Annotated in this window: 104 protein-coding genes and 1 pseudogene (2 of these 105 cut by a window edge); 38 read left to right on the top strand and 67 right to left on the bottom strand. The window is 72.2% G+C overall.

From position 1 onward, the window contains the following. Window positions 1-586, top strand: the 3' portion of a protein-coding gene (locus ACYVKZ_RS08705) for an ABC transporter ATP-binding protein (RefSeq protein WP_460991755.1). 119 nt of this gene lie to the left of the window's left edge; 586 of the gene's 705 nt are visible here — the last part of the coding sequence; its start codon lies beyond the left edge, outside the window; it ends in the stop codon at window positions 584-586. Between the two features lie 42 nt (window positions 587-628). On the opposite strand, the gene ACYVKZ_RS08710 is transcribed toward ACYVKZ_RS08705, so the two are convergent. The 9 genes from ACYVKZ_RS08710 to pcaH all read right to left on the bottom strand — a co-directional run bounded on the left by ACYVKZ_RS08710 (window position 629) and on the right by pcaH (window position 8,455). Beyond that, complete coding sequence (locus ACYVKZ_RS08710; protein ID WP_460991756.1) at window positions 629-1,459, bottom strand: IclR family transcriptional regulator domain-containing protein; 831 nt, start codon at window positions 1,457-1,459, stop codon at window positions 629-631. A gap of 32 nt (window positions 1,460-1,491) precedes the next feature. Then, a complete protein-coding gene (locus tag ACYVKZ_RS08715; RefSeq protein ID WP_460991757.1) occupies window positions 1,492-2,199 on the bottom strand; it encodes a 3-oxoacid CoA-transferase subunit B in 708 nt (235 codons plus the stop codon). A gap of 4 nt (window positions 2,200-2,203) precedes the next feature. After that, window positions 2,204-2,872: a 3-oxoacid CoA-transferase subunit A gene (locus ACYVKZ_RS08720; protein ID WP_460991758.1), complete on the bottom strand. Its 669-nt coding sequence runs from the start codon at window positions 2,870-2,872 to the stop codon at window positions 2,204-2,206. 10 nt (window positions 2,873-2,882) lie between these two features. Beyond that, window positions 2,883-4,130 carry a thiolase family protein gene (locus ACYVKZ_RS08725; protein WP_460991759.1) on the bottom strand — a complete coding sequence of 416 codons (1,248 nt, stop codon included), beginning with the start codon at window positions 4,128-4,130 and terminating at the stop codon, window positions 2,883-2,885. Continuing rightward, window positions 4,127-4,597 carry a 4-carboxymuconolactone decarboxylase gene (pcaC, locus tag ACYVKZ_RS08730; protein ID WP_460991760.1) on the bottom strand — a complete coding sequence of 157 codons (471 nt, stop codon included), beginning with the start codon at window positions 4,595-4,597 and terminating at the stop codon, window positions 4,127-4,129. The genes ACYVKZ_RS08725 and pcaC overlap by 4 nt, the downstream gene beginning before the upstream one ends. Continuing rightward, entirely contained in the window at window positions 4,594-5,448 is an 855-nt protein-coding gene (locus tag ACYVKZ_RS08735; protein WP_460991865.1) for an alpha/beta fold hydrolase, read from the bottom strand. Before ACYVKZ_RS08735 ends, pcaC begins: the two co-directional genes overlap by 4 nt. A 68-nt stretch (window positions 5,449-5,516) precedes the next feature. Continuing rightward, a complete protein-coding gene (locus ACYVKZ_RS08740) occupies window positions 5,517-7,037 on the bottom strand; it encodes a lyase family protein (protein ID WP_460991761.1) in 1,521 nt (506 codons plus the stop codon). A gap of 19 nt (window positions 7,038-7,056) precedes the next feature. Further along, on the bottom strand, window positions 7,057-7,647 hold the full coding sequence (gene pcaG / locus ACYVKZ_RS08745) for a protocatechuate 3,4-dioxygenase subunit alpha (protein WP_460991762.1): 591 nt from the start codon (window positions 7,645-7,647) through the stop codon (window positions 7,057-7,059). Beyond that, complete coding sequence (pcaH, locus tag ACYVKZ_RS08750) at window positions 7,637-8,455, bottom strand: protocatechuate 3,4-dioxygenase subunit beta (RefSeq protein WP_460991763.1); 819 nt, start codon at window positions 8,453-8,455, stop codon at window positions 7,637-7,639. Before pcaH ends, pcaG begins: the two co-directional genes overlap by 11 nt. A gap of 217 nt (window positions 8,456-8,672) precedes the next feature. Between pcaH and ACYVKZ_RS08755 the strand changes: the two genes are divergently transcribed. Continuing rightward, a complete protein-coding gene (locus ACYVKZ_RS08755; RefSeq protein ID WP_460991764.1) occupies window positions 8,673-9,650 on the top strand; it encodes a multidrug DMT transporter permease in 978 nt (325 codons plus the stop codon). Window positions 9,651-9,738: 88 nt separating this feature from the next. Here ACYVKZ_RS08755 and ACYVKZ_RS08760 read toward each other — a convergent pair whose 3' ends face one another. Both ACYVKZ_RS08760 and ACYVKZ_RS08765 read right to left on the bottom strand, forming a co-directional pair. Beyond that, the gene (locus ACYVKZ_RS08760) at window positions 9,739-10,299 is read right to left on the bottom strand and encodes a hypothetical protein (RefSeq protein ID WP_307007464.1); all 561 of its coding nucleotides are present in this window, start codon (window positions 10,297-10,299) and stop codon (window positions 9,739-9,741) included. Between the two features lie 78 nt (window positions 10,300-10,377). After that, window positions 10,378-12,111 carry a DUF4012 domain-containing protein gene (locus ACYVKZ_RS08765; protein ID WP_460991765.1) on the bottom strand — a complete coding sequence of 578 codons (1,734 nt, stop codon included), beginning with the start codon at window positions 12,109-12,111 and terminating at the stop codon, window positions 10,378-10,380. A 337-nt stretch (window positions 12,112-12,448) separates the two neighbouring features. Between ACYVKZ_RS08765 and ACYVKZ_RS08770 the strand changes: the two genes are divergently transcribed. Continuing rightward, a complete protein-coding gene (locus ACYVKZ_RS08770; RefSeq protein ID WP_307007466.1) occupies window positions 12,449-13,165 on the top strand; it encodes a CPBP family glutamic-type intramembrane protease in 717 nt (238 codons plus the stop codon). A 41-nt stretch (window positions 13,166-13,206) separates the two neighbouring features. Here ACYVKZ_RS08770 and ACYVKZ_RS08775 read toward each other — a convergent pair whose 3' ends face one another. From ACYVKZ_RS08775 to ACYVKZ_RS08785, 3 genes are read right to left on the bottom strand one after another with little or no spacing between them, the layout of a single operon-like run. Further along, window positions 13,207-13,755 carry a DUF6993 domain-containing protein gene (locus ACYVKZ_RS08775; RefSeq protein WP_460991766.1) on the bottom strand — a complete coding sequence of 183 codons (549 nt, stop codon included), beginning with the start codon at window positions 13,753-13,755 and terminating at the stop codon, window positions 13,207-13,209. Between the two features lie 19 nt (window positions 13,756-13,774). Further along, window positions 13,775-13,939 carry a hypothetical protein gene (locus ACYVKZ_RS08780; protein ID WP_460991767.1) on the bottom strand — a complete coding sequence of 55 codons (165 nt, stop codon included), beginning with the start codon at window positions 13,937-13,939 and terminating at the stop codon, window positions 13,775-13,777. A 1-nt stretch (window position 13,940) separates the two neighbouring features. Next, window positions 13,941-14,828 (bottom strand): class E sortase, encoded by an 888-nt coding sequence (locus ACYVKZ_RS08785; protein ID WP_460991768.1) that lies wholly within the window; start codon window positions 14,826-14,828, stop codon window positions 13,941-13,943. Between the two features lie 24 nt (window positions 14,829-14,852). Here ACYVKZ_RS08785 and ACYVKZ_RS08790 point away from each other — a divergent pair, with 24 nt between their 5' ends. After that, window positions 14,853-15,791 (top strand): alpha/beta hydrolase, encoded by a 939-nt coding sequence (locus ACYVKZ_RS08790; RefSeq protein ID WP_460991769.1) that lies wholly within the window; start codon window positions 14,853-14,855, stop codon window positions 15,789-15,791. Between the two features lie 31 nt (window positions 15,792-15,822). Then, on the top strand, window positions 15,823-16,161 hold the full coding sequence (locus tag ACYVKZ_RS08795; RefSeq protein WP_460991770.1) for a YnfA family protein: 339 nt from the start codon (window positions 15,823-15,825) through the stop codon (window positions 16,159-16,161). A 138-nt stretch (window positions 16,162-16,299) separates the two neighbouring features. Here the strand turns inward: ACYVKZ_RS08795 and ACYVKZ_RS08800 are convergent, their stop codons facing one another. Together ACYVKZ_RS08800 and ACYVKZ_RS08805 are read right to left on the bottom strand one after the other, a co-directional pair. Next, window positions 16,300-17,580 (bottom strand): kynureninase, encoded by a 1,281-nt coding sequence (locus tag ACYVKZ_RS08800; RefSeq protein ID WP_460991866.1) that lies wholly within the window; start codon window positions 17,578-17,580, stop codon window positions 16,300-16,302. Window positions 17,581-17,589: 9 nt separating this feature from the next. Then, complete coding sequence (locus tag ACYVKZ_RS08805) at window positions 17,590-18,381, bottom strand: tryptophan 2,3-dioxygenase (protein ID WP_460991867.1); 792 nt, start codon at window positions 18,379-18,381, stop codon at window positions 17,590-17,592. Between the two features lie 234 nt (window positions 18,382-18,615). Between ACYVKZ_RS08805 and ACYVKZ_RS08810 the strand changes: the two genes are divergently transcribed. Both ACYVKZ_RS08810 and ACYVKZ_RS08815 read left to right on the top strand, forming a co-directional pair. After that, complete coding sequence (locus tag ACYVKZ_RS08810) at window positions 18,616-19,872, top strand: DUF2254 domain-containing protein (protein ID WP_460991771.1); 1,257 nt, start codon at window positions 18,616-18,618, stop codon at window positions 19,870-19,872. Between the two features lie 154 nt (window positions 19,873-20,026). Then, window positions 20,027-21,028 (top strand): aldo/keto reductase family protein, encoded by a 1,002-nt coding sequence (locus ACYVKZ_RS08815; RefSeq protein ID WP_460991772.1) that lies wholly within the window; start codon window positions 20,027-20,029, stop codon window positions 21,026-21,028. A 106-nt stretch (window positions 21,029-21,134) separates the two neighbouring features. Here ACYVKZ_RS08815 and ACYVKZ_RS08820 read toward each other — a convergent pair whose 3' ends face one another. Continuing rightward, window positions 21,135-21,971 carry an SDR family NAD(P)-dependent oxidoreductase gene (locus ACYVKZ_RS08820; protein ID WP_460991773.1) on the bottom strand — a complete coding sequence of 279 codons (837 nt, stop codon included), beginning with the start codon at window positions 21,969-21,971 and terminating at the stop codon, window positions 21,135-21,137. Window positions 21,972-22,213: 242 nt separating this feature from the next. Here ACYVKZ_RS08820 and ACYVKZ_RS08825 point away from each other — a divergent pair, with 242 nt between their 5' ends. The 3 genes from ACYVKZ_RS08825 to ACYVKZ_RS08835 all read left to right on the top strand — a co-directional run bounded on the left by ACYVKZ_RS08825 (window position 22,214) and on the right by ACYVKZ_RS08835 (window position 25,229). Continuing rightward, window positions 22,214-24,115: an FAD-binding monooxygenase gene (locus ACYVKZ_RS08825; protein ID WP_460991774.1), complete on the top strand. Its 1,902-nt coding sequence runs from the start codon at window positions 22,214-22,216 to the stop codon at window positions 24,113-24,115. 158 nt (window positions 24,116-24,273) lie between these two features. After that, window positions 24,274-24,780: a PRC-barrel domain-containing protein gene (locus ACYVKZ_RS08830; RefSeq protein WP_460991775.1), complete on the top strand. Its 507-nt coding sequence runs from the start codon at window positions 24,274-24,276 to the stop codon at window positions 24,778-24,780. Next, window positions 24,777-25,229: a LapA family protein gene (locus ACYVKZ_RS08835; RefSeq protein ID WP_460991776.1), complete on the top strand. Its 453-nt coding sequence runs from the start codon at window positions 24,777-24,779 to the stop codon at window positions 25,227-25,229. The genes ACYVKZ_RS08830 and ACYVKZ_RS08835 overlap by 4 nt, the downstream gene beginning before the upstream one ends. 81 nt (window positions 25,230-25,310) lie before the next feature. Here ACYVKZ_RS08835 and ACYVKZ_RS08840 read toward each other — a convergent pair whose 3' ends face one another. Together ACYVKZ_RS08840 and ACYVKZ_RS08845 are read right to left on the bottom strand one after the other, a co-directional pair. Continuing rightward, window positions 25,311-26,018, bottom strand: a complete 708-nt coding sequence (locus tag ACYVKZ_RS08840; protein ID WP_460991777.1) for a Pr6Pr family membrane protein — start codon at window positions 26,016-26,018, stop codon at window positions 25,311-25,313. 125 nt (window positions 26,019-26,143) lie between these two features. Then, window positions 26,144-27,115 carry an aldo/keto reductase gene (locus tag ACYVKZ_RS08845; RefSeq protein ID WP_460991778.1) on the bottom strand — a complete coding sequence of 324 codons (972 nt, stop codon included), beginning with the start codon at window positions 27,113-27,115 and terminating at the stop codon, window positions 26,144-26,146. A 131-nt stretch (window positions 27,116-27,246) separates the two neighbouring features. Here ACYVKZ_RS08845 and ACYVKZ_RS08850 point away from each other — a divergent pair, with 131 nt between their 5' ends. Further along, complete coding sequence (locus ACYVKZ_RS08850; protein ID WP_460991779.1) at window positions 27,247-27,675, top strand: SRPBCC domain-containing protein; 429 nt, start codon at window positions 27,247-27,249, stop codon at window positions 27,673-27,675. A 74-nt stretch (window positions 27,676-27,749) separates the two neighbouring features. Here ACYVKZ_RS08850 and ACYVKZ_RS08855 read toward each other — a convergent pair whose 3' ends face one another. Continuing rightward, on the bottom strand, window positions 27,750-29,336 hold the full coding sequence (locus ACYVKZ_RS08855) for a Na+/H+ antiporter (RefSeq protein ID WP_460991780.1): 1,587 nt from the start codon (window positions 29,334-29,336) through the stop codon (window positions 27,750-27,752). A 154-nt stretch (window positions 29,337-29,490) separates the two neighbouring features. Here ACYVKZ_RS08855 and ACYVKZ_RS08860 point away from each other — a divergent pair, with 154 nt between their 5' ends. Continuing rightward, the gene (locus ACYVKZ_RS08860; RefSeq protein ID WP_460991781.1) at window positions 29,491-30,330 is read left to right on the top strand and encodes an oxidoreductase; all 840 of its coding nucleotides are present in this window, start codon (window positions 29,491-29,493) and stop codon (window positions 30,328-30,330) included. A 130-nt stretch (window positions 30,331-30,460) separates the two neighbouring features. Here ACYVKZ_RS08860 and ACYVKZ_RS08865 read toward each other — a convergent pair whose 3' ends face one another. The 9 genes from ACYVKZ_RS08865 to ACYVKZ_RS08905 form a co-directional block, all read right to left on the bottom strand. Further along, complete coding sequence (locus ACYVKZ_RS08865) at window positions 30,461-32,236, bottom strand: FAD-dependent oxidoreductase (protein ID WP_460991782.1); 1,776 nt, start codon at window positions 32,234-32,236, stop codon at window positions 30,461-30,463. Beyond that, entirely contained in the window at window positions 32,233-33,141 is a 909-nt protein-coding gene (locus tag ACYVKZ_RS08870) for a sugar phosphate isomerase/epimerase family protein (protein WP_460991783.1), read from the bottom strand. Before ACYVKZ_RS08870 ends, ACYVKZ_RS08865 begins: the two co-directional genes overlap by 4 nt. Next, window positions 33,138-35,270, bottom strand: coding sequence for an FAD-dependent oxidoreductase (locus ACYVKZ_RS08875; protein ID WP_460991784.1), 2,133 nt, complete (start codon window positions 35,268-35,270; stop codon window positions 33,138-33,140). Before ACYVKZ_RS08875 ends, ACYVKZ_RS08870 begins: the two co-directional genes overlap by 4 nt. Continuing rightward, complete coding sequence (locus ACYVKZ_RS08880; RefSeq protein WP_460991785.1) at window positions 35,267-36,352, bottom strand: Gfo/Idh/MocA family protein; 1,086 nt, start codon at window positions 36,350-36,352, stop codon at window positions 35,267-35,269. The genes ACYVKZ_RS08875 and ACYVKZ_RS08880 overlap by 4 nt, the downstream gene beginning before the upstream one ends. After that, on the bottom strand, window positions 36,349-37,290 hold the full coding sequence (locus tag ACYVKZ_RS08885; protein WP_460991786.1) for a shikimate dehydrogenase: 942 nt from the start codon (window positions 37,288-37,290) through the stop codon (window positions 36,349-36,351). The genes ACYVKZ_RS08880 and ACYVKZ_RS08885 overlap by 4 nt, the downstream gene beginning before the upstream one ends. A 22-nt stretch (window positions 37,291-37,312) precedes the next feature. Then, entirely contained in the window at window positions 37,313-38,050 is a 738-nt protein-coding gene (locus ACYVKZ_RS08890; RefSeq protein ID WP_460991787.1) for an SDR family NAD(P)-dependent oxidoreductase, read from the bottom strand. Next, window positions 38,050-39,423, bottom strand: a complete 1,374-nt coding sequence (locus ACYVKZ_RS08895) for an MFS transporter (protein ID WP_460991788.1) — start codon at window positions 39,421-39,423, stop codon at window positions 38,050-38,052. The genes ACYVKZ_RS08890 and ACYVKZ_RS08895 overlap by 1 nt, the downstream gene beginning before the upstream one ends. Before the next feature lie 128 nt (window positions 39,424-39,551). After that, complete coding sequence (gene lgt / locus ACYVKZ_RS08900; RefSeq protein ID WP_460991789.1) at window positions 39,552-40,433, bottom strand: prolipoprotein diacylglyceryl transferase; 882 nt, start codon at window positions 40,431-40,433, stop codon at window positions 39,552-39,554. 44 nt (window positions 40,434-40,477) lie between these two features. Further along, the gene (locus ACYVKZ_RS08905) at window positions 40,478-41,371 is read right to left on the bottom strand and encodes a LysR family transcriptional regulator (protein ID WP_460991790.1); all 894 of its coding nucleotides are present in this window, start codon (window positions 41,369-41,371) and stop codon (window positions 40,478-40,480) included. Between the two features lie 70 nt (window positions 41,372-41,441). Here ACYVKZ_RS08905 and ACYVKZ_RS08910 point away from each other — a divergent pair, with 70 nt between their 5' ends. Next, window positions 41,442-42,620, top strand: a complete 1,179-nt coding sequence (locus ACYVKZ_RS08910) for an MFS transporter (protein WP_460991791.1) — start codon at window positions 41,442-41,444, stop codon at window positions 42,618-42,620. A gap of 23 nt (window positions 42,621-42,643) precedes the next feature. Here ACYVKZ_RS08910 and ACYVKZ_RS08915 read toward each other — a convergent pair whose 3' ends face one another. Beyond that, window positions 42,644-42,949 carry a hypothetical protein gene (locus tag ACYVKZ_RS08915; protein ID WP_460991792.1) on the bottom strand — a complete coding sequence of 102 codons (306 nt, stop codon included), beginning with the start codon at window positions 42,947-42,949 and terminating at the stop codon, window positions 42,644-42,646. A 186-nt stretch (window positions 42,950-43,135) separates the two neighbouring features. Here ACYVKZ_RS08915 and ACYVKZ_RS08920 point away from each other — a divergent pair, with 186 nt between their 5' ends. The 5 genes from ACYVKZ_RS08920 to ACYVKZ_RS08940 all read left to right on the top strand — a co-directional run bounded on the left by ACYVKZ_RS08920 (window position 43,136) and on the right by ACYVKZ_RS08940 (window position 47,372). After that, a complete protein-coding gene (locus tag ACYVKZ_RS08920) occupies window positions 43,136-43,522 on the top strand; it encodes a cupin domain-containing protein (RefSeq protein ID WP_460991793.1) in 387 nt (128 codons plus the stop codon). 55 nt (window positions 43,523-43,577) lie between these two features. After that, window positions 43,578-44,666, top strand: a complete 1,089-nt coding sequence (locus tag ACYVKZ_RS08925) for an NADH:flavin oxidoreductase/NADH oxidase (RefSeq protein ID WP_460991794.1) — start codon at window positions 43,578-43,580, stop codon at window positions 44,664-44,666. Window positions 44,667-44,692: 26 nt separating this feature from the next. Then, on the top strand, window positions 44,693-46,069 hold the full coding sequence (locus ACYVKZ_RS08930) for an FAD-binding oxidoreductase (protein WP_460991795.1): 1,377 nt from the start codon (window positions 44,693-44,695) through the stop codon (window positions 46,067-46,069). A 19-nt stretch (window positions 46,070-46,088) separates the two neighbouring features. Beyond that, on the top strand, window positions 46,089-47,057 hold the full coding sequence (locus ACYVKZ_RS08935) for a patatin-like phospholipase family protein (protein WP_460991796.1): 969 nt from the start codon (window positions 46,089-46,091) through the stop codon (window positions 47,055-47,057). 90 nt (window positions 47,058-47,147) lie between these two features. Further along, window positions 47,148-47,372 carry a hypothetical protein gene (locus ACYVKZ_RS08940; protein ID WP_460991797.1) on the top strand — a complete coding sequence of 75 codons (225 nt, stop codon included), beginning with the start codon at window positions 47,148-47,150 and terminating at the stop codon, window positions 47,370-47,372. Between the two features lie 99 nt (window positions 47,373-47,471). On the opposite strand, the gene ACYVKZ_RS08945 is transcribed toward ACYVKZ_RS08940, so the two are convergent. The 8 genes from ACYVKZ_RS08945 to ACYVKZ_RS08980 all read right to left on the bottom strand — a co-directional run bounded on the left by ACYVKZ_RS08945 (window position 47,472) and on the right by ACYVKZ_RS08980 (window position 54,916). After that, on the bottom strand, window positions 47,472-47,669 hold the full coding sequence (locus ACYVKZ_RS08945; protein WP_460991798.1) for a hypothetical protein: 198 nt from the start codon (window positions 47,667-47,669) through the stop codon (window positions 47,472-47,474). A 119-nt stretch (window positions 47,670-47,788) separates the two neighbouring features. Beyond that, the gene (locus ACYVKZ_RS08950; protein WP_460991799.1) at window positions 47,789-48,820 is read right to left on the bottom strand and encodes an aldo/keto reductase; all 1,032 of its coding nucleotides are present in this window, start codon (window positions 48,818-48,820) and stop codon (window positions 47,789-47,791) included. A 147-nt stretch (window positions 48,821-48,967) separates the two neighbouring features. Beyond that, window positions 48,968-50,170: an MFS transporter gene (locus ACYVKZ_RS08955; RefSeq protein ID WP_460991800.1), complete on the bottom strand. Its 1,203-nt coding sequence runs from the start codon at window positions 50,168-50,170 to the stop codon at window positions 48,968-48,970. After that, the gene (locus ACYVKZ_RS08960; RefSeq protein ID WP_460991801.1) at window positions 50,170-51,153 is read right to left on the bottom strand and encodes an aldo/keto reductase; all 984 of its coding nucleotides are present in this window, start codon (window positions 51,151-51,153) and stop codon (window positions 50,170-50,172) included. Before ACYVKZ_RS08960 ends, ACYVKZ_RS08955 begins: the two co-directional genes overlap by 1 nt. A 40-nt stretch (window positions 51,154-51,193) precedes the next feature. Then, window positions 51,194-51,805, bottom strand: a complete 612-nt coding sequence (locus ACYVKZ_RS08965; protein WP_460991868.1) for a TetR/AcrR family transcriptional regulator — start codon at window positions 51,803-51,805, stop codon at window positions 51,194-51,196. A 5-nt stretch (window positions 51,806-51,810) separates the two neighbouring features. Then, window positions 51,811-53,934: an MDR family MFS transporter gene (locus tag ACYVKZ_RS08970; RefSeq protein ID WP_460991802.1), complete on the bottom strand. Its 2,124-nt coding sequence runs from the start codon at window positions 53,932-53,934 to the stop codon at window positions 51,811-51,813. A 109-nt stretch (window positions 53,935-54,043) separates the two neighbouring features. Further along, window positions 54,044-54,385 carry an uL4 family ribosomal protein gene (locus ACYVKZ_RS08975; RefSeq protein ID WP_460991803.1) on the bottom strand — a complete coding sequence of 114 codons (342 nt, stop codon included), beginning with the start codon at window positions 54,383-54,385 and terminating at the stop codon, window positions 54,044-54,046. A 78-nt stretch (window positions 54,386-54,463) separates the two neighbouring features. Then, window positions 54,464-54,916 (bottom strand): MarR family winged helix-turn-helix transcriptional regulator, encoded by a 453-nt coding sequence (locus tag ACYVKZ_RS08980; protein ID WP_460991804.1) that lies wholly within the window; start codon window positions 54,914-54,916, stop codon window positions 54,464-54,466. Window positions 54,917-55,046: 130 nt separating this feature from the next. Here ACYVKZ_RS08980 and ACYVKZ_RS08985 point away from each other — a divergent pair, with 130 nt between their 5' ends. The 3 genes from ACYVKZ_RS08985 (at window position 55,047) to ACYVKZ_RS08995 (ending at window position 63,630) form a co-directional block, all read left to right on the top strand. Beyond that, window positions 55,047-56,279, top strand: a complete 1,233-nt coding sequence (locus ACYVKZ_RS08985) for an MFS transporter (RefSeq protein WP_460991805.1) — start codon at window positions 55,047-55,049, stop codon at window positions 56,277-56,279. A gap of 269 nt (window positions 56,280-56,548) precedes the next feature. Next, on the top strand, window positions 56,549-62,647 hold the full coding sequence (locus ACYVKZ_RS08990; RefSeq protein WP_460991806.1) for an Ig-like domain-containing protein: 6,099 nt from the start codon (window positions 56,549-56,551) through the stop codon (window positions 62,645-62,647). A gap of 38 nt (window positions 62,648-62,685) precedes the next feature. Beyond that, window positions 62,686-63,630 carry an aldo/keto reductase gene (locus ACYVKZ_RS08995; RefSeq protein ID WP_460991807.1) on the top strand — a complete coding sequence of 315 codons (945 nt, stop codon included), beginning with the start codon at window positions 62,686-62,688 and terminating at the stop codon, window positions 63,628-63,630. Between the two features lie 4 nt (window positions 63,631-63,634). Here the strand turns inward: ACYVKZ_RS08995 and ACYVKZ_RS09000 are convergent, their stop codons facing one another. Then, the gene (locus ACYVKZ_RS09000) at window positions 63,635-63,859 is read right to left on the bottom strand and encodes a hypothetical protein (protein ID WP_460991808.1); all 225 of its coding nucleotides are present in this window, start codon (window positions 63,857-63,859) and stop codon (window positions 63,635-63,637) included. Next, on the bottom strand, window positions 63,828-64,562 hold the full coding sequence (locus tag ACYVKZ_RS09005) for a transmembrane-type terpene cyclase (RefSeq protein WP_460991809.1): 735 nt from the start codon (window positions 64,560-64,562) through the stop codon (window positions 63,828-63,830). The genes ACYVKZ_RS09000 and ACYVKZ_RS09005 overlap by 32 nt, the downstream gene beginning before the upstream one ends. Window positions 64,563-64,710: 148 nt before the next feature. On the opposite strand from ACYVKZ_RS09005, the pseudogene ACYVKZ_RS09010 reads away from it, so the two are divergent. Then, window positions 64,711-65,136, top strand: a pseudogene (locus ACYVKZ_RS09010) (ROK family protein); the annotation flags it as partial. A gap of 62 nt (window positions 65,137-65,198) precedes the next feature. Here ACYVKZ_RS09010 and ACYVKZ_RS09015 read toward each other — a convergent pair. From ACYVKZ_RS09015 to ACYVKZ_RS09040, 6 genes are all read right to left on the bottom strand, one after another. Then, the gene (locus ACYVKZ_RS09015) at window positions 65,199-67,178 is read right to left on the bottom strand and encodes a bifunctional sugar phosphate isomerase/epimerase/4-hydroxyphenylpyruvate dioxygenase family protein (protein WP_460991810.1); all 1,980 of its coding nucleotides are present in this window, start codon (window positions 67,176-67,178) and stop codon (window positions 65,199-65,201) included. Further along, window positions 67,178-68,083, bottom strand: coding sequence for a shikimate dehydrogenase (locus ACYVKZ_RS09020; protein WP_460991811.1), 906 nt, complete (start codon window positions 68,081-68,083; stop codon window positions 67,178-67,180). Before ACYVKZ_RS09020 ends, ACYVKZ_RS09015 begins: the two co-directional genes overlap by 1 nt. Window positions 68,084-68,125: 42 nt before the next feature. After that, window positions 68,126-68,938, bottom strand: coding sequence for an IclR family transcriptional regulator (locus tag ACYVKZ_RS09025; protein ID WP_460991812.1), 813 nt, complete (start codon window positions 68,936-68,938; stop codon window positions 68,126-68,128). Between the two features lie 103 nt (window positions 68,939-69,041). Beyond that, complete coding sequence (locus ACYVKZ_RS09030; RefSeq protein WP_460991813.1) at window positions 69,042-69,800, bottom strand: enoyl-CoA hydratase/isomerase family protein; 759 nt, start codon at window positions 69,798-69,800, stop codon at window positions 69,042-69,044. Window positions 69,801-69,805: 5 nt separating this feature from the next. Continuing rightward, complete coding sequence (locus ACYVKZ_RS09035) at window positions 69,806-71,101, bottom strand: CaiB/BaiF CoA transferase family protein (RefSeq protein ID WP_460991814.1); 1,296 nt, start codon at window positions 71,099-71,101, stop codon at window positions 69,806-69,808. Further along, complete coding sequence (locus ACYVKZ_RS09040) at window positions 71,098-72,423, bottom strand: MFS transporter (protein WP_460991815.1); 1,326 nt, start codon at window positions 72,421-72,423, stop codon at window positions 71,098-71,100. Before ACYVKZ_RS09040 ends, ACYVKZ_RS09035 begins: the two co-directional genes overlap by 4 nt. A gap of 223 nt (window positions 72,424-72,646) precedes the next feature. On the opposite strand from ACYVKZ_RS09040, the gene ACYVKZ_RS09045 reads away from it, so the two are divergent. The 3 genes from ACYVKZ_RS09045 (at window position 72,647) to ACYVKZ_RS09055 (ending at window position 76,021) form a co-directional block, all read left to right on the top strand. Then, on the top strand, window positions 72,647-73,504 hold the full coding sequence (locus ACYVKZ_RS09045) for an IclR family transcriptional regulator (protein ID WP_460991816.1): 858 nt from the start codon (window positions 72,647-72,649) through the stop codon (window positions 73,502-73,504). Between the two features lie 123 nt (window positions 73,505-73,627). Beyond that, window positions 73,628-74,602, top strand: coding sequence for a LacI family DNA-binding transcriptional regulator (locus tag ACYVKZ_RS09050; protein ID WP_460991817.1), 975 nt, complete (start codon window positions 73,628-73,630; stop codon window positions 74,600-74,602). A gap of 54 nt (window positions 74,603-74,656) precedes the next feature. Further along, on the top strand, window positions 74,657-76,021 hold the full coding sequence (locus tag ACYVKZ_RS09055; RefSeq protein ID WP_460991818.1) for an MFS transporter: 1,365 nt from the start codon (window positions 74,657-74,659) through the stop codon (window positions 76,019-76,021). A 127-nt stretch (window positions 76,022-76,148) separates the two neighbouring features. Here the strand turns inward: ACYVKZ_RS09055 and ACYVKZ_RS09060 are convergent, their stop codons facing one another. Further along, window positions 76,149-77,987 carry a glycoside hydrolase family 15 protein gene (locus ACYVKZ_RS09060; RefSeq protein ID WP_460991819.1) on the bottom strand — a complete coding sequence of 613 codons (1,839 nt, stop codon included), beginning with the start codon at window positions 77,985-77,987 and terminating at the stop codon, window positions 76,149-76,151. 1 nt (window position 77,988) lies between these two features. Further along, window positions 77,989-79,038, bottom strand: a complete 1,050-nt coding sequence (locus ACYVKZ_RS09065; protein ID WP_460991820.1) for a glucose 1-dehydrogenase — start codon at window positions 79,036-79,038, stop codon at window positions 77,989-77,991. Between the two features lie 223 nt (window positions 79,039-79,261). Here ACYVKZ_RS09065 and ACYVKZ_RS09070 point away from each other — a divergent pair, with 223 nt between their 5' ends. Continuing rightward, window positions 79,262-80,113 (top strand): VanW family protein, encoded by an 852-nt coding sequence (locus tag ACYVKZ_RS09070; protein ID WP_460991821.1) that lies wholly within the window; start codon window positions 79,262-79,264, stop codon window positions 80,111-80,113. Window positions 80,114-80,135: 22 nt separating this feature from the next. On the opposite strand, the gene ACYVKZ_RS09075 is transcribed toward ACYVKZ_RS09070, so the two are convergent. The 5 genes from ACYVKZ_RS09075 to ACYVKZ_RS09095 form a co-directional block, all read right to left on the bottom strand. Continuing rightward, a complete protein-coding gene (locus tag ACYVKZ_RS09075; RefSeq protein ID WP_460991822.1) occupies window positions 80,136-80,540 on the bottom strand; it encodes a DUF779 domain-containing protein in 405 nt (134 codons plus the stop codon). After that, window positions 80,540-81,568, bottom strand: coding sequence for an alcohol dehydrogenase AdhP (adhP, locus tag ACYVKZ_RS09080; RefSeq protein ID WP_460991823.1), 1,029 nt, complete (start codon window positions 81,566-81,568; stop codon window positions 80,540-80,542). The genes ACYVKZ_RS09075 and adhP overlap by 1 nt, the downstream gene beginning before the upstream one ends. 104 nt (window positions 81,569-81,672) lie before the next feature. Then, a complete protein-coding gene (gene adh / locus ACYVKZ_RS09085) occupies window positions 81,673-83,196 on the bottom strand; it encodes an aldehyde dehydrogenase (RefSeq protein ID WP_460991824.1) in 1,524 nt (507 codons plus the stop codon). A gap of 123 nt (window positions 83,197-83,319) precedes the next feature. Then, window positions 83,320-83,559 carry a hypothetical protein gene (locus ACYVKZ_RS09090; protein WP_460991825.1) on the bottom strand — a complete coding sequence of 80 codons (240 nt, stop codon included), beginning with the start codon at window positions 83,557-83,559 and terminating at the stop codon, window positions 83,320-83,322. Continuing rightward, the gene (locus ACYVKZ_RS09095; RefSeq protein WP_460991826.1) at window positions 83,556-83,762 is read right to left on the bottom strand and encodes a hypothetical protein; all 207 of its coding nucleotides are present in this window, start codon (window positions 83,760-83,762) and stop codon (window positions 83,556-83,558) included. The genes ACYVKZ_RS09090 and ACYVKZ_RS09095 overlap by 4 nt, the downstream gene beginning before the upstream one ends. 72 nt (window positions 83,763-83,834) lie before the next feature. On the opposite strand from ACYVKZ_RS09095, the gene ACYVKZ_RS09100 reads away from it, so the two are divergent. Beyond that, entirely contained in the window at window positions 83,835-84,497 is a 663-nt protein-coding gene (locus ACYVKZ_RS09100; protein WP_460991827.1) for a response regulator transcription factor, read from the top strand. Between the two features lie 35 nt (window positions 84,498-84,532). Here the strand turns inward: ACYVKZ_RS09100 and ACYVKZ_RS09105 are convergent, their stop codons facing one another. Both ACYVKZ_RS09105 and ACYVKZ_RS09110 read right to left on the bottom strand, forming a co-directional pair. Further along, complete coding sequence (locus ACYVKZ_RS09105; protein WP_460991828.1) at window positions 84,533-85,537, bottom strand: CapA family protein; 1,005 nt, start codon at window positions 85,535-85,537, stop codon at window positions 84,533-84,535. Window positions 85,538-85,558: 21 nt separating this feature from the next. Beyond that, window positions 85,559-86,269 (bottom strand): hypothetical protein, encoded by a 711-nt coding sequence (locus ACYVKZ_RS09110; RefSeq protein ID WP_460991829.1) that lies wholly within the window; start codon window positions 86,267-86,269, stop codon window positions 85,559-85,561. 125 nt (window positions 86,270-86,394) lie between these two features. Here ACYVKZ_RS09110 and ACYVKZ_RS09115 point away from each other — a divergent pair, with 125 nt between their 5' ends. Beyond that, entirely contained in the window at window positions 86,395-86,898 is a 504-nt protein-coding gene (locus ACYVKZ_RS09115) for a LysM peptidoglycan-binding domain-containing protein (protein ID WP_460991830.1), read from the top strand. Further along, window positions 86,898-87,383: an SRPBCC family protein gene (locus ACYVKZ_RS09120; protein WP_460991831.1), complete on the top strand. Its 486-nt coding sequence runs from the start codon at window positions 86,898-86,900 to the stop codon at window positions 87,381-87,383. Before ACYVKZ_RS09115 ends, ACYVKZ_RS09120 begins: the two co-directional genes overlap by 1 nt. On the opposite strand, the gene ACYVKZ_RS09125 is transcribed toward ACYVKZ_RS09120, so the two are convergent. Beyond that, complete coding sequence (locus tag ACYVKZ_RS09125) at window positions 87,307-89,115, bottom strand: glycoside hydrolase family 15 protein (RefSeq protein ID WP_460991832.1); 1,809 nt, start codon at window positions 89,113-89,115, stop codon at window positions 87,307-87,309. The two genes, ACYVKZ_RS09120 and ACYVKZ_RS09125, sit on opposite strands and share 77 nt — an antisense overlap. Window positions 89,116-89,128: 13 nt before the next feature. Then, window positions 89,129-89,605, bottom strand: coding sequence for a hypothetical protein (locus ACYVKZ_RS09130; protein WP_460991833.1), 477 nt, complete (start codon window positions 89,603-89,605; stop codon window positions 89,129-89,131). 281 nt (window positions 89,606-89,886) lie between these two features. Between ACYVKZ_RS09130 and ACYVKZ_RS09135 the strand changes: the two genes are divergently transcribed. From ACYVKZ_RS09135 to ACYVKZ_RS09170, 8 genes are all read left to right on the top strand, one after another. Beyond that, a complete protein-coding gene (locus tag ACYVKZ_RS09135) occupies window positions 89,887-91,257 on the top strand; it encodes an MFS transporter (protein WP_460991834.1) in 1,371 nt (456 codons plus the stop codon). A gap of 117 nt (window positions 91,258-91,374) precedes the next feature. Further along, window positions 91,375-92,022, top strand: a complete 648-nt coding sequence (locus ACYVKZ_RS09140; RefSeq protein ID WP_460991835.1) for a GntR family transcriptional regulator — start codon at window positions 91,375-91,377, stop codon at window positions 92,020-92,022. Between the two features lie 36 nt (window positions 92,023-92,058). Beyond that, the gene (locus ACYVKZ_RS09145) at window positions 92,059-92,847 is read left to right on the top strand and encodes an aspartate/glutamate racemase family protein (RefSeq protein WP_460991836.1); all 789 of its coding nucleotides are present in this window, start codon (window positions 92,059-92,061) and stop codon (window positions 92,845-92,847) included. Continuing rightward, window positions 92,844-94,379 (top strand): amidohydrolase family protein, encoded by a 1,536-nt coding sequence (locus ACYVKZ_RS09150; protein WP_460991837.1) that lies wholly within the window; start codon window positions 92,844-92,846, stop codon window positions 94,377-94,379. The genes ACYVKZ_RS09145 and ACYVKZ_RS09150 overlap by 4 nt, the downstream gene beginning before the upstream one ends. 3 nt (window positions 94,380-94,382) lie before the next feature. After that, window positions 94,383-95,108: a maleate cis-trans isomerase family protein gene (locus ACYVKZ_RS09155; RefSeq protein ID WP_460991838.1), complete on the top strand. Its 726-nt coding sequence runs from the start codon at window positions 94,383-94,385 to the stop codon at window positions 95,106-95,108. 209 nt (window positions 95,109-95,317) lie between these two features. Next, the gene (locus ACYVKZ_RS09160; RefSeq protein WP_460991869.1) at window positions 95,318-96,340 is read left to right on the top strand and encodes a 3-oxoacyl-ACP synthase III; all 1,023 of its coding nucleotides are present in this window, start codon (window positions 95,318-95,320) and stop codon (window positions 96,338-96,340) included. After that, entirely contained in the window at window positions 96,334-99,027 is a 2,694-nt protein-coding gene (locus ACYVKZ_RS09165) for an alpha/beta fold hydrolase (RefSeq protein ID WP_460991870.1), read from the top strand. Before ACYVKZ_RS09160 ends, ACYVKZ_RS09165 begins: the two co-directional genes overlap by 7 nt. Beyond that, entirely contained in the window at window positions 99,024-100,007 is a 984-nt protein-coding gene (locus ACYVKZ_RS09170) for an NAD-dependent epimerase/dehydratase family protein (protein ID WP_460991839.1), read from the top strand. The genes ACYVKZ_RS09165 and ACYVKZ_RS09170 overlap by 4 nt, the downstream gene beginning before the upstream one ends. A 51-nt stretch (window positions 100,008-100,058) precedes the next feature. Here ACYVKZ_RS09170 and ACYVKZ_RS09175 read toward each other — a convergent pair whose 3' ends face one another. The 6 genes from ACYVKZ_RS09175 to ACYVKZ_RS09200 all read right to left on the bottom strand — a co-directional run bounded on the left by ACYVKZ_RS09175 (window position 100,059) and on the right by ACYVKZ_RS09200 (window position 105,294). Further along, window positions 100,059-100,349 (bottom strand): hypothetical protein, encoded by a 291-nt coding sequence (locus tag ACYVKZ_RS09175; protein ID WP_460991840.1) that lies wholly within the window; start codon window positions 100,347-100,349, stop codon window positions 100,059-100,061. Between the two features lie 104 nt (window positions 100,350-100,453). Then, on the bottom strand, window positions 100,454-101,173 hold the full coding sequence (locus ACYVKZ_RS09180; protein WP_460991841.1) for an SDR family NAD(P)-dependent oxidoreductase: 720 nt from the start codon (window positions 101,171-101,173) through the stop codon (window positions 100,454-100,456). Next, a complete protein-coding gene (locus tag ACYVKZ_RS09185) occupies window positions 101,170-101,934 on the bottom strand; it encodes an SDR family NAD(P)-dependent oxidoreductase (RefSeq protein WP_460991842.1) in 765 nt (254 codons plus the stop codon). Before ACYVKZ_RS09185 ends, ACYVKZ_RS09180 begins: the two co-directional genes overlap by 4 nt. Beyond that, window positions 101,927-103,309 carry an MFS transporter gene (locus ACYVKZ_RS09190; protein ID WP_460991843.1) on the bottom strand — a complete coding sequence of 461 codons (1,383 nt, stop codon included), beginning with the start codon at window positions 103,307-103,309 and terminating at the stop codon, window positions 101,927-101,929. Before ACYVKZ_RS09190 ends, ACYVKZ_RS09185 begins: the two co-directional genes overlap by 8 nt. Beyond that, window positions 103,306-104,196, bottom strand: coding sequence for a polysaccharide deacetylase family protein (locus ACYVKZ_RS09195; RefSeq protein WP_307007564.1), 891 nt, complete (start codon window positions 104,194-104,196; stop codon window positions 103,306-103,308). Before ACYVKZ_RS09195 ends, ACYVKZ_RS09190 begins: the two co-directional genes overlap by 4 nt. Window positions 104,197-104,271: 75 nt before the next feature. After that, complete coding sequence (locus tag ACYVKZ_RS09200; protein WP_460991844.1) at window positions 104,272-105,294, bottom strand: asparaginase; 1,023 nt, start codon at window positions 105,292-105,294, stop codon at window positions 104,272-104,274. A gap of 285 nt (window positions 105,295-105,579) precedes the next feature. On the opposite strand from ACYVKZ_RS09200, the gene ACYVKZ_RS09205 reads away from it, so the two are divergent. Further along, window positions 105,580-106,599 (top strand): LacI family DNA-binding transcriptional regulator, encoded by a 1,020-nt coding sequence (locus ACYVKZ_RS09205; RefSeq protein WP_460991845.1) that lies wholly within the window; start codon window positions 105,580-105,582, stop codon window positions 106,597-106,599. Between the two features lie 63 nt (window positions 106,600-106,662). Here ACYVKZ_RS09205 and ACYVKZ_RS09210 read toward each other — a convergent pair whose 3' ends face one another. The 4 genes in view from ACYVKZ_RS09210 to ACYVKZ_RS09225 are tightly spaced (each overlapping or abutting the next) and all read right to left on the bottom strand, a layout consistent with a single transcriptional unit that may run on beyond the window. Continuing rightward, on the bottom strand, window positions 106,663-107,640 hold the full coding sequence (locus tag ACYVKZ_RS09210; RefSeq protein WP_460991846.1) for a 5-oxoprolinase subunit C family protein: 978 nt from the start codon (window positions 107,638-107,640) through the stop codon (window positions 106,663-106,665). Next, a complete protein-coding gene (locus ACYVKZ_RS09215; RefSeq protein WP_460991847.1) occupies window positions 107,630-108,532 on the bottom strand; it encodes a 5-oxoprolinase subunit B family protein in 903 nt (300 codons plus the stop codon). The genes ACYVKZ_RS09210 and ACYVKZ_RS09215 overlap by 11 nt, the downstream gene beginning before the upstream one ends. Next, the gene (locus ACYVKZ_RS09220) at window positions 108,529-109,881 is read right to left on the bottom strand and encodes an acetyl-CoA carboxylase biotin carboxylase subunit (RefSeq protein ID WP_460991848.1); all 1,353 of its coding nucleotides are present in this window, start codon (window positions 109,879-109,881) and stop codon (window positions 108,529-108,531) included. The genes ACYVKZ_RS09215 and ACYVKZ_RS09220 overlap by 4 nt, the downstream gene beginning before the upstream one ends. After that, window positions 109,878-110,109 carry the 3' portion of an acetyl-CoA carboxylase gene (locus tag ACYVKZ_RS09225; RefSeq protein ID WP_307007571.1) on the bottom strand. Its footprint extends 14 nt past the window's final position, so 232 of the gene's 246 nt are visible here — the last part of the coding sequence; its start codon lies off the right edge, out of view — the gene reads right to left on this strand; its stop codon occupies window positions 109,878-109,880. The genes ACYVKZ_RS09220 and ACYVKZ_RS09225 overlap by 4 nt, the downstream gene beginning before the upstream one ends.

The raw sequence follows: 110,109 nt of genomic DNA on the forward strand, positions 1-110,109 counted from the left end.
CGAGCCGGGCGGGTTCACGGCCATCGTGGGTCCGTCCGGTTCCGGCAAATCCTCGCTGCTCGCGGTGGCGGGCCTGCTCGCGAAGCCGACCTCCGGCGTCGTGCGCGTCCACGGCACGGAGGTGGCGGGCCTCGGGAAGGGAGCGGCGGCCCGGTTCCGGCTGGCGAACATCGGCTTCGTCTTCCAGTCGGCGAACCTGATTCCCGCGCTGACCGCCGCCGACCAGCTCCGCCTCGCGGGACGACTGGCGGGGAACCGCTCGCTGGATCCCAGGCCCCTGCTCGAGGCCGTCGGCATGTCGCACCGGGCGGACCACCGGCCCGGGCAGCTCAGCGGCGGTGAGCGCCAGCGGGTGGGGATCGCCCGGGCCCTGGTCAACCGGCCGAGCCTGCTGCTCGTCGACGAGCCGACGGCCGCCCTGGACCGCCGCCGCAGCCACGAGGTCGTCTCGCTCCTCGCGGACCAGGCCCGCGAGTCGGGCGCGGCCGTGGTGATGGTGACGCATGACCGGGATGTCCTGGTCCACTGCGACCGGGTGCTCGAGATGTCCGACGGCCGCCTGGCGGAAGCAGGCGTGCCGGCCTGACGCGCCGGGTCCCGGGATGCCCGGGGAGCCCGCGCGGTCGCCTCAGGCGGCCCCCACCGCGCGGGCCGCCTCGGCGATCGACACCGCGGCGGCGCGCAGCTCGGGCACGAGGCGCGCGAGCTCGGCGTCTCGCCCCGCATCCCGGCCGTCGCCGTCGATCCGCGCGGAGAGCGCCATGTTGATCGCGGCGAGCGTGCGTCCGTGCGCCCCCAGCACCGGGACCGCGAGCGAACGCAGGCCCACCTCGAGCTCCTGGTCGACGACGGCGTACCCCGCCTCGCGCACCCGGCCCACCTCGGCCTCGATCGCCTCGCGCGAGGTCAGGGTGCGCGGCGTGAGCGGGGTGAGCTCCGCGCGGGCGAAGTAGGCGGCGAGCTCGGCCGGCGGGAGGGCGGCGAGCAGGACGCGGCCCATCGACGTTGCGTGCGCAGGGAACCGCGTGCCCGGCGAGATCCCCACCGAGATGATCCGGCGCGTGTGGATCCGGGCCAGGTACACGATGTCGGTGCCGTCGAGGATCGCGAGCGAGGTCGACTCGCCGTGCCGGTGCGAGAGCTCCTCGAGGATCGGCTGGGCGAGCTCGGGCAGCTGCTGGCCGGAGAGGTAGGCGTAGCCGAGCTGGAGCACGAGCGGGGTGAGCGCGAAGGTCCGCCCATCCGTGCGCACGTACCCCAGCTCGACGAGCGTGTGGAGGAACCGGCGTGCCGTGGCCCGCGTGAGCGCCGTCCGCGCGGCGACCTCCGAGAGCGTCATCTCCTGGTGCTCGGCGTCGAACGCGCGGACCACGGCGAGCCCGCGCGCGAGCGACTGCACGAACGCGTCGCCGGGTCGCGGCTCCGCGTCGTTCCGCTCGACCACCGGGGGTTCGGCCACGGGTTCCTCTCTGCTGGCAGGCTGCTCTGGGCTCAGGCGGCGGGCAGCAGCGGCACGTCCACGAGGCCCTGGAGGTCCTCGAAGCTGATGCCGAACGTCTCGCGGACGCGCACGCCCTCCTCCGTGATGAGGAAGACCGCCTTCTCCGTGTACACCCGGGTCACGCAGCCCACGCCGGTCACAGGGTACGTCAGTTCGGGGACGAGCTTGGACTTCCCGTCCTTGGTCAGCAGCGTCATCATCACGTAGACGTCCTTCGCGCCGGTCGCGAGGTCCATCGCGCCGCCCACGGCCGGGATCGCGTCCGGGGCGCCGGTGTGCCAGTTCGCGAGGTCCCCCGTCGCGGACACCTGGAACGCGCCGAGCACGCACACGTCGAGGTGGCCGCCGCGCATGATCGCGAACGAGTCGGCGTGGTGGAAGTAGCTCGCACCCGGCAGCTCGGTGACGGGGATCTTGCCCGCGTTGATGAGGTCCTGGTCGATCTGGTCGCCGACCGCGACGGGGCCCATGCCGAGCATCCCGTTCTCGGTGTGCAGCGTGATGTCCTGCTCCTCGGTGAGGTAGTTGGACACGTTGGTGGGCTGGCCGATGCCGAGGTTCACGAAGGAGCCCGGTGCGATGTCCTTCGCGACCAGCTTGGCCATGTCGTCCCGGCCCAGCGGGGCCTCGCCGGTCTGGGGGACGGTGCCCGAGGCGGTGCCCGCCGAGGTGAGGTCCGACGTCGTCTGCTCGCCCATGCTTTCAGCCCACCTTCACGATCGTGTTGACATAGATGCCCGGAGTGATGACGTTCTCGGGGTCAAGCCCGCCGACCGGCACGACCTCGTCGACCTGCACCACGGTGTGCTTCGCGGCGGCGGCCATGATCGGGCCGAAGTTGCGGGCGGTCTTGCGGTAGACGAGGTTGCCCTTGCCGTCCGCCTTGAGGGCCTTGATGAGGGCCACGTCGGCGTGGATCGGGGTCTCGAAGACCTGCCACTTCCCGTCGAGGAAGCGCGTCTCCTTGCCCTCGGCGAGCATGGTGCCGTAGCCGGTGGGGGTGAAGAAGCCGCCGATCCCGGCGCCGGCCGCACGGATGCGCTCGGCGAGGTTGCCCTGCGGGACGAGCTCGAGCTCGATCTCCCCCGCGCGGTACTTCGCGTCGAAGTGCCACGAGTCGCTCTGCCGCGGGAAGGAGCAGATCATCTTCTTCACGCGGCCCTCCTTGATGAGGAGCGCTAGGCCCTCGTCCGCCTGGCCGGCGTTGTTGTTCACCACCGTGAGCTCCTTCGCGCCGCACTGCAGCAGCGCGTCGATGAGCTCGAACGGCTGCCCGGCGTTGCCGAAGCCGCCGATCATCACGGTCGAGCCGTCCTGGACGCCCGCCACGGCCTCCGCGGCGGTGTCCTTGAATTCGAGTGTGTGTGCCATGCCGGTCCCCCTACTTCGCGTTCACGTTCTCGAGCACCACCGCGAGGCCCTGCCCCACGCCGATGCAGATGGCGGCGACGCCCCACCGCTGGCCGCTGCGCTGGAGCGAGCGGGCGAGCGTGCCGAGGATGCGGCCGCCGGAGGCGCCCAGCGGGTGGCCCATGGCGATCGCGCCGCCGTGCTGGTTGACGATCTCGGGGTCGATCTTCCACGCGTCCACGCAGGCGAGGGACTGGGCGGCGAAGGCCTCGTTGAGTTCGACGGCGCCCACCTCCTCCCAGCCGATCCCCGCCTTGGCGAGGGCCCGGTTCGCGGCCTCGACGGGCGCGAAGCCGAAGTACTGCGGCTCGTTGGCGGCGGCGCCGCGGCCGGCGATGCGCGCGATCGGCTCCAGGCCCAGCGTGCCCGCGGCGGCCTCGGAGCCGAGCAGGACGGCGGAGGCGCCGTCGGAGAGCGGGGAGGCGTTGCCGGCAGTGACGGTGCCGCCCGCCGTCGTCCCCGAGCGGTCGCCGTTGTCCTTGCGGAACACGGTCTTGAGCCCGGCGAGCTTCTCGGCGGAGGAGCCGGGCCGGATGCCCTCGTCGCGGGTGAGGTCGGTGCCGGGCACCGGGACCACTAGGTCGTCGTAGAAGCCGGCGTCCCACGCGGCGTCGGCGAGGTTGTGGGAGCGGGCGGCGAACTCGTCCTGGCGGTCGCGTCCGATCGAGAAGCGCTCGCGCAGCTGCTCGGTCGCCTCGCCGAGGGAGACAGTCCACTCGGCGGGCATGTTCTTGTTCACGAGGCGCCAGCCGAGCGTGGTGGAGGCGAGGGTCATGTCGCCGGCCGGGTAGGGCTTCTCGGTCTTGGGCAGGACCCAGGGCGCGCGGGACATGGACTCGACGCCGCCCACGAGCATGACCTGGGCGTCGCCCACCTGGATCTGGCGGGAGGCGATCATCGCGGCGTCGAGGGAGGAGCCGCAGAGCCGGTTCACCGTGGTGCCCGGGATCGAGACCGGCAGGCCCGCGAGGAGGGTGGCCATGCGGGCCACGTTGCGGTTCTCCTCGCCGGCGCCGTTGGCGTTGCCGAAGATGACCTCGTCGATCGCACCGGGCTCGCCGTCGGAGCCCTCGAGCGCCTCGGGGGTCAGGCCCGGGGCACGGTCCACGATCGAGCGGACCATGTGGGCCGCGAGGTCGTCGGGCCGGACGCCGGCCAGGCCGCTGCCGAACTTGCCGAACGGGGTGCGGATGGCGTCGTAGACGAACGCGTCAGTCATGAGTTCGAGTCCTTTGTGCTGTCTGCATCAATCTGGTCGAGGGTCTTCTGGGCCACCTTGAAGGCGGTGTTGGCCGAGGGGACCCCGCAGTAGATCGCGCTCTGCAGGATCACCTCCTTGATCTCGTCCCGCGTGAGCCCGTTGCTCAGGGCGGCGCGGACGTGCATCGCGAACTCGTCCCAGTGCCCGTGCGCGATCATCGCGGTGAGCACGGCGACCGAGCGCATCTGGCGGCTGAGGCCGGGCCGCGTCCAGATGCCGCCCCACGCGATGCGGGTGATCATGTTCTGGAACTCCGCCGTGAACTCGGTGGTGTTCGCGTTGGCGCGGTCCACGTGCTCGTCGGAGAGCACCTCGCGGCGCACGGCCAGGCCGCCGTCGTACAGCTCGCGCTGGGTCGCGTCGGGCTGGACCGCCCCGGCCTGCTCCTGCGGGACCCAGTTCTCGCCGGCCTGCTGGTGGCTCATCGCGCCTCCTGCCCGGCTCCGGATCCGTCCACGCCACTCACCGTGCGGGCGGCCGCGGCGAAGTGCTTGCGGAGCAGGTCTGCGACGAGGGCCGGGTCCTCGGTGGGCGCGATGTGCGCCACGCCCGGGACCTCGACCGCGGTGCCGTCCTGCGCGTGCTCGGCCATCCACCGGGCATCGGCGATGGGGCAGACAGAGTCGAATTCGCCGGCCACGGCGAGGAACGGCACCGCGATCTCGCCGAAGCGGTCGCGGACGTCGTAGGCGGCAATGGCGCGGCAGACCGCGGCGTAGCCGAACCGGTCGGCGTCGCGCAGGGTGTGGAGGAGGCGCGAGGACTCGGTGGGGTGGGAGCCCAGGAAGCCGGGGGCGAACCAGATCTCGGCCGAGGCCTGCAGGCGGACGGCCGTGCCCTGCTTCGCGACCTGGTCGGCGCGCTCCGCGTAGCCCTCGGCGCCGTTGAAGCGGGCCGAGGAGCAGAACATCGCCAAGCTCAGGAGGCGCTCGGGGTGCCGCAGGGCCAGCTCGGCGCCCGTCGCGCCGCCCACGGAGTCGCCGGCGTAGTGGAAGCGGACCGGCCGTCCATCACCACGGGCTGGGACGATTGAGTCGACGAGGGCCACGACCGCGTCCGCGAGCTCCCCGATGCTGAACTCCGTGTCCGGGTCCGCGGCGGGCGAGATCCCGTGGCCGGGCAGGTCCCAGCCGAGGATGTCGTAGTCGCCGCCGAGGAGGCGCGCGGCGTCGTCCCACATGACGGTCGAGGTCCCGAGCGACGGCCCGAGCACCACGAGCTCCTTGTCCCCGAGCTGCTCGCGCGGGCTGAGCCGCACGGCCTTGATCTTCGGCATGCTCACGTGCTGGTCCTTTCCTTCAGGTGTCACTGGATGTCGTGGAGCGGGTCTCAGCGTGTGCAGGGTCAGGCCCTGCGGAGCTGGCCCCGCAGCGGTTCGCGGAGCTGGGCCGCGGTGGCGTCGTAGTCGGCGAGCACGCGGTCCACGATCCCGGCCGCGTCGCCGCGGTAGCCCGCCGGATCGAGCAGCTCGTCGAGGCGGGAGTCGGTCACGGTCTCCGGGCGCACGACGCCGCGCAGCGCCTCACGCAGGACCCTCGCCTGCTCGTCGGGCCCGGCGCCGTCCCTGGCCGCGCCGATCGCGGCATCGACGGCGGACTGGACGCCCTCGCGGCCGCCCTCGGCCACGGGGGCGAGCTCGAGCATGAGCCGCTCGCTCGTCAGGAGCGGCCCGGAGAGCGCGAGGTTGGCGCGCATGCGCTCGGGGAAGACCCGCAGCCCTTCGGCGAGCTCGCGCAGGGCGGCCACCGCGCCCGAGGCCAGGCGCAGGAGGGTGCGGAGGGCGGGCCACTCGGTGTGCCACGCGCCGCCGGTACGCTCGTCCTCGGCCAGGGCCGCGGCGAGCTCGACCTGCGCGGCGTGGGCCGGGGCCTGGAGCGCGGCGGAGCGGATGAGGGTCGAGAGGGCGGGGTTCTGCTTCTGCGGCATGGCCGAGGAGACGCCGCGCCCGGCGGCGAGCGGCTCGCCCAGCTCCCCGATCTCGGGGCGCGAGAGGAGCATGACGTCGTTGCCCACGTGGCCGGCTGCCGTGCAGGCGGCGGCGAGGGCGTGGGCGAGGTCGGTGACGGGCCCGCGGTAGGACTGCCACGGCGCGACGGCCGCGTCCAGGCCCGCGCGGCGGGCCCAGTCGGCCGCCAGTGTGGCGGGCTCGGCGCCGAGCGCGACGAGCGAGGCGTTGGTGCCCGCCGCTCCCCCGCACTGGACGGGGAAGCGGAGCGCGGCGAGCCGGGCCTCGGCGTGGGCGATGCCCTGGAGCCAGTTGGCGGCCTTGAGCCCGAAGCTCGAGGGGAGGGAGTGCTGCGCGAGGGTGCGGGCCACCTGGGGAGTATCCCGGTGCTGCGCCGCGAGGTCCGCGAGGGCGTCTGCGGCGGCCGCGAGGTCTGCTGCGATCCCTACCACGGCGCGGTGGCCCACGAGCTGCAGCGCCGAGTCGAGCACGTCCTGGCTCGTGAGGCCCTGGTGGACGGCGCCCTTCCCGGGACCGTCAGGGTCCGCATCGGCAACGGCGGCCCGCAGCGCCTTCACGAGGGGGATGACGGGGTTCCCGCCGCCCTGGCCCGCCTCGGCGAGCCGGGCCGGGCTGAGCGGCCCAGACAGGGAGCCGGCGGCGGCCCGCACCACGGACCGCACGGCGGCTCCCGCGCCCCGGCCGGCGAGGCCGGCGGCCTCGAGCGCCTCGGCCCAGCACGCCTCAAGGTCGGCCATCGCGGCGACCAGCGCGGCGTCGCCCGTCGGGGCCGCCACGGAGGGCGAGGCCCAGACAGGGGCGAGCAGGCCGACGTCGGCCGGGTCGAGGCTGGCGAGGCCGGCCGGATCGCCGGCGGGGCTGGCTGGATCGCTGGCGGGGCCGGGGGCGGGGACCGTCATCGTGTCTTCCTCGCCCCGGCTAGGCCTGGCCGTGGAAGTCGAGGAACACGGTCTCGTCCTCGCCCTGCAGCCGGATGTCCCAGTGGAGCGAGCCGTCGGCGAGGCGCTCTGCGACGAGCGTCTTGCGGCGTGCAGGCTCGAGGGCGGACAGGACGGGGTCGTTCGCGAGGGCCTCGGTGTCCTCGGGCAGGTACACGCGGGTGAACAGGCGGTTCAGCAGGCCGCGGGCGAACACGGTCACGGCGATGAACGGCGCCTTGCCCGGCTCGGTGGGTCCGGGGTTGACGGTCGTGAAGACGTACTTGCCCGTGTTGCCCACCGCGACGCGGCCCCAGCCGGTGAACGTGCGGCCGTCGCGGACCAGCGAACCGGTCTCGGCCACCACGTTGCCCTTGGCGTCCGCCTGCCAGATTTCCAGCAGCGCGTCCGGGATCGGTTCGCCGTGGCCGTCCAGCACCGTGCCGTGCAGCGTGATGCTGTCCGGGGAGCCCGGCGGGACGAGCTCCCCGCCCTTCTCGAACGGCAGCGCGAAGCCGTAGAACGGGCCGATGGTCTGCGCGGGGGTCTCGGTCAGGCTGGTCTTCGTGCTGTTCACGTTCTCAGTGCTCATCGTCGCCCTGCTCTCCGTAGGCTTCGTTCTCGGTCCAGGTGCGCTTCGGGCCGGTGAGGACGATGTCCCACTCGTAGCCGAGCGCCCACTCGGGCGAGGTCAGGTCGTGGTTGTACTTGGCGATCAGGCGATCGCGGGCATCCTGGTCCACGATCGACTGGTAGATCGGGTCGAGCGGGAACAGCTGGTCGCCCGGGAAGTACATCTGCGTGATGATGCGCTGCGTGAACTCCGAGCCGAAGAGGCTGAAGTGGATGTGCGCCGGGCGCCACGCGTTGAGGTGGTTCTTCCACGGGTAGGCGCCGGGCTTGATGGTGAGGAACTCGTAGGAGCCGTCCGGGCCGGTGATGCAGCGGCCGACGCCGGTGAAGTTCGGGTCGATGGGGGCGGGGTGCTGGTCGCGCTTGTGGATGTAGCGGCCGGCCGAGTTGGCCTGCCAGATCTCCACGAGCTGGCCCGCGACGGGGTGGCCGTCGCCGTCGAGCACCTTGCCGCGCAGCACCATGCGCTCACCGAGCGGCTCGCCGTTGTGCTGGATGGTCAGGTTCGACTCGAGCGCGTGCACGTCCTGGTGGCCGAACGCCGGGCTGTAGAGCTCGATCGTCTCGGGATCGGCGTGGTGCAGGCTCTTGGTGGGGTGCCGCAGGATCGAGCTGCGGTACGGGGCGTAGTCGACGCGGGGCTGCGTCTCGGCGGGTGCCCCTGCGGCGCGCCCGGCCTTGTAGGACTCCTCGATGTCCCGGATCTCCTGGCTGACGATCGCCTGATTGTCAGCCGCGGCGTCCGATGACTTGACGGGCTCGCCCATGGGCTCTCCTCCTCTAGCTTCCTTGCAGAGTCGTTTCTCAGCAGAGTGCCCCGCACTTCGCCTGGCATCCTCTGTCAGAGTAGCGCGATGTTCGCATCCTGCACAAGTGTTCGACATGCGAACACGATGTGCCGCCGAGGACGTGCGGGGCCGTCCTGCCAATGTAGGACCGGCCCCGGATGTGATCTATAGAACTTCCGATGAACGGAAGAAGTCGATGGATGCGCTGCAGTGCGCCCGTTTCGCCGCCCTGCCCTGCGGGTACTGGAGGCAGATGCTGACGGGAGCCGTGGCCATGGGCCACGCGGCGAAGGTCTTCTCCTCGACCCACTGGTTCGGGATCCCCATCGCGCTGCTCGGCGCCGTCTTCCTGGCCTTCGGGACCATCTTCCAGGGCCGCGGGGTCGGCGCCCACGGCGCCCGTGAGACGAGCCTGCGGACCCTCGCGCGCAGGCCCGTCTGGCTCGCCGGGAGCGCGATGCTCGGGGCTGCCGTGCTGCTGCAGCTCGCGGCCCTCCGGTTCTCTCCCCTCATGGTGGTCCAGCCGATCGGCGCCGCGGCGCTCGTGGTGACGGCCCTCGCCAACGCCCGCGGGTCGCGCCAGGCACCCGGCGGCCGGCAGACGGCGGCCATCCTGCTCAGCGTTGCCGGCATCGCCGCGTTCGTCGCCGTGGCCTCGGCCTCGGCGCAGGACGTCGAGATCAGCGACGCGCACCTGCGCACTATCCTGGTCCTCCTCGCCGTGGCGGTCGGCGCGGGGCTCTTCGTCAGCGCCCGGAACCGCTCGCGTCCCAACGCCACCCTGTCAACGGCCGCGGCCGGTGTGCTCTACGGCTTCGTCGCGACCCTCGTGAAGGCCGTGATGGGCCGGCTCGTGCAGGGGGACTTCGCGTGGCTCTCGATCGTCGGCGTGGCGGGACTCGCTGTCGCTGTCGTCATCGGCGCCCGGCTCGTCCAGAAGGCCCACGCCGGGGGCAGCGACGAGCTCGTCGTGGCCGGCCTCACCGTCGTCGACCCGATGACGGCGGTCGGCCTCGGGATCGCCGTGCTCGGCGAGGCCGACGCCGCCCCGCCGGCCGCCTTTGCGGGCTTCCTCGCCGCCGGAGCCGCCGCCGTGGCGGGCGTGTGGCTGCTCGCGAGGCCCGCGGGCCGGCGCCGGTCCGCCGCGACAGGCGGCCGGACCGGGGAAGGATGACGGGCACGGGGAAACGGGACGCGTAGGGCCGCCACACAGAAAACGACCCGGCGGCCAGAAGGCCGCCGGGTCGTTCCGCGCGAGGAAATCAGGCGCGGCGCTGCTTGCGCACGAAGCCGAGGGTCGCAACGATCGCGACGCCGAGGACGAGGGCGCCGGCACCGATCCAGACCATGAGCATCGGGAGCGAGGCACCCGTCTCGGCCAGGGCGGCGCCACCGGCGTTGCCCATCGAGGCGCTCGTGCCGGTGTTGGCAACGCTGGCCGGGACAACCGTGATGGTGGCGGTGCCGACGTTGCCCGAGGTGAGGCCCTTGGCGGTCAGGGTGTAGGTGCCCGAGGCGTCGGCCGGAAGGGTGACGTTGAAGGACACGGCACCCGTGGCGGAGGCCTGCTTGGTGAACTGGGTGGTGACCGCGGCCTTCACGACCGAGAGGGTCACTGCCGTGTTCCCGGTCACGGAGGCGCTGACCTCCTCGTTCGGGGCGAAGGAGCCGGCAGCGAAGTTGACGGTCACGGTGCCGCCGGGCGTCGCATCGCCGGCGACGGTGATGTTGTTGCTCACGACGTAGGCGGCGTTGGCGGCGGACGGCGCAGCGACCAGCGCCGCAAAGGCGACGGCTAGGACTGCGATGGCTTTCTTCAGCATCACGAGGCTCCCCCAGAAGGATTGATAGTTAACAGTCAGTTCTGCAACCGCCCGCGACTAAGGCGCTACACGGACACGTTACCGACCTACATCTTTGCATGAAAGGGCCGCTTGAGAAAAGGCGGGCTTATTAACAGTTGGTGTCGAAATCAATCCCGGCGTTGTTTCCGCGTGCTCGTCACCCAGGAATTGGAGGCGTAGGGTCGTCGAGGCACCGGGGGCCAGCGATATGTAGGTCTGTGCGACGGGGTATCCGCCGTCGGCGTCGCGATGCACATTGAGCGGCTTCGAATCCTTCCAGGCGCCGAGGAAGACGGCGGACTGGGGCGCGTAGACATTCACCTGGGTCTTCACAACTCCCGCCGGGACCCCGAACACGCCGCCGCCGGTCACATATCTCGGAAGGGCCGTGGCCGCGTCCGCCGGGGCTGTGCTCGTCAGCGTCACCTCCACCTGCCAGGTGGGCCTCCCGTCCTGGCGGCACATGGCCCCGCCCACGCGGTAGGCCTCGCGGAGGTAGTAGTCCATCTTGGCCCCCGTCGCGTCATTGAGGTACACGCCGAAGGATTCCTTGGAGGAGCTGGAGGCCGGCGGCCAGCCGGAGAGGTCCGCGGCCGCGATCGCGTCCTGCTCCTGCTGGTTCGGGCTCCACCCGAGGAGCCTCCGCTCCGAGGCCGCGTGGCCCAGGGCATCCAGCATGGCCTTCGGCTGGAAGCCTCCGGCGGCGACCTTCTGGAACACGGCCGCGGCGGCCGTGGCGAAGAACTCGTCCTTCTGCTGCACCACGCGGTAGTCGGCATAGGCATCGCTGAGGAGGAGCTTGACGGCGTTGCCGCTGTCCATCGTCTCCCCGCCCGGGAGCTTGACCGGCCCCGTCGCCTTGAGCAGGTAGCCGAGGGCCACGGGGTCGAGGGAGAAGACTCCGTCCACCTTCTGCCCGAACTGGCGTCGCCACATCTCGGTGGCGAGGCGGGCGCTCAGGGGAAACTGCGGGGTGAGGTTCACGTCCTGGAAGTACTGGCCGGTGATCGGCTCGTAGAGGCCCTGGGTCTGGTCCGACAACGGCAGGACCGGTTCCTGGAACGACCCGATGTTCTTGGCCGCCGACTGCCGTCCGAGCGAGATCTTCCCGTGGTCCACCCGGACCTCGGCGGCAGCGCCGGGGATGCCTCCCGTGGCCCGCAGCTCTGCGTTGTTCTGGAAGAGCACCAGATACGTGCGCGGGGCGTCGCTGCCCAGCATGGCGGGGAGCACGCTCGTGGCCGTGTCTGCGGCGGAGACCTGCTGCGCCGCCTCGTCCACCACGGTCTTGAAGCGCTCGAGCCCGTCGCGGACCGGGGGAAGGGTCCCGTTCCCGGGCGTGAGCGTCGCGAGCTGGGCGGACGCGTCCTGGAGCGCCTTGTCGGCCTGGACGATCGCGGGGCGCGCGGCCGTGACCGGCTTCAGGTCCACGGCGCCGTGCGACGGCTTCAGGCTGGCGGGGCTGAGGGTTCCCGCGACGTCGGCCAGCGGCAGCACCGCCTGATGCGTGACGGTGCCGAGGATGTCCGCAAGCTGGGAGACCGTCGAGAAGTTGCTGCCGACGAACGGCACGTGGCCCGCGAGGCTCCAGATCGGATCATCCACGTAGGAGCGGCCCGCGTCGACGTGGGCGGCGAACTGGCGGGCGGAGTCCTGGGCGTCGCCGCCCTGGCCCGCCACCACCTGGGTCTGGACCACCTTGGCCAGTCGCTGGGCCTCGGCGATCTCCTTCTGGGCCAGGAACGCGCGCACCCCGAGCCAGGCGCAGCACGCGAGCAGGAGCAGCACCACGACTGCGGCGCCCGTTGCCCACCCCCCCTTCCGGCCCCGCGGCCAGCGCAGGCGGCGGCCGGAGCGCGAACCGTCCGCGCGCCGTAGGCCGCTCTCGGCGGAAACCTCGGCGTGCGCCTCTGACGACGACCTTCTCCGGCGCAACGACTGGTCCTTCCCCCTGGGCCACACGGCAGCGAACGCCCCGGTCCCGGCGATCCTGCCGTGGCGGCGACCTTCGGCACCGCCATCCTACGGGACCGCCGTGACAGGCCCGGTGATAGCCTTCGATCCGTGCGCCGCCGGGCGCCGGATGCCCGCGATGACGGCCCTCGTGCCGCCCTGTGAGTGGAGGACCATGGTCACGAAGACGCGCCGCCGCGTGCCGCGGCTCGTGTGGGCTGGGCTCGGGCTGGTCGCCGCGGTGCTGTGCGGCTGGACGGTGGAGGCTGCGGCAGCCGCCCGCCTCGACCCCGCCCTGCTGGGGGTCGCCGCGTATGTGCTCGTCTGGGTCCCGCTGGTCCTCGGGCTGGCCCTGAGCTTCGCCGGGGAGACCCTGCGCGATGCGGCCGCCTTCCTCGGGCTGCGCTTCCGCCCGATGGACCTCCTGTGGGGCGTGGGCATCGGGTGCCTCGCCCGCGCGGCGGACGCCCTCGTCCGGATGGCCGCCACCGGATCGACCGGTCTGGCGCCCCAGCCCACCCTGAGCTCGATCGGCGGCCTTGGCGTGCAGGCGGTCGCCCTCGGGATCATCGCGCCCGTGGTCATCGCACCGGTCCTCGAGGAGACCTACTTCCGCGGGCTCGTGCTGCGCTCCCTGGCCGGCGCGCTCGGCCGGCTCTCCGCCCCGGCCAGGTGGGCCACCGCCGTCGTCATCACCGCGGCCGCGTTCGCCCTGGTCCACGCGCTGCTGCTGGCCGGGACCCCGGGCGAGGCGGTGCTCACCGGCGTCTCGACGTTCCTCTTCGCGCTCCTCGCGGGGGCGGTCGCCGCCGCGACCCGGCGGCTCGGCGGCGCCATCGTGGGGCACGTGGTCTTCAACGGGCTCGGCGTCCTGCTGACCTGGGCCGTCTGACCCAGCCGCGTGCCGAGTAGCTACGGGGCCGGGGGGGCGGATCAGGCCTTCGGCTGGCGCCCGATCAGGCAGGTCCCCTGGGCGACCGGCGCCGCGACCTCGGTGGAGATGCTCGCGTCCGATCTGACGAACTGCCCCACGAGGCAGTCCCCGCCGACCCGGACCGCGACGGTGAGGACGGGGGCCTGCAGGTTGGCGCTCGTCTGGTCCGCGCTGCGCTGCATCGCCGAGGGCGCGAAGCCCGCGGCCTTCAGCGCCCCGGTGAGGGTCGCTGCGTCGACCGAGGAGGACGACGCCGACCGCGCCGCACCGTCCAGGGCCCGCGTGAACGCCTCGAGGTTCTCCGCCGCCGGGGCGCCCGGGTCGAACCGGCTCAGGGTGCGCGCGGGCGAGGGCGTGGGAGCCGGGGTGGCCGGCGCACTGCCGGCGGGCGTCCCGGCCCCGGTCGGGGCGGTGGGGGCTGCCGTGGATCCCGCGGCGGAGCCGCGGGCCCCCGCCCCGAGGTCGAGTCCCTGCAGCGCGCCCGCGAGCCCGACGCCGCCGACCGCCAGGAGCACCGCCAGCACGGCCGCCCACACGAGGTTCTTCATCCGAGTATCCATGCCGCCCTCACGCGCCGCTGCCGACGGTGGCCTGGTCGTCGACGAAGGTCGCGGCGAGCCACGGGAAGACCCACTGGTCCAGGACGACCAGGAGCACCGCGACCATCAGTGCGAGGACCAGGACCCGGACGAGGGTGGGACCGGGCAGGGACCTCCACAGGGCTCGGTACATGTCAGCCGTCCTTCGCGAGGATGGGGGCGAGCTCCGCGGGCGGTGCCGTGTCGAAGCCCACGAAGGTGCCGTAGGCGGCCAGGCGCTCGAGCGGCGGGAAGATGGCCGGGTAGCACGTGGTCAGGGTGATGAACCGCTCGCGCGCGGCCGCGCCGGACACGGTGGGCACGGTGGGCACGGCGTTGAGGACGTCGATCGCGTCCGGCTGGACGAACTGGAAGTTGCGGAACGTGTACGTGTACCAGCCGAGGGAGGTCTGGATGTAGACCTTGTCGCCGAGGCGGAGCTTGCTCAGGTTCAGGAAGCTGTTGCCGTAGCCGATGTCGTGCGCGGCCACGGCGAAGTTCCCCTGGCCGCCGGGCATGGCCGTCCCGGTGTAGTGGCCCACGCCGGCCGTGACGCTGTTGAGGACCCGCTCCGTGTCCACGGACTGCCGCACGATGCGGCGCCAGCCGTCGCCGAGGCGCGGGATGTAGATGACGCCGATCGTGTCAGCCACCGCGGGGGGCTCGGCGGCGACCGGAATGGTGGCCGCTGCCGGAGCGGCCTTCGGGCCGGCGGCGCCGCCCGAGGGCCGGGGTGCCGGGGCCGTCTGGGGGGCCGCCTGCGGCTTGGCCCTGAGCTGCTGGGTGAGCTGCCTGCTCTGCTCGGCGGCGACCTTGTCCTGGCGCAGCCCCACCACCCAGGGGTTGACGTACGCGTACCAGACGATGAACAGGCCGATGATCACCGCGAATGTGATCAGCAGCTCTCCGGTCACTCCGAGGGCCTTGAGCAGCCCTGTCCGGTCTGCCGTACCGCGTCTCGCCGCCACGTTCCTCCCCCACAGCTTCCGCTCCCAGCCCTTCGAGGATACAAGCTCGGCCGCGCCGCTCGTGCCCGGGGCCATGCGGGCGGGGCTACCGTGAGGACCATGGCCACGCCCGATCCCGTCCGCATTCCCTACGGCCCCCATCCCGACCAGTGGGGCGACCTGTACCTCCCGGCTCCCGGCGCGCAGCCCGGCGCGCGGCCCGGACCCGGCGGCGGGCGCGACGACGGCGGGTGGCGAGGGGTCGCGGTCGTGATCCACGGCGGGTACTGGCGGGAGAAGTACACGGCAGAGCTCGGCGTCCCGGTGGCCCGGGACCTCGCCGCACACGGCATCACGGCGTGGAACCTCGAGTACCGGCGGGCGGCCGCGGACGGACCGGACGGCACGCGCACCGCGGGCGACGGCGGGTGGCCGGCCACGTTCCTCGACGTCGCCGCCGGGATCGACCGGCTCGCCGACGTGGCGGGCCTCGGAGTCCTCGCGGACGACGACGCCGCGCGGCTCGCGGGGCTGCTCTCGGCCGGGCGGGTGGTGGGCCTGGGACACTCGGCCGGCGGGCACCTCGCCGTCTGGGCGGCAGGGCGCCACCGGCTCCCCGCGGGCGCGCCCGGCGCGGGGCCGACAGGATCGGCGGGCGCGGCAGGATCGGCGGGCGAGGGGCCGCGGGTGGCGCTGAGCGGCGTCGTGAGCCAGGCGGGCGTGCTCAGCCTCGCCGAAGCGGAGGCCCGCGGACTCAGCAACCACGCGGCACGGAACCTCATGGGCGGGGCGTCGACCGACTCTGCAGAGCTCGCGCGGGCGTTCGCCCTGGCCGACCCGATGAGCGCGCTGCCGGTCGGGGTGCCCGTCCACGCGGTCCACTCGCGCGACGACGAGGCGGTCCCGTTCGCCCTCTCCGAGGCCTATGTGGCCGCAGCCCGGGCGGCCGGCGACCCGGCCGTGCTGCACGTGACCACCGGCGACCACCGGGCCGTGATCGACCCCGGCCACGAGGCGTACCAACTGTGCCGCTCGCTTGCGGAGGAGCTGCTCGGCTGAGGCCGCGTCGGCGCTGGGGCATCATGGGCGGGTGGGCATCCTGAAGACCGCCGTCCTGTTCGTCCTCGCCGCCGCCGCGGAGATCGGCGGGGCCTGGCTCGTGTGGCAGGCCGTACGCGAGGGCAGGCCGTGGTGGTGGGCCGGACTCGGCGTCATTGCGCTCGGGATCTACGGGTTCGTCGCCACCTTCCAGGACGACGCCAATTTCGGCCGCGTCCTCGCGGCCTACGGGGGCGTGTTCGTGGCGGGGTCGCTCGCGTGGGGCATCGTGGTGGACGGCTTCCGCCCCGACCGGTGGGACGTCCTCGGGGCGCTCGTGTGCCTGGCCGGGGTCGCCGTGATCATGTTCGCCCCCCGCTCCGGGATGTAGGTGACCCCTCGAGCGCGCGCAGGTGACTCCCCGACGCAGGGACATGACCCCACAACAATGGGACATGACCCCTCAACGTTGAGGGGTCATGTCCCTGCGCTGAGGGGTCATGTCCCTGTCATTCCCCCAGCCCGAGGGTCAGGCGAGGTCCCCGAGGGCGTCGCGGATCGCCTCCATGCCCGCCTGCAGCTCCGCGAACGAGGTGCTCAGCGGCGAGAGCCCGATCCGCAGCCCGTGCGGCGGCCGGAAGTCGGGGATGACCCCCTGCTCCCACAGCAGCGCCGTGACCTCGCGGAAGCGCGGGTGGTCCACGGTGATGTGCGAGCCGCGCTCCGCCGGATCCCGCGGGCTCGCGAGCTCGACGCCGAGCGGGGCCAGGAGCGCGTCGTGCAGGGCGATGGCCCGCTCGGTCAGGGCCACGGACTTGGCCCTGACCGCGTCCATGCCGGCCTCGGCGACGAGCTCGAGCATGTGCTTGAGCGGCTGCATCGCGAGGATCGGCGGGGTGCCCGTGATGAAGCGGCGCACGTCGCCGGCCGGCTCGTAGGCGTGGGTCATGCCGAACGGGTCGGCGGCCCCCATCCACCCCCAGATCGGCTGACGGAGGCGACCCTGGAGGTCGGAGCGGACGTACGCGAACGCGGGCGCCCCGGGGCCGCCGTTGAGGTACTTGTACGTGCAGCCGACCGCGAGGTCCGCGCCCCAGGCATCCAGCTCCACGGGCACGGAGGCGGCCGAGTGGCACAGGTCCCACAGGATCAGCGCCCCGACGTCGTGCGCCACCCGGGTGACGGCGGCGGCGTCGGCCATGAACCCCGAGCGGTACGCCACGTGCGAGAGGAGCACGACGGCGGTGCGCGGCCCCGCGACCGCCGCGACGTCCGCGGGCCGCACCCCGGTGAGCGGGTCCGCCTCGATCCAGACGATCCGGGCGCCGCGCTCGGCGGCGATGCCCTCGACGATGAACCGGTCGGTGGGGAAGTTGTCGCGGTCGAGGACGATCTCGGTGCGCCCCTCCCCCGCGGCGGCCTGCGCGTCCAGCGCCGCGCGGAGGAGCTTGTAGAGCAGCACGGAGGTCGAGTCCGCGACGATCGTCTGGCCGGCGGCCGCGCCGAGCACCACCTCGCCGAGGCGGTCGCCCACGGACGTGGGCTCGTCCATCCACTCCTCGTCCCACGCGCGGATGAGCCGCTCGCCCCACGGGCCGGCCACGAACTCGGCGAGCTTCGCAGGGGTCTCGGCGAGCGGACGGCCCAGCGAGTTCCCGTCGAGGTAGGCCACGACCGCCTCGCCGTGCGGGCCGGCAGGGCGCAGGAAGCGGTCGAGGAACCGCGCGAGGGGATCGGCGGCGTCGAGCGCGGCGGCGGTGAGGTCGCCCGCGGCGGCGGCCAGGGCGGCGTCGTACTCGGAGGCGTCCATGCTCACGGCTCAGGCTCCGATCTCGGTGCGGACGGCGTACAGCTCGGGGAAGAACGTCAGGTCCAGGGCGCGCTGGAGGAAGCCGACGCCGGAGGACCCGCCCGTGCCCGTCTTGAACCCGATGGTCCGCTGGACCGTGCGCAGGTGCCGGAAGCGCCAGAACTGGACGTTGTCCTCGACGTCCACGAGCGCCTCGCATGCCTCGTAGAGGCCCCACGGGGCGTCGTCGGACTCGTAGATCTGCCGGAACACCGGCACGAGGGCCGGCTGCAGGGTCCAAGGCTGGGTGACGTCACGCTCGAGGATCTCGGCCGGCACGGCGTAGCCGGCGCGGGCGACCGCTCGCAGGAACTCGTCGTAGACCGTCGGCTCCGAGAGGAGCCCCTCGAGCAGGGCCTGGGCCTCGGGCTCGGAGCTGAAGACCTCGAGCATGCGCCGGTGCTTGTTGCCGAGGATGAACTCGACGGCGCGGTACTGGTACGACTGGAACCCCGAGGCGTTGCCGAGGAAGCCGCGGAACTGTGCGTACTCGCGCGGGGTGAGGGTGGCCAGGACGGTCCACTGGTCCGTGAGCTGCTTCTGGATCGCCTTGACCCGGGCCAGGCACTTGAGGGCCATACCGAGGTCGTCGGCGGCGAAGCGCGCCCGGGCCTCGCGCAGCTCGTGGAGCATGAGCTTGAGCCACAGCTCCGAGGTCTGGTGCTGGATGATGAACAGCATCTCGTCGTGGTGCTCGGGGGCGCTCACCGGGTGCTGGGCGTGCAGGAGCCGCTCGAGGTCGAGGTACCTGCCGTAAGTCATCGCGCCGCGCAAGTCGGTGCGGATGGACTCTTCGATGTCGCGGACGCCGTTGGCCACGGGTTCTCCTTGCCTGATGTTCGTGGTCGGCCCCTTGTGGGGGCCGTCACACGATCGTAGCGGGAGCGGCCGGTGCCGAATCACCGCCCATCTTGACCGATGCGGGGCAGCGGTCCGACAGTGTCCACTGTGAGGCGCGAGGCGGTCCGCGAATACTTGGCCGGTGCGCTCTGGGCGATGCCGACTGCTGCGGTCATCCTTGCGCTCATCGTCGGGGCCGGACTGTCCTCGGTCCTCGTCGATCCCGCCTCTCCGCTCGCTGTCCTCCTGTTCCAGGGGACGTCCGACGACGCGCGCAACCTCCTCGTGAGCATCGCCAGCACCATGGTCACAGTCATCGCCCTCGTGCTCGGCCTCACGGTGGTGGCTCTCCAGCTCGCGTCGACGCAGTTCAGCCCGCGGCTGCTGAGGAACTTCCTCCGCGACATCCCCAATCAGCTCACCTTGAGCATCTTCGTCGCGACCTTCGCCTACAGCACGGCAGGGCTGTACACCGTCGGCATTGCCAGCGGGCAGCGCGTCGAGACCTACCCGCGCCTCGCCGTCAGCGGCGCCCTGTTCCTTCTGTTCGTCAGCATGGTCATGCTCGTCTTCTTCGTGCATCACCTCGCCCATTCGATCCAGATCGACCAGGTGATGAAGGGCGTCGAGAAGGCGACGCTGGCGGTGCTTGAGCGCTCCTTCATAGCGGGAGATCCGCAGATGAGCCTCCCTAGGCCGCCCGAGGACGCTGCCGTCCTGTCGGCGACGCGGTCCGGGTACGTCCAGGCAATCCATGCCGAAGCCCTCGTTGGGGCCCTGGAGGCCAGGGGACTGAGCGGCCGGATCGTGCCCATGGTCGGACGCCACGTCATCGCCGGGACGCCGCTCGCGTGGGTTTGGTACACGGACAGCACCGGCCACCGTCCCCTCGATCCGCAGTCTCGGGCCGAGCTGCGCCGGGCCCTCATGCGAACGGTCAGGGTCGGGTACGAGCGCACCCTCGAGCAGGACATCGCCTTCGGCATCCGCCAGCTCGCCGACATCGCGTCCAAGGCGCTCTCGCCCGCGGTGAACGACCCGTACACGGCGAACCAGGCGGTGGACCATCTGGCCTCGATCCTCGCCGCCCTCACCGTCCGGCAGCACGGCCCCTACGCCGTGAAGGACCGGCAGGGACTGGTACGGCTGCACGTGCCCGCGCGGGACTTCGAGTACCTCCTGGAGCTCGCCCTCGGCCAGGTGCGCCGCTATGGGGCCAACGAGCCGCGCGTGGTGCGCGCTCTCCTGCGGTTATGCCGCGATGTCGGATCGCTCAGCGGGGAGGACCACCGCACCGTCGTCCGGCGCTACGTCGAGACGCTCCGCGACGACGTCCGGCGCATGGTTCCCCAGGCTGCGGACCGCGAGCCCCTGCTCGCGGAAGGGGCCGCGGTCCTGGCAGCGCTGGCCTGACTCCCGGGGGCAGACCGCGGAGGGCCCTTGCGTGCGCGGCCGCCCGCGCGTCGTGCGCTCTGCTTTTCTCGGCATCCTCCCTGCGTCTTCCCTCCATCGCCCAAACGGCGTAGACACGGGAGGGACAGCCCGCCCATCCCCAAGGAGCACCACCATGCGCTACCGCAAGCTCGGCAGTTCGGACCTCGAAGTCTCGGAGATCTCCCTCGGCTCGTGGCTCACCTTCTCCGGCGGCATCGAACAGGAGCAGACCCAGGCCTGCACCGAGGCCGCGTTCGACGCCGGCATCAACTTCTTCGACACCGCGAACGTCTACGGGCGCGGGGCGTCGGAGACCGCGTGGGGCGACATCCTCTCGGCTCATCCTCGCGACTCCTACATCCTGGCGACCAAGGTCATGGGCCAGATGTCCGACGACCCGGCGGAGTCCGGCCTCTCCCCCGCGCAGATCGCCAAGCAGATCGACGCCTCGCTCTCGCGGCTGCAGACGGACTACGTGGACCTCTACCAGGCCCACCGCTTCGACACGTCGGTGCCGATCGAGGACACCGTCGAGGCCTTCCAGAAGGTCGTCGAGCAGGGCAAGGCCCGCTACCTCGGCTTCAGCGAGTGGACCCCGGAGCAGATCCAGGCCGCGATCGACATCGCCGGGCCGGACCTCTTCGTGTCCTCGCAGCCGCAGTACTCGATGCTCTGGCAGGCGCCCGAGGCCGAGGTCTTCGGGCTGTGCGCGGCCAACGGCATCTCGCAGATCGTCTGGTCCCCGCTCGCGCAGGGCGTCCTCACCGGCAAGTACAGGCCCGGCCAGGACATCCCCGCGGACAGCCGCTTCGCCAACGACTCCATGAACATGGCCAAGGACCTCGTGCTGTCCGACCCAGTCCTCGAGGCCGTGCAGCGCCTCGTCCCCATCGCCGAGAGCGCCGGGATGAGCCTGCCGACCATGGCCCTCGCGTGGGTCCTGCGCCGCAGCGAGCTCGCCTCCGCGATCACCGGCGCGTCCCGCCCCGAGCAGGTGCACGCGAACGCGGCCGCGTCCGGGGTGGAGCTGTCCGCGGACGTCCTCAGCGCGATCGACGAGGCCCTCGGCGACGTCCCGGTCCGCGGACCGAGGCTTGCACCCAACGCCCGGGAAGGGGTCCTGCACCGGGGGTGACGGGCGCAAGCCAGGCGGGTGAGCCGGCCGGTGCGGAAGGCGAGGGCGCGCACCGGCGGTGACCGCACGCCGTCGTGCGCCCGGCCGCGCTGCGCCCCAGCCCGCCTCAGGCCCCCGGCTTGCCCGCGATCCAGGGCCGGGTCACCCCGAGCACGCGCTCCCCGTCGAGGTCGGCGAGCGAGGCGCCGACGAAGCGGACCGCGGCCTCGGAAGTCTGCCAGCGGAAGCGGTAGTCCGCTGAGGTCGCGGCGTCCGCGATCGCCGCCCCGGCCTCCGCTGCGGTCTGCGCTCCGGCGAAGGCGCCCGAGGTGCGCGCGAGGTAGGCGTCGAGCTGCGCGCCGTACGCGCCGACATCGGCGGGCCGCTCGACGTTCGCGACGAACTCGCTCGCCACCGCGGCCGGCTCGACGACGCTCACGCGCACGCCGAAGGGCTCGACGACGGGCGCGAGCGACTGCATGAAGCCCTCGACGGCGAACTTCGCCCCGCAGTACGCGTCCGCGAACGGCTGGCCGACGGCGCCGCCCACGCTCGTCACGGTCACGATGCGGCCGTGGCGACGCTCCCGCATGCCGGGCAGGACGAGCTTGGCCAGGTGCACGGGCGCGAGGTAGTTGACCTGGAGCTGGTCCCGGACCACGTCCATCGGCAGCTGCTCGGCCGTCCCGACGCAGCCCCTCCCGGCGTTGTTGACCAGGACGTCGATCCGGCCGTGGTCGGCGGCCACGGCAGCGACGAGGGCCTCCGCGGCGGGGTGGTCCACGACGTCGAGGGCGCGGATGTCGAGCACGACGCCGGCCGCCTCGGCCGCCGCTCGGAGGGCCCCGGCCCGCGTGGTGTCCCGCATCGTCGCGACCACGGTCAGGCCGCGGCGGGCGAGTTCGACGGCGGCGTGCAGCCCCATCCCGGACGAGGTCCCAGTGACGAGCGCAACTTCAGGCATGCGCACACGGTATCCGAGCGCCGTCCTTCCGCAGCGCGAAGTCTGGGATCCGAGACCCCTGCCAGAGGGCACGGGGGGCGGCCGGAGGGGTCCATTGCCCGGCCTTGTGGCGCGCCCCACTCCTCGCGTACCATCGTTGTGAGCGATATTAGAACACGGTGTTCCATTATCGAACACTCAAGATATCGGACAGGCAATGCGATGGCGAGTGGTCGCCACCCCACAGAGAAGTGAGGAAACCCGTGCAGTTCCACCATCACGGCTACGTCTCCACGAACCCCAAGGTTCAGCCGGCCGCGGGCGTCGGCCTCAACCGCCCCGAGGAGCTCCCCGACCAGGTCGACGTCCTGATCATCGGCACGGGCCCCGCCGGCATGATCACCGCCGCGCAGCTCTCCCAGTTCCCGGACGTGACCACGCGCATCATCGAGCGCCGCCCCGGCCGCCTCGAGATCGGCCAGGCGGACGGCATCCAGGCGCGCAGCGTCGAGACCTTCCAGGCGTTCGGCTTCGCACCCGAGATCATCGCCGAGGCGTACCACATCACCGAGATGAACTTCTGGAGCCCGGATCCCGAGGACCCGCACAACATCGTGCGCACCTCCCGCGCGGTCGACGACGAGATGGGCATCAGCGAGTTCCCGCACCTGATCGTGAACCAGGCCCGCGTCCTCGACTACTTCGCCGACGTCATGCGGAACTCCCCGACCCGGATGACCCCGGACTACGGCTGGGAGTTCCTCGGCCTCGAGATCGGCGAAGGCGAGTACCCCGTCACCGTGCGGATCGTCGGCTCGGGCGCCGAGAACCAGGGCCAGGAGCGCACCATCAGCGCCAAGTACGTGGTCGGCTCGGACGGCGCGCGCTCCAAGGTGCGCGACGCGATCGGCTGCGAGATGAGCGGCGACCGCGCCAACCACGCGTGGGGCGTCATGGACGTCCTGGCGAATACGGACTTCCCGGACATCCGCACCAAGTGCGCCATCCAGTCCCACGACGGCGGCAGCATCCTGCACATCCCGCGTGAGGGCGGCTACCTGTTCCGCATGTACGTGGACCTCGGCGTGGTGCCGGACGACGACCACGGCAAGATCCGCCAGACCCCGCTCGAGGAGATCATCGCCCGCGCGAACAAGATCCTCCACCCGTACAGCGTGGACGTGAAGAGCGTCGCCTGGAACAGCGTCTACGAGGTGGGCCACCGCGTGACCCACCGCTTCGACGACGTCCCGACCGAGCTCGCCGGCACCCGCACCCCCCGCGTGTTCATCACCGGCGACGCGTGCCACACCCACAGCGCCAAGGCCGGCCAGGGCATGAACGTCTCGATGCAGGACGGCTTCAACATCGGATGGAAACTCGGCCACGTCCTCGAGGGCCGCAGCCCCGAGAGCCTGCTGTCGACCTACACCGCCGAGCGCCAGGTCATCGCACAGAACCTCATCGACTTCGACCGCACTTGGTCCTCGATGATGGCCAAGAAGCCCGAGGAGTTCGAGAACCCCCAGGAGCTCGCCGACTTCTACGTGCGCACCGCGGAGTTCCCCGCCGGATTCATGACCGAGTACACCGAGTCCATGATCGTGGGCGCTCCCAAGCACCAGGCCCTCGCCACCGGGTTCCCGGTGGGCAAGCGCTTCAAGTCGGCCCGCGCCGCCCGGATCTGCGACACGAACCCGCTCCACCTCGGCCATCTTGCCGCGGCGGACGGCCGCTGGCGCATCTACGTCTTCGCCGATGCCGCCAAGCCCGGCACGCCCGACTCGACGCTCGCGAAGTTCGCGGACTGGCTCGCCACCGACCCGGCCTCCCCGGTCGTCGCGACCCCGGACGGCCTGGACCGCAACGCGTGGTTCGACGTCAAGGTGGTCTACCAGCAGGACCACCGCTCCTTCGACCTGAACGACGTCCCCGCCGTCTTCAAGCCCCAGGTCGGCGAGTTCGGCCTGAACGACCTCGAGAACGTCTTCGGCACCCTGGCCGACGACGACATCTTCGCCGAGCGCGGGATCGACCGCGACGGCGTGGTCGTGGTGGTCCGTCCCGACCAGTACGTCGCCGACGTCCTGCCCCTCGCGGCCACCGACGAGCTCGGCGCGTTCTTCGCCGGCGTCCTCAAGGGCCGCACGGCCGCGCAGGTCTGAGCGGGCCGACCGGCCGCATCGCGAAGCACGACGGCGCGGGGTCGCCTTCCGTACGGGAGGCGGCCCCGCGCCGTCGTCGTCCGCGGAATGTTTCCCTCCAGCACCGAGGGGGAAAAGCCGCACCACAGGAAGCGCCGTGTGGTGAAGGAGGAACCGCGATGCTCACCAACGCAGACCTCGAGGACCTCAAGGACGGCCACGGGGACGTGGTCTCCCAGGACGGGGAGAAGATCGGCGGCATCGGCGACTTCTACCTCGACGACGAGACCGACGTCCCCACATGGGTCACCGTGAAGACGGGGCTCTTCGGGACCAAGGAGTCCTTCGTGCCCCTCGAAGGGGCGAGGATCGCCGAGGAGAACCTCGTGGTCCCCTACACGAAGGAGCACGTCAAGGACGCCCCCGGGGTGGACGCGGACGAGCGGCTCGAACCCGGCGAGGAGGACCGCCTCTACCGCCACTACGGCCGCTCCGCCCCGACGGCGCTGGCGGACACCGAGCGCGCGCAGAACGAGGTGGCCCTGCAGGAGGGCCCGGTCGGGAAGCAGCTGCGGGAGGGCCGCCTCCGCAGGCACCCGCTGGGAACCAGCATGAACCAGCCGATCCCGGTGCGGACCACGCCCGCCGACGGCACCCCGGTCGAGAAGGACAAGGAGTCCTCATGAGCACGGATCCCACTGAGGGACAGGACGTGACCGGGCCTCCCGCCGGCGATGGACGGGCTCCTGGGAGCCAGCCGATCGGCAACCCCTCGCCAGCGCGCCCCGCCGCCCGGCCTGGCTCGGCCCCGCCTTCCGGAGCGCCCGAGGCGCGGCCCTCCGGAGCGCCCGAGGCGCAGCCTGGCCGGCAGGGCGTGTCCCGCGCCGGGGCCACCTGGACCGCGGTCATCGCCGGGCTCGTGGTGTTCATCCTGCTCGTGGTGTTCTTCATCCAGAACCAGGACATGGTCCAGGTCCACTTCCTCGGCCTGATCGGGCCGGTGCCGCTGGGCCTGGCGCTGTTCATCGCGGCGGTCGCCGGCGGGGTGCTCGTGGCGATCGCCGGGGCCATCCGGATCATCCAGCTCCGCGCGGCCGCCCGCCGGGCCCGGCGCAGCACGCCTCCGGCCCGTTAAGGACCGGCCCGCTGAGGGCTGGGCGGCTGACGGCCGGCCCGGCCGGGGACGAGGCGCCGCCGCTCCTCGCGTGCTGCGGGGTCAGCGCCGCCTCCCGCCGCCGGCGAGCGCCGCTCGGACGTTCCCCGCGAGGTGGATGAGGACGGCCACCACGAGGAAGGCGGCCAGCACCTCGCCGGTGGTCACAAGCACGGCCGGCCAGCCGCCGTCGAGCGTCGGATCGAGGAAGGTGTACACGTACCAGCCGTCGATCCCTCCGCGGATCCACGAGAACGCGAGGAACGCCGCCGGGTACGCCATCCAGGCCAGGGGGCGCCACCAGCGGCCGCGGACGGTCCGGGTGACGGGGATCCAGTCGAGGGCCATCACGAGCGGGACGATCCGGTGGTGGATCATCTGCGGCCAGTACAGGTCGAGCGTCCACCATGGCTCCTCGGGCGGCGCCACGAGCACCACGTAGACGATGCCCGTCATGACCAGGTAGAAGGCCAGGGCGCCGAAGAGGTGGTCCCACCAGCGCGGGAGGCGGGTGCGGGGCCACGCCGCCGAGCCGATCAGGAGGAGCGCTGCTGCCAGGTTGGACTGGACCGTGAACTCGGAGTAGAGCTGGGGGACGTCGACGTCGTTGGTCGGCAGGGTCGCATCGAGGGTCTTCTGGATGAGGGCAACCAGCGCCGCGACCCCCACCAGGGCGCGTGCGAGGCGGATCCAGAGGCGGTCCGGATCCAGCGCATGCTGTGCCCCGGGGGCATGGGCTCCCGAGGGGAGCAGGGTCGGTGTCCCGTGCATCGCCCCAGTGTGCTCCGGCTGGGGGGCGGGGCCCAGAGACGAAAGTACTGTGGGCCCGGGCGTCCAGACTCCCGGGCGTCCCGGCTCGGGAGGCGGCCCCACCGCTCAGGGGGCGGCCCCACCGCTCAGAACCCCGAGGGCATCCTGGGCGTGTAGTGCTCCTCGAGGGCCGAGGCCTCGTCCTCGGTGAGCGCCAGGTCGAGGGCAGCGGCGGCGTCCGGGAGATGGTGGGGCTTGGTCGCGCCGACGATCGGCGCGGCCACCACCGGATTGCGCAGCACCCAGGCGAGTGCGACCTGTGCCATGGGTACGCCGCGGGCCTCCGCGACCTTCTGGAGGGCGTCGACGATCGGCCTGTTCACCTCCCCGGAGTAGCGGCTCTGGAGCGGGTCCGTGGTGGCGCGCTCGGTCTGCTGGTCGCTCCAGGGCCGGGTCAGGCGGCCCTTGGCGAGCGGGCTCCACGGGATGCTGCCCACGCCCGTCTCGGCCAGCAGGGGCATCATCTCGCGCTCGTCCTCGCGTTCCACGAGGCTGTACTGGTCCTGCATGGACACGAAGCGCGTCCAGCCGTTGGCTTCGGCGGCGTGCTGCATCGCCTGGAACTGCCAGGCCCACATGGACGAGGCTCCGAGGTAGCGGGCCTTGCCGGCCTTGACCACATCGTGCAGCGCCTCCATCGTCTCCTCGACCGGGGTCTCGGGGTCGAAGCGGTGGATCTGGTACAGGTCCACGTAGTCGGTGCCGAGGCGGGCCAGGGACGCGTCGATCTGCTCCATGATGGCCCTGCGGGACAGGCCGCGGCCGCCGGGTCCCTCGTGCATGGGGAAGAAGACCTTCGTGGCCAGCACCACGTCCTCGCGCCGCGTGTACTCCTTGATGGCGCGGCCCACGATCTCCTCGCTCGAGCCGTAGCCGTAGACGTTCGCGGTGTCCCAGAAGGTGATGCCGAGCTCGACCGCCTGGCGGAACAGCGGCTCGGCCGCGTCATCGCCGAGGGCCCACTCGTTGTAGCCCCGTGAGGGGTCGCCGAAGCTCATGCAGCCGAGGGCGAGGCGGCTCACGCGGAGCCCGGAGGTGCCGAGGCGGGTGTACTGCATGGGAGGGACGTCCTTTCGTCAGCGATACGGATGAGACCGACGCTACGCCGCCGGGCCACCACGAGGGAGGCCCTGGCAGGGCGAGGATCGGACGGTTGAACCGCCCCGACCGGATGTCCGAGGCTGGGGGGATGAGTGAAACCGTCTGCCGTGTCCGCATCCGCTGCGCACCCGAGGCCCTGTGGTCCGCGCTCACCGACACCGACGTGCCCCGGCCGTGGATGGACGGTGGGACGGTCCACAGCTCCTGGGCTCCCGAGGCCGCCTACGAGATGCGGGCAGCCGGTGCAGAGGTGGCGCTCGGGCACCTCATCGCGATCGACCCTCCGCGGCGGCTCAAGGCGACCTTCGACCCCCGGTGGGACCCGGCCGTGGTGAACGAACCGCCGGGAACTCTCGAGTACCGCATCGAGGACGCGGAGGAGGGCGTCTGCGAGCTCACGGTCACGATCGCGGGCCTGCAGGGCGCCTCGGCGGCGCGGGTGGAGCGGGAGACGCCCGGGACCTACTCCCGCCTGAAGGAATGGATCGAGGCCGGCAGCGCCCAGGGCGCCGGGTAGGACTGCGGGCCCCGGGGCGGACCGGAGGGGACCCACAGAAGCTGACTCCCAGGAGGTCACCCTCAGAAGCGGGCTCACTCGGTCTCCTGCTGGCGGGCCAGGCGCACCTCCTCGGCGTCGAGCTCGCCCTCGATGGTGCGCAGCACCGTGTCGTCGATCGTCTTCTCGTCCCGCAGGCGCACCACCGTGGCCCGCTTGTGGCCGATCAGCGCAAGCCGCAGCCGGGCGTACTGGCGCGTGCGCACCACGGCCGGGTGGTCCTCGTCGTCGAAGCCGGCGGTCATCGCCGCCAGATGTTCGTCGTACTCGTGGTGGATGCGCTCGAGCACCTCGTCGTCCACGTTGATCTCGCGGGCCAGGTCGGGCAGCGCCTTGAACGCCTCCTCCGTGGCCGTGCGCTTGGCGAGCAGGATCTCTTCGGCGACCTTCGTGTCCTCGGGGATGCGGGACCACCGGATGACCCTCGGCAGCGCTGAGCCCTGCAGCGCCAGCGACGCGACCACCACGAAGGCCGTGACGAACACGATGGCGTCGCGCGCCGGGTAGTCCTGCGGGACCGCGAGCGCGACGGCGAGCGAGACGGCGCCCCGGACGCCCGCCGTCGTGCTCATGACCCGGGCGCGGTTCGTGGTGCGGAGCTTGCGCTGGTGGGGCCGGCGGTCCACGGCCCTGATCACGTACGCCGAGACCACGAGCACCGCGAGCCGCGTGACGAGGATCGTGCCGTACACCGCCGCGCCCACGAGCAGGACGGCGCCCAACGGCTGCCCGTGCCCGGACTGCCCGGCGAGGATTCCGCCCATGGAGGAGGGCAGGGCGAGGCCAACGAGCACGAACAGGGCGCCGTTGAGGAGGTAGCTGCCGATCCGCCAGACGGCGGCCGTCTGCTGGCGGGTGTAGGCGGAGATCGTGAGCGGCGCGGCCTGGGAGATGTACAGCCCGCACGAGACGACGGCGAGCACGGCCGAGGCGTGGATGAGCTCGCCCCCGAGGTATGCCACGAAGGGGGTCAGGAGGGTCGCGGCGTTGCCGGCGAGCGGGTTCTCGATGCGCCGGCGCACCGACAGCGAGGTCCACGCGACCGCGACGCCCACCGCCACGCCGCCCACGAACGAGTACAGGAACTCGCCCGTGACCATGAGCGGGGTGATCTCCACGGACCCGGTGGCGAATCCGACCGCGACGCCGTAGACCACGAGCGCCGTGCCGTCGTTGATGAGGCTCTCGGCGTGCAGCACGGTCATCTGCCGGCGCGGGAGGAGCCCGTGGGCGATCGCCGCCACCGCTGTCGCGTCCGTGGGCGCGAGGGCCGCCCCGATGATCCACGCCGGTCCCCAGTCCATCCCGAGCGCATGCGCCACCGCCGCGACGGCAGCCGCGGTGAGGACCACGAGCAGCGTCCCGCTGAGGATGATGCCGCGGATGAACCTGCGGATCTCGCGCAGCGACGTGGTGAGGCTCTCCCAGTACAGCAGGGCCGGGAGGAACAGCAGCAGGACCGTCTCCGGCGGCAGCCCCACACCGCGGAACTCCGGGACCAGGGTGAGCGCGAGGCCGAGGATCACGAGCAGGAGGGGCTGGGTGATCCTGATCCTGGGCGCGAGGAGGCTCGCGACGACCACCGCCGCGCCCAGGGCGACGACGAGTTCCAGACCGAGCATGTCCAACCTTTCGCGCAGGGCCCCGCACTGAATGTAACGCCGCGCCGCAGCCCGTGGGAGGCGCTCCCCGTCCGAGGACCGGCCCTGCCTCCCACGGACGGCCGCGAGCGCGTTGACTGGTGTGGTTACCCGCTGGACCCACGGAAGGAAACCCATGGACGTCTCACCCGTCTGGCTCATCACCGGCTGCTCCACCGGGCTCGGCCGCGCCCTCGCCGAGGCGGTCCTCGCCCGCGGCGACCGCGCCGTGGTCACCGCGCGCGACGCCGGCTCGGTCGCCGACCTCGTCGAGGCCCACCCGGACACGGCCCTCGCGCTCGCGCTCGATGTCACCGATGCTGCGCAGGTGGCCTCCGCCGCCGCGGCCGCGCAGGACCGCTTCGGGCGCATCGACGTGCTCGTGAACAACGCCGGCTACGGCTACCGGGCAGCGGTGGAGGAGGGCGACGACGCCGACGTGGCGCGCCTCTTCGCGACCAACGTGTTCGGCCCCGTGGCCCTGATGAAGGCTGTGCTCCCGGGCATGCGGGCCCGCCGGTCGGGCGCGATCGTGAACATCTCCTCGATCGGCGCTCGGCTCTGCCCGGTGGGCTCGGGCTACTACTCGGCCACCAAGGCCGCGCTCGAGGGCATCTCGGGCTCGGCCCAGAAGGAGCTCGCGCCGCTGGGGATCTCGGTGACGGCCGTGGAGCCGGGGGCGTTCCGGACGGACTTCGCGGGGCGTTCCCTGACGCAGTCGGCCGAGCCGATCCCGGACTACGCCCAGACCGCCGGGCAGCGGCGCAAGGAGCACGACACCGTCCACGGGACCCAGGCCGGCGACCCGGCCAGGGCCGCCCAGGCCATCATCGCCGCCGTGGACGCCGAGCAGACCCCGGCGTTCCTGCTGCTCGGCCAGGACGCCCTCGCCGGCTACCGGGCGGTCGCCGCGGCTCAGGCGGCAGAGGTGGCCGCGTGGGAGTCGGTCAGCGCGTCCACCGGGTTCGAGGACTGAGACTGAGGGGCTGGGGGCCGGGTGCAGCGGACGGTTCTGCTCAGAGTGGACTTGCTCGCACCCATCGGCCCGGCGTGTCTGTCCCGACACGCCGGGCCTTCCCCGCCAATCTGAACACGAGCGGACGGCGTCAGGTGCGGGCGTGCTCGGCGGGCACCGCGCCGTCGTCCTCGTAGCGCTCCGCCCCGGCCAGCTCGCGGCCGGCGACGTACCCGAAGGTCAGCGCCGGCCCGAGGTTGATCCCTCCGGCCGGGTAGAAGCCGCCCATCACGCTGGCCTGGTCGTTTCCCGCCACGTACAGCCCTTCGACAGCGGAGCCGTCCGCCCGGAGCACCCGCGCCCGCCCGTCTGCCGCGAGACCGGCGAAGGTCCCGAACGAGCCGGGCACCACCTTGACCGCGTAGAACGGGCCCTTCTCGATCGGTGCGAGCGAGGGGTTCGGCCCGACCTTGGGGTCGCCGCCGTACCGGTTGAACTCGGTCTCGCCACGCTCGAATTCAGGGTCCGCCCCGACACGAGCGCCCTCGTTGAACCGCTCGACGGTCTCGCGCAGCCCGGCGGCGTCGATGCCGCACGCCGCGGCGAGCTCCTCGAGGGTCCGCCCGCGCTTGAGGTAGCCCGAGCGCAGGTACGGGAACAGGGGCACGGGAAGCGGCTTGGCCATGCCGAGCGGGTACCTGCGCACAAACCGCGAGTCGGCGATCTGCCACGACTCGACCGCTTCGCCCTCGGGCGTCGCGGCGACGAGCGCGGAGACGTAGTCGTAGTAGCCGTAGGCCTCGTTGACGAACCGCCTGCCGTCCCGGCGCACGCCGATCGATCCGGGCTTGGCGCGGTCCATGATGTGCGGGAAGGTCCCGACCCGGCCGCTGCGGTACGGGACGAGCGAGACGGGGCACCACGCCGCGGGCGACTCGACGTCGGTGACGAACTGCGCCCCGACCGACTCGCCGAGCGTGATCCCGTCGCCGTTGGCCTCCTTCGGCGCGAGCGTCCAGTGCTCGCGCCCGGTGGGCGCCTTGGGGAACAGCGCGGCGCGGCGCTGCACATCGTTCGGGAATCCGCCCGCTGCGAGGACGACGCCGCGCGCGGCCTCGATCTCGTAGCGTCCTTCCGGTCCGCTCACCACGGCGCCGGTGACGCGTCCCGAGCCATCCGTGGTGAGCCGGACGGCGGGCGTCGAGACCCGCACGTCGACGCCGAGGTCAACGGCGCTCTGCAGGAGCCGCCCCACGAGCGCGGTCCCGTTCACGAGGTGCATGCCCCTGCGGTGCACCGCGAGGTCGAGGACGTGCCGCCCCACCCGCCAGGCCGCGTACGCGAGGCCCTGCAGCGAGCCCTGGGACGCCGAGAGGAACCTGGTCAGGTCCGGGCCGGCCATGATGCCCATGCCGAGGAACGAGGTCTCGTAGAGCTGGCCCCGCAGGAGCCTCCGCACGCGGGGCGAGAGGCGGCGGGCGTTGATCGGCGCCGGGCCGACGGAGCGGTGTCCCGTCCCTGCGCCGGGGGTCTTGCCGTAGATGTCCCTGATCCTCGCGCCGGGGGTGAACTGCAGCCGCGTCCTGCCCTCGAAGAAGCCCACCATGTGCGGCACGGCCTCGAGGAACGCGTCGATCCGGGCGGCGTCGTACCGGTCTCCGAGCCGGTGACGGAGGTAGGTGCGGAACTGCTCGGGGTCCTCGTCCACGCCGTCGGCCTTCGCGAGCGGGTTGCCGGGAGTCCAGGCCCAGCCGCCGGACCATGCGGTGGCGCCGCCGCAGACCTCGGCCTTCTCGACCACCACGACGCGCAGTCCGTGGTAGGCGGCCGTCACGGCCGCGGACAGGCCGGCGGCGCCGGAGCCAATGACGAGGACGTCGGTCTGGACGGCCGGGGCGGCAGAGGATGTCGGGGCGGGGGCGGTCATGCGGAGGCTCCGTTCGGTGCGGTGCGGGTGGGGTGGGCGGGACCGGTGGCCCGTTCCCGGACGAGCGCTTCGGCGTGCGCGAGCACGCGGTCGGCGCCCTGCTTCAGGCGGCGTGCCCAGCCGGGGGCGCCGAGGCGCTCGACGTCTCGCGGTGACGGCGCCTCGACGCTCACCGGCAGCGTCGGGGCCATGGCGGCGACGATCTCGGCGAGCGCGAGGCCGCCGTCGCCCGGGACCAGGCGGGCGGCGCGGGACTCGTGGACGAGGCCCGCGCGGTCGCGGGGACGATCGGCGGAGGCGTCGCAGAGCTGGAGCATCGGGACGAGGTCGGCGATGGCCGCGAGCTCCCCGAGTGTGCCGCCGAAGCGGCGGAAGTGCAGGGTGTCCACGACGACCTGGGTGCCAGCGGCCTGGGCGGCCGTCGCGGCCGCGGGCAGCGAGCTGATGCGCTGGTAGGAGATGGGCTCGAGCGTGGGGGTGATGCCGAACTCCCGTCCGTCCTCGGCCATCCGGGCGAGGTTCTCGGCGAACCGGGCAGGCTCGGGATCGGCTCCGGCCACGGTCATGGTCCGGGCGCCGAGGGCGTGCCCAGCCTCGAACATGCGCAGCCAGGCGTCGCGCTGGCCATGGACCCCGCCCGTTCCGTCCATGAGAAGGAATTCGATGTCCACCACGCGGACGCCGGTGGAGCGGACGTTGGCGAGCGTCTGGGCGAGCATCGGCGAGCCGGGCTGCAGGTCGTACGGCCGCTCGGCCGAGGTCACGGGACGGACGCGGGCGCCGATGAAGTCGAACCCCGCCTCGGCGGCGAGGAGGACTAGGTCCGGCGGGGCGGTCCCGAGGAGGGAGAGCTGGGCGAGGCCCACGGGGCGCCGCGGCGCGGACGCGGTCTGGGCGGCGGTCATGCGGATGCTCCTTCGAGGATCGGGGCGGAGGGGGTGGGCGATGCGGCGGGTGCGAGGGCGGCGGCGAGGCGCTGGGCGGCGTCGTACCCGCTCTTGATCGCGCTCGACGCCGTGGGTGGGGTCTGGTCGACGACCGTCCCGGCGAGCACCACCGGAACGCCCGCGCCGAGCCCGAGCGCGGCCTCGCGGCCCTCCGGGTCCACGGCCGCGCCGAGGGGCACCACGCCACGGGAGACCAGGAGGGGCCCGGGTGCCCCGAGCCACCGTTCGCCGTCGGCCCCGACGACGCGGATGCGGCCTTCCGGGGTGCCGGGTGCAACCGCCTCGACGATGCGGGCGTCGAGCACGGTCCGCACGTGCGGGCTGGCCTCGAGCCGCGGGACGGCGAGGATCTTGGCGCGGCGCCCTGATTCCGGGGCGATGGCCTGCTCGGGCCCGACGAGCAGCACGCGCGTGCCGTGGGCCGCGAGGGTGTCCGCCACGGACAGGGCCACCGAGTCGGCGCCCCAGATCGTCACGGCGGCGGGCCAGGCGCCCTCTTCAGGGCGGCGGTGGCCGCCGAGGAGGCCCGGGCGGGCGGCGAGCCAGTCGCGGACGTCGAGCACGCCGCCGTCGGGCGCCCCGGCGCTGCCTCCGGTGACCGGAAAGCCGGGCGCGGGGCGGCCCCCGCCGGTGGCGAGGACGATCCCGTCGGCGCCGAGCGTCCGCGCGAGGCCTGCGAGGTCCCGGACGTCCGCGGCGGCGCCGAGGCGCACCCTCACCCCGAGGCGCGCGAGCTCGGCGCGGTTCCAGTCGAGGTAGCGGTGGAAGTCGGGGGTGGGGCGCATCCCGGCGGCGAGCGCGAACTGGCCGCCGATCTGCTCCCCCGCCTCGAGCAGCGTGACGCGCGCACCGGCCTCGGCGAGCTCGCGGGCGGCGGTCAGGCCCGCGGGCCCGGCGCCGAGGACCACGGTGTGGGGCGGGGCGGGGCTCACGACGGCGCCCGGCCGCCTCGCGTCGTCGGCCGCCACGAGGCGCGGGGCCGGCACGGGAACCCGCGAGCGCCCCACCGCCGGGTTGACGGTGCACGTCACCTGGCCGAGGCCGAGGTTGTCGATGCAGACGTTGCAGGCGATGCAGGGCCGGTACGGCGAGCCGTCCAGGACGCCCCGGACGAAGGCCGGGTCGGCGTGCACCGCACGGCCGAGGGAGACGAAGTCGCACACGCCGTCGGCGAGCACCGCCTCGATGGCCTCGGGCGAGTTGAGCCGCCCCGCGAGGCCGAGGGGCAGGCCGAAGCGGCGGTAGGCGCGGGCGTAGTCGGCGAGGACGCCGGGCCTCCACTCCCCCGGCTGCACGATCCACTCGCCGGCCTCGTAGGAGCCGGCGGAGAGGTCCAGGAAGTCCAGCGCCTCCAGGTCGAGCCGCGAGACGACCTCGAGGGTCTCCTCGGCGCCGAGTCCGTCCGGGACGCCCTCGAGCACGGAGAGGCGGATCCCGACGAGTGCCTGGGGCGCGGCCGCCCGGACGGCCCGGATCACGAGGTTGGCGAAGTGCTCCGGGGCTCCGAACTCGTCGGAGCGGCCGTTGGTGCGGGCGGACATGAATTGGTGGACGAGGTAGCCGTGCCCGCCGTGGATGCTGATGGCGTCGAACCCGGCCGCGACGGCCCGGCGGGCCGCCTGGGCGTAGGCGTCCACGAGCTCGTGGCACTCGCGCGTGCTGAGGGCCCGCGGCAGCTCGCCGCCGGCGACCTCGCAGGCAACCGCGGCGGGCGCGACGGGGGCGAGCCCGCTCACCGCCGACTGGGCGGTGCGTCCGCCATGGTTGATCTCGACGGCGGCGAGCGCGCCCGCTGCGTGGATGGCGCCGGTGAGCTCCCGGAATCCCGGGAGGACGGCGTCGGTGTGCAGGCCGAGCTGGTGGGTGCGGCCCTTGCCGTCGGCGCGCACGTACGTGGCCTCAGTGGTGACGATGGCGAGGCCGGCGCGGGCGCGGTCCACGAGGTAGTCCGTGTACTGGGCGGTCATGCGCCCGTCGGTGGTGCCGTAGTTGCGCTCCATCGGGGAGCTCACGAGCCGGTTGCGGAGGGTGCGCGCCGGGCGGCCGTTGCGGCCGAGGACGAGCGGCTGGGAGGCGTGGTGGGTCATGAGACACCTTCTGGGGTGGCGGCGGGCTGGGCCAGGCGGACCGGGCGGCCGGTGCGGGAGGACTGGTACACGGCGAGGAGGATCGTCAGGGCCGCGGTGGCGTCGCGGCCCGTGACGGCGGGCGCGCGGCCGGCGCCGAGGGCCTCGACGAAGTCGCGGATCTGGGTGGTGTGGTGCGGGATGAGCTGGCCGTTGATCGTGGCCAGGTCCACGTCCGGGCCGATGCCGGCGGGGTGAACGGGCTCGGACTCGATGGTGCGGGCGCGGGCGAGGATGGTCACCCGCCCGTCGGTGCCCTCGGGGAACTCGGTGAGCTCGGCGGTAGCGCCGGTCTCGCCCGTGATGCGGATGCTGACCCCGAGGCTCGGGGCGGCGGCGGTCGTCGCGGAGAGCGTGGCCATCGCCCCGGAGGCGAAGCGGAGCACGGCGGCGGCGGTGTCCTCGACCTCGATCGCGTGCGTGAACGTGCCGAGGTATCCGTGCACCTCGACGACCTCGCCCATGAGCCACTGCAGGAGGTCGAGGTAGTGGATGGCTTGCGTCATCAGCACGCCGCCGCCGTCGGTGGCCCACGTCCCCCGCCAGGCGGCCGCGCTGTAGTACTCCGGCTCCCGGTGCAGCAGCACCGAGGCGTGGCCGAGGATCGGCCGCCCCAGTGTGCCGTCGTCCACCGCGGCGCGGAGGCGCTGCGCGGCCGGCCAGAAGCGGCGCTGGAACAGGACTCCCAGACGCACGCCGGCGGCGTCGCACGCGGCGGCCATCCGCTCGGCGGAGGCGAGGTCGATCGCGATCGGCTTCTCGCAGAGGACGTGCGCCCCCGCCGCCGCGGCGGCGAGGACCACGGCCTCGTGGGTGGGGTGCGGGGTGCACACCGAGACGAGGTCGACGCCGGCGGCCAGGAGCTCCTCCACCGAGCCGAACGCGTGGGCGATCCCCCAGTCTTCGGCGGTCTCCCGGGCGCGGCCCGGGTCGACGTCGCACACGGCCACGACCGTGGCCTCGGGGATCGCGGCGAACGCCTCAAGGTGGTTGCGGCTGATGGCTCCGCAGCCCACGATCCCGACGCGGTAGGGCGCGCTCATGACAGCTCCGTTCCGGCCCGCGCGGCCAGCTCGAGGAAGTGGGCGCGCATGCGGGCGCGGTCTGCGCGGCGGCCGGTGAAGAGCTCGAACGAGTCGGCGGCCTGCGCCACGGCCATCCAGCCGCCGTCGAGCACGCGGCACCCGGCGGCCAGGGCGGCCTTCACGAGCTGGGTCTCGAGGGGGCGGTAGATGACGTCGGCCACCCAGTGCCGCGGCAGGAGCGCGGAGGCGTCGAAGGGGGTGCCCGGATGCCCGACCATGCCGATCGGCGTCGCGTTGACCACGCCGTCGGCCTCCGCGAGGCGGGTGGGCACCTCGTCGAGGCCGACGGCGGCGACCCGCCCCGCGCCGTCGGCCGCGGCTGGGTTCCCGGCGCGGTGCCCGACGAGGCGGGCAGCGAGCTGCTCGGCGCGGGCGGACTCGGCGTCCGCCACGAGGAGGGTCCGGGCGCCGGCGTCGAGGAGCGCGCGGGCGACGGCCGAGCCGGCCCCGCCCGCGCCGACGAGCAGCACCGTGCCGAGGGCCGCGCCGGGCAGGCCCTCCGCGAACCCCGCGCGGAAGCCCGTGTGGTCGGTGTTGCGGCCGGTGAGCCGCGCGGCGGCGCCGGATCCGCCGAGGCGCGGGGCGCGATCGTACGCGTCGATGACGACTGTGTTGACCGCCCCCAGCTCCCGTGCGTCGTCGGAGAGCCCGTCGAGGCCGGCGATGACCGACTGCTTGCACGGGTGCGTCACGTTCAGGCCGGTGTAGCCGAGCCGGGCGGCGTCCCGCGCGAGCTGCCCGGCGTCGTCGGGCGCGAGGCCGAGCGCTTCGAGGTCCAGCGTGCGGTAGGCGTAGCGGAGGCCGTGGGCGGCGGCCTCGCGCTCGTGCAGGAGCGGGCTGAGCGAGCCGGCGACGTTGGCGCCGATGAGGCCGATGAGGTGGCTGGGGGCGGTCATGGTGGTCCTTGTCGGTGGAGGGTCAGTAGGTGGCGCGGCCGCCGGAGAGGTCGTACACGAAGCCGGTGGTGTAGGAGGCGTCCGGGGAGGCGATGTACTCGACGAGCGCCGCGGCCTCCTCGGCCGTGCCGAGCCGGCCCATCGGGATCCGGGCGAGGTCCGCGTCCGTCACCGCGAGGTCCCGGATGAGGGGCGTGGCGACCTTGCCGGGCGCCACCGCGTTCACGGTGACCCCCGAGGCCGCGTACTCCTTGGCCAGGGCCTTGGTGAGGCCCATGATCCCGGCCTTGCTCGCGGAGTAGGCGGCCATTCCCGCCACGCCCTCCTTGCCGGCGGTCGAGGCGAAGTGGATGAGCCGGCCCGAGCCGCTGCGGGCCAGGTGCGGCAGGACGGCCCGGGAGACGAGGAACGCCCCGGTGAGGTTGACCCGCAGCATCCGCTCGAAGGACTCGACGGTCTCCTCGGCCGCCGGGCGGACCTCGCCGATGATCCCTGCGGTGTTGACGACGACGTCGAGCCGCCCGCCGGTCCCGGCGAGGGCCTTGGCGACGCCCGCCTCGACGGACGCCGGATCGGAGACGTCGAGGTCCACGTGGGCCACGCCGGCGTCGGCGCCGTGCCGCGGGGCACCGGGCAGGTCGGCGGCGACCAGGGCGGCCGCGGCAGGGGCGAGACGCTCGACCACCGCACGGCCGATGCCCGACGCTGCCCCGATCACGAGGCACCGGAGCCCCGCCGGAACTGTCTTGCTGCCCGCCATCAGTTCCCCGCCGTTCCCGGGGCCGGGACGGCGAGCGCCTCGGCCGGCTCCGCGCGGCGGGAGCGGCGGCCGAGCTCGTCCTTGGGCACCCGGTACGTCTCGCGGGCCGAGAGCACGGCCAGGGCGGAGACGAGGCAGAAGGCCACCGTCATCCAGCCCACGGGTCCCCAGTTGGCGGAGTCGCCCGCGGTGATCGCGGCGCCGATGGCCGGGGTGAAGCCGGCCACGACGAGACCGAGCATGAGGCTCACAGCCATGCCGGAGTAGCGCGTCCTGGCCGGGAACAGCTCAGGGAAGTAGGCGGGGTAGACGCCGTTGGGCATGGCGTAGAAGATGCCCGTGAGGCCGATCCCGGCGGCGAAGATCAGAGGCCAGCTCCGGGTCGAGAGGGCTCCGAAGAACGCGAAGACCATGACGGCGCTGCCCAGGGCGCCGACGATGAAGACCGGCTTGCGGCCGATCCTGTCTGCCAGGAGTGCGAAGAGAGGCTGCGTGAAGACCGTGACGGCATTGGCCACCGCGATGACCACGAGCATGGTCGGCTTGTCCAGCTTGACCACCGCGGTCGCGTAGGTCAGCGCGAAGACGGTGAAGACGGTCCCGACCATGGTCACGAGGGCGGCGAGGGTCACGCGGACCACGTTGGGGAAGTCGTTGCGGAACAGGTCCACGAGCGGGACCGCGGCAGTCTGGGCGTCCTCCTTGATCTCGGCGAACAGCTCGGGCTCCTCGAGCCGGCGGCGCAGGTAGAGGGCGACGAACGTGACCACGGCGCTGAGCAGGAACGGGATGCGCCAGCCCCAGGACATGAGGACCGGCTGCGGGAGCATGGTGACCGGGATGAACACGATGCTCGAGACCACGATGCCGAACTGGATCCCGCTCATGGTGAAGCTCGTGAAGAAGGCCCGGCGGCCCTCCGGCGCGTGCTCGAGCGTCAGGGAGCTCGAGCCCGGCGACTCTCCGCCGGCGGAGAGCCCCTGGATGAAGCGCAGCGCGATGAGCGCGGCGGGGGCGAGGCCCCCGATGGCGCTGTAGGTGGGGAGGCAGCCGACGAGGAACGTCGAGGCGCCCATGAGCACGAGGGTCAGCAGCAGGACGTTCTTCCGCCCCATCCGGTCGCCGAAGTGGCCCCAGATGACGGCCCCGAGCGGGCGGGCGACGTAGGCGACCCCGAGGGTGGCGAACGAGAGCAGTGTCCCGGCCGCGCCGGCGTCGGGGAAGAACAGTTTGCCGAAGAACAGGGCCGCGGCGGAGCCGAAGATGAAGAAGTCGTAGTACTCGAGCGTGCTGCCCAGGAAACCGGACAGGGCCGCAATCCGCGCGTTCTGGGTGCGCGGCGTGCGGGAGTCGGCGGATGTCGACGCTGACATGGATGCTCCCTTCGGGTGATGCCGCTCACGGGAGGTGGCGGCTCATCCAGCATGGGGGCGCCCATTGTGGCGCGTCCAACACTTAGTTGATCTAGGACTATGTGCGGTCAGCACACAATCCCGAGAGATCACTCCACGGCGGGGGCCGTGGCCTCCTCGGGCCGGGCCTGCGAGCGCGGGCGTCGGAACGTGAGCAGGAATGCGATCACGGCCGCCACGAACAGCAGGCCGGAGACCCAGGTGTTGACCCGGAGCCCGAGGATGAGGTTCGCGTAGTCCGAGCGCATGAGCTCGAAGACGAACCGCCCGGCCGTGTAGACGGCGATGTAGAGGGCGAGCACGCTCCCGGCGCCGAGCCGGACCTTCCGGTCGAGCCAGATGATCACAGCCGCGGTGACCAGGCACCAGATCGATTCGTAGAGGAAGGTGGGCTGGAAGTAGCCGAGGACTACCGGGTTGCCGGCGGCGTCCGTGACGGCACGGCCCGTGGAGAGGTCCATCTGGTGGATCTGCAGGCCCCAGGGAAGGTCGGTCGGGTCGCCGTAGAGCTCGTTGTTGAACCAGTTGCCCCACCGGCCGATCCCCTGGGCAGCGAGCACCCCGGGCGCCACGGCGTCCGCGAACGCCAGGAAGGAGGCACCCGCGCGGCGGCACCCGATCCACACGCCCACGGCGCCGAGTGCCACGGCACCCCAGATGCCCAGCCCGCCGTCCCAGATCGCGAACGCGTTCCAGGGGTTCCTCCCGGGCAGGAAGTACAACTCGGGGTCGGTGATGACGTGGTAGATGCGCCCGCCCACGATCCCGAACGGAATGGCCCACAGGCTGATGTCGATCGCCTCCCCGGCCCGCCCGCCCCGCTGCCGCCACCGGCGTGCCGTGATCCATACGGCGACGGCGATGCCGAGCATGATGCACAGGGCATAGAAGTGGATGGTCAGCGGCCCGAGGGGGAAGCCGCTCACTGTGGGGGAAGGGAAATAGGCCGGAACCGACGCGTTCACGCTCACCGCCGGATCCTACCAATTCCAGATGGCCGGGAACCGGACGCGGGTCACGGCGGGGTGGGCAGCACCTGCTCGGCAACCTCGAGCACGTGCGGCAGCACGCGCGAGGGGTTGGCCGGCGCCCACGCGAGCCCGTGCTGGAGGTAGGGCTGCGGGCCGGAGAGCGGGAGGTACACCGCACCGTGCGGCAGGATGTCGCTCATGCCCTCGCTCACGAGGCTCACGCCCATCCCGGCGGCGACGAACGTGAGGATCATGAACGGGTCGCCGATCGTCTGCACCACGCGCGGCCGGAACCCCGCCGCGACGCAGGCGGCCGTGGCCGTGCGTTCGAGGTCCGAGCCGCCACCGGAGGGCATCATGATGAAGTCCTCGCCGCGCAGCTCGGCGAGGTCGAGCGAGGGCCGGTGGGCGAGGGGGTGGTCCACGGGCACGACGGCGCCGAGTGCCTCCCGCGCGATCAGGCGGGAGGCGAGCGGGGACGGGTCGAGCGGGAGTCCCACGAAGGCCAGGTCGAGCGTTCCCTGCATGAGCTGCGCGACGGCGTCGCCCGTCACCACGCGGCCCTGCAGCGAGAGGACCACGTCCGGGTAGCGGCGGCGCAGCGCCCGGGTGAGCCGCGGGAGGGTGCGGTGGTTGATGGCGCCGGTGAAGCTCATGGTCAGGTGCCCGTAGACCGTCCCCACGGAGGCGTGCGCGGCCTGCCGGGCGACCTCGAGCTCGTCCAGGGCGCGGTAGGCGTGCGGCAGGAGGGAGCGGCCGGCGGGGGTGAGGGCCACGCTGCGCGTGCTGCGGTCGAACAGCGGCACGCCCATGTCCTTCTCGAGCTTGCGGATGGTCTGGCTCAGCGGCGACTGGGCCATGTGCAGCCGCGTGGCCGCCCGCCCGAAGTGCAGCTCCTCGGCCACCGCGACGAACGCCTCGAGCCACCTGATCTCCACGGGCCCATTCAAGCACCTGGCCGGGCAACCCCCGCCCGCCCGCGCCCGGGCGCCTGAGTAGGGTGGACGGGTGACCGCCGCGAAGGACTCCCCCACAGCGCTCCCCACCGAAGGGATCCCGGACCGGGTGCTGATGTCCATCGGCTTCCTGTCCTTCTTCGACCGGTTCGCCACTCCCCCGATGCTCGTGGTCCTCGCCGCCCGGACCGGCATGTCCCTCGCGGAGGCGGTGGGGCTGGTGGCCGCATACTCGCTCCTGTACGCCCTCGGGCAGCCCGTGTGGGGGTTCATCAGCGACCGGTTCGGCCGGGTGGCGGTGCTGCGCACGGCCCTGGCCGGCCTGGCCGTGGCGGCGGTGGCCAGCACGCTGTTCAGCGCGCACGTCCCGCTGCTCGTTGCCCGCTCGGCCGCCGGGCTCATGGCCGGGTGCCTGTACCCGACACTCCTGACCATCATCGGCGACACGCGCACCGGCGTCGCGAAGGCCCGCGGCCTCTCCGAGCTGCAGGTCTACTCGGCCCTCGGCACCACCGGGGCCACCCTCGCCGCGGGCACCATCGCGGCGTACACGGATTGGCGGGTGGTGTTCGGGCTGCCCGCCCTCGGCTGCCTCGCGCTCCTGGTCCTCCTACGCCGGGCGCACGACGGCGGCACGCACCGCCGCGGTCCCGTCGACTTCCGCGCGGCGTTCTCGGGCGCGGCCCTGGGCGTGTACGGGGTGGCCGTGCTCGAGGGCGCGGTGCTCATGGGCGTGCTGACCTACTTCGTGCCGGCCCTGCAGCACGCGGACGTGCCCATCGCCCTCGCCGGAGTGCTCGCCGCCGGCTACGGCGTCGGGGTGATCGCGGGCGCCCGGCTCATGCGCCGGCTCGTGCAGCGCCTCTCGCGCACGCGGCTCATGGGCCTGGGCGGGGCGGTGCTGCTGGCGGGCTATGCGGCGTCGTCGGCCGCGCAGAATCCGGTGGCGATCACCGCCACCGCGGTCCTCGTCGGGGCCTCGAACGCGATCCTGCACTCCTCGGTGCAGGGCTGGGCCACCGAGGTCGCGCCGGCGGCCAGGGCCACGGCGGTGGCCCTGTTCGCGTGCGCGCTGTTCCTCGGCAGCTCGGTGGGCACCTTCCTCACGGCGCCGCTCGCCGGGGCCGGCCAGTACGGGGCGATCTTCCTGCTCGGGCTCGGCGCCACGGCGGTGCTCATCGCGGTGGTGACGGCCGGGCACTCGGCGTGGCAGCGGCGTCGGGCGCGGTAGGGGCGGTCAGGACAAGGCGCCCGTCAGAACATGTCCGGCGAGTCGACCCGCTCCCCGACGGTGATCTGCGGGGCCACGCTGAGATCGGCGCCGACCGTGCCCATGAAGTCCCGCAGCGCCGGATCGCTGAAGAAGCTCTCGAACTCCTGCGCGGATTCCCACTCGTCGTTGATGAGGATGTAGCCCTCTCCCACACCGAACTGGTGGTGGAGGGCGCCGTGCTCCTTGGCACTCGCGGCAATCTTCCGGTACTCCTCAGCATGGTCCTCGAGGGACTTCGTGAAGACGCCTGTGTTCCCGGAAACCTTGACCGCGACGATGACAGACATGGCGATTGACCTCCTGCTAAGTGAGACCGCTGCTCATGGTAGAAAGCGGCGTCGCGGCCCGCAAGGGTGCAGGGCGGCCTTCCCGCGGGCGCCCGGCGGCCCTACCCTGAAACCGTCCACAGAGACCGTCCCCGCTGGGAAGCTGGAGGCTCGTCTGGGGCGGCTTCGAGTTCCAAGGAGCACGCCATGAGCACCAACGCGTCCGTCAACACCGTCACGAGCCTGAACGTGAAGTCCCACGACGACCCCGATGAGAAGCGCCGGCCCGACAAGTCCGAGATCGACCTCGTGACCGTGGGCGACTACACGATCGGGCGCCTCACGTTCGCCCCCGGCTGGCGGTGGTCGGACTGCATCAAGCCGGTCGCGGGTACGGACACCTGCCAGAACACCCACGTGGGCTATTGCATTTCCGGCACCCTCGAGGTGCGCCTCGCAACGGGTGAGAGCGCCACGATCACGGCCGGCAGCTCGTACACGATCCCACCCGGACACGACGCCTGGGTCGTGGGCGAGGAGAAGTTCGTGGGGCTGGAATTCCTCAGCGCCGCGGTCTTCGCGAAGCCGGAGTGAGCCACGCCTTGGGCGCCATTTGACGGCGGGGGCACCGCGCGGAAGCCTTGGCACCATGCGTGCCGAGAAGCTCTTCACCCCCGTCGACATCCGGGGCCTCCATGTCAGGAACCGCCTGTGGGCCTCGCCGATGTGCCAGTACTCGGTCGAGGAATGGGACGGGGTGCCCACCGACTGGCACCTCGCCCACCTCGGCTCCCTCGCGCGCGGCGGCGCGGGCCTGGTGATGACCGAGGCCACCGCCGTCAACCCCGAGGGGCGCATCACCAACTGGGACACGGGCATCTGGAACGACGCCCAGGCGGACGCGTGGCGCCGGATCGTCGGCTTCGTCCACTCGCAGGGGGCCACCGCCGCGATGCAGCTCGCCCACGCGGGCCGCAAGGCCTCGACCTTCCGCGAGTGGAGCGGCAAGGGCAGCCAGCCGATCGAGGACGGCGGCTGGGAGACCGTGGCGCCGTCCGCCGTCGCCTTCGACGGCTACGCCACGCCGCGCGAGCTGGGCGTGGAGGAGATCGCGGGCATCGTCGCCGACTTCGCGGCCGCGGCGCGCCGGGCGCTGGACGCCGGGTTTGATGCGCTGGAGATCCACGGCGCCCATGGCTACCTCGTGCACCAGTTCCTCTCCCCGCTCTCCAACCTGCGCACCGACGAGTACGGCGGCAGCCTCGAGGACCGCGCCCGCATCCTGCTCGAGATCGTCCAGGCCGTGCGGGCAGAGGCGGGCGACGCCGTCCCCCTCCTCGTGCGCCTCTCTGCGACCGACTGGGTGGACGGCGGCTGGAACCTCGAGGACACCATCACGGTGGCCGGCTGGGCGGCCGAGGAGGGCGCCGACTGGTTCGACCTGTCCTCCGGGGGCCTCGTGGCCCGGGCCAGCATCCCGGTCAAGCCCATGTACCAGGTGGGGTTCGCCACGGCCGTCCGCCAGGGCACCGGGATGCCGGTCAACGCCGTCGGCCTCATCACCACCCCGCAGGAGGCCGCGCAGATCGTGGGCAACGACGAGGCCGATGCCGTCATGGTGGCCCGCGAGTTCCTCCGCGATCCCCACTTCGGGCTCCGGGCCGCGCACGAGCTCGGAGTCGAGCTCGACTACTGGCCGCCGCAGTACACCCGCGCGAAGTGGCGCACCGAGGCCTGACCCCGGAACCCGACCGGAGGACCTCCATGCCCCTCGCCCAGCTCGCCGCCGTCGTCGAGTCCCTCCACGCAGCCCTGCCGGGCCGGGTGGAGGCCGACCGCGGGCGGCTTCTGCCGTACACCACCGACCGTTCGGGCCACCGCTCGGCCGGTGCGCCCCTGGCCGCGGTGTACCCGGCCAGTATCGAGGATGTGCAGGCCGTGTGCCGGATCGCGTCTGCGGCCGGGGTGCCGATCGTGAGCCGCGGCGCCGGCACCGGGCTCGCCGGCGGGGCCATCGCCGGCCCGGGAGAGATCGTGCTGTCCCTGAGGGACATGGATCAGATCCTGGAGGTCTCCGAGGAGAACCGGCTCGCCGTCGTCCAGCCCGGCATCCTCAACGGCGACCTCAACCGGGCCCTCGCCGAGCACGGCCTGTGGTGGGCGCCGGACCCGGCGAGCAAGGACATCTCCACCGTGGGCGGGAACATCGCCATGAACGCCGGCGGGCTCCTGTGCGCGAAGTACGGGGTCACGCGGGAGGCGGTGCTCGCCCTGAAGGTCGTCCTGGCCGACGGCCGGCTCATCTCCGTGGGCCACCGCACCGTCAAGGGGGTCACCGGCTACGACCTGTGCGCCCTCATGATCGGCTCCGAGGGGACCCTCGGCATCATCGTCGAATGCACCCTCAAGCTCCAGCCCCTCGTCACCGGGGACGTCGCCACGCTCGGGGCGTTCTTCGCCACGCTCGAGGACGCCGTCGCGGCCGTCACCGAGGTGACCCGGCAGGGGCACGTGCCCGCGATCATGGAGCTCATGGACCGCCGCACGCTCGACTGCGTGCGCCAGCACACCGGCCACGACGTGGCACCGGGCGCCGACGCCTACGTGCTCGTCCAGTGCGACGGCCCCTCCGCCCTCGCCACCGCCGAGCAGATCGCCGCCCTGGCCCGCGGCGCCGGGGCCACCGTCCGGACCACCACCGACCCCGAGGAGTCCGCGCGCCTGGTCGGCTTCCGCCGCAACGCCTTCCCCGCGCTCGAGGCCATGGGCACCATGCTGGTCGAGGACATCGCCGTCCCCCGGGACAAGGTGGGCGAGGCCTTCGCGGCGGTCCGCCGCATCGAGGAGAAGTACCAGGTGATGATCCCGACCACCTGCCATGCCGGGGACGGGAACCTGCACCCCACGTTCGTCTTCACCGGCGAGGACGTCCCCGAGCACGTCTGGGCGGCGGCCGGAGAGATCTTCGCGACCGCCCTGGACCTCGGCGGAACCCTCACCGGCGAGCACGGCATCGGCCTGCTCAAGCGCCGATGGCTCGGCGACGAACTGGGCGAGCAGCAGTACGCCCTCCAGCGCGAGATCAAGCGCGTCTTCGACCCCCACGGCATCCTCAACCCCGGCAAGGTCTTCGCCGAGTAGCCGGCGAAAGGCGACTCCCATGGACGCAGCATCATCTTCACCCCTACATCCCGAGCTCCGGCACTCCGCCCCGGGGCAGCGTGACGCCACCCGCCGGACCCCTGGCTCCGGCGGCCGCGCCCTCGTCCTCCACGGCGGCGGATCGGCGGGCAACGCCTGGGAGATCGGCATCATCGCCGGCCTCTACGAGGGCGGCCTGGACGTGACCGCGGCAGACCTCATCATCGGCACCTCGGCCGGCTCGACCGCGGCGGCCCAGATCACGGCCGCAAGCCCCGCCGAGCTGCTGTCCGCCATCCTCGACGCTGGGCACCAGCCGAGGACCCGGCCAGGCGGCGCCGGAGCAGCGCCCGGGGCGAGGCGGCCGGCCGTGGACCATCTGGAGCGCACGGGCAGGATCATCGCCGCCGCCCACTCGGCGGCGGACATGCGCCGCCGGATGGGGGCGGCCGCGCTGGAGCTGGAGGGCGCCTCGGACCCCTCCGTCCGGGAGCGCTGGCGCGCCGCGGTCGCCGCGCGGCTGCCCCGAGAGGGCTGGCCGGAGCAGGAGGTCCTCATCACGGCCGTGGACGCCCGCACCGGCGAACCGGTCATCTTCGACCGCCACAGCGGCGTCGGCCTCGTGGACGCCGTCGCGGCGAGCTGCTCGAGCGGCGTTCCCTACGCGATCGGGGGCCGGCAGTACATCGACGGCGGCTACCGCCGCAACGAGAACGCCGACCTCGCACTGGGCTGTCGGCGGGTGCTGGTGCTCTCGCCGTTCGGCGGCCGGACCCGCCACCCGCTCGAGTGGGGCATGCAGCTCGCGGAGCAGGTCGCCGAGCTGCGCGCCGCGGGCAGCGAGGTCGAGGCGGTCTTCCCCGATGGCCCTTCACGTGAGGCGTTCGGCGGCAACATGATGGATCTGTCGGCACGGCCACCGGCCGCCCGCGCCGGCCACCGCCAGGGAAAGGCCCTGGCGGAGCAGCTCATCGCCTTCTGGCGCTGAGCGTCGCGGGATGGGGCGCCGTCCCGGCGGGCAAGTCGGCAGGCGCGGGACGCGGCAGCGCCCTGCACCTGCGAACCGAAGGAGTGGATCATGATCGAACGCGGCAGCAACAAGCACGGTGCGGAACTCGACGAGCAGATGAAGCGCGAGGTCGAGGAGGAAGTCAGGGGCGGCCTCCCCTCCGGTGATCAGGACTGGCAGAACCCGGAGCCGTTCCCGGACGACACGGACGATGTGGAGACCCGGGCCGCCGTCGAACGGGCCCTCGGGCCGGATTCCGATCCCGAGGCGCGGGCCGCCCGCGAGTCGGAGTGAGGCGCTGAGGGGCTGATCGGCACACAGCAGGTCCGGCCACGCGGTGACAAGCACTGCGTGGCCGGACCTGTGTTGTGGACCTCTGGTGTACGCCGCCGCTCAGCCCGGCAGCGGCACGTTAGGCGGCTCGTCGTCGCCGCCGTAGGCCTTGTGCTCGAGGTCCTTGGCCTTCTCGTCGCCCTTGTCCGAGGCGATGCCGGTGTCGCGCTGGAACCCGTCGAGGCGCTCCTGGTCGGGCTGGATCTCGTCGGGGTGGACGTCCTCGGGACGGGGGCCCTTCGGCTGCTCTTCGCTCATCATTCCTCTCCCTGTGCCGGTAGTCCGGTGCGGACGCCCTGACTCCTACCCGGCCGCGGGCAGATCAACCGCCACGGGCAGGACGGCGCCGACGCCAGGCAGCCCCCGGCGGAACGCCCCTACCGGCCGCCCTCGATCTTGCGGCTGCGCTGCTGGATCGCCTGCGACCCATACGGGTACACCTCGTGCTCCGGCTCGCTCACGCGCGTGAGCTGGTCGTTCTCCTCCGGGGTCAGGCGGAGGTCCGCGGCCGCGAGGTTGTCGGCGAGCTGCTCGCGGGTGCGGGCGCCGAGGATCACCGACGTGACGGCGGGCTGGTCCGCGACCCAGCGCAGCGCGACCTGGGCGTGGGAGACGCCATGTGCCTGGGCGACCGAGCCGACGGTGTCGATGATGTCCCAGGTCTTCTCGCGCGCGTTGCGCGGCCCCCACGCCTCCATGCCGCGCTGCGGGTTCTCGCCGAGGCGGGTCGCGCCGGTCGGCTCGGTGTCGCGCTGGTACTTGCCGCTGAGCCAGCCCCCGCCCAGGGGAGACCACGGCAGGAGCCCCATGCCGGCGTCGAGCGCAGCGGGCACGATCTCCGCCTCGATCCCGCGCACCAGCAGGCTGTACTGCGGCTGCAGGGTCACGGGCGCGGTCCAGCCGTGCGCCTTGGCTTCGTAGACGGCCTTGGTGAGCTGCCAGCCGAGGAAGTTGGAGAAGCCGTAGTAGCCGATCTTGCCCGCGGCGACGGCGTCGTCGAGGAAGCGCAGCGTCTCCTCGATGGGCGTGTGCGGGTCCCAGGCGTGCATCTGGTACAGGTCGATGTGCTCGACGCCGAGCCGGCGCAGCGACGCGTCGAGGGCGGTGCGCAGGTGACGGCGGGAGGTGCCGAGGTCGTTGGGGCCCTCCCCCATCGGGAAGCGGCCCTTCGTGGCAATCACCATCTGCTCGGCCTTGGCGGGGTTCGCGGCGAGCCAGCGGCCCACGATCTCCTCGGACGTGCCGCGCGTGTAGACGTCGGCGGTGTCGAGGAACGTGCCGCCGGCAGCGGCGTAGTCGTCGAGGATGGCGTGCGACGTCGGCTCGTCGGCTTCCGCTCCGAACGTCATGGTTCCGAGGGCGAACTCCGAGACGATGGCGCCGCTGCGCCCGAGCGTGCGGTACTCCATGGGTGCTCCTTCGAGAAAGGTGACTGGTGGGATCCCTGTCCACCCTAGGGGCGCCTGAGGGTCGCGGGAAGGGCGTTGCCGCCGCTGAGGGTGGGCCTGTGAGAACCCCCCACACCCCCCTTCTGGGAGTGGCCCCGGGGCCGCGGGTCAGCCGGTCACGAGCGGGCCGCGCCGGCCGAGCGCCCACGCGGCGAGGGCCACGAGGCTCAGGGCGGCCCCGGCGAGGCTGACCGCCGTCCAGCCGCCGGCTGACCAGAGGAGCGCTGCGGCGCCCGAGCCGACGGCGCCGCCGATGAAGTTGGACGTGACGTACGCCGTGTTGAGCCGGCTGCGGCCCTCGTGGGACAGCGAGAGCAGGCGGGTCTGGTTGAGCACGTTCTGCCCCTGGATCGCGATGTCGAGGAGGAACACCACGAGCACGAGCATCCACACGGCGGAGCCGGAGAACGCCGCGATGACGAACGAGGCGAGCACGAGCACCCAGGCGACACCGGTGGCGGGCAGGGACCAGCCGCGGTCGTGGAGCCGCCCGGCCCGCTGGGCCGTGACCGCCCCGGCGATCCCGACGAGCCCGAACAGGCCGATCACCGACACCGGGTAGTGGAACGGCGGCCCCGCGAGCAGGAACGTCAGCGAAGTCCAGAACAGCGTGAACACGGCGAAACCGGTGGTGGACAGGATGAGCGTCCACCGCACCGCCCGCTCGCGGACGACGACGGCCCCCACCGAGGCGATCAGCTTCGGGTAGGGGACGCGCGCCTTGGGCTCGAGCGGCGGCAGCGCGCGCCACACGAGCCCGGCGAGGAGCACCATCGCGACGGCGGCCGCGCCGTACACGAGGCGCCAGCCTCCGATCCCGGCGACGAGTCCGCTGACGGCGCGCGAGGCCAGGATCCCGGTGAGGATCCCGGCCACGACGGTCCCGACGACCCGGCCCCGGTGGGCGTCGTCGGCGAGGTCGCCGGCGAGCGGGGTCAGGATCTGCCCGGCGATCGTCGTGACCCCGAGCAGGCACAGCGCCACGAGCAGGAACGGGAAGGACGGCGCGAGGGCGCACGCGACGAGCACCGCGGCCGAGACCAGCATCATCGCGGCGGTGAGCCGCCGGCGGTCCACCACGTCGCCGAGCGGGACGATGAGCAGGATCCCGACCGCGTACCCGATCTGGGTGGCGGTCACGAGCCAGCCGGCGGATGCCGTGGTGGTGTGGAACTCGCTGGCGATGGTCTCGAGCAGGGGCTGGGCCCAGTAGAGGTTGCCCACGGCGGCGCCGGAGGCGAGGGCGAACAGGAGCGTCAGGCCGCGCGTCATGGCGGGCTGGCGCGCGGCGGTCCCGGTCCCGGCGGGCACTACGTCCAGGTCCCGGCGAGGGTCTCGGTCCGGTCCGTGGCCGGCGGCGGGGTCGGGGAGAGCTCGGAGACCTTCCGCCGCAGCTCGGGAGTCATCTCGACCTCGAGCGCGGCGAGGGAGCCCTCGAGCTGCTCGAGGTTCCGTGCGCCGACGATCGGGGCAGTGACGCCCGGGTGGCCCATCGCCCAGGCGACGGCGAGCGCTGCCGGTGCGATCCCGGCGTCGTCCGCGAAGGCCGCGAAGCGCTCCGCGGTGGCCCGGTCGCCCTCGAGGCCGTAGCGCCGGGCGTACCGCTCGTTCTCGACGAGCCGCCCGCCCTCCGGGCGCTGCCCGCCGCGGTACTTGCCGGTGAGCAGGCCGCCGCCGAGGGGGCTGTAGGTGATGACGCCGAGGTTCTCCGCCTGGGCCAGGGGCAGGATCTCGACCTCGGCCTGCCGCTTGACGAGGTTGTACATCGGCTCGATGAGCTCGAACCGGGCGAGCCCCTCGCGGGCCGAGATCCCGAGGGCGGTCGCGATCTGCCAGGCCGCCCAGTTGCTCACGGCCGGGTAGAGGATCTTGCCCTGCTGCTGGAGGTCGTCGAGCGCCCGCAGCGTCTGGTCGATCGGCGTGCGGGGGTCGAAGGCGTGGACGAAGTAGAAGTCGATCCGGTCCGTCCCGAGCCGGGACAGGCTGGCCTCCACGGCCTGCAGGATGTGCCGGCGCGAGAGGCCTCCCGCGTTGGGGTCGTCGCCCGTGGGGAAGAAGACCTTGGAGGTGATGACGATGTCATCGCGCTCGTGGGCCGCGAGCCGGCCGAGGATCTCCTCCGACCGGCCGCCGCTGTAGATGTTGGCCGTGTCGAAGAAGTTGATGCCCAGCTCGCGGGCCCTGCGGTACATCGCTGCCGAGGTCTCCTCGTCGGCCTCCGAGCCGAACGACATCGTGCCGAAGCACAGCGGCGAGACCTGGACGCCCGTGGCGCCCACCGTCCTGTAGTCCATCGAACTCCTTCCGTCGGCCTCTGATGTACCCGGTCCGGGATCAGCCCGAACCAGATTCCCCCTCGCCCCTGCCGACGGCGCACAGCCGGGCCACGGTCTCCCGCAGGTCGGCCGGCGAGGCCGGGCCGGTGCCCCCCGAGTAGGAGGCGTCAGCATGGAGCATGAGCGCGGCGAAGACCAGGCCGACGGCGAGGCGGGCGCGCTGCGGCGCGGCGCGCTCCTCGGCGAGCCGGATCACGCCCTTGCGGGCCCCGGAGGACCACTGGTGCAGGGCGGCCAGGAGGTCCGGCTCGAACCCCATGAGCTCCTTGATCCGCGGGATGTCCCCCTCGGGTCCGCCGGCGATGCCCGAGACGAGCTCGCAGAGGTCGTCCACGAGGGTCCCGTGGCCGGCGAGGAACGCCCGCTCCTGCTCCTCGGAGAGTGCCGTGGCCGGCAGGCCGAGCACCGCGGCCGCCTTCGAGGGGAAGTAGTTGAAGAACGTCCGCTCCGAGATCCCGGCGCCCGCGCAGATGTCCGCGACGGTCACCTGCGCGAGCCCCCGCTCGGCCGCGAGCGCGAACGCTGCGTCGTGGATGGCGCGCCGGGTCAGCTGCTTCTTGCGTTCGCGCAGCGTCCCCGGCCCGTCCTCGACCGCGGCGCCGTGCTCCATCTCGCTCACCCCCGGTGGACCCGGATGGCGCCGGTGTCCGGGCTGGTCGGCGAGCCGGTCTCGGCCGCGGCCAGGGCGGCGTCGGAGCCGAGGTCGTCGGCGGTGCCGGCGGCGTCGGCCTGCTCCTGCAGGGCCGAGCGCTGGCGCAGCGGGGGCACCTTGAAGAACCACGAGAGGATGAACGCGAGGACGATCACGCCGAAGCCGACCCAGTAGATGACCACGGCGGAGCTGTTGAAGCCCGTCATGAACGGCCGCGTGAGCCGCGCGTCGGCGCCCTTGAGGAAGGACGTGTCCGAGGTCGTGGAGGACGAGGAGCTGTTCGAGGACGAGTTCTCCTTGAGCTTGTCGATCAGCGTCGGCGCAACCTTGTCCACGATCGCGCCGCGCTGGCCCTGGTCGGCGTAGTCGACGGCGAGCTTGCCGTTGACCACGGAGGCGCCGGCCTTCTGGGCGGCCGCCTGCAGCGCGGACTGCTCCGCGGCGGGCTTCGCTGCCGCGGCCTGGCTGTCGATGATCCCCTGCGCGGCCGACGCAGGCACCACACCGGCGGCGACCTGCTTCTGGACGGCGGCGGTCACCTGGGCGGTGACGGCCTGGTCGGCTGCGGCCTTGGCGGCCGCCGCGCCCTGGTCGAGGCCGGACTGGACCTGGGCCTGGACGGGGGTGACGATCGGGGACCAGATCTGGTCCATGACGCCCTTGTTGGCCGGGTTCGTCGCGACGGAGGGGGTGAGGGCCGCGTCGAGGGCGGTCGTGAGGTCGCCCTTGTTCTGCATGGCCGTGGCGATGTTGGCCGGCATCAGGGCGAAGAGGATGGAGAGCAGCACGGCCGTGCCCATCGTTCCGCCGATCTGGCGGAAGAACGTGGACGAACTGGTGGCCACGCCCATGTCCCGCGGGGCGACGGAGTTCTGCGAGGCGAGCACGAGGGACTGCATGAGCTGGCCTAGGCCGAGGCCGATCAGGAACATGGCGCCCATGAGGTACCAGAGCGGCTTGTCGATCGACATTTCCGTCAGGACGAGGTAGCCCAGGGCCACGAGGAACGTGCCCGTGATGGGGAAGATGCGGTACTTGCCGGTGCGGGAGACGATCTGGCCCGAGGCGATCGAGGCGATCATGAGGCCGCCGATCATGGGCAGCGTCGCGAAGCCGGACTCGGTGGGCGTCAGGCCCGTGACGAGCTGGAGGTACAGCGGGAGGGTCAGCATGGCACCGAACATCGCGAAGCCCACGAGGAAGCCGAGGACCGTGGCCATCGAGAACGTGCGGGAGTGGAAGAGGCGCAGCGGGATGATCGCGTCCGGGCCCATGGCCCGCTCGATGAGGATGAACGCGATGAGCCCCACGCCGCCGACCACGAAGCACGTGATGGACGCGGTGGATCCCCAGCCCCATTCGCGGCCCTGCTCGGCCACGAGGAGGAGCGGGACGAGGGTGACGACCACGGCGGTGGCGCCCCACCAGTCGATGCGCGGCGCGGCATGCTTGTGAAACTTGGGCAGGTGCAGGAAGGCGAGCACCATGAGCAGCGCGACGACGCCGATCGGGACGTTGATGAGGAACACCCAGCGCCAGCCGGTGATCCAGGCGATCTGGCTCGCGTCGGCGAAGACGCCGCCGATCAGCGGCCCCACCACCGAGGAGACGCCGAAGACGGCGAGGAAGAAGCCCTGGTACTTGGCCCGCTCACGGGGGGCGAGGATGTCGCCCATGATCGCGAGCGGCAGCGACATGAGGGCGCCGGCGCCGATGCCCTGGAAGGCCCGGAACGCGGCGAGCATGATCATCGACGTCGAGAACGAGGACAGGAACGAGCCGAGGATGAACACGACCAGGCCGAAGATGTACAGCGGGCGGCGGCCGAAGATGTCGGAGAGCTTGCCGTAGATCGGCGTTGCGATGGTCGAGGTGATCAGGTAGGCGGTCGTGACCCAGGCCTGCTGGTCCAGGCCGTGGAGGTCGTCGCCGATCGTGCGGATGGCGGTGCCGACCACCGTCTGGTCGAGCGAGGAGAGGAACATGCCGGCCATGAGGGCGTAGATGACCAGCATGATCTGCCGCTGGGTCATCACGGCGCCGGACGGCGCGGCACTCGTCGAGGGGCCTGTCGCTGCTTGAGACATGAGGGGTCCGAATCTTCTCGGGTGGGATGTGGGGAGCCACGCAACTTTGCAGGCTCTGCAAGTTTACACACTCTGCAACAAGCTGCCCACCCCTCGGGCGGCGTGATCCCTACGACTCGTCGATCCGCTTGAGCAGGTCGCCGAGCGCCTCCCGGATCTCCTCGTGGTCGTACTGGGACGCGCGGCTCTCCCCCGAGATCACGGCGCAGCGGTGCACCTTCTTCAGGTCGCTGAAGGGGAACTTGTACCTGGACTTGCTGCCCTCGGGGGCGTCGTCGTCAATCCCGAGGAACCACTGCGAGTACTCGCCCTCGCCGTGCTTGTCGAGGAACGCGCTCAGCTCCTTCGTGGCCGGCGAGTGCTCGCTCCAGTCGTCGCGAGAGTCGCGCACCACCTTGCCCTCGCGCACGAGCGCCTTCGCATGCTCGTAGGCCTTCTTGTTCAGCTTCATGCTGGCTCACCTCTCTGGCGTCCGGCGGACGACGACGGCGCGCCGCCCCTTCCGCAGGGAGGGTTACCCGCGGCGGGGCTACTGAACCGCGGTGACCGGGACACCGTGGAGGGCGCGGGCGAGGACCGCGAGCTCGGGCCGGTCCTCGGCCTCGGCGAGGACGCGCTCCAGGGTCTCGTCATGGAGGGGCCTGGCCTCCAGGTACAGCCCGCGCCCCGCCGGGGTGAGCTCGGTGTAGATCCCGCGGCGGTCGTCGGCGCAGAGGATCCGGGTGAGCAGGCCTCGGTCCTCGAGCCGGGTCACGAGGCGCGTCGTGGCACTCGGGCTGAGGGCCGTGGCGCGCGCGAGCTGCTGCATGCGCATGTGCCAGCCGTCCTGGCGGCTGAGGGCGTCGAGCACGGTGTACTCGACCACCGAGAGCTTGAGGGCCGCGAGGGAGCGCTCGAGCTCCGACTCGATCATCCCGTGCAGCGCGGCGAGGGTGCGCCACCCCTGCGCGCGCACCCCGACGGCGCCGTCGTCGATGCTCATGCGGACCTCCTCGGGGACGGGAATGCGGCCCGGGCTTGCGGGCAAGTCTTTGCGTGTGCAACTATTGCGTCTGCAATCGCAATATCCAGCGTCTGCAACTATCTTGAGTCTAGCAGAGGGGTCATCTGCCATGCCCATGGGGCTTCTTGCGCTGTCGATCGGCGCGTTCGGAATCGGGCTCACCGAGTTCGTGATCATGGGGCTGCTGCCCGAGGTGGCCGCCGACTTCGCCGTCTCGGAGGCGAGCGCCGGCTGGCTCATCTCCGGGTACGCGCTCAGCGTCGTGGTCGGCGCCCTCCTCCTCACCGCGGCCACCACGCGGCTGCCGCGCAAGCGCGTGCTGCTGGGGCTGCTGGTCCTCTTCATCGTGGGCAACGCCCTCTCGGCGGTGGCCGGCGACTACGGCACCATGATGGCCGGGCGCATCATCGCGGCCCTGTGCCACGGGGCGTTCTTCGGCATCGGCTCCGTGGTGGCCACGGGGCTCGTCCCGGCGGCGCGCCAGGCCCGTGCGGTCGCGATCATGTTCACCGGCCTCACCGCCGCCAACGTGCTCGGCGTCCCGTTCGGGACCTTCCTCGGCCAGCAGGCCGGCTGGCGCGCCACCTTCTGGGCCATCTCCGCCATCGGCGTGCTCGCCCTGGTCGGCATCGCCGCGCTTGTCCCGGCCGATTCCCCCACCCAGCAGGCGCCCAGCCTGCGCCGCGAGCTCGCGGCGTTCCGGAACGGCCAGGTGTGGCTGTCCCTGATCGTGACGATCCTGGCCTACGGGGGCATGTTCGGCGCCTTCACCTACATCGCCTACACGCTCACGGACGTCTCGGGCTTCGCGGCGGCCGCCGTGCCATGGCTCCTGGTCCTGTTCGGGGTGGGCCTGTTCGCGGGCAACGCGCTCGGCGGCCGGCTCGCCGACCGCGGGATCGACCGCACCCTCATCGCCTTCATCGCCGCCCTCCTGGCCGTCCTCGTGCTCTTCGCGCTCCTGGCAGCGGATGCGTCCGCCGCCGCCGTCGCCCTCTTCCTGATGGGCGGGTTCGGCTTCGGCACCGTTCCCGGGCTGCAGGCGCGGATCATGCGCTATGCCTCCCACGCGCCGACCCTGGCCTCGGGCGCGAACATCGGGGCGTTCAACGTGGGCAACGCGCTCGGCGCGTGGGCCGGCGGGCTCGGCATCAGCGCCGGGCTCGGCTACACCTCTCCCCTGTGGATCGGGGCACTCATCACGGCGCCGGCGCTCGTGGTCATGGTCGGCGCCGCCCGGGCGGCCCGGCGTCGGACGGTTGGCATGACAGCCCCGAGCCAGCCCGCACCCGACCAGCCCGCCCCCAACCTGCCCGGAGCCGAGGCCGCCCGGGTGGGGTGAGCGCCCGAGGACGCCGCGCCGGGGCCTGCGCCGGAATTCGACCGTCTTTCGGCGGCGCAACGGCCTCCTGGGCGGCGTGTCATGCGGGACACGCCGGGGCGCCAGCCAAACCCGGTCGGAATCCCACGGGCGCGCCCCGGGGCCCCAGGGCCGCGGCCGGCTGCCGGGTCTGGGGAGAACTCCCCGCGAGGTGTCCCCCGTCCGGCGCGGGACGGTAGGGTGACGCGGGGCGCGGCGCGACCGGGTGCGCTGCTCGCAGGGGGGATCACGTGGGAATCAGGGCATGGCTTGACCGGCGCCGCCGCGGCGTCGCCGCGGCGGCGAGCATCACGACGGCGAGCGCGGTCACTGCCGCGGCCCTGCTGTACCCCGGCTTCACCCAGACCAACCTGGACCTCTCGGACGGCGGCGTGTGGGTGACCAACAACGGCCGCAACGCCGTCGGGCGGCTCAACTTCGCGTCGAAGACGCTCGACGGCGCGGTGGTCGCCGCCTCGCCGTCGTTCGACGTCCTCCAGCACGAGAAGACCGTGGTGGTCGACGACTCCGGGGCGTCGGCCGCGCAGAAGATCGACCCTGCCGAGGTCAGGCTCGGCAGCATCCAGTCCCTCCCGGCCGGGACGCACGTGGCGCTCGGGGCCTCGAGCGTGGCGGTCGACGATCCGGGCACCGGGCGAGTCTGGGCCCTGCCCGAGTCGGCGATCCCGGGCACGGACCTGTCCCAGACTCCCCCCACCCTCGAGGGCGGCAAGGGCGCCGTCGCCGCGATCGGCCCCACGGACACCGTGGCCGTCGCCCAGCCCGCGACCGGCGTGGTCTCGACCTTCCGGGCCGCCCCGGGCGCCCCGGCCGTGTCCGAAGATTCCTACACGCAGCTCAAGGGCGTCCGGGACGTCCAGTCCGCCGTGGTCGGGGAGCAGGCCGTGGCCTACGATCCCGGGGCCGGGCGGCTGTTCCTGCCCGGCGGCAGGACCGTGGACGTCCCGGGCGGCGCGGACGGGAAGCTCCAGCAGAGCAGCGCGGCCAGCGGCTCGGTCGCCGTCGCGACGCCGACGGGGCTCGTCCTCGCCCCGCTCGACGGCGGGCAGCCCACCGTCATCCCCGCCAATGCCAAGGGGCTCCCCGCGGCACCGGTGGACGTCAACGGCTGCGTCCACGCCGCGTGGGCGGGCCCCGGCGTGTACGTGCGGGCCTGCGGGAGCGACGTCGAGCGCAAGCCGATCCCGTCCGCCACGCCCAAGTCGGACTTCGTGTTCCGCGTGAACCGCAACCTCGTGGTCCTCAACGACGTCGCGGCCGGCACCGTGTGGCTCGTCACGGAGAACATGTACATCGTCAACAACTGGGACGAGGTCATCCCGATCCAGTCGAGCACGCAGGACGCCGAGAAGGAGTCCCCGGACGAGGTCCAGACCACGCAGCTCCCGGACCGGACCAAGCCGAACCAGCCGCCGGTCGCGAAGCCGGACCACTTCGGCGTCCGCCCCGGCCGCACCACCCTGCTGCCGGTCCTCGACAACGACTCGGACCCCGACGGCGACCTCCTCACCGTCAAGGCGCAGTCGCAGCCCTCGGTCGGCACCCTCGAGCAGGTCTACGGCGCCACCGGGTTCCAGGTCACCGTGCCGCCCGACGCCCACGGCTCGACCTCCTTCACGTATGCCGCCGACGACGGCCGGGGCGGCACGGCGACCGCGCCGGTGAACGTCGACGTCGTCCCGCTCGACACGGACCGGCCCCCGCAGCTCAAGGCCGGCCGCAACAACCCCATGATCGTGGGCTTCGGCAAGGAGTCCTCCCGCAACGTCCTCGACGACTGGGCCGATCCCGACGGCGACGACATGTTCCTGGCGTCCGCCACGACGAAGAACCCGGCGGACAAGGTCAAGTTCACCCCCCAGGGCACGCTCACGTTCACCGACTCGGGCACGGCGCCCGGCCGCAAGACCGTGACGATCACCGTCTCCGACGGACGCTCGACGACGACCGCGGACATCGCGGTCGAGGTCCGCGCCGGAGGCAAGGACGCCCCAACCGCGGTGGCGGACCACGTGACCGCGATCGCCGGCATCGACACCAAGGTCTCCCCCCTCCTGAACGACTCCGATCCCGAGGGCGGGAACCTCCGCCTGGCCCTCGTCACGCCGCCCGCGGGGGTCACCTCGACGATCGACGCGAACCAGCAGACCTTCACCTTCCGCTCCGACACCGCCGGCACGTACTACGTCGAGTACGTGGTGACCAATGGCCCGGCGAGCGCCAAGCAGCTGGTGAGGGTCGACGTCGTGCCTCCCGATGGCCAGGGCAAGCCGGTCGCGGTCCGCGACCTCGCGGCGGTGCCGGCCGGAGGCAGCACGCTCGTGGACGTGCTGGCGAACGACACCGACCCGGCCGGCGGCGTCCTGGTGGTCCAGTCCGTCGACGCGCCCCAGCAGTCCGGGCTGAGCGTGTCCATCCTCGACCACTCGGTGGTGCGCGTGACGGACGTCCACGCGCAGGACTCCGTGACGGTCCACTACACGATCTCCAACGGCCACGACAGCGCGGTCGGCGAGATCTCCGTCCTCGTGCTGCCGCCGCCGGAGAAGCCGCTGCCCCCCGAGGCCGTCCCTGACTCGGCGGACGTGCGCGCGGGAGACCTCGTGACCGTCCCGGTCCTCGCGAACGACTCCGACCCCAACGGCGGCGACCTCACCCTCGACCACAAGCTCGTGCAGACCCCCGACCCGGCGGACGGGACCATGTTCGTCTCGGGCAAGGCCCTGCGGTTCGTCGCCGGCCCAACCGCGAAGACCGTCTACGCGATCTACCAGGTGCGCAACGCCTCCGGGCAGGTCAACTCCGCGCAGGTCTCCATCCGCATCCACGCGCGGGACAGCTCGAACGTCCCGCCGCAGCCGCGCAGCCTCACCGCGCGGGTGATCGCCGGTCAGACCGTCCGCATCCCGGTCCCGCTCGACGGGATCGACCCGGACGGGGACTCGGTCAAGCTCATCGGGCTCGACCGCGGGGCCGCGCAGGGCACCGCGATCGCCGGGGCGCTCGCCTTCGACTACACCGCCGGCCCCAAGGCCGCAGGAGTGGACACCTTCACCTACCGCGTGCGGGACCGCGTCGGCGCCGAGGCCATCGGCACCGTGATCGTCGGGATCGCGCCGCCGAGCGCCGTCAACCACGCCCCCCAGCCTGTCGACGACCGCCTGCTGGTGCGGCCCGGGCGGCACGTCGCCGTCGACGTCCTGCAGAACGACTCCGACCCGGACGGAGATCCGCTCAGCCTCGTGCCGGACGGGTTCGAGGGCAGCCAGGCGCTCAAGGCCGAGGCGGACAAGCACGGCTTCGCCGAGGTCGTCACGCCCTCGACCCCGAGCGTCGAGAACCTTCGCTACACCGTGCAGGACCCCAAGGGCGCCCGCTCCTCCGCGACCCTGCGGGTCGAGTCGAAGGCCGATGCCCCGCTGCTGGCCCCGACCGCGGTGGACGACTTCGTGACCAATGCCGAGGCCGAGGGGCACACCACCGCGCAGGTCCCGGTGCTCGCGAACGACTACGACCCGGACGGCCGTGCCGAGGACCTCAAGGTCTCCCTCCCGGCAGGGTCCCCCGCGCACCTCGCCCCGGACCAGACCGTCGTGGTGCCGCTCACCGCGGGCGACCAGATCCTCCCGTACACCGTGACCGATGTGGACGGCCTCACGGACACCGCCTTCATCTGGGTCCCGGGCGTGGACCTCCAGCGGCCCCACCTGTCCAAGGAGGACGTGACGGAGGTCAAGGCCGGAACGTCCGTGGACTTCAACCTCAAGGACTGGGTGGCCGTCCGGGACGGGCGCACGCCGCGCATCACCTCGGTGGACCGGGTGAGCGCGGTCGGCGCGTCCGACCGCGGCCTGGTGGCCTCGGACAGCGTGCTGCACTACGCAGCGCTGCCCGACTTCGTGGGCCCGGGCTCGGTCACGTTCGAGGTCACGGACGGCTCGGGGCCAGACGACCCGAACGGCCTGAAGTCCACGATCACGCTCCAGACCAAGGTGCTGCCCTCGGACGCGAACCACCCGCCCGCGTTCCAGGGCTCCAACGTCGACGTCCCGGCCGGCGAGGAGGCCCGGCTCGACCTCGGCCCGCTCGCGCAGGACGCGGACCCCGCCGACCAGGGGCACCTCGCCTTCGCCCTCCGGGGCGCGGTGCCGGACGGCTTCACGGCCTCCGTGGACGGCTCCGCGCTCAAGGTCCGCACGAAGGACGGCGTGCTGGCCGGCCGCACCGGAGCGCTCACCGTCACCGTGACCGACGGGCACTCCGAGCCGGTCGCCGCGCAGTTCACGCTCACCGCGACGGCGTCGAACAGGCCGCTCGCGATCGCGAACGACGTCCTCGTGCCGGACGCGAACGCGGGACGGACCGAGCGGGTGGACGTCCTCTCCCACACGGTGGATCCGTTCCCCGAGGCGCCGCTGACGATCGTCTCGGCGGTCGTGGAGGCGGGCCAGGCCGAGGGCGGGGCCCAGATCGACGGCGGGAACGTCATCGTCACGCCCGCCAAGGACTACCGCGGCATGCTCGTGGTGCGCTACACGGTCCAGGACAAGACCGGCGACCCGAGCCGCCAGGTGGACGGGCGCATCCGCCTCACCGTCCGCGGGGTGCCTGACGCGCCCGGGGCGCCCACCGCCACGGACATCCGCGACCAGACCGCCGTGCTGCACTGGGCCCCGGCCGCGGACAACGGCGCGCCGATCCTGAAGTACACGGTCCGCGGCGACGGCTTCAGCCAGGACTGCCCGGCGACGACCTGCACGCTGTCCGGGCTGACGAACGACAAGGTGTACCACTTCACCGTGACGGCGACGAACGACGTCGGCGAGTCGGCGCCGTCGTCCGCCTCGCCGGATGTGCGGCCCGACGCCCGTCCCAGCGCCCCCGGCGCGCCCGTGTCCGTGTTCGGCGACGGCAAGCTCGACATCTCGTGGGGCGCCGCGAAGACCACCGGCTCGCCCGTGACCTCGTACAACCTCGAGATCTCGCCGCCGGCGAGCGGGAACCCCGGCAAGCAGGGCGTCACCGGGACGTCCACCACGTGGACGGGCCTGACCAACGGGGTCAAGTACACGGTGCGGGTCCAGGCCGTGAACAACGCACCCAAGCCCTCGGACTGGAGCCCGTACTCGGCGCCCGTGAGCCCCGCGGCGCCGCCCGGGCAGCCGGCGGCCCCCGTTGCGCAGAGCGCCCCCGCGCTGGGCAGCACGGCGCAGGTGTCCGTGTCCTGGAAGGAGCCGGCCACGAACGGGGACGCGATCAGCGCGTACTACGTCACGATGAGCGGCGGGGGCGGAGCAGACCGCACGCAGAAGGTCGCCGGCACCTCGACCACGGCCACGTTCGACGCGCCGACGTCGGAGAGCCCGTACACGTTCACCGTGCAGGCAGAGAACAAGGCCGGCAAGGGCTCGGTCAGCCCGCCCTCGGCGCCCCGACGCGCGGTCGGGAAGCTCGGGTCGGTGACGAACGTGAGTGCCACTCCGGCGAACACCGGCGGCACCGGGACCCAGCTGACGGTCAACTTCACCCCGCTCACGGCGAGCCAGCGCAACGGCTCGGCGGCCAACGAGGTCAGCTACACCTACTCGGCCTCCACGGGCCAGGCCGGACCGATCGCGCCGGGCCAGACCGTGGGCGGGTTCCGGAACGGCGCGGCCACGACCATCTCGGTCATCGCCCACTCGAGCACGGGCGCGGCGGACTCCGACCCGGCGAGCGCACCGCAGACCAGGCCCTACGGGTCGCCCGGGACCCCCTCGGCGTCGGGCCAGGACGGGGCGACGAACCAGCGCTCGCTCACCCTGAGCTGGTCCTCTCCGTCCACCTCGACCAACGATGTGGCCCGGACCGCCATCAGCATCGACGGCGGGGCGTGGGAGAACGTCGCGGCGTCCGGCTCGCGCACCGTCAACACCTCGGGCTACAGCGAGACCCACTCCATCCGCGTCCAGACGTTCAACTCGGTCGGCACGGGCGGGGGCGTGGCGAGCGCCTCGGCGCGCAGCGGCCCGCAGCAGACCTCGTGGCAGACGCAGCTCTCGGGCTCCGCGACCCGCAACTGCACGGACAACGGCTCGGGCCAGTCGTGGTACAGCCCGACCACCACCGCCCACACCTGCGATGGGGTCACCAACGGCTTCCCCTGGCTCTACCCCGGGACCACCATCACGGTGAACTGCTGGAGCACGATCAACACGCGGTATGGTCCGAAGGACTTCTACCACATCATCGCCGGCAGCTATCAGGGCAGGAGCTACGCGAACCGCTGGCAGGAGGACAACAACGTGACCATCGGCGGGCCGGCGCAGAGCGGCGTGCCGCACTGCTGAGGGGCCGGCACGCTGGCCCCGGACCAAGGAGGACGATGATGGCTTCCCGCCTCATCTATGGATGCATGGGCCTCGGCGGCCCCTGGGACGCCCCGGACTACGGGCCCGAGCAGGTTCTGCAGGCGGAGGAGGCCGTGGAGGCCGCCCTGGCCCTCGGCATCACGCGGTTCGACCATGCGGACATCTACGGCAGGGGCAAGTCGGAGGCGGTGTTCGGCGAGCTCCTGCAGGGCAGCCCGGGCCTGCGGGACCGGATCCAGCTCCAGAGCAAGGTCGGCATCAGGCTCGGCGAGGGCGGCGGATTCGGGCACTACGACCTCAGCGCGTCGGCGATCCTCGACGGCGTGGCCGGCACGCTCCGCCGGCTGCGCACGGACTACCTCGACCTGCTCCTCCTGCACCGCCCCGATCCGCTGCTCGATCCGGCCGAGGTGGGCTCCGCGCTGACCCGCCTGCTCGCCGACGGCGCGGTCCGCGCCGTGGGCGTCTCGAACATGTCCGCGTCGCAGATGGCCGCCCTCCAGGACCACCTCCACGTGCCGCTCGCCGCGGACCAGCTCGAGCTGAGCCTGCACCACCATGGCTTCGTGGACAGCGCGGTGCTCGTGAACCATGCGGACGGCGCTGCTACCGGCTTCCCCCACGGCACGCTCGAGCACTGTCTCCGGCACGGGATCGAGGTCCAGGCCTGGTCGCCGCTCGCGGGCGGCCGCTACACGGGGCGCAACGTCGCGGACCCGGGCCCGCACGACGGCGCCGTGGCGGCGCTCGTTGCCGATCTCGCCGCCGCGAAGGGCACCACGGTCGAGGCCGTGGTGCTCGGCTGGCTCCTGCGCCACCCGGCGCGGATCGCCCCTGTCATCGGCTCCGCCACTCCGCAGCGCATCGCGGCGTGCGCCGACGCCGAGGCCGTGGGCGGCGCGATGACCCGCGAGGAGTGGTTCGCGCTCTACCAGACCGCGCGCGGGCGCAGCATTCCCTGAGGCGTCAGACGCCGAGCAGCTCGCTGCCGACCGGGGCATCCGTCCTCAGAGCCCGGAAGTGCTCGACGAGCGCCAGCTCCGGGTGCCCGGGATGCTGGGCGATGAGGAGGCGGAGGCGGTCCTTGGAGTCCTCCGGAAGGCGAGGGCCTTGGAGGACCTCGTGGAGGATGGCCCACACCTGGCCTGCGAGCGCGCTGTCATCCGGGCGGAGGCCGGTCACCTGCGTCATGGGGTGAGACTACGTCGGCGGGGCGGCCGCGGCCGTCAGGGCGCGCCGGGCGGGACGCCTGCGCGGCGGACCCGCCGCTCCGCGGCCGGCCACCGCGCGCCCGGACGAGGAGGCCGATGTACGTCAGGTCGAGCGCCGAGCACAGCAGCCCCACACCGAGAACGAATCCCGCGTGCGAGAGCAGCCCGAATTGGACTGTGGGGGCCAGAGTGCCGAGCCATTTGGCGACGGCGATGGTCAGGCTCTGGCCCCGGGCGCCGCGCCGCGCGACGAACATGGCGATGAACAGCCCCGACATGAGCAGGTTCTGCAGGAACGCCGAGTACACCGCGCCGTGCGCACGGCCGAACTCGGCCAGGAACAGCAGCTGCACGGCCAGGGACACCGCCAGGAGGCCGATGCCGCCCACGGTGAAGGCCACCCGGCCGATGCGATCGGAGAACTCGGCGAACCCGAACCGGAAGAACGTGAAGAGGATCGCGACGTCGGCGCACGCCCACACGAGGTTGACGTATCCCTGCAGGCCGGGGTTCCCCGACAGGTCGAGGACCGCGTAGAGCCCTTCCCACGCGATGTTGAGCATCAGCGCCGCGGCCGGAATCGCGTACGTGCGCTGGACGAATCCGATCCGGATGGCCGCCGCGTAGACGATGGTCCACGCAATCCCGCTCAGGAGAGTCAGTGCGGTTCCCAGACCGTCCATAGGGCGAGGGTACGCCCGAGCTGGGCCCTTCAGGCGCGCCGGCCCTGGGAAACCTGCCCCGTCTGCCTGCCGCCCCGAGGCGGAAGGGTTGACAGGCGGCAACTCCTGAGCTGGCACGAGGACGCGGTCGGCACGGGCCGCCTGCCGGTGCGGCCGGCACGGCTGCCTCGCCGCCTACAGCTCCGGCCGGGCCATCGCGGACAGCCTCGCGGACCGGGGCTTCGCCAGCCTCGAGGACATCCGCGAGGCGGCCCTGGACGGGGACCCGGAGGTCCGCCAGACGCTCGACGCGGCGGCCGCGGACACGCTCGGCCACGCCCTTGCCGCCACCGTCGCCACCATCAACTCCGACCGGCTCGTCCTCGGAGGCCAGATCGGCTCCCTCCCCGAAGTGGTCGACCGCGTGCGGACGAGGGTCCTCGCCGACGTGGTCGACCGGATCTCCGAGGGACTGGTGATCGAGTCGCGGCACCCGGACGACACCAGCGCGATCCGGGGCCTGACCTCGATCGTCACCACCGCGGTCTTCGACCCGGGGCTCATCGACACCTCGCTCGCCGACGTCGCCTCCTGACGGCGCCGGCCACGTCAGGCGGTCGAGACAGCCCCTCGGATCGGCCGTCCGACCAGCCCCGCTCAGCCGCCGTGCCGCGCGCCGTGCTGCACCGCGTGGCGCACGGGAGCGTTGGGCGCCCCGAAGCCGTCGTACCCGCCGAGCCGCTGCACCACCTCGAAGAAGACGCTGCCCACGCTCGCGGTGTAGAAGTGCAGGAACGCGCCCTCGGCGTCCCGGTCGTAGAGCAGGTCCAGCTCGCGCAGCGTCGCCAGGAACCCGGGCTCGAGGCCGTACCGCGCGTCGAGGTCCTCGTAGTAGTTCTCGGGGATCGGCAGGAACGGCAGGCCGCGGCCCCGGCAGGCCCGGGCGTGGGCCACGAGGTCGTCCACCTCGATCGCCACGTGCTCCTGGAAGGTGTCCGTCCGCGCGCCCTTGACCGAGTCGGACTGGATCCACGGCGCGAGGTTCAGCGCGAGCCGCACGGCCCGCCGGCCGGCCTCGCCCTCGGGCCGGGCCGTCTGCATCACCTGCGAGCGCACGAGCCCCGAGGGGCTCGAGACGTCCTGCGACGCCTCAGGCGTGAGCGCGAGCACCGAGGAGTAGAACAGGACGGCCTCGTCGAAGTGCTGCCACGGCTGGGCGAGGTTGATGTGGTCGATCCGCGCGGCGCCGGATCCCGCGGGCGGCGGGCCGGCGGACGACGGCGACCGCTCGCCGCGGTCCGTCTCCCCGCCTGCCACCGGGGTGCCGGCCTGGTCCTCGCCGAACTCGGCGACCCAGCGGGCGTCCTCGCAGAGGAAGACCTCGGTGCCGTCGGGGGCGTTGACGGCCTGGAGGATCTCCTCGTTGGCCTGCGAGGGCCTGGGCACGGGTACGGCCTTGAGCTGCACGGCGCGGGCGGCCGCGGCGACGCCGTCCTCGACGTCGAAGCCGAGCGCGGAGATGGCCGGCTCGAGCCCGCGGGCCTGCTGCCGGTTGAGCACGATCCGGGCGTCGCCGAGGGTCCACAGCGAGACGGGCTTGGTGCGGTGCTCACCCCGGGAGGCGAAGCCGAGCTGGGACAGGAGCCGTTCGAGCTCGGCGGTGCGGGGCGCGCCGTCGGCCGAGATGACCTCGGCGAAGTTGATGCCGGTGGGCGGGGCGACCTGCGGGAGCGTGGTGAGGGGCATGGCGTACGCGCGGGAGGCCCGGGCGAGCTCGGCAGGCGAGGGGGTGCCGGCGCCGACCACCGAGGCCTCGGCGGCGAGGTGTCGCGCGGTGCGCTCCTCGAGCCAGATGAGCGAGCGCATGGCGTCCACGGCGGTGCGCTCCACGTCGGCCTGGCGGAAGGTGTCGTTGAAGACCTCGAGGGACACCGGGCCGTTGTAGCCCGCCCGTGCTACATGGCCGAGGAACTTGGGCAGGTCGAACTGCCCCTCCCCCGGGAACACGCGGTAGTGGCGGCTCCAGGAGAGCACGTCGAGGGAGAGCTTGGGCGCGTCTGCCACCTGGACGAAGAAGATCTTCCCCCCGGGGATCTTCTCGATCGGCTCGGTGTCCCAGCCGCGGGAGAGGATGTGGAACGTGTCGAGGCACGTGCCGAGGTTCGGGTGGTCGGCGTCGGCCACGATCTTGACGGCGTGCTCGTAGTCGTTGACGTACGTGCCCCACGCGAGCGCCTCGTACGCGACCTTCACGCCATGGTCCGCGGCGAGTTCGGCGAGCCCGTGGAGCTGCTCGGCGCGCAGGGCGTCGTCGTCGATGCTCGCGGTGGCCACGTTCGAGCACACGAGGACCGTGTCCATCCCGAGCCGGCCCATGAGGCGGAACTTCGCCTCGGCGCGGCGCAGGTTGGCGCGGTAGAGCTCCTCGGGCACGGAGTCGAAGTCCCGGAATGGCTGGTACAGGTCCAGCCCGAGGCCGAGGTCCGCGGCGAGGGCGCGCACGCGCTCCGGGCTCAGGGGCGAGGTGACGAGGTCCGTCTCGAAGATCTCGATGCCGCCGAACCCGGCCTTCGCGGCCGCGCGCAGCTTCTCCTCGAGCGTGCCCGAGAGGCAGACGGTCGCGATCCCCGTGCGCATCAGGCGGCCCCCGCCGCGAGCGCCCCGCGCCGGTTCTCCTCCTCGATGAGCGCGAGGAAGTGCGCGCGCATCCGCTCGGCATCCGGCTCGAGGCCGGTGAAGATGCGGAACGCGTCCACAGCCTGGCCCACGGCCATGCGGCCGCCGTCGAGCACGCGGCAGCCGATCGCCCGGGCCTCGCGCACCAGCTGGGTCTCGATGGGCCGGTAGACGATGTCCGCGACCCAGTGGCGCGGGGTCAGGAGCGAGGTGTCGAAGGGGGTGCCCGGGTGGGCGGCCATCCCCACGGGGGTGCAGTGCACGACGCCGTCCGCCTCCGCGAGCAGCGTGGCGAGGGCCGCCGTCGCGCCCGCCGTGACCGACGCGGCGGGGAAGAGCGCGGCCAGCTCGGCGGCGCGCTCCCCGGCGCGGGCGGGGTCGAGGTCCACGATGCTGAGGTGCCTGACGCCGGCGGTGAGGAGGGCGTAGGCCACGGCGGAGCCCGCGCCGCCCGCGCCGAGCTGGACCACCCGGCCGAGCGCGGCGTCGGGCAGGCCCGCGCGGAAGGCGGTGAGGAAGCCGGAGAAGTCGGTGTTGTGGCCCACGGTGCGCCCCTCCGCACCGATCACCACGGTGTTCACGGCGCCGAGCCGTGCGGCGTTCTCGTCCACCTCGTCGAGGTGGCCGATCACGAGCTGCTTGCACGGGTGGGTGATGTTCAGGCCGTTGTAGCCGAGGTCCCGCGCCGCCCGGACCAGCTCGCCCACGCTCTCGGGCGGGAGCCCGAGGGCCTCGAGGTCGATGGGCCGGTACAGGTAGAGGAGCCCGTGCGCGGCCCCCTCGCGCTCGTGCATGGCCGGGGTGAGGGAGGGGGTGACGCCGTCACCGATCAGGCCGATCAGGTACGACTCGCTGGGCAGGCTCACGTCGGAGTCCTTTCGAAGGTCCGGGGAAGGTCAGGGGGAAGATCAGGGGCGGGGCAGGCGCGCCGCGAGCTCGTCGGCGGCCTGGCGGAGGGCCGGGAGATGGGCGAGGAGCTCGTCCACGCCCATGCGGACGGTGGGCGCGGAGCAGGCGATGGCCGCGAGCAGACGCGGCTCGCCGTCCGCGGCCGCCGCGAGGACGGGCACGGCGATGGCGCGCATGCCCACCTCGTTCTCCTCGTCCATGACGGCGTAGCCCTGAGCGCGGACGCGCTCGATCTCGGCGCGGAACCGGGCGCGGTCGGTGATGGTCCTCGGGGCCACCGGGACCAGCTCGACCGAGTCCACGAGGTGCTCGCGCTCCGGCTCGGGCGCAAACGCGATGAGCGCCTTCCCGAAGGCCGAGCAGTGGAGGTGGCCGCGGTAGCCGGGATCGCTCGTGACGCGGAAGGCCTTGGGGCCGTCCACCTTGGCCACGGTGAGGAAGCGGTCCCCGTCGAGGACGGCGAGGATGCTCGCCTCTCCGGTCGTCGCGGTGAGCCGCTCGAGCACGGGGGTCGCGGTGCCCGCGAAGCCGAGCGTGTTGGAGACGTGCAGGCCGAGCTGGAACACCCGCAGGCCGAGGCTGTACTTCTTGCCCTCCGGCTCGAAGTCCGCGAAGCCCGCGCGCTGGAGGGACTGCAGGAGGCGGTACGCGGTGCTGAACGGCAGCTCGGCGCGGCGGGACAGGTCCGCGGCCGTGGTGGCGCCGGGGCCGTCGCCGAGCATGACGAGCAGGCTCAGCGCTTTGCCCACCATGTCGGTCTTGCCGCGCTTCTCGTCGCCGACGGCGGCGTCGTCGGACGTGATGGAGGTCATGCACCGATGGTCGCATGATTTTCACATCGTGGCAACGTCGTTCGCTCTGTGGCAATAGCTGGGGGTTGCGGTCGACGGCGGGAAGCCGGCCGGGCGCGGACCGTCACCTCCGCCGGTCGAAGAAGGCGGCGATGCGCGGCGGGAAGTCCTCCGCGTCGACGGCGGGGCCGGGCGGCTCCCGCCGGGCCGGCCCGGTGAGCGGCTGCAGCCCGCGGTCCACGGCGGCCTTCGCCGCACGCAGGGACGCCGGCGCGAGCGTGGCCCACTGGGCGAGGACCCGCTCGAGCTCGGCCTCGGCTCCGCCGTCCGCGACGAGCGTGCTCACGAGGCCGATCCCGTGCGCCTCCTCCCCGCTGAGCATCCGGCCGCCGTACAGCAGGTCCTTGGTCCGCGAGGGCCCAATCCGCAACGCCATGCGGGCGGCGAAGGAGGCCGAGGGCAGGATCCCCAGCCGGGAGATGGGCATGCCCACCTGCGCCGTCGCGGCGGTGATCTGCAGGTCGCACGCGAGCGCGAGCTGGCAGCCGCCCCCGGCGGCCACGCCCTCGATCACCGCGACCGTGGGCATCGGCAGGTCCTCGATGGCCCGCAGCGCCTGCTCGAGCTGCCAGAAGCTGCGGTCCACCTCGGCCATCGGTGCGTGCTCCCACTCGCGCAGGTCGGAGCCGGCGCAGAACACGCCGCCGCGGCCGCGCAGCACCACCGCGCGCAGCCCGCTCCGGCCGGCCAGGGAGGCGGCGGCCCGGGCGAGCGCCTCCCAGTGCTCGGTCCGCAGCGCGTTGAGGCGCCGCCCGGTGCCGAACGTGACGACGGCGAGCGAGCCGTCGTCGTCGACCGTCACGTCCGCGGCCTGCACCGCCACACCCGTCATCCCAGCGCACCCGTGGCGTGGAGGCGCTCGAGGTCGTCCTGGCTGTAGCCGAGGCCCGCGAGCACCTCGTCGCTGTGCTGGCCGAGCAGCGGCGGGGGCGTCCGCACGGCTGCGGGGGTGCGGGTGAGGCGGATGGGGCAGGCCAGCGTCCTCAGGCGCCCCGCGGTGGGGTGCTCGACCTCGGCAACCATCCCCCGGGCGAGGACCTGCGGGTCCCGGACCGCCTCGGCGACGGTCTGGATCGGGCCCACGGGGACGCCGGCGTCGGCGAGCGCGGCGAGCCAGTCCGCCGTCGGCCGTGTCCGCAGGATCTCCTCGAGGAGGGGGATCAGCTCGTCGCGGTGGGCCACGCGGAGCGGGTTGGCGCGGAAGCGGGGATCCTCGGCGAGCTCGGGCCGCCCCACGGCGCCGGTGAAGCGGCGCCAGAGCCCGTCGTTGCCCACAGCGACCATGATCCAGCCGTCGGCGGTGGGGAACGCCTGGTAGGGGGCGATGGTGGGGTGGGCCGAGCCGTACCGCTTGGGGGTCTCGCCGCTGGCGAAGTAGCCGCTGGCCACGTAGGTGAGCCAGGAGACCGAGCCGTCGAGCAGGCTGATGTCCACCCACTGGCCGCGGCCCGTGCGGTCGCGCTCGTGCAGGGCCGCGAGGATGCCGATCACGGCCCAGGTGCCCGCGATGAGGTCGGAGCCGCTCACCCCGAACCGGACCGGGGGGCCGTCCGTCTCCCCCGTGACGCTCATGATCCCGCTGCGGGCCTGGGCGATCGCGTCGTACCCGGCGCTGGAGGCCTCGGGCCCGGTCTGCCCGTAGCCGCTGATCGAGGCGTAGATCAGGCCGGGATTCTCGGCGGCAAGCTCCTCGTAGCCGAGGCCGAGCCGCTGCGCGGTCCCCGGGCGGAAGTTCTCCACCACCACGTCGGCGCGGCGCGCGAGCCGGCGGACCGCGGCGAGCCCCTCCTCGGACTTGAGGTCCACCGCGAGGCTGCGCTTGTTGCGGTTCACGGAGAGGTAGTAGGCGGCCTCCTCGCCCTGGAACGGCGGGCCCCACTGCCTCGTGTCGTCGCCGCGGCCGGGCTGCTCGACCTTGATCACGTCCGCCCCGAGGTCCGCGAGGGTCATAGTCGCGAACGGGCCGGAGAGGATGCGGCTCAGGTCCAGGACCACGAGGTCGCGCAGCGGACCCTCCGGGGCGGAGGACTGGTCTGGGCTGGTGCCGGGCGCGGTGCCCCGGGCCGCGCCGGGCGCCGCCGAGTGGGCCGCGCCCGGGCGGACGCCCGTCTCGTGCACCGTCATGCGTGCCTCATGGACCTGTGCGAGCGGGCCGCGGGCGCTGCGGCCCCCGCCGTACGCCTGCTGGGCAGCAGCAGGAGCGCTGCCATGCTGACCGCCGCGCAGATGATGATGTAGATCGAGATCGGGACGGAGCTGCCCGTGCCGGCCAGGAGGGCGGCGGCGATGAGCGGGGCCGGGCCGCCGGCGATCACACTCGCGAGCTGGTAGCCCAGGCCCGCTCCGGTGTACCGGATGTCGGCGTCGAAGCTCTCCGCGATGAGGGCGGCCTGGGGGCCGTACTGGATGTCGTGGAAGATGAGGCTCACCACGACGGCGATGCCGATGAACAGTGCGTTGCCGCTGTTCATCAGCCCGAAGTACGGGAAGGCATAGAGGGCGGTGAGCACCACGCCGATGCCGTAGATGAGCTTCCTGCCGAACCGGTCGGAGAGCCTGCCGAACACCGGGATGCTGATGAGCCCGAGGGCCGCGGCGATGAGGGTGTCCACGAGGATCGCGTCGCTGTTGAACTTCAGCTGCTTGGTCGCGTAGGTGATGACGAACGTGATGAACAGGTAGAACGGCGCCTGCTCGGAGGTGCGCACCAGCGCGGTCAGGAGGATCTCCTTGGGCTGGCGGCGGATGGCCTCGAGCAGCGGCACGCGCACCACCTTGTCCTGGGTGCGGACCTCCTCGAACTCCGGGCTCTCCACCACGCGCAGCCGCACGAACAGGCCCACGCCGACCAGGATGATGCTCAGCAGGAACGGCACGCGCCAGCCCCAGGCGGAGAAGTCCGGGCCGGTCACGCCGGAGGTCAGGCGGACCAGGCCGGTCGAGAGCACGAGGCCCAGCGGGACGCCCATCTGCGGCCAGCTTGCCGAGAGGCCGCGGCGCTCCTTGTGGCCCCATTCCATGGCGATGAGCACGGAGCCGCCCCACTCGCCGCCCACGCCGATGCCCTGGATGATGCGCAACACGGTCAGGAGGATCGGGGCCCAGACGCCGATGACCTGGTAGGTCGGGAGCACGCCGATCAGCACGGTGCCGAACGCCATGAGGAACAGGGTGACCATGAGCGTCGTCTTGCGCCCGATCCGGTCGCCGTAGTGGCCGAAGATGGCCGCACCGACGGGGCGGGCCACGAAGCCGACGAACTGGGTGCCGAAGGCCGCGATGACCCCGGCGAAGTTGTCCCCGCCCGGGAAGAACAGGTGCGGGAACACGAGCGCGGCCGCCGTCCCGTAGAGGAAGAAGTCGTACCACTCGATCGTGGTGCCCACCACGCTCGCATAGGTGGCTCGGCGCACGGCCTGTTCGCGGGTTACTGCGTGAACACTCATCAGTCCTCCATTGGCATGATGCGGGGTCCAGTGGGCCCTGTCTTCGGGGCGATCTCCCGGCTCGTCTGCAAGCGCCTTCCCTGCTCGTCTTCGAGCTGCGAAACCCGTATTGTGATTTGCGTACCCATATTCCGGGTTGAACAATCGGCATGTCAACGGTTTTTCATCAGAGAATGTGAGCTGGGCCACGGCGGCCCGCCGCCCAGGAGGAGGCATCGCGGTGATGGCGAAGGAATCAGGCAGCGTCGGCGCACCACTCCTGGTGCTCGCCAAGGTCTCGGCGATCCTCGACTGCTTTTCCGCGGAAGCGCCCGAGCCCACGCTGCAGCAGATCATCCGGGGCACCGGCCTGCCCCAGAGCACGTGCCAGCGCCTCGTGCAGAACATGGTGCGCGAGGGCTTCCTCGACAAGGACGGCGACACGTACCGGATCGGGATCCAGCTCGTTCGGTGGGCCACGCCGGGCACGATCGGCCTCGACATCGTGCGCACGGTCCGGCCCATCCTCCACGCCCTGCGCGACGAGACCGGGGAGACGGCCTGCCTCTATGTGCGCGACGGCGCGCACCGCACCGTGGTGTCGGTCGCCGAGACCCGCCACGTGGTGATGCGGCCGTTCTATGTGGGCCAGGTGATGCCGATCCACGCCGGGGCGCCGGGGAAGATCTTCCTCGCGTTCGACCCCGAGGCCCGGGCCGCGATCGAGGACGCCGAACTGACCAGGTTCACGGCCCACACCCCGGACAGCTGGGAGCAGCTGGACGAGCAGGTGGAGCAGGCCCGCCTGCAGGGGTTCTTCGCCGCCTTCGGCGAGCGCAACAGCGACGTCGGCTCCATCAGCGCCCCGGTCTACAGCCACACCGGAGACCTCGCGGCTGTGCTCGGCGTCGGCTTCCCCGTCCAGCGGGTCGGGCCGGACGACGTCGACCGGCTGGGACCCGCCGTGGCGCGCGCAGCCCGCGAGGCCAGCGAGGCCATGGGCTACCGGGCGCCCGAGCCGCACCCCACCGCCGCCCCGCCCGCGTCCGCGCCCGCGGGGGGCGGGCGGGGCGGCCGGAGGCTCTCCGCCGCAGGAGCCTAGGCCCTCACTGCATCGGTTCCAGTAGATTTCTGCAACGGCTTGACGCGTTGCAGAAACGGTGTCAATCTTGAGTGGTGGCTGTGATGGCGGCCACAGGATGCGAACCGGAACGAGGAGGTCCCGATGGCGACGATCGCTGACATCGCCAGCGCCGCCGGCGTCTCCAAGTCCACGGTCTCCCGGTCCTTCACGCGCCCGGACTCGGTCAACACCGAGACGCGGGAGCGGGTCCTGGCCGTGGCCGCGGAGCTGGGCTACAGCGCCGCGCCGGCCAAGGCCGAGTCGACCGGGACCGTCGCCCTGTACATCCCGGACATCTCCAACCCCTACTACCCGCCGCTCGTGCGGGCCATCCAGTCCTCGTGCCGCCGGCAGTCGCTCTCGCTCATCATGGTCGACGGCGACGACGACCCCGAGGCCGACGCCGAGGAGCTCGAGCGCATCATCGGGCGCGTGGACGGCGCGATCGTCTTCGCCCCGAGGCTGGATGCCGCCCGCATCCACGCGCTCGACGCCGTCTCGCCCGTGGTGCTCATCAACCACGTGGTCGAGGGCCTGCCCTCGGTGATCCTCTCCGCACCGGAGGGGGCCCGCCAGGCGGTCGAGCATCTTGCGGCGCTCGGCCACCGGGCCATCGCGTACCTCGCCAGCTGGGAGGACAACTACACCTCCCGGGTGCGCCTGGCCGCCGCGGAGGAGGCCGCCGACCACCTCGGCGTCACCCTGCGCGTGCTCACGCACGCCGAGCCGACCTACATCGCGGGGGTGCGGGGAGCGGACCTGGTCCTGGCCGAGCCCGTCACCGCGGTGATCGCCCACAACGACCTCATGGCCTTCGGGTGCATGAACCGCCTCGCCGACCGCGGGATCCGTGTGGGCAAGGACCTCAGCGTCGTCGGGTTCGACGACGTCTGGCTCGCCTCCGCCTCCCGTCCCACCCTGACCACGGTGAACACACCGTACGAGCGGGGCGGCGCCGTCGCCCTCCGCATGCTGACCGAGCGCATCGGCGACCCCGATCGCCCGGCCAGCACGGTCCATCTGTCAGGGGACCTCGTGGTCCGCGACAGCACTGGCCCCGCCCCCGCGCTCGCCTGACCGGCCCCGCGCTCCCCCTTCTCCGTTCCGCCCTCAGTGACGAAAGACGAGCTCATGAGCAGCTACTCCGACACGCCGTCCGGCATCGTCGACCCCGACATCGCAACCCCCGAGGAGCAGACGCGCCGCGTCCGGCGGGCCAAGAAGGCCGCCCTCGCCGCCTTCCTCGGCGGCGCCCTCGAGTACTACGACTTCTTCGTGTACGCGACCGCGGCATCCCTCGTGTTCTCCAAGATCTTCTTCCCCTCCGGTGATCCGGTGGTCGCGCAGATCTCCTCGTTCGCCACCTTCGGCGTGGCCTACGTGGCACGGCCGTTCGGCGCGATCGTCTTCGGGCACCTCGGCGACCGGATCGGGCGCAAGAACACGCTCGTGCTCACGCTCGTGCTCATGGGCGCCTCGACGTTCCTCATCGGCGCGCTCCCGGACTTCCACGCGGTCGGCTACCTCGCGCCGGTCCTGCTCGTGGCCCTGCGGCTGCTGCAGGGTCTCTCTGCCGGGGCCGAGACCGCGGGCGCATCGGCCCTGACGATGGAGGAGTCCCCGGTGGGACGCCGCGCGTTCTTCCCGTCGTTCTCGATGAGCGGCATCTCCACGGGCATCGTCCTGGCCTCGCTCGTGTTCCTCCCCGTCGCCGCGATGTCCAATGCCGACCGCCTCGCCTGGGGCTGGAGGATCCCGTTCTGGTCCTCGATCGTGGTCCTGATCGTCGCGTTCCTCGTCCGGCGCACCCTCGAGGAGCCCGAGGTCTTCGAGGAGAAGGCCCAGCACCACGAGCTGGTCAAGCTTCCCTTCCTCGACATGCTCCGGACCCACCCGGCGCAGTTCATCCAGGTCGCCCTGATGTCCTTCGAGACCGTGACCAACACGTTCATGCAGTCCTTCGGCCTGGCCTACGCCGTCTCGGTGGGCATCAACGCCCAGACCATGCTGTGGGTCAGCATCGTCGGCAACGTCATCGCCATCGCCACCCAGCCGCTCTCCGCGATGTTCGCCGACAAGTTCGGACGGAAGCCGATCTTCATCGCCGGCATCAGCGGCTCGGCCGTGCTCATCTTCGTCTACTTCTGGGCCATCTCGACGGCGAACATCCCGCTCGTCTTCGTGGTCTCGACCCTCATCACGGCCGGCACGTACGCGATGTCCAACGCCATCTACCCGGCCTGGTTCGCCGAGCTGTTCAACGTCCGCGTCCGCTACTCGGGCATGGCCGTCGGCCTCCAGATCGGCATCCTGTGCGCAGGCTTCACGCCGCTGCTCGGCACCGCCCTCGTCGGCAAGGCCGCGGCCAACTGGGGCCCGGCCGCCTGGATCGTGGCCGGCTCCACGATCCTCGCCCTCATCGGCGCCATCTGGGCCCGCGAGACCTTCCGGACGCCGATCCACGAGCTCGGCAACCCCGTCCGCGGCACCAAGTAGGCCGGCGGATCTGACCCCTCAGGGGCGCGGATCTGACTCCTCACCATCAGGGACATGACCCCTCAGCGCGAACACCGTTGAGGGGTCATGTCCCTGTGTTGTGGGGTCATGTCCCTGTGTTGTGGGGTCATGTCCCTGACGATGCGGGGTCCTTCTGGGGGTGCCGGCGCCTCTTGCGTCCGCCGACGGGCGCGTCGCTGCTGTGGGCGCCCCCGTGGTGCAGCTGCATCGCCGTCGTGATCAGCGCGAAGTGGCTGAACGCCTGAGGGGTGTTGCCGAGCTGGCGGCGCGCGTCCGGGTCCCATTCCTCGCTCAGCAGGCCCACATCGTTGCGCAGCTCGAGCAGGCGGGAGAACAGCTTCTCGGCCTCGTCGCTCCGCCCGGCCCCGAGGAGGGCCTCGACGAGCCAGAACGAACAGGCCACGAAGATGCCCTCCTGGCCCGGGAGCCCGTCGTCGCTGCTCTGGGGGTTGTACCTGAGCACGAAGCCGTCCTGCGTCAGGTCGCGCTGGATGGCCTCGATGGTGCCGATCACGCGGGGGTCGTCGTGCGGGAGGAATCCCACGCGCGGGATGAGCAGCAGGCTCGCGTCGAGCTGGTCGCTCCCATAGGACTGCACGAACGTGTTCCGCTCCTGGTCGAAGCCGTGCTCGAGCACGTCAGCGTGGATGCGGTCCCGCAGCGCACGCCAGCGGTCCACGGGCCCGGGCAGCCCTGACTCCTCAACCCCTTTGACCATGCGGTCGGCGGCGACCCACGCCATCACCTTCGAGTGGGTGAAGTGCCGGCGGGGGCCGCGCATCTCCCACAGGCCGTTGTCCGGCTGGTCCCAGATCTTCTCGAGGTGCTCCATGATGGCGATCTGCAGGTCCCACGACTCGTCGCCGTCGTCGGAGAGCGTGTTGCGCGTCAGCGCGAGGCCGTCGAGCACCTCGCCCCAGACGTCGAGCTGGAACTGGCCCGCGGCCGCGTTCCCCGTGCGTACCGGGGAGGACCCCTCGAAGCCTGGCAGCCAGTCGAGCTCGGCCTCCGGGAGGCGGCGGGCCCCGTGGAGCGAGTACATGATCTGCAGGTCGGCGGGGTCTCCGGCCACCGCGCGCAGGAGCCAGTCCCGCCATGCCGCGGCCTCGTCGGTGTACCCGCCTGCCATGAGGGACTGCAGCGTCCACGTCGCATCCCGCAGCCAGCAGTAGCGGTAGTCCCAGTTGCGGGGGCCGCCGATCTGCTCGGGCAGGGACGTCGTCGCGGCGGCGACGATCCCGCCGGTGGGCATGTAGGTCAGGGCCTTGAGCGTGATCAGCGAGCGCTGGATCGCCTCGCGGTACGGTCCCGTGGCCTGGCTCCGGGCCGTCCACTGCTCCCAGTAGTCCACGGTCCGCTTCAGGGCCTTCTCGGCATCCACGCCCCGGGGAGGCTTCTCGTGGCTCGGGCCCCACGTGAGGACAAAGGACGCCCGATCCCCTGCGGCGACGGTGAAGTCGCCCACCGTGCGGAAGTGCTCGCCGCGGACCGGGACGCTGCTGGCAAGGTAGACCGAGTCGGGGCCGGCGACGGCGTGCACGCCCCTCTCGGTGCGCCGCACCCACGGGACAACGTGCCCGTAGTCGAACCTGAGCACGAGCTCGGTGTGCATCCTCACGCTGCCGCTGACGCCCTCGACGATCCGCACCACATCGGCCACGCCGTCACGCGGGGGCATGAAGTCGGTGACCCGCACGGTGCCGCCCTCGGCCTCCCACTCCGTCTCGAGGATGAGCGTCCCCTCGCGGTACTGCCGGCGGGTGCAGGCCCCGGCGCCCTCCGGGGCGATGATCCACCGCCCTGCCTCGGAGTCAGCCAGAAGGGACGCGAAGCAGGCCGGTGAGTCGAAGTGCGGCAGGCACAGCCAGTCGATCGACCCGTCCGTGGCCACGAGGGCCGCGGTGTGCAGGTCGCCGATGAGGGCGTAGTCCTCGATCCGCGCCATCTCAGGCCCCCTGGACGTCGAGGACTACCTTGACGTCGTCCTGCTGGCGCTCGAAGGCCTTCGCGAAGTCCTCCAGCGGCACCCGGCGGGTGATCAGCCGGGCCAGCCAGTCGCCGTCGGCCTTCTTCAGCGCCTCAGCGGCGGCCTCGTAGTGGCCGCGGTTGGCGTTGACGGAGCCGAAGACCACGTCGTTGCCGAGCACGGCCTCGCGGTTCGCCGCGCCGACGTCGACCGGGAGCCGCTTGCCCGTGGACGAGACGCCGGTGAGGCACGTGACGGCGTCCAGGCCGTGCCGGGTGATGGTCTCCATGACCACGGACGGCACGCCGGTGCACTCGATCAGGACGTCGGCGAGGACCCCCGAGTCGGTCAGCGTGTCCGTGTGGTAGGTCGCCCCGAGCGCCTTGACCAGCTCCGGCTTCGGGCCGTCCTCCACCTGGTCGAAGACGTGCACCTCGAGGCCCCGCTGGACTCCCAGCAGCGCGGCGAGCAGCCCGACCGGGCCCGCGCCCGTCACGACCGCGACCTTCGGGTCGAAGAACGCCCGCTCCCCGATGGCCTCGGTGTGCTGCCAGGCCTTGGCCACGATCGTGGTCGGCTCGAGCAGCACGCCCACGTCCGCGAGCGCGGGATCGAGCTTCACGACGGCGTCCGGGTCGGCGCGGTACTGCTCGCGGGCGAACCCGTGGAGGCCCTTGATGCCGTGCTCGGTGTACTTGCCGTTGCGGCACATGTCCCACTGGCCCTGCGCGCACGCCGGGCACGGCACCGGGTCGGGCCGGCGCACGATGCCCACCACGAGGTCGCCCTCCGCGAGGCCGGAGCCCTCGGGCGCCGAGAGGACGCGGCCGAGGTTCTCGTGGCCGAGGATGAGGTGGTCGCTGCCGTCCGGCGCCTCCCCGTACTCGCCGGAGACGATCTCCTTGTCCGTCCCGCAGAGGCCGACGGCGATCACCTCCACGAGCACGCTGCCCTCGCCCTCTGCCGGCGCGTCCACCTGCAGCAGCTCGAGGGAATCCTTCACACCCGGCCGTACGCCCAAAGCCCTCACGGGGTCCACCTTCCATCCGGTCGCTGTCCGTTGTCTCTCTCGCGTGAAGGCTTCCCGCGGGCAGGGGCGTCGAAACCGATTCTGGGCGGACGCCGAGGCGGCTCCCAGCAGACTCCCGGGCGGCCCCGGGGCACCGCCCGACGGCGCGCGGCCGCCGCACACCGTCGTCCGCGGTCGACGGCCCTATGCTGGGGCCATCATCGAGGCAGCTGAGGTGGAATCCATGGCGCGCAGGCTATTCGGCGAGATTCACCCGATCACCTACCGCATGTCCGTGGCCAAGGGCAGGCTCCTGCGGAATGTGAGTGACCTCCGGCCGTCCTTGCGCCTGGCGGGGGCCCGCGATGCGGCGGACCTCCCGGCGGTGGTGTACCGGCACAGTTCCCTGATCCGCAGGCGCCTGGGCAACGTGAACCCGGAGCTGCAGGAGAACAAGGCGGTGAGCCTGTCCATCGCGGCGCCGAAGGTGGACGGCGTGCTGATCCGCCCCGGAGAGGTGTTCTCGTTCTGGAAGCTCGTCGGGCCGGTGACCGCCCGGCGCGGCTACAGGGAAGGCCTCACGATCGACCACGACCGGGCCGCGAGCGGGATCGGCGGCGGAATGTGCCAGTTCACCAACCTCATCCATTGGATGGTGCTCCACGCGCCCCTCGAGGTCGTGGAGCACCATCACCACTCCGGGCTCGACCTCTTCCCGGACTTCAACCGCCAGATCCCCTTCGGCACCGGGACCTCGATCGTGTACAACTACCTGGACTACCGCTTCCGGAATCCCACCTCGCAGACGTTCCAGCTGCGGGTCTCCGCCGGAGCCCAATACCTCTCCGGGGAGCTCCGCGCCGAATCCGCCCTGCCGCTCAAGTACCACGTCCACGAGCAGGATTCCTGCTTCTTCCGGCAGGACGGGAACGTCTACCGCCACAACACCATCCACCGGACCGCGCGGGACAAGAGGACCGGGCTCGAGGTGCTGCGGCAGCACGTGTCCACCACCACGGCGCTGGTCTGCTACCCCGAGGAGCTCATCCGCTACCCGATCCTCGACGAGCGCCCAGCCGCCGTGGCCGCCCGGTGACCGAGGCGGGAACGGACAGGCCCTACGGGATGTCCAGGATCTCGCTGCGGATCAGGAACCGCTTCCCCTCAGGGGCCTCGAGGGAGAAGCCGCTCCCCCGCCCCATCACCACGTCCACCGTGAGATGCGTGTGGGACCAGTAGCCGAACTGCTCCCGGGACATCCAGAAGGGCAGCTCCCCGCGCCCGGCGAGGTCGAACACGCCCAGGAGCACGTCCGCGTCGCCTGTGATGAGGTCCCCGTCGGGGTAGCACATCGGCGCAGACCCGTCGCAGCAGCCGCCGGACTGGTGGAACATGAGCGGCCCGTGGCGCTCCCAGAGGGTGTCCAGGAGGGCCAGCGCGGGCGCGGTCAGCGCGACCCGGGAGAAGTCCTCGCCGGGCCGCACCGGCCGTGCCGCGAGCGCTGCCGCGTGCTCGGTGGCCATCAGTACTTGATGACCACGCGGCCGTCGATCTTGGCGTGGTGCATCTCGTCGAAGACCTGGTTGATCTCCTCCAGGTCCCGCGTGTGGAACGTGGGGTGGATGAGCCCGCGCGCGTAGAAGTCGAGCGCCTCCTCGAGGTCCTGCCGCGTGCCGACGATCGAGCCGCGGATCGTGAGGCCCTTGAGCACGATGTCGAAGATCGGCGCCGGGAAGTCGCCCGGGGGCAGCCCGTTGAACACGATCGTCCCGCCGCGCCGCGCCATGCCGATCGCCTGGCCGAAGGCGGCCGGGTGGACGGCCGTGACGAGGACGCCGTGGGCGCCGCCGGTGGCCGCCTGGATGGCCGACGCCGGGTCCTCGGCGAATGCGTTGACGGTCACCTCGGCGCCGTGCTTCTTCGCGAGGGCGAGCTTCTCGTCCGCGACGTCGACGGCGGCCACGCGCATGCCCATCGCCACCGCGTACTGCACCGCGATGTGGCCGAGGCCGCCGATGCCGGAGATGACGACCCACTCGCCGGGCCGGACCTCGGTCTGCTTGAGGCCCTTGTACACCGTCACCCCGGCGCACAGGACCGGGGCCACCTCGTACGGGTCGGAGCCCTCGGGGATCCGCGCGGCGAACCTGGTGTCGACCAGCATGTACTGCCCGAACGAGCCGTCCACGCCGTAGCCGCCGTTCTGCTGGGCCTCGCACAGGGTCTCCCAGCCGGTGCGGCAGTACTGGCACGTGCCGCACGCGCTCCACAGCCAGGCGTTGCCGACGAGGTCGCCCTCGGCGACGTCGGTGACCCCCTCGCCGACGGCGACGACGGTGCCCACGCCCTCGTGGCCGGGCACGAGCGGGAGCGTGGGCTTGACGGGCCAGTCGCCCTGGGCCGCGTGGAGGTCGGTGTGGCAGACGCCGCTCGAGATGAGCTTCACGAGCGCCTGGCCCGGGCCGGGCGTGGGCACCTGCAGCTCGTCGACGGTCAGTTCGTCCCCGAAGGTGTGGACGACGGCGGCCTTGAAGGTCGTGGGAGTGGTCATGGTCATGCTCCTTTGCATGGCGGGGTGGGTGTGGAAGGCGGGACGCACGACGGCGGCGGGTCGCCGCCGCCGTCGTGCGCCCTGCGGCAGGCGTGGTGTACGGCCTAGAAGAAGCCGAGCTTGGACTCGGCGTAGGAGACGAGCAGGTTCTTGGTCTGCTGGTAGTGCTCGAGCATCATGAGGTGGGTCTCGCGCCCGATGCCGGAGGACTTGTAGCCGCCGAACGCGGCATGCGCGGGGTAGGCGTGGTAGTTGTTCACCCAGACGCGGCCGGCCTGGATGTCGCGGCCTGCGCGGTAGGCGGTGTTGCCGTCGCGGGACCAGACGCCGGCGCCGAGGCCGTAGAGGGTGTCGTTGGCGATCTCGAGGGCTTCCTCGTAGTCGGAGAACTTGGTGACGGAGACGACGGGGCCGAAGATCTCCTCCTGGAAGATGCGCATCCGGTTGCTGCCCTCGAACACGGTGGGCTCGACGTAGTAGCCGCCCGCGAGCTCGCCCGGCAGTTCGGCGCGCTTTCCGCCGGTGAGGACCTTGGCGCCCTCGGCCTTGCCGATCTCGATGTAGGAGAGGATCTTCTCGAGCTGGTCGTTGGAGGCCTGCGCGCCGATCATCGTCTCGGTGTCGAGCGGGTTGCCCTGCTTGATCTTCTTGGTGCGCTCCACGACGTCGCCGAGGAAGCGATCGTAGATGCCCTCCTGGATCAGGGCGCGGGACGGGCAGGTGCAGACCTCGCCCTGGTTGAGGGCGAAGAGGGTGAAGCCCTCCTGGGCCTTGTCGTAGAACGCGTCATCCTTGGCGGCGATGTCGTCGAAGAAGATGTTCGGGCTCTTGCCGCCGAGCTCGAGGGTGACCGGGATAAGGTTCTGGGACGCGTACTGCATGATGAGCCGGCCCGTGGTGGTCTCGCCGGTGAAGGCGATCTTGCGGATGCGCGGGCTCGAGGCCAGCGGCTTGCCGGCCTCGACGCCGAAGCCGTTGACGACGTTGAGCACGCCGGCGGGGAGGAGGTCGCCGATCAGCTCGGCCAGGACGAGGATGCTCGCCGGGGTCTGCTCGGCCGGCTTGAGGACCACGGCGTTGCCGGCAGCGAGGGCGGGGGCGAGCTTCCACGTGGCCATGAGGAGCGGGAAGTTCCACGGGATGATCTGCCCGACCACGCCGAGCGGCTCGTGGAAGTGGTACGCGGTGGTGTTCTCGTCGATTTGGGAGAGCGAGCCCTCCTGGGCGCGGATGGCGCCGGCGTAGTAGCGGAAGTGGTCGACGGCGAGCGGCAGGTCCGCGGCGAGGGTCTCGCGGACGGGCTTGCCGTTGTCCCACGTCTCGGCGACGGCGAGCATCTCGAGGTTCTCCTCGATGCGGTCCGCGATGCGGTGCAGGATGAGCGCACGTTCGGCCACGGAGGTCTTGCCCCAGCCGGGAGCCGCCTTGTGGGCGGCGTCGAGGGCGAGGTCGATGTCCGCGGCCTGCGAGCGCGCGACCTCGCAGAACACCTTGCCGGTGACCGGGGTGATGTTCTCGAAGTACTCTCCGCCGACGGGGGCGACCCACTCGCCGCCAATGAAGTTCTCGTAGCGGTCCTTGAAGGTGACCTTGGATCCCTCGGTACCGGGGAAGGCGTAGACGGTCATGGCGAAACTCCCTTGTCTCCTGGTGCCGGTGGACCGGCGTTGCAGTGAGCGTAGGAGCGGAGGGGTTGCAGGCTGGTTGCAGACGTGTGGCGTGGATCACGGGCGCCCGGCGGGCGCCCCGGGTCAGCGCCGACGGAGGCGGTACGGGCCGCCGAGCTGGCCGACCGGAATCGGCACACCCGCCCACGGCAGGGTGGTTCCCGGGACGAAGACCGTCTCAGCGTTGAAGCTGCGCTGCCGGCGCCGCCCGGAGGCGACCTCCCAGACGACGTAGACCCGGCGGCCGTCGGACGCCACGGCGTACCCGTGGACCTCCATCCCGCCGTCCCTGACGATGACCCTCTGGGCGTCAGGGGACGTCACGTGCGGTCTGCCCCCTGGGCGTGGAACGAGAGGCCGCGCTCGTGCAGCGCGGCGACGATCTCCCGCTCGCGCTCCGCCAGCGCCTCCGCGGATCCGCGCGCCCCGCGGCCACCCGCCTGGCGCAGGGCATCCTCTACTTCGGCGAGCTCCACGATGAGTTCGCGGACCGTGGCGTGGTCCCTTTCGGCTGGCCTCTGCAACATAACGTCCACGTTAGGAGGAACAGACAAGTCTGTCTTCACCCCAAAGGGTGAAGGGCGCATAGAGTTAGGAGCATGGGTGCGATTCGTGCGGCGTTGGTGAACGACTACGAGGTCGTGGCACAGGGCCTGGTCAGCATGCTGCGGGAATACCGCGACGCCATCCGCGTCGTCGAGGTTGACCTCAGCAGGACCGTGGGGCAGTCGGTCGACATCACGCTGTACGACACCTTCGCGGCCACCCAGGGGGACGGCGAGGCCGTGCGCGAGCTCGCGGCCAATCCACTCGCGGGCAAGGTCGTGGTCTACTCGTGGAATCTGGACCCCGCGCTCGTCTCGGCGGCGCTCGCCAACGGGGCCACGGCCTACGTCTCCAAAAGCCTCCCCGCGCGCCACCTCGTCTCGGCACTCCAGGCCGTGCACCGCGGTGAGCTGCGGGCGCTGGCGCCAGCCGACGGATCCGGGACCGGCGTCCGCGGCGACTGGCCTGGCCGGGAGGAGGGCCTCACCCCGCGCGAGGCCGAGGTACTGGCCCTCATCACCCAGGGCCTGGGCAATGCGGAGATCTGCGAGAGGACGCACCTCTCCATCAACTCAGTCAAGACATTCATCCGCAGCTGCTACCGCCGGATCGGGGTGACGAACCGGAGCCAGGCCATCCTGTGGGGCATCGAGCACGGCTTCCGTCCCGACCGGGCACGGATCCGGGTCGATGCGGCGGGGCGGGAGCAGCGCTAGGCCTCCCGCGGCCCGCGGCCGCATGCCGCCGTGGGTCAGCCGAGCGCCAGGGTCAGGCATCCTTCGGCGGCCTGCCACACCGGACGGGCGCCGAGTTCGGCGCAGAGCCGTTCCATCCGCGCGGCGATGGGCCGCGCGGCACGGCCGGCGAGGAATGCGCGGCGGTCCACGATGACGGTCGGCCAGAGCAGGAGCCTCGAGGCAGCACCGCCGTCGGCAGGGCCGCCGCCGAGGTGCCCGCCGTCGCGCAGCTCGAGCAGGAAGATGAAGGACTGGTCGTTGCGCTCGGCCGGGTCGACGGCGTAGTCGTCGATGAAGTCGCCCGCGCCGTAGAGGATCGGTCGCCCGCGGTGGACCTCGACGCCGCGGACGATGTGCGGCGAGTGGCCGAAGACGACGTCGGCGCCGTCCTCGACGAGGGCGTGTGCCAGTGCCCGGTGCGCGGCGGGGACGTCGGAGCCCCAGTTTCCGCCCCAGTGCGCCGAGACGACGAGGACGTCCACCGCGTCCCGCGTGGCCCGGACGAGCTCGCGGAGTCGGCGCCCGAGCGGGTGCGCGGCGTCCACGGGGGCGTATGCCACCCCCGCGGACTGCGGGGCGGCGGCCCAGTCGGGGGTGTTGTCGGTGAAGGCGACGAGGCCGACGTCGAGGCCTCCGGCGCGCACGATGGCCGGCGACCACGCGGCGCCGTCGTCCCTTCCCGCCCCGGCGTGGCCGATGCCCGCGCCGTCGAGCACCGCGACCGACTCGAGCAGCGCCGCGGCCCCGAAGTCGAGGGTGTGGTTGTTGGCGAGCGAGACCGCGTCGATGCCGGCCGCGGTCAGGCACTCGACGTTCTCCGGGGCGGAGCGGAAGTGGAAGGCCTTCCCGGGCCAGGGCGAGCCGTCCCGAGCGAGGACGCACTCGAGGTTGGCGATGCGCAGGTCGGCGCGCGCGAGCACCGGCAGGGTGTCGCCCCAGACCGACGCGGGCGCCGCGGTGCGCAGCCGCTCGTCGACGAGGCGGCCGAGCATGACGTCGCCCACGAACGCGATCCGCACGTGCGGCCCCTCTCAGGCCCGTCAGCCGGCGGCCGGCGCCCTGCCGCCCACCACGAGCTGCTCCATGCGGCCCCCGAGCGCGTCGATGCTCGAGCCGAACTGGCCCCCGAGGCCCGCGATGCGCACATAGCCCTTGAAGGCCAGCAGGAGGAGCGCGGTGATGTGCGCGTCGAGCGCGGGCTCCCGCTCCTTGGGAAGGAGCCGGAGGAGCCAGCCGTGCCGGTCCGCGGACTCCTCGAGGTACGCCGACGCGCTGGCCGTGCCCGGATGGGATTCGCGCTGCGCCCGGGTGAAGAGGGGCAGGAGGTCGGAGCCGCCGTCGGGCTCCACGGCCTGGCCCAGATGATCATGCTGCAGCGCGCCGAGGAGCTCGAGCTCCTCCTCGCTCAGCCCGCGGCCGGCGTCGAGGTGGACGCCCACGAGGATCTCCACGGCCTCGGAGCGCTCCCGGCGCCCCGCCCATACGAGACGCGCGGCGTGCTCCACGAACGAGCACACGAGCGGCGCGGTCTCAGCGCCGAAGCCGAGGCGGTCGAGCCCGAGCACCGCCTGCGCCGTGCGCTTGGCCCGCATGAGCCAGCCCCAGGCCACGGCGACGGCGCGGGCCTCGTCGAGCTCCTCCCGCGAGCCGTTCTCGATCCAGTGCGCCGGCACCGGGATGGGGTGGTCGATCAGCGCGACCAGGTCATCGAGGGCGTGGGTCCAGCTGTCAGCAGGCTCGTTCTCCGCCATGCCACCAGTGTGCGCCCGCTCCCCGGCCGCCGGGGAGGCCCATAGCCTCTGGTGCGCCGCGCCGGGCGGCACGCCCGGGCCGCCCGGCCTTGTCGCGCGCGAGGCGCGGGCCTGAGACTGGGGGCATGTCGATCCTGCCGCAGATCAGCCTCCGCACCCCGCTCCCCTTCGACATCCTCGGCGCCCAGGTGGCCGTGACCGGGCTGGGGTCCGCGTTCGAGGGCGTGTACGGGTCCGTCGTGGTGCGCGACGGTGCCGGGCACGTGGTCGCCGAGTCGAACCTGCTCGGCGGAGGCAACGGGTTCTCGCTCTTCCACAGCGCGTTCGGGCTGGGGGTGCCGTCCACCCCGGAGGGCACCGTGACCGTGCAGGCCACCAACCCCAGCGGCCTGCCCGAGAACGCCGCCTCCGTGACCGTCCCGGTGACCTTCGGCCGGACCCTCATGGGCGGGACGTACTCGGGGTTCACGCTGCACACCGTCCAGGAGGGGGACACGCTCTCGGGGATCGCACGGGACGTCTACGGCGACGAGGGCCGCGCCGGGCTCCTCTTCACGGCGAACCGCGACATCCTCTTCAGCCCGGACGTCCTCTACCCGGGCCTCGCGCTGCGGGTGCCGATGGCCTGATGGTCCGCATCGCGGGGTCCATCACGATCGCGCGGCCGCCGGAGGCCGTGTTCGACGTGGTGGCCGACGAATGCAACGAGCCGCTCTACAACCCCGCGATGACCGCGGTCGAGAAGCTGACCGAGGGGCCGATCGGGGTCGGGACACGGTGGCACGCCACCGTGGTGGCCCGGGGCCGGCCCACGGACATGGAGCTCGAGGTCACCGAGTTCTCCCGGCCCACCCGGCTCGGGACGGTCACGCGGATGACGACGGCGACCGTCACCGGGGCGCTCACGCTCACCCCTGCGCGGGGCGGGACCGTGATGAGCTGGGACTGGAGCCTCCGCCTCGGCGGGGCAATGCGGCTGCTGGGCCCGCTGTTCGCGCGTGCGGGGCGACGCCAGGAGGAGCGCACCTGGGCATCGCTCAAGCGGCTGCTGGAGAGTGAGGGGAATCCTCGCCCCGCAGGGCGAGAGCAGCCTGCACGAGGGCCGCGTGGGTGAGGCACTGCGGGAAGTTGCCGAGGTGTTCGAGGGTGTCCGGATCCATCTCCTCGCCGTAGAGGCCGAGGGGCGTCGCCAGCCGCAGGAGGTCCTCGAAGGCGCTCTCCGCCTCGCCGCGCCGGCCGGTGACGGCGAGCGCCTCGACCATCCAGAAGGAGCAGGGAAGGAAGGCCCCTTCTCCGCCGGGGAGCCCGTCCCGGCCCGGAGGGTACCGGTACAGGAGGGGTCCGCCCGCCGCGAGCTCGCGGCCGATCCGTTCGACCGTGGCCGCCAGTCGCGGGGACCCGGGGTCCTCGAACCCGAGCCCGGGCAGCATCAGCAGGGCCGCATCGGCATCGTCCGAGCCGTAGGCGCGGCGGTAGCTCCCGGTGGACGGATGGATCCCCCGCGCCCGGACCTCCGCTTCGATCCCCTCCCGGGCCTCCTGCCAGCGGCGCAGCTTCCGCGCCCGCGCCCCCTGACGCGAGGCGATCCGGAGCGCCCGATCCAGCGCGACCCACGCCATCACCTTCGAGTGCACGTGGTGTGCGGGGGCGCCGCGGACCTCCCAGATCCCGGCGTCGGGGTCCTGCCAGCGCACTGCCACGTAGTCAGCGAAGGAGCGCATGGCGCGCCACATCTCCGAGGAGAGCGGGTGGCCGCCCTCGACCGACGCCCAGGCCGCGTCCAGCACCCAGCCGTACCCGTCGAGCTGATGCTGGGCCGCCGCCAGGTTCCCGACGCGGACGGGTTCGCTGCCCCGATAGCCAGGCCAGCCGGTGAGGGTCCGCTCGGCCGGCACGGGCGTCCCCCACAGCGTGAGCAGGGCCGGCAGGCGCGGCCGGTCCAACCTGCTGGCATGGAGCAGCCAGCCCAGGAACCGCGCGGCGTCGTCACTCTTCCCGACCGCGAGGAAGGTCCGCGCCCCCAGGCTCGCGTCCCGGGGCCACGTGTAGCGGTAGTCCCAGTTCCGCAGGCCTCCCGGTTCCTCCGGCAGGGACGTGGTCGGCGCCGCCACGGGCGCACCCGAGGGCGAGAAGCTCAGCAGCCGCAGCGTCAGCAGGCTCCGTACCACGGCTTCGCGGTGGGGGAGGTCGTCGTCGACTTCCGCGGACCACGCCAGCCACCTGTCCTCGTCCGCGGCGACCAAGTCCCAGGCGGAGGCCGGATCGAGGAGCACGAGGGGCTCACGGGACGCGATGGAGAGGACCAGGGTCAGTGGTCGGCCGGGGACGACGACGGCCCGCGACGGCGCTCCGGGCCGCACCGCCAGGGGCGGATCTGACGAGAGCGACAGGGCAAGGCGCCCGGCGGCGGCCACGAGGTGCGCTCCACGGCGGCTCCAGCGGCAGGCGGACCCGCCGGGCCGGGGGTCGAGCATGATCGAGACCTCGACGGGTCCTGCGGAGGCGCTGAGCCGGCGCACCAGGACCGACGCCGGGGCGAGTTTCCCGGCCGTCTCCGCCACCATCGCCTCCTCCAGCAGCAGCCGGCCGCCGTCGGCCTCCCATTCCGTCTCCAGCGTGGCGGTCCCGCGCCGGTACCGTCGGGTGACGGGCGGCACGGCGGGCTGGGGGCCTACGGCGAAGGACCCGGCCCGCTCTCCTCCGACGAGGGCTCCGAAGACGGGAGTGCCATCGAAGGAGGGCGCACAGAGCCAGTCGACGGAGCCGGCAGAGGACACGAGTGCCGCCGTGCGGGTGTCGCCCAGCAGCCCGTAGTCGGCGATCGGGACCCCCACAGTGCTGTCCATCGTTGCGGTCTCCCTACTGAGGTCCCAGGAGCAGGCCGAGGACCGCGCCGTACAGGACATGGGCTACCGCAGTCACCACGGGGGTCTGGATCCCGTAGTTCAGTCCGAGCAGGCCCGGAGGCTCGAGGACCGCATGCGTCGACGGGCCGGAGCGCGCCGTCGCCATCCTCGGATGGGCCCCCGGCAGGAGCGGCAGGATCACCGTCAGGGCCGCCGCAGCGTGCAGGGCCCCCAGGAGGGCCCCCGCCCACCAGCTGCTCGCCCCCAGCAGCGCGAACGCCGCCGCGTAGCCGAGGGCGAAGCACTGCCCGGCGGCCAGATGCAGGAAGAAGCCGAGGACCCGTGCCCGGTCCGGGTCCGGGGTGACCATGGTCCCCAGGAGCAGGGGCAGGTCCATCCGGGTGAGCCCTGCCATCTGGGCGACGATCATCGCTGCGGTCAGGGCCCCCGTTGCCATGAGCCCGAAGACCGCCCATCTGGCCCAGTCCATCGCGGCCTCCCTCCTCCCTGCCACTGGGGAGCCCTCCATAATTCTTATTTCAGATTTTAGATGCTCCGCTGCCATCCGAGAAGACCCCCTCCGGCCGGGGGGATCGGAGGATCCCAAATTGGGATCCCAAATCCTTGACTGTGGCGCCCCTCACCCCGTACGCTCTTTTTGGGATCCCAAGTCGGTATCCCATCGAGTTCTCGACCGTTGCGCAGCCCGTTCGGGCACGGCCGGCGCCTCCCCGCCTGCCACCTTCTCCCCAATGCCGTGAAGGAGGACGCATGTCCCTTCGAGAAGAACACCCAGACCACTCCGGCCTGGCCGACGCCCCGGCGATCGTCGCCGAGGCCCGCGCCCAGGCCACCGCCCAGGCACCGGCCAAGCCCACCGGCGTCCGCTGGAGGCTGTTCCTCCTGCTGCTGGTCCTCGTGACCGTGAACTACGTGGACCGCGGCTCCATCTCCGTGGCGCTGCCCATCATCCAGAAGGAGTTCGCCCTCTCCCCCGAGCTCGTCGGACTCCTGCTCTCCGCCTTCTTCTGGACCTACGCGCTCATGCAGGTCCCGGTCGGCTGGCTCATCGACCGGTTCGGCCCCCGCAAGGTCGTCACGGCCTCGTGCATCGGCTGGGGCGCGGCAACCGCCGCGTCCGGCATGGCCGGCGGATTCCTGAGCATGTTCATCGCCCGAGCCGCCATCGGCGTCACCGAGGCCGGGGTCATGCCCGCGGGCGGCAAGCTGAATGCCCTGTGGATGCACTCGAAGGAGCGCGGACGGGGCGCCACGATCCTCGATGCGGGCGCACCGCTCGGCGCCGGCGTCGGCGGCATCCTCATCACCTGGCTCATCGCCGCCACCGGCGGCTGGCGCATGTCCTTCGTCATCGCCGGCATCGCCACCGTGGTCCTCGGCGCCCTCATCTGGTGGTACGTGCGGGACAACCCCCGCGACCACCGGGCGGTCAACACCGCGGAGGCCGAGTACCTCGAGGCCTCGCACGCCGCCGAGGACGCCGAAGCCGCGGCCGCCGGCAGCACCTCCAAGCGCGGCCTGCTGCCGTACCTGAGGTTCCGCTCCTTCTGGGCCATGTGCTTCGGCTGGCTCGGCTTCAACGGCGTGTTCTATGGTCTGCTGACGTGGGGGCCGCTGTACCTGGCCCAGGCCAAGCACTTCAACCTCAGCTCGATCGGCTGGTCCACGTTCGTGATCTTCGGCGCCGGCTTCGTCGGCGAGATCCTCGGCGGCGCCCTCGCCGACAGGCTCCGCGCCCGGGGCCACGGCGCCAACCTCGTCATGCGCTCGCTCCTCGGTGTCTCGAGCCTGATCGTGGCCGGCGGCCTCGTCGGGGTGACGGTCGTCGGAGACCCGATCACCGCCGTCGCCCTCCTGTCCGTGGTCCTGTTCTTCCTCCGCTGGGTGGGCCTCTTCTGGGCCGTCCCGGCAACGCTCGGCGGCCGCACCAACGCAGGCGTCCTCGGCGGGGCGATGAACCTCAGCGGCAACATCGCCGGCTTCGTCACCCCGATCGCCGTCGGCCTCATCGTCGGCGCCACCGGCGGCTACACGTGGGCTCTGCTGTACTTCGTCGGGTCAGCGGTCATCATGGGCATCTCGGTGCTCATGCTGGACTACAGCCGCAGGCTCCCGGTCTGAGGCGCAGCCGGGCGGGCGGCCCCGCGCCGCCCGCCCGGGCCCCATCCCACCGTGGTCGAATGGACCACATCAGGCGCGCCGGCCCGACCGGCCCCGACCATCCGTCAGGAGCGTTCAATGGCACAGCCAGTCGAGGAGTCCCTCCGGGACCGGCCCCTCCGCGAGGTCATCCGTGACACCCTGCGGACCCGCATCTTCGAGGGCTACTACGCGCCGGGGACACGGCTGATCGAGCGCGACCTCGCCTCCGAGTTCAAGGTGTCCCGGCTCCCGGTCCGCGAGGCCCTGAGGATGCTCGGCCAGGAGGGGCTGCTCGCGGAACGCGCCACCCGCGGCTCGGTCGTCGCCGGGCTGAGCGAGAAGGAGGTCGAGGACCTCTTCGACGTCCGCGCCTCCCTCGAGGTCCTGGCCTGCCGGCTTGCGTCCCAGCGGGCCACGCCCGAGGACCTCGACCGGCTCGGCGGCCTCCTGACGGACGCCGCCGATGCCCTCGCCCGCGGGAGCATCAACGAGGCGCACCGCTTCAACAACGACTTCCACGACGAGGTCACGAGGATCGCGGACAACACCTTCCTCCGCACCGCGCTCGAGCCGCTGCAGGGCCGCATGCACTGGCTCTTCCGCCACGTCACGGACCTGCCCGAGCTCATCGAGGAGCACCGGAACCTCCTCGCGGCCATCGCGAGCGGCGACCCCGAGCGGGCCGCGGCGCAGTCGAGCAAGCACATCGGCAAGTACAGGGAGCAGTACCCGGACACGGTCTGACCGCCCGGCGCCCCAGCTTCAACCCAAGGAACCGCCATGAGACTTCTGGTCATCAACCCCAACATCAGCGAGGACGTCACGTCCCTGATCCGCGCCGAGGCCGAAAGGTCGGCCGCCCCCGGCACCGAGCTCCTCGTGCGCACCGCCGCGCACGGCGTCGAGTACATCGAGACCCGCTTCGAGTCCCTCGTCGCCGCGGGGGCCGTCGCCGAGCTCATCGCCGAGCATGCCGGCGAGGTCGACGGCGTCGTGGTCGCCGCGTTCGGCGACCCCGGCATGCCGGCGCTCAAGGAGCTCGTCCGCGTCCCCGTCGTCGGCATCACGGAGGCCGCGCTGTGCGCCGCGGCCCTGACCGGCCGGCGCTTCTCGATCATCGCGATCTCGGACCGCATCACCGCCTGGTACCGGGAGTGCGTCGAGGGCTTCGGGCTGGCCTCACGGCTCGCCTCGATCCGCTCGATCAAGGGCGCGCTGCGGGGCATCGGGAGCGTCCAGGAGGACTTCCGCCCGACCCTCGTGGAGCTCGCGCGGCTCGCCGTCGCGGAGGACGGCGCCGACGTCGTGATCCTCGCGGGGGCGCCGCTGGCGGGCCTCGCCCGGGACGTCGCGGAGGAGATCCCGGTGCCGGTGATCGACGGGATCGGTGCCGGGGTCCGGCTGACGGAGGCCCTCGTGGGCCTGTCCGCCGGGGCGCACCGGGCCGGCTCATTCGCCGCGCCGCCGCCCAAGCGCCGTGCCGGGTTCTCGCCCGCGCTGGGGGCCGCGCTCGACGCCGCCCAGCTGGCCTCCCCCGGTGCCGGCGCCGCAGCGGGGGTGCGGGCATGAGCGCCGCCCAGCGGAACGGCGTGGCCAGCCTCGTCATCGCCCACGGCCTCGTGGTCAACGCGGCCGGCCGCCGCCGCGCCCACGTGGTGGTCGACGCCGGCCGCGTCACCGCTGTCGTCGACGCCGCCGAGCCGGTGCCCGCCGCCGAGCGCGTGATCGACGCGTCCGGACGCGTGGTCATCCCCGGCGGGATCGACGGGCACTGCCACGTCGCCCAGGTCACCGGCCGGTGGCGGACCCTCGACGACTACGCCGTCACGTCGGCCGCCGCACTCTGGGGCGGGACCACGACCATCATGGACTTCGGCATCCCGCGGGATGCGCGGGAGACCCCGCTCGAGGCCGCCGCGAACAAGCTCGCACTCGCCGCCGAGGCGCGCTGCGACGTGGCCCTGCACGGAGCCGTCATCGACTGGGACGAGACCGTCCCGGCCCAGCTCGAGGAGCTCGCGCGGCTCGGCGTCCGGTCGGTGAAGATGTACATGACGAACCGTGGCTCGACCATGGCGGACAGCGACACGGTCCTGAAGGTCATGCGCGAGATGGTGCGCCTCGACGGGCTCACCTACATCCACGCCGAGCACGACGCCATGATCGTGGACTGCACCCAGGAGCACGCCGACGCCGGCCGGATCGGCATCGGGCACCTGCACGAGACGCGGCCGGAGCTCGCCGAGGAAGCCTCCGTCCGGGAGGTCCTCGCCATGGCCGAGTACACCGGCGCGCCCGTGTACTTCGTCCACCAGTCCACCCCGGGCGCCGTCGACCTCGTCGCCGAGGCCCGCGCCCGCGGCGTCGAGGCGCATTCGGAAACCTGCCCGCACTACCTCGTCCTCGACGACGGCGTGTACTCCTCGCGGTTCCCGGAGTGGTACGCATGCTGCCCGCCGATGCGCTCGGCGGAGACGGTCGCGGCCCTGCGGGAGCGCTTCGCCGACGGCTCCATCCACACCGTCTCGAGCGACCACTCGTGCTACGACCTCACGCAGAAGCGCGAGCGCACCGACGACATCCGGCAGATGCCGCACGGCCTCCCCGGCGTCGAGACCCGCATGCCCGTGGCCTTCACCGCCCTCGCCGAGGGCTGGGAGTGTGCGGATCCTGCGGGCGCCGGGGCCGGCGGGGACACGCACGACGACGGGGGCCTCCTCGAGCGCTTCGTCGACCTCTTCGCCGCCGCGCCCGCGCGGATCAACGCCCTCCCGGGCAAGGGGGCGATCGCGCCCGGATTCGACGCGGACCTCGTGGTCTTCGACCCGTCCGAGTCCCGCACCGTGGACGGCGCCGGGCTGCACATGGGCACCGACTTCTCCCCGTTCCACGGCCGGAGCCTCCGCGGCTGGCCGCAGCACGTCGTCGCCGGCGGCCGCGTGGTGCTCGACGACGAGGGGTTCCAGGACCCCGGGCCCGTGGGCCGCGTCGTTGCCCGCCTCGGGTACCGCGAGTCGCTTGCCCGCGCGCGGGCCCTCCCCGCCCCTGCCGTCCCCGTCCTCGCCGCCCCTGTGGGTGCCGCCGTCCCGGAAGGAGCCTGAGCCGTGGTGCACACCGCATGCCCCGCCCGGCTGGGCATGATCGTCCCCTCGTCCAACACGTGCCTCGAGCCGATGAGCTACCGGATCCTCGGCGGCCGAGAGGACGTCACCCTCCACTCGGCCCGGATCCCCGTGACCCGGATCGCCCTCGATGCGGGCTCGGACCGCCAGTTCGACGTCGAGGGCATGCGGGCCGCGGCCGAGCTGCTCGCCACGGCGGACGTGGACGTCATCGCCTGGAACGGCACATCGGGCTCCTGGCTCGGGCTCGAGCACGACCGGCAGATCGCCGCCGAGATCACCGCCGCCACCGGCATCCCCGCCACGACGTCCACGCTCGCGTACTTCGACGCGTTCGCCCAGTTCGGTGTCCGGACCATCGGCCTCCTGACCCCCTACACCGCGGACGTCAACGAGCAGGTGATCGCCCGCTACTCCGCCGAGGGCGTCCGCACGGCCGGGCACCGCGCGCTCGGGCTCAGCGACAACGAGTCCTTCGCCCGGGTGGCCCCCGAGGAGCTCGTCCCGGGCTCGCTCGAGCTCGCCGCGGACCGTCCCGATGCGCTCGTGTACCTGTGCACGAACCTCTACGGCGCACCCGTCGCAGCGGAGATCGAGGAACGCACCGGCGTCCCGGTGCTCGATTCCGTGGCCGTGACCCTCTGGCGCTGCCTCCAGCTCGCCGGCGCCCCGCTCCTCGAGACGCACTGGGGCAAGCTCCTCGCCTGAGGCGACCGGCCGCCGACGTGGCCCGTCGAGGTGCTGCACTCGCCGCTGGCCACCCGCCTCCGCTGCCTCCGGACCAGGCGCCCGGCTACGGGTCCGGGGCCGCCCGGGCGTAAGCTGCGCTTCGTTGGGCCTGCGGTTTCGTCTGGGCCCGCGCTCATGCGGGTACAGTCACCGCATGAATGCAGCACGGACCCGAACAGAGGCATGACTTGGCAGGGAATGCGACCTTCCGCCACCGCAACACGGCGCTGCTTTCAGTGAGCAGCGTCGAGGCTCCGAGGATCGTGAGCTCCACGGACTTCGACCGGAGGCTGGCGTCGACCCTGCGCCGCCTGAAGTTCCCCCCGCGGCTGCTGGAGCGCGTGGCCGGCGTGACGCACCGGCGCTGGTGGGCGGCCGGGACGTCGTTCGACGACGCCGCCCTCGAAGCGGGTGCCAAGGCGCTGGCGGAGTCCGGCGTCGAAGCGTCCGATGTCGGGCTCCTGATCAACACGTCGGTGACCCGGCGCAACCTCGAGCCCTCGGTCGCGGTGAAGATCCACCACGGGCTCGGCCTGCCGTCCTCGGCCATGAACTTCGACCTGGCCAACGCCTGCCTCGGATTCGTCAACGGCGTCATCCTCGCGGCCAACATGATCGACTCGGGCCAGATCAGATACGCGGTGATCGTCAACGGCGAGGACGCCCAGGCCACCCAGGAGGCCACGCTCGCGCGGCTGCAGCGGCCGGAGACCACCCGCGAGGACTTCGGCCGCGAGTTCGCCACGCTCACGCTCGGCTCCGGGGCGGCTGCCGCCGTCCTCGGCCCCGCCGACCAGCACCCCGGCGCACACCGCCTCGTCGGCGGGGTGATGCGAGCCGGAACCGAGCACCACGAGCTGTGCGTGGGCGGCGTCGACGGCATGACCACGGACACGAAGGGCCTGCTCGACGGCGGCCTCCGGCTCGTGGTGGACGCGTGGCACGAGGCCCAGCCGGAGTGGGACTGGGCGGCCATGGACCGCTACGTCACCCACCAGGTCAGCAACGCCTACACGCAGGCGATCATCAGGGCGATCGACCTGGACCCGGACAAGGTCCCGATCACGTTCCCGCACTGGGGCAACGTGGGCCCCGCGTCCCTCCCCATGACGCTTGCCGCCGAGGCTCAGTCCCTGGCCGCCGGGGACCGGGTCCTCTGCATGGGCGTGGGCTCCGGGCTCAACACCGCCATGATGGAGATCGTCTGGTGACTCCGCAGTGGCCCGGGGTCGACCCGGAGTGGTCCCGCACCGTCTCCGTCGCGTCCACCTCGCCCGTCGATCCGCCGGGCACCGTGCGCCGCTGGCACGTGCTGGACAATGCCGCCCCGCTCTCGCGCCGAGGCCTGGCCCCGGAGGGGACCCTGCTGTGCGTCCACGGCAACCCGACTTGGTCCTACCTGTGGCGCACGCTCCTCCGCGCCGGCTCTGACCCGGCCCATCCGTGGCGGGTGGTGGCGGTGGACCAGCTCGACATGGGCTACTCCGAGCGCACCGGCACCTTCCGCCGGCTCGCGGACCGGATCAACGACCTCGGCGACCTCACCGACGCGCTGGGCCTCGCCGGGCCCGTCGTCACCGTGGGCCACGACTGGGGCGGATCCATCAGCCTCGGCTGGGCCCTGGCCCACCCGCAGCTCACGGCCGGGGTGGTGCTGACGAATACCGCCGTCCACCAGCCGGCCGGCACGGGGACCCCGCCGGCGCTGCGGCTCGCGATGCACCCTGCGGTGCACCGGTGGGGCACCACGACGTCGGACGCCTTCCTGCGGGTGACGCACGCCCTGGCGCGCCCGGCGCTGCCGGCCGAGGTCCGCAGGGCCTACATGGCCCCCTACCGCGGTGCGGGCCGACGGGCCGGGGTGGGGAACTTCGTGGCGGACATCCCGCTCGACGCCTCCCATCCGAGCTTCGCCGCGCTCGGCACGGTCGCGGAGGGCATGCGGGACCTGCAGGTGCCGGCCCTGATGCTCTGGGGCCCGCAGGACCCGATCTTCTCGGACCGCTACCTCAAGGACCTCATCGGGCGGCTTCCGCACGCGGACGTGCACCGCTTCGAAGGCGCCGGGCATCTTTTGGCCGAAGACCGGGACATCGCCGCGCCGATCTTCCGGTGGCTCGCCGACCGGGACGTCGCCCACCGCGGCGACCGGCCGGCGTCGGACGCTGCAGCGGCCGCCGGAGGGCAGGAGGCCGCCCCTGGGCCGGGACCGGACGGGTTCCGTCCGCTGTGGGACCTGCTCGGCGAGCACGCCGCGGGCCCGGCGGCGGCAGACCTGGCCGTGGCGGAGATGTCGCCCGAGGGCACCGTCAGCCGCTCGCTCAGCTGGAAGCAGCTGGACCGCGGCATCACCGAGCTGGCCGCCGGGCTGCGGGAGGCCGGCGTGGGCTCCGGCAGCCGGGTGAGCCTGATGGTTCCACCCGGTGTGGACCTCACCGTGGCCCTGTACGCATGCTTGCGCCTGGGCGCCGTGGTGGTGGTGGCCGACGCCGGCCTGGGCACCCGAGGCCTGAGCCGGGCCGTGAAGGGCGCGGCCCCCGATGTCCTGATCGGCATCGACCGCGCGCTGGCCGCCGCGGCGGCGCTGGGCTGGCCGGGTCGGCGGATCAGCGTCCAAGACCTCCCCGGGGCGCGCCGCCGCCTCCTCGGTGCCGAGACCTCGCTCGCCGCCCTGTCCCGGCGCGGCGCGGCGCTCGGCCCGGACCTGCCGCTGCCCCTTCCCGACCCCGCGGCCCCCGCCGCGGTCCTCTTCACGTCCGGCTCCACCGGCCCCGCGAAGGGTGTGGTCTACACGCATCGGCAGCTGGCGGCGATGCGGGACACCGTGGCCCGGACGTTCGGGATCCGCTCCGGAGCGCGGCTGGTGGCCGGCTTCGCCCCGTTCGCCCTGCTGGGGCCGGCGCTCGGGGCGGTGTCGGTGACCCCCTCGATGGACGTCACCGCGCCGCGCACCCTGACCGCCCGCGCGTTGGCGGACGCCGCGGCGGCCATCGGCGCCACGGTGGTCTTCGCCTCGCCCGCCGCGCTGCGCAACGTCCTGGCGACCCGGGACGCGGTGGGCGAGGCCGGGCGGGAGGCCCTGGAAGGGGTCGACCTGCTGCTCTCCGCGGGCGCGCCCGTGCCGGAGCCGCTCCTGGCCGAGATGCAGCGGCTGCTGCCGCGGGCCTCCCTGCATACCCCGTACGGGATGACCGAGGCGCTGCCGGTCACCGACATCAGCCTCGAGCAGATCCAGGCGGCCGACGCCGACGCTGCCGCCGGGACCGTGGCGGGGGCCGGCAACGGCGTGTGCGTCGGCCGGCCCGTCCACGGCGCCCGCCTCGCGGTCGCCCCGCTCGCCGCGGACGGAACCGCCCCCGCGTCCCGTCCCGTCACCGAGGCGGGGGTGACCGGCGAGATCCTGGTCAGCGCCCCGCACGTCAAGGACGCCTACGACAGGCTCTGGCTGACCCAGCGGGAGAGCGACAGCCTGCCGGGGTGGCACCGCACCGGGGACGTCGGGCACTTCGACGCCGCCGGCCGGCTCTGGGTGGAGGGACGGCTCGCCCACGTCCTGACGGTGCCCGGCGGCGTGGTGACGCCCGTCGGCGCCGAGCAGGCCATCGAGCACCTGGACTGCGTCCGTCTGGCCGCCATCGGTGGTGTCGGGCCAGCGGGCACGCAGGCCGTCGTCGCCGTCGTCGAGACGGCGCCCCCCGCGCGCAAGGCCGGCCCCGCCGCAGAGCAGCTCGCACACCGCGTCCGCAGTGCGGCCCACACGGCCGGCGTCGAGGTCTCCGCCGTGCTCGCGGTCCCCGCGCTGCCGGTGGACATCCGGCACAACGCGAAGATCGACAGGACCCGCCTGTCCCGCTGGGCGTCGCGGGTGCTGGCCGGCGGCCGTCCGGGGACGCCGTGAGGGTCCTCGCCACCGGGGCCAGCGGGCTGCTCGGACGCGAAGTGGTCCGGCTCCTCGTCCGCAGGGGACATGCCGTGACCGCGTTCCAGCGCCGCCCCTCCGGGATCAGCGGTGCCACGGACGTCCGCGGGTCCATCACCGACGAGGCAGCGGTGCGCGCAGCGGTCCAGGACGCCGAGGCGGTCATCCACCTCGCCGCGAAGGTCTCCTTCACCGGCCGGGCAGCGGAGTTCGACGAGGTGAACGTCGAGGGGACCCGCCGCCTGCTGCGCCTCGCGCGGGCGGCCGGGGTCCGGGACCTGGTGTTCGTCTCCTCCCCGTCGGTGGCCAACTCGGGGGCCGCGATCGCCGGGCTGGGGGCGGAGCCGGCAGACCCGAAGCGGGCGCACGGCGACTACTCCCGCACCAAGGCCGAGGCGGAGCTCCTCGCGCTGGCGGCAGACGCGCCGGGGTTCCGGGTCGCCGCCGTGCGCCCGCACATCGTATGGGGCCCCGGGGACACCCAGCTGGTGGAACGGGTCCTGCAGCGCGCAGGCCGCCGCCGCCTGCCCCTGCTCGACGCCGGGGCCGCCCTGATCGACACCACGTACGTCGACAACGCCGCCTCCGCCATCGTCGCCGCTCTGGACCGCATGGACCACGTCCACGGCAGGGCCGTCGTCGTGAGCAACGGCGAGCCCCGCCCGGTCGGCGAGCTGCTGGCCGGGATCTGTGCCGCGGGCGGCGTCCCGGCGCCGTCGTGGGCCGTTCCGGGCGCGGTGGCGCGGGCGGCGGGCGCGGTCGTGGAGAGGCTCTGGACCTGGGCGGGGCGGAAGGAGGAGCCTCCGATGACGAGGTTCCTCGCCGAGCAGCTCTCGACGGCGCACTGGTACGACCAGCGCGAGACCCGGGCGCTCCTCGACTGGACGCCCTCGGTGTCACTCGATGAGGGCCTGGCGAGGCTGGCGGAGCACTACGGCGGGCGCGGCCCGCGTCCGTGACGACGCGCCGCCGAAGGGTCCTGCGGGTCGCGGCGTCGAAGACCGCTGGGGCTACAGACCTGCCACAGCCTCCCTCGGCGCGTGCGCGACCCGTAGCCCTGAGGCAGCAACGGCTGCCAGCAGCCGGTGTTCGCCTGCCCGCCGGTACCGCTCCTCGAGCCCGTCGAAGGCGGACTCGAGGAGCGCACCACTCACCGGTGCCTGAGTGTGAAGCGTCGCCCACACCGCGTCCACGGTCGCACAGACGATCTGCCGTCCGCCGGGGACGGAGAGGACGAAGCCCTCCGCCGTGGCCCTGACCTTGACCCGGCCAGCCAGCGACGGGCAGAGCTCAACGATCATCTGGGCTGCTATCAGGTTTCCCCGCGTGGTGCGGCCATCGGGGAACACCGGGTCGTCAGCAACAGTGCGTCCGCAGGCACCGCACATCTGGGCTTCCTCTCCTCTCAGGGCATCACGTCGCCGGAGTTCGGCCCGAGGGTCTGGCCAACGAAGAGATTCCCTCCGGGATCACTGGCCAGCAGAAGGGCGGTCGGGGCGACCTCGGCAGGGGTGCCGAACCGGCCCAGCGGCAACTCGGCCCGCTTCGCCTTCTTCCACTCCTCCGAGATCCCGTCGACGAGCGGGGTCTCGATCGGGCCCGGCGCGATGCTGTTGACCAGCACGTTGCCTGGTGCGGCCTCAAGAGCCAGGGCCTTGGTGAAGCCGATGACCCCGGCCTTCGCCGCACTGTAGTGGCCGAGTCCTACCCCGCCCTTGATGCCGAGCTGCGAGGCCACATTGATGATCCTGCCCCATCGCTGTGCACGCATGGGCTTGAGGACCTCTCGGCAGCAGAGGAAGACGCCGGTGAGGTCCACACGGATAGTCTCGTTCCACATGGCGAGGTCCATGTCCTCCACCGGTGCCTCAGTGAGGAGTCCCGCGGAGTTCACGAGGACATCCACGGTGCCGAACTGTTGGCGCACCGAGGAGAAGGCGCTGCGCACGCTGTCCTCGTCTGCCACGTCCACCCGGATCACGTCCGGCCCCTCAGCCCGGTCTAGGACCGCCATGCGGTCGCCGTTGGCCCTGAAGGCCGTGGCGACAGCCTTGCCGATCCCACTGGCACCGCCGGTCACGACGACCGTCCGGCCCGAGACATGGTGAGGGATGCTGGCGCTCATGCCCGCATCTTCACGGTCAGTCCGCCGTCTACGACGAGTGCCTGTCCGGTGACGTAGTTGGCGGCCCGGGAAGTGAGGAACCCGATGACCTCAGCGACCTCTTCCGGGCGTCCGACCCGGCCCCACGGGATGTCGTCCCCTGCCCGCTGCAGGCCCTCGGGCCCGAGCGAGTTGACCGGGTCGAGGGATTGCGGAGTCTCGATGAGGCCGGGGATGACAGCATTCGCACGGATCTGCCGGGGGCCGAGCTCGACGGCGACGCTGCGCACGAGGCCCAGGACGCCTGCCTTCGCGGCGGCGTAGTGTGCGTGTTCCTCCCATCCGTACACCCCGCCGGCGATCGAGGAGACGGCCACCATGGCGCCGCCCTCCCCGATGCGGGCCGCGCCTGCGCGCAGGGTGCGCAGCACGCCGGTGAGGTCCACGTCGAGCATGTCGTGCCAGCGCTCGTCGGAGAGCTCGGCCAGCGGGGCGTTGCGCAGGATCCCGGCATTCGCGACGGCGTAGTCGAGCCGGCCGTACTCGTCGACGGCCCGCTGGGCGAAGGCCTCCACGGAGTCTGTGCTGCGCACGTCGACTTCGTGGATCACTGCCTCTCCGCCGGCCTCCTTCACCAGACGGAGGGTCTCCTCGGGGTCGTGGGGGTCTCCCGGGAAGGTGCCGATCACTGTGCTGATGGTTCGCGTGGCGTAGTGGACGGCGACTGCGCGTCCGATGCCGCTGGCGGCGCCGGTGACGATGGCTGCTTTCGCTTCAGGCATGGGGGTGGTCCTCCAGAAGGGCTTCGACGGGAGGCTTGGCTGCGAGCATCAAGACGCCCGAGAGCAGGGTACCGAGGGCGCCGACCCACAGGGCGGCGGTCCCCGTTCCGCCGCCGGCCGCGAGGGCCGTGAAGAGCGCGCCGCCGATGATCGTGCCGGGCTGGCTCATGGCGCCGATGAAGGTCGTGCCGGTCGCGCGGCAGCTGACCGGGTAGCACTCGGCCATGAAGTACTGGATGGCCGCATAGGGGCCGACCAGGAAGAACAGACCGGCACCGTAGGTGACGATGATCAGGAACGGATCGGAGGCGATCGGGCTGAGCATGAGGGCGAAGGAGAGGCCCGAGATGATCCAGCCGATGACGATCGTCTTCTTGCGGCCGATCTTGTCGCCGAGCCAGCCGTGGAAGACGTAGCCGAAGTAGGCGAGCAGGTTGATCACGATGAGCATCCAGAACGCGTCCGAGAGCTCGATGCCCTTGGCGTTCTTCAGCACGGAGCTGCCCAGGACGCTGAAGATCGCGATGCCGAAGAAGTTGATGATCCACGCCAGCGAAAGCACGATGGTGTTTCGGCGCAGGTGGGGCTCCCAGAGGCGCTTGAGGGGCGCGGTCGAAGAGTGCTCCACCCCGTAGGAGGCGGCGAGGGCGTGTGCGTCCTCGCGCTTGCCGTGCTTCTCGAGCTCAGTCAGCTTGTGGTGGAGCTCGAACTGGGGGGTCTCCCGGAGCTTGCGGAAGACGAGCCACACGATGATCGCCGCAGGTATAGCCGCCATGACGTAGAGGCTCCGCCAACCCAGCGAGGGAAGGAACGCGAGGGCAAGCGCGCTGGACAGGAGGAATCCGAGAGGCCACCCGCCTTGGATGAAGGAGTAATGGAATCCGGGCCGTCTGCGCTTCTTCTCGTCCTCGGTGACCTGGTAGACCTCATTCATGTAGGTGGCATTCACGGCTTGCTCAGAGAAGCCGAGGCCGCCGAACGAGCGGACCACAGTGAGCAGGACGCTGCTCAGGACTCCGAGGCCGGCAGGGATCGCGGCGGTGAGGGTCGAGACGATGGCGGTTCCACCGATAGTTGTCATCATGCCCTTGCGCCGGCCGAGGCGGTCGATGATCGGTCCCAGGCCGAACGCGACAATGGCAGTGCCGACGGCGATCCATGTGTTGATCGCGTACGCCTCGGACTCGCTCCAGCCGAAGGATTCCTGCATTGCCGGCAGGAGAGTGCCGAAGAGTCCGTAGTCGAACACCGCGATGGTCCAGGCAAGGAGTGCGAGGACGGTAGCTGTGCGGGTGGCGCCCTTGGAGAAGGACGGGAAGCGGCGCTTCTCGTTGACGGCGGGCGGCGTCAGGTCGAGGGTCTGGTTGGTGCTCACTTCGTGGTGGCCTTCCGGGGGCTGCGGGCGAGGAACGAGTCGGCGATCTGGTCGAACTGCATCCAGGTGACGCCTTCGTGGCTGTTGATGTGCTCGATGAGGCGCTCGAGCATGAGGAGGACCTGCGGGCGGCCGGAGACGTCGGGGTGGACGGTCATGGTGAAGACGGCCTGGTCCATCTCGCGGTAGACCCAGTCGAACTGGTCGCGCCACATCTGCTCGATGTCCCGGGGGCTGACGAAGCCATGGGAGTTGGGCGATGCCTTGATGAACATCATGGGCGGGAGGTCGTCCAGGTACCAGTTGGCGGGGATCTCGACGAGATCGGTCTCCTCGCCGCGCACGAGCGGCTCCATCCATGTCTGGGCAGGCTGGGTGTAGTCGATCTTCTTCCAGCTGTCGCCGACGCGGACGTAGTAGGGCTCAAAGTCGCGGTGCATGAGGGAGTGGTCGTACTTGATCCCACGCTCGAGGAGGATCTCGTTGGTCACCGGGGAGAACTCCCACCACGGGGCGACATAGCCGGTGGGGCGCCGGCCGGAGACCTTCTCGATGAGCTCGATCGAGCGGTCCAGGATCGCCGTCTCCTGCTCGCGGGTCATGGCGATCGGGTTCTCGTGGGAGTAGCCGTGGACGCCGATCTCGTGGCCGGCGTCAACGATGGCGCGGGTGAGGTCGGGGAAGGTCTCGATGGAGTGGCCCGGGACGAACCATGTGGAGGGCAGGGAGTACTTCTCGAAGAGGCGGAGCAGGCGGGGAGCCCCGACCTCGCCGCTGAAGAGGCCGCGGGAGATGTCGCAGGGCGAGTCCTCGCCGCCGTAGGAGCCGAGCATGCCGGCGACAGCGTCAACGTCGACGCCGAAGGCAACCTGAATGTCCTTGGTCACGGGTGGGCCTTTCTGAAGGGTGGGTGGAATCGAACGGGGTGGAACGGTGCTGGGGGACGTGCTGGAGAGGTTCTCTCAGGCGGCGCCCCCTCTCTCGGCGAAGGCCTCGGCAATGTCCTCTCGCGACCTGCCGAGGCGCAGGAGGAGGGACAGGAGCACGAGCGACTGGGATGGACGCAGAAGGCCCGAGGGGATGGCCCCCGCCGCGAGCAGGTCCTTCCCGCCTCCGGCGCCGTACACCGGAACGACGGGACCGGCGTTGACGCGGGTGCTCGTGACGACGACGGCACCGCGCGCCGTAGCGTCGGCGACCGCCCGGCACAGCTCCGGATTGGCATTTCCGCTGCCCGTGCCCTGGAGGACAATCCCGGCGGCACCAGCCTCGAGGGAGGCTGTCAGGTGGGCTGCGTCGGCGCCAGGGTAGGACGCCACGAGGTCGACTCGGCAGCCACGCCTCGCGTCAGGGACAGGAAGGGGGATCGGTTCCCTCGGCTGGCGCGTCGCGCCTTCCAGCACGATGCCGCCGTCGTCCCGGACGCTTCCAGCAAGCCCGAAGTCCGGATTGCTGAAGGCCTGGGGACGCATGGTCTCGGATTTGCGCACTCCGCGGGCAGGGAAGACCGCGCCCGCGAAGCAGAGCAGCACTCCGCGTCCCCGCGCCTCGGCCGAGCCGGCGAGCACGATGGCACGGGCAAGGTTCCGGGGGCCGTCGGGGGCTTCTGAATCCGCCGCGCGCTGGGCGCCCGTGAAGACGACCGGACGGGCGTCGTCGTGCACGAGGTCCGCGAGGAAGGCGGTCTCCTCCATGGTGTCCGTGCCGTGGGTCACGACGATCCCCACCGCTGCCGGGTCCGCAAGGACCTCGCGGATACGCGTGCAGACCAAGAGCATGTCGTCGATATCGAGGGCGTACGAGCCGAGGCGGAGGACATCGATGACGCGGACGGGGAGTGCCTGCTCACCGCCGACGCTGCGGAGGAGATCGTCAGCGCCGTCTGACGCGACAGCGGCGCCGCCGAGGTCCTCGCGCATGCGGGAGGAGATCGTCCCACCGGTCGCGAGCAGCACGACGTGCTCCTCACTCTGGCTCGTGGTCATGATGCGCTCCTGCTCCTTCAGGCCGCTCTCCTCACCCAATCGATTGGGTAGTGCCGAGAGTAGCGAGGCGGTGTTTCGTCAGATGGACGGGGTCGGTTTCCGGGCCGTTACTTCCCGAGGGGATGGAAGTCTGGTCGTCGCGGGTACCCAATCGATTGGGTAAGCTGGATCCGACTCTACGATGTGCTCTGGATCACGGTCAAGGGTTTCGTGGCGCAGCCTTCGTCCCGGCGGCTCACCGGTTGTCGATGGAGAATGAGAGAGCGAACGCGAGAGAGCTGAGGCATGGAGAACAACACCAGCGAGAGGGCTGTAACCCTCAAGGATCTGGCGCGCGAGCTGGGGATCCATCCTTCGACGGTTTCCCGGGTCCTCCACTCGGACCCGGCATCGGCGAGGGGGGCGGCGTCGGAGGCGACCGCGCAGCGTATCCGGGAGTTGGCCGCGGAGGTCGGCTATTCCCCGGACCCACAGGCCACGAGCCTGCGCACGCGGCGCACCCAACTGCTCGGCGTCGTCGTGCCACGCCTGTCCGATCTCGTACTCGCCATCATGTACGAGGGAATCGAGGAGGCGGCCGCCCGGATCGGCTACTCGACCTTCGTCACCAATTCGCGTGACGACGTTCAGGAGCAGTGCCGCAAGGTCGAGATGATGCTGGCCCGCAGGGTGGACGGGCTGATCATCGGCGACTCGCATCTCGACGGCGACCTGCTCCCCGAACTCAAGCGCCGCGCCGTGCCGTTCGTGCTCATGAACCGCCGTCATCCTGGGTTCCCTTCTGCGACCTGCGACGACATCCGAGGCGGCGAGCTTGTGGCAGAGCACCTCTGGGGGAAGGGCCATCGGCAGGTAGCCGTCATCGCAGGCGAACCGTATGCGAGCACCGCTGTCGACCGCACCTCGGCATTCGTGGAGCGGTGGCGGGAGTTGGGGGGCGACATCTCAGGAGACTCCATCGTCTGGTCGCGGTTCGACACTCAGGGAGGACGAGAGGCCGCGGAGAAGATCCTTGCATCAGGTGGTGCCCCGACTGCCGTGTTCGCCGTCAACGACTTCGCCGCGATCGGAGCCATGGGCGCGCTGCGCGCCCGCGGGTTGACCGTCGGCCGTGACTGCGCTGTCGTCGGCTACAACGACACCTCGCTCGCAGCTGAGCTGCCCATCCCGCTCTCGTCCGTCCGCTCCCCCATGGCCGAGATCGGCCGGAGCGCGGTCCGGATGCTCCAAGGCGTACTGCGGGGGGAGGCCGTCGAGTCGGCCCGCCTGGAGCCCAGCCTCCAGGTGCGCGAGAGCAGCGCGTGAGGCCGGCCCTCCGTGCTGCGACCCCGCGGGCCGGCGGGGGTGGCAGCACGGAAGGACCTCGTCCTAGGTGATGCCGAGGGCGGCGAGCGCGCGAGCGGTGAAGGCTGCACGTTCCTTGCGCGCCTCGAGGGCCTCCTCCAGGCTCACCTCGACGAAGTGCGTCGAGGTCCCCGGGGCAGCGCGGGCCAACAGGTCCATGTCGGCACTGATCACGGTCGCGACCATCGCATAGCCGCCTCCTGAGACGGCGTCCCGATGCAGGATGATCGGCTGGGTCCCACCCGGGATCTGGATCGAGCCGACCGCGTAGCCCGCGTCGACAATGTTCGAGGGGTCGGAGCCTGCCCCGAACGGCTGCTCGCGGTCCCGCCACTCGACGCCGGGCCCGGAATAGCGGATGCCCATGCGGTCGGCCACGGGGGTGACCTTCCACTCGCCTGACAGGAGGCTCTCGCGGCCGGCGTCGGTGAGCCGGTGGTCGTAGAGGCCCATCACGACCCGGACCGTCTGCTCCTTGCCGTAGGCGGGCCGGAACTCTTCAGGAAGGGTCTGGGCGGCCGCCAGGACGGGGCCGGCAGTACCGACCGGGACGACGTCGCCTGCCTCCAGTTTCCTGCCGTTCAGGCCGCCGATGCCTCCCAGGATGTAGGTCGACCGGCTGCCCAGGACCGGGGGCACGTCGATCCCACCGGCGAAGGCGACGTAGTAGCGCGTCCCGCCGAGCAGCGGTCCGAAACTGAGCTCGTCCCCTGCCTCCACGCGCAGCCGCGTCCACTCCGGGCGCTCCTCGCCGTTGACCTTGATGGGGACCGGCGCCCCTGTCACTGCGATCGTCACCGATTCGGTGAAACGCAGGACCGGGCCGAGGTAGGTGCACTCGAGGACGGCCGCTTCGGCGGGGTTCCCGACGAGAGCGTTCGCCACGGCCGCCGAATACTGGTCCATCGAGCCGCCCTCGGGAATGCCCACGTCGTAGTACCCGGGGCGCCCCTGGTCCTGAATCGTGGTGGACAGGCCGGGACTCTTGACCTCACACGCCATCGAGGGCCTCCATCAGTTCTCGGTTGTAGCGCTCCGGGTCTTCGAGGGCCTTGTGCAGCTCGAAGACCACAGGCGCCTGCCTGTAGCGGAACGTTCCGTTCTCGACCTCGGCCTGGATCGAGGCATACTCCTGCTCGGTGACCGGCTTGAACTTGACGATGTCGCCGGGTCGGAAGAAGACCATGAAGTCCTTGAAGTCGGCGAGGGCCTGTGCTGGGTCGTAGATCGGGGCCGCGGCGACGCCGAACATCTGGTAGCCCCCAGCGCCCCTGACCGAGTAGATCGCGCCGAAGCAGCCTCCGTGGCCAACCGTCAGCTTGGGGGTGTCAGTGCGCGGGCTCAGGTACTTCGGGACCTCGAGCTGCTTCTGCCGCTCCACCAGCTGGAACAGGAACGGCAGGCCGGCCACGAACCCGACCATGGAGACCAGCCACGGCTGCTCGTGGTGCCGCCGGATGAATTCGGCGGCGTCCGCGAGCCCATTGACCCTCGCAGCGTAGTCGAGATCGGTGCCCTCCGGTTCCTGGTGGAATCCTTCGCGGAAGCGCTGGGCGACCTCCGCGGTGAACGGGTCGTCGTACCAGACCGGCACCTCGACGATGCGGGTCTCGAGGGTCTCGGCACCTCCTCGTGCGGCCTCCTGCTCGAACCCGCGGACGGCCGCCTCGAGGACAGAGGGCGCGAGGACGTCCGGGTTGAAGCGGATGAGGAGGGATGCGTTGGCCGGGCAGATGTCGGTGACGCCCTCCAGGGCCGCCCCCGAGAGCTTGGAGGCCAAGGTCATGACCTTGAAGTTCGCGGCAAGACTCATGGCCTCGTCCACTTCGACGAACAGGAACTCGTCGCCGCCCCAGGTGTAGCGGGCCGCGCGCTCGAGGGCCTGGGTGCTCATGATGCCTCCAGCATGTCGGGAGCTGTCTCGATGAACTTGGAATGGTGGGCCACGTCCGCAAACTCCGGGCGCGCCAAGAGCTTGGAGTGCATGGGGATGGTGGTCTTGATGCCCTCGATCTCGGTCTCCGCCAGAGCCTGCAGCGCTGCGGTGATCGCCGTCGGGCGGTCATCGGCGTGAACGATGAGCTTGGCCAGCATCGAGTCGTAGAAGGGCGTCACCACGGAGCCCTCGACAATACCGCTGTCGACACGGATGCCGGGGCCCTGCGGCCACGCGAGACGCCCGATCCGCCCCGGGCTGGGGAAGAAGTTGTTGTCCGGGTCCTCAGCATTGATACGGCACTCGATGGCGTGCCCTCGGAAGGCAATGTCCTCCTGGGTCAGGGACAGCACACCGTCGTACGCGATCAGGAGCTGTTCCCGGACGAGGTCCACGCCGGTGATCTCCTCCGTGATGGGGTGCTCGACCTGGATGCGGGTGTTCATCTCGATGAAGGCAGCCTCCTGGCGCACCCGGTCGTAGAGGAATTCGACCGTTCCGGCCCCGTGGTACCCGCATTGGCGCGCGAGCTCTACCGAGGACTCACGGATCGTCTGTCGCACGTCGTCGGGCAGGTCCGGCGCGGGAGCCTCCTCGATCACCTTCTGGGAGCGGCGCTGCATGGAGCAGTCGCGGTCGCCGAGGTGGATGAAGCTGCTGCCGTCCCCAAGGACCTGTACCTCGACGTGCCGCGCGGACTCGACGAAGCGCTCGAGGTAGACGGTCGGGTCGCCGAAAACAGCCGCCGCCTCGCCTCGCGCCATGTCTATCGTGTCCAGAAGCTCCGATTCGTCGTGGACGAAACGGATGCCTCGGCCGCCGCCGCCGGCGGACGCCTTCACGACGAGCGGGTAACCGATCGCCCGTGCGATCTCGAGGGCATCGGCCTCGGGATCCAAGGGCCCGTCGGTGCCTTTGAGCACTGGAACGCCGGCGCGGCGCGCTGCCGCACGGGCCTCCGCCTTGTTCCCCATCGTCTCAATGGCCTCGGCCGGCGGACCTACCCAGATGAGCCCTGCCGCTGCCACCTTGCCGGCGAACGCCGCATTCTCGGAGAGGAAGCCGTAGCCGGGGTGGACGGCGTCGCAGCCCCGCTCCACGGCGGCGCTGATGACCGCGTCGTGGTCAAGATAACTGGCTGTCGCCGGTGCCGGGCCGAGGACGACGTGCTCGTCGGCGACCTGGGCGGCGAGGGAACCGAGGTCCGCCTCACTCACGCCTACGACCGTATGGATGCCCATCTCCTTTGCGGTTCGGGCAATCCGCACCGCGATCTCGCCCCGGTTCGCGATGAAGAGCTTCCTCATGCCTGCCCCTCGCGCACCACGACCAGGGTGTCGCCGGGATTGACCATTGCGCCGTCGGCCGCCTCGAAGGACTCGATGACGCCTGCGGTATCCGACTGGACCTCCGTGAACTGCTTCATGATCTCGACGATCCCGATCGTCTGGCCGGATTCGATCGTGTCCCCCACCTCCACGAACGGGTCCTTGCCGGGTCCGGGCTTGCGGTAGAAGATCCCGGGCAGCGGGGAG

It is taken from the genome of Sinomonas soli, from assembly GCF_054782415.1.

Excerpts from the sequence above, each read along its gene's own strand:
- ACYVKZ_RS09150 (WP_460991837.1), top strand. The coding sequence starts at position 92,844 with ATGAGCGCCGCCCAGCGGAACGGCGTGGCCAGCCTCGTCATCGCCCAC.
- ACYVKZ_RS08940 (WP_460991797.1), top strand. The coding sequence starts at position 47,148 with ATGATCGAACGCGGCAGCAACAAGCACGGTGCGGAACTCGACGAGCAG.
- ACYVKZ_RS09035 (WP_460991814.1), bottom strand. The coding sequence starts at position 71,101 with ATGACGGTGCACGAGACGGGCGTCCGCCCGGGCGCGGCCCACTCGGCG.
- ACYVKZ_RS08810 (WP_460991771.1), top strand. The coding sequence starts at position 18,616 with ATGCCGACTGCTGCGGTCATCCTTGCGCTCATCGTCGGGGCCGGACTG.
- ACYVKZ_RS08715 (WP_460991757.1), bottom strand. The coding sequence starts at position 2,199 with ATGGGCGAGCAGACGACGTCGGACCTCACCTCGGCGGGCACCGCCTCG.
- ACYVKZ_RS08985 (WP_460991805.1), top strand. The coding sequence starts at position 55,047 with ATGCCCATGGGGCTTCTTGCGCTGTCGATCGGCGCGTTCGGAATCGGG.
- ACYVKZ_RS08840 (WP_460991777.1), bottom strand. The coding sequence starts at position 26,018 with ATGCACGGGACACCGACCCTGCTCCCCTCGGGAGCCCATGCCCCCGGG.
- ACYVKZ_RS08880 (WP_460991785.1), bottom strand. The coding sequence starts at position 36,352 with ATGAGCGCGCCCTACCGCGTCGGGATCGTGGGCTGCGGAGCCATCAGC.
- ACYVKZ_RS09175 (WP_460991840.1), bottom strand. The coding sequence starts at position 100,349 with ATGATCGTTGAGCTCTGCCCGTCGCTGGCTGGCCGGGTCAAGGTCAGG.
- ACYVKZ_RS08960 (WP_460991801.1), bottom strand. The coding sequence starts at position 51,153 with ATGGACTACAGGACGGTGGGCGCCACGGGCGTCCAGGTCTCGCCGCTG.
- ACYVKZ_RS08885 (WP_460991786.1), bottom strand. The coding sequence starts at position 37,290 with ATGACCGCCCCCAGCCACCTCATCGGCCTCATCGGCGCCAACGTCGCC.
- ACYVKZ_RS09145 (WP_460991836.1), top strand. The coding sequence starts at position 92,059 with ATGAGACTTCTGGTCATCAACCCCAACATCAGCGAGGACGTCACGTCC.
- ACYVKZ_RS09200 (WP_460991844.1), bottom strand. The coding sequence starts at position 105,294 with ATGACCACGAGCCAGAGTGAGGAGCACGTCGTGCTGCTCGCGACCGGT.
- ACYVKZ_RS08800 (WP_460991866.1), bottom strand. The coding sequence starts at position 17,580 with ATGGACGCCTCCGAGTACGACGCCGCCCTGGCCGCCGCCGCGGGCGAC.
- ACYVKZ_RS08860 (WP_460991781.1), top strand. The coding sequence starts at position 29,491 with ATGGACGTCTCACCCGTCTGGCTCATCACCGGCTGCTCCACCGGGCTC.
- ACYVKZ_RS08775 (WP_460991766.1), bottom strand. The coding sequence starts at position 13,755 with ATGAAGAACCTCGTGTGGGCGGCCGTGCTGGCGGTGCTCCTGGCGGTC.
- ACYVKZ_RS08935 (WP_460991796.1), top strand. The coding sequence starts at position 46,089 with ATGGACGCAGCATCATCTTCACCCCTACATCCCGAGCTCCGGCACTCC.
- ACYVKZ_RS08790 (WP_460991769.1), top strand. The coding sequence starts at position 14,853 with ATGGCCACGCCCGATCCCGTCCGCATTCCCTACGGCCCCCATCCCGAC.
- ACYVKZ_RS09210 (WP_460991846.1), bottom strand. The coding sequence starts at position 107,640 with ATGGCGTGTGAGGTCAAGAGTCCCGGCCTGTCCACCACGATTCAGGAC.
- ACYVKZ_RS08895 (WP_460991788.1), bottom strand. The coding sequence starts at position 39,423 with ATGTCAGCGTCGACATCCGCCGACTCCCGCACGCCGCGCACCCAGAAC.
- ACYVKZ_RS08850 (WP_460991779.1), top strand. The coding sequence starts at position 27,247 with ATGAGTGAAACCGTCTGCCGTGTCCGCATCCGCTGCGCACCCGAGGCC.
- ACYVKZ_RS09100 (WP_460991827.1), top strand. The coding sequence starts at position 83,835 with ATGGGTGCGATTCGTGCGGCGTTGGTGAACGACTACGAGGTCGTGGCA.
- ACYVKZ_RS08785 (WP_460991768.1), bottom strand. The coding sequence starts at position 14,828 with ATGGCCCCGGGCACGAGCGGCGCGGCCGAGCTTGTATCCTCGAAGGGC.
- ACYVKZ_RS09000 (WP_460991808.1), bottom strand. The coding sequence starts at position 63,859 with ATGACGCAGGTGACCGGCCTCCGCCCGGATGACAGCGCGCTCGCAGGC.
- ACYVKZ_RS08815 (WP_460991772.1), top strand. The coding sequence starts at position 20,027 with ATGCGCTACCGCAAGCTCGGCAGTTCGGACCTCGAAGTCTCGGAGATC.
- ACYVKZ_RS09045 (WP_460991816.1), top strand. The coding sequence starts at position 72,647 with ATGGCGAAGGAATCAGGCAGCGTCGGCGCACCACTCCTGGTGCTCGCC.
- ACYVKZ_RS08950 (WP_460991799.1), bottom strand. The coding sequence starts at position 48,820 with ATGGAGTACCGCACGCTCGGGCGCAGCGGCGCCATCGTCTCGGAGTTC.
- ACYVKZ_RS08945 (WP_460991798.1), bottom strand. The coding sequence starts at position 47,669 with ATGAGCGAAGAGCAGCCGAAGGGCCCCCGTCCCGAGGACGTCCACCCC.
- ACYVKZ_RS08930 (WP_460991795.1), top strand. The coding sequence starts at position 44,693 with ATGCCCCTCGCCCAGCTCGCCGCCGTCGTCGAGTCCCTCCACGCAGCC.
- ACYVKZ_RS09055 (WP_460991818.1), top strand. The coding sequence starts at position 74,657 with ATGAGCAGCTACTCCGACACGCCGTCCGGCATCGTCGACCCCGACATC.
- ACYVKZ_RS09130 (WP_460991833.1), bottom strand. The coding sequence starts at position 89,605 with ATGGACTGGGCCAGATGGGCGGTCTTCGGGCTCATGGCAACGGGGGCC.
- ACYVKZ_RS09220 (WP_460991848.1), bottom strand. The coding sequence starts at position 109,881 with ATGAGGAAGCTCTTCATCGCGAACCGGGGCGAGATCGCGGTGCGGATT.
- ACYVKZ_RS08735 (WP_460991865.1), bottom strand. The coding sequence starts at position 5,448 with ATGCCGAAGATCAAGGCCGTGCGGCTCAGCCCGCGCGAGCAGCTCGGG.
- ACYVKZ_RS09140 (WP_460991835.1), top strand. The coding sequence starts at position 91,375 with ATGGCACAGCCAGTCGAGGAGTCCCTCCGGGACCGGCCCCTCCGCGAG.
- ACYVKZ_RS08720 (WP_460991758.1), bottom strand. The coding sequence starts at position 2,872 with ATGGCACACACACTCGAATTCAAGGACACCGCCGCGGAGGCCGTGGCG.
- ACYVKZ_RS08995 (WP_460991807.1), top strand. The coding sequence starts at position 62,686 with ATGGCTTCCCGCCTCATCTATGGATGCATGGGCCTCGGCGGCCCCTGG.
- ACYVKZ_RS09205 (WP_460991845.1), top strand. The coding sequence starts at position 105,580 with ATGGAGAACAACACCAGCGAGAGGGCTGTAACCCTCAAGGATCTGGCG.
- ACYVKZ_RS08970 (WP_460991802.1), bottom strand. The coding sequence starts at position 53,934 with ATGTCTCAAGCAGCGACAGGCCCCTCGACGAGTGCCGCGCCGTCCGGC.
- ACYVKZ_RS08830 (WP_460991775.1), top strand. The coding sequence starts at position 24,274 with ATGCTCACCAACGCAGACCTCGAGGACCTCAAGGACGGCCACGGGGAC.
- pcaH (WP_460991763.1), bottom strand. The coding sequence starts at position 8,455 with ATGGGCGAGCCCGTCAAGTCATCGGACGCCGCGGCTGACAATCAGGCG.
- pcaC (WP_460991760.1), bottom strand. The coding sequence starts at position 4,597 with ATGAGCCACCAGCAGGCCGGCGAGAACTGGGTCCCGCAGGAGCAGGCC.
- ACYVKZ_RS08740 (WP_460991761.1), bottom strand. The coding sequence starts at position 7,037 with ATGACGGTCCCCGCCCCCGGCCCCGCCAGCGATCCAGCCAGCCCCGCC.
- ACYVKZ_RS08980 (WP_460991804.1), bottom strand. The coding sequence starts at position 54,916 with ATGAGCATCGACGACGGCGCCGTCGGGGTGCGCGCGCAGGGGTGGCGC.
- ACYVKZ_RS09135 (WP_460991834.1), top strand. The coding sequence starts at position 89,887 with ATGTCCCTTCGAGAAGAACACCCAGACCACTCCGGCCTGGCCGACGCC.
- ACYVKZ_RS09070 (WP_460991821.1), top strand. The coding sequence starts at position 79,262 with ATGGCGCGCAGGCTATTCGGCGAGATTCACCCGATCACCTACCGCATG.
- pcaG (WP_460991762.1), bottom strand. The coding sequence starts at position 7,647 with ATGAGCACTGAGAACGTGAACAGCACGAAGACCAGCCTGACCGAGACC.
- ACYVKZ_RS09120 (WP_460991831.1), top strand. The coding sequence starts at position 86,898 with ATGGTCCGCATCGCGGGGTCCATCACGATCGCGCGGCCGCCGGAGGCC.
- ACYVKZ_RS09215 (WP_460991847.1), bottom strand. The coding sequence starts at position 108,532 with ATGAGCACCCAGGCCCTCGAGCGCGCGGCCCGCTACACCTGGGGCGGC.
- ACYVKZ_RS08820 (WP_460991773.1), bottom strand. The coding sequence starts at position 21,971 with ATGCCTGAAGTTGCGCTCGTCACTGGGACCTCGTCCGGGATGGGGCTG.
- ACYVKZ_RS09095 (WP_460991826.1), bottom strand. The coding sequence starts at position 83,762 with ATGTTGCAGAGGCCAGCCGAAAGGGACCACGCCACGGTCCGCGAACTC.
- ACYVKZ_RS09040 (WP_460991815.1), bottom strand. The coding sequence starts at position 72,423 with ATGAGTGTTCACGCAGTAACCCGCGAACAGGCCGTGCGCCGAGCCACC.
- ACYVKZ_RS08845 (WP_460991778.1), bottom strand. The coding sequence starts at position 27,115 with ATGCAGTACACCCGCCTCGGCACCTCCGGGCTCCGCGTGAGCCGCCTC.
- ACYVKZ_RS09025 (WP_460991812.1), bottom strand. The coding sequence starts at position 68,938 with ATGACCTCCATCACGTCCGACGACGCCGCCGTCGGCGACGAGAAGCGC.
- ACYVKZ_RS09115 (WP_460991830.1), top strand. The coding sequence starts at position 86,395 with ATGTCGATCCTGCCGCAGATCAGCCTCCGCACCCCGCTCCCCTTCGAC.
- ACYVKZ_RS09180 (WP_460991841.1), bottom strand. The coding sequence starts at position 101,173 with ATGAGCGCCAGCATCCCTCACCATGTCTCGGGCCGGACGGTCGTCGTG.
- ACYVKZ_RS08925 (WP_460991794.1), top strand. The coding sequence starts at position 43,578 with ATGCGTGCCGAGAAGCTCTTCACCCCCGTCGACATCCGGGGCCTCCAT.
- ACYVKZ_RS09005 (WP_460991809.1), bottom strand. The coding sequence starts at position 64,562 with ATGGACGGTCTGGGAACCGCACTGACTCTCCTGAGCGGGATTGCGTGG.
- ACYVKZ_RS08770 (WP_307007466.1), top strand. The coding sequence starts at position 12,449 with ATGGTCACGAAGACGCGCCGCCGCGTGCCGCGGCTCGTGTGGGCTGGG.
- ACYVKZ_RS08915 (WP_460991792.1), bottom strand. The coding sequence starts at position 42,949 with ATGTCTGTCATCGTCGCGGTCAAGGTTTCCGGGAACACAGGCGTCTTC.
- ACYVKZ_RS08975 (WP_460991803.1), bottom strand. The coding sequence starts at position 54,385 with ATGAAGCTGAACAAGAAGGCCTACGAGCATGCGAAGGCGCTCGTGCGC.
- ACYVKZ_RS08805 (WP_460991867.1), bottom strand. The coding sequence starts at position 18,381 with ATGACTTACGGCAGGTACCTCGACCTCGAGCGGCTCCTGCACGCCCAG.
- ACYVKZ_RS09185 (WP_460991842.1), bottom strand. The coding sequence starts at position 101,934 with ATGCCTGAAGCGAAAGCAGCCATCGTCACCGGCGCCGCCAGCGGCATC.
- ACYVKZ_RS08755 (WP_460991764.1), top strand. The coding sequence starts at position 8,673 with ATGGATGCGCTGCAGTGCGCCCGTTTCGCCGCCCTGCCCTGCGGGTAC.
- ACYVKZ_RS08760 (WP_307007464.1), bottom strand. The coding sequence starts at position 10,299 with ATGCTGAAGAAAGCCATCGCAGTCCTAGCCGTCGCCTTTGCGGCGCTG.
- ACYVKZ_RS08875 (WP_460991784.1), bottom strand. The coding sequence starts at position 35,270 with ATGACCCACCACGCCTCCCAGCCGCTCGTCCTCGGCCGCAACGGCCGC.
- ACYVKZ_RS09125 (WP_460991832.1), bottom strand. The coding sequence starts at position 89,115 with ATGGACAGCACTGTGGGGGTCCCGATCGCCGACTACGGGCTGCTGGGC.
- ACYVKZ_RS08865 (WP_460991782.1), bottom strand. The coding sequence starts at position 32,236 with ATGACCGCCCCCGCCCCGACATCCTCTGCCGCCCCGGCCGTCCAGACC.
- ACYVKZ_RS08890 (WP_460991787.1), bottom strand. The coding sequence starts at position 38,050 with ATGGCGGGCAGCAAGACAGTTCCGGCGGGGCTCCGGTGCCTCGTGATC.
- ACYVKZ_RS09060 (WP_460991819.1), bottom strand. The coding sequence starts at position 77,987 with ATGGCGCGGATCGAGGACTACGCCCTCATCGGCGACCTGCACACCGCG.
- adh (WP_460991824.1), bottom strand. The coding sequence starts at position 83,196 with ATGACCGTCTACGCCTTCCCCGGTACCGAGGGATCCAAGGTCACCTTC.
- ACYVKZ_RS09075 (WP_460991822.1), bottom strand. The coding sequence starts at position 80,540 with ATGGCCACCGAGCACGCGGCAGCGCTCGCGGCACGGCCGGTGCGGCCC.
- ACYVKZ_RS08855 (WP_460991780.1), bottom strand. The coding sequence starts at position 29,336 with ATGCTCGGTCTGGAACTCGTCGTCGCCCTGGGCGCGGCGGTGGTCGTC.
- ACYVKZ_RS09050 (WP_460991817.1), top strand. The coding sequence starts at position 73,628 with ATGGCGACGATCGCTGACATCGCCAGCGCCGCCGGCGTCTCCAAGTCC.
- ACYVKZ_RS09015 (WP_460991810.1), bottom strand. The coding sequence starts at position 67,178 with ATGCGCACGGGGATCGCGACCGTCTGCCTCTCGGGCACGCTCGAGGAG.
- ACYVKZ_RS08870 (WP_460991783.1), bottom strand. The coding sequence starts at position 33,141 with ATGACCGCCGCCCAGACCGCGTCCGCGCCGCGGCGCCCCGTGGGCCTC.
- ACYVKZ_RS08725 (WP_460991759.1), bottom strand. The coding sequence starts at position 4,130 with ATGACTGACGCGTTCGTCTACGACGCCATCCGCACCCCGTTCGGCAAG.
- ACYVKZ_RS08920 (WP_460991793.1), top strand. The coding sequence starts at position 43,136 with ATGAGCACCAACGCGTCCGTCAACACCGTCACGAGCCTGAACGTGAAG.
- ACYVKZ_RS08835 (WP_460991776.1), top strand. The coding sequence starts at position 24,777 with ATGAGCACGGATCCCACTGAGGGACAGGACGTGACCGGGCCTCCCGCC.
- ACYVKZ_RS08780 (WP_460991767.1), bottom strand. The coding sequence starts at position 13,939 with ATGTACCGAGCCCTGTGGAGGTCCCTGCCCGGTCCCACCCTCGTCCGG.
- ACYVKZ_RS09110 (WP_460991829.1), bottom strand. The coding sequence starts at position 86,269 with ATGGCGGAGAACGAGCCTGCTGACAGCTGGACCCACGCCCTCGATGAC.
- ACYVKZ_RS08965 (WP_460991868.1), bottom strand. The coding sequence starts at position 51,805 with ATGGAGCACGGCGCCGCGGTCGAGGACGGGCCGGGGACGCTGCGCGAA.
- adhP (WP_460991823.1), bottom strand. The coding sequence starts at position 81,568 with ATGACCACTCCCACGACCTTCAAGGCCGCCGTCGTCCACACCTTCGGG.